Genomic DNA, 113588 nt, shown 5'->3' with positions numbered 1-113588 from the left:
CTGTAGACTTTGGCGTTGTGCTGGAGCGCCAGGCTCTGGTCATTGCAAGCCAGCCATAGTCCGGAAACGGGGAAGCCGCCATACCCGCGGGCTTCCTGAACCCCCGCTTTTTGCAACAGGGGCAGCGCGGCGCCACCGGCGCCGATAAAGACAAAGCGGGCCTTGAGAACCTGTTGTTCGCCACTCTCATGATTGGCAAGCGTCACCCGCCATCCGCGGTTGTGACGTTCAAGTCCCGTCACCCGGCGCTGAAGGCGGATATCGCAGGCCCCGGACTGGGTGAGTGAACGCCCCAGCAGGCGGGTCAGCGAGCCGAAATTGACATCACTACCATGCGGTACGCGGGTGGCTGCCGAGGGTGTGAATGTTTGCTGCGCTCCGTGGATCAGAGGCAGCCATTCTGAGAGTGTCGAATCCTGATCGGTGAATTCCATACCCTGGAAAAGTGGGTGAGCCTGCAATGCGCGGTGCCTGGCGCGCAGGAACCGGCAGTCGTCCTGGCCTTGCACCCAGCTGAGGTGAGGAACGCTGCGGATAAAGTCGTCAGGCCCCGGCAGCAGGCCTTTTTCGACGAGTGAACTCCAGAATTGAAGGGATATTTCAAACCGTTCATTGATGGCCAGAGCTCGGTCAATGGCGACGCTACCATCACCCTGTGCCGGGGTATAGTTGAGCTCGCAGTAGCCGGCGTGACCGGTTCCGGCATTGTTCCAGGCGTCGGAGCTCTCGCCGGCCAATTGCCGGCCCTGCTCGACCAGTGTCATCGAGCGCGAGCTGTCCAGCTGTGAAATAAGAGACGCCAGCGTAATGCTCATTACGCCGCCGCCAATCAGAAGTACATCTGTATCGAAGCTCGCCATAGTATGACCCTTTCGGTAGCAAACGAATAAAAGGGTACATACTTTAGTCGAACGTCTGGTTCGTAAAAATCGTGTTTCTTGGTATTAAAGGATCGAAAAAAACGACCTATTTCAGGCCGAAGCCTCTTTTATTCAGGAACTCCTTCATGTGCGGCCGGAGCTTGCTAGTAAACAGCGGCTTGAGCTGTTCGGACCAGCTGGTGTCTTTGTTGCCGCCGGTGCGCTCGCGGTAATAGCGGGCCATTGTATCGTCGAAGCTGGCCACCAGCCGCTCGTCAGTTGAGTCGTCGTAGCTGTCTTCCTTGAGAATGGCTGCCAGTGGCAGGCGCGGCTTCACTTCCGGTTGCTGGTCCGGATAGCCCAGGCACAGACCAAAGACCGGGTACACATGTTCCGGCAACTTGAGCAGGTCGCTCACTTCCTGCGGGTTGTTGCGAATACCGCCAATGTAGCAGATACCCAGTCCTTCCGATTCAGCCGCTACCACCACATTCTGCGCAATCAGGGCGGTATCAATGCTGGCCACCAGCAGTTGCTCGGTCATACCACGAATCACATCCGCTCCGGCTTTCTCTGCCGATTCGGTGGCCCGCTTCATATCGGCGCAGAACACCAGGAAATCCGAGCAGCTTTCCACATAGGTCTGCCCCCCGGCCAGTTCTGCCAGTTTCCGACGGCTTTCCGGATTGACCACATGAATAATGGTGTAGGCCTGGACGTGGTTGGAGGTAGCTGCGCATTGCCCGGCACGGATCAGGTCTTCAAACAGTTCCCGGGGAATCTGCTGATCCTTGAATTTTCGGATGGAGCGATGGGATTTCAGGAGTTCGATGGTCGGATTCATAGGGCCTCGTCTGCTGCAGGTAAAGGTAGACGATAGCTTGCTTATCAGGACGGACACAACAGGACAAAGGTGGGCTTTTGTTCGTATGGCCCGGGCGTTGAACGAAAAAGCGCGCCCGGAGGCGCGCGGTAAATGATGTCAGCAGATCAAACGATCACGGCACCATATCGGTTGGCCGTGGGGTAGTGGCTGTGCTCGGCGGCAGGATCGGATACCGGATTTCCGGCACGTTACCGGTCAGGGTCTTGAGGAAGGCAACGATGGATTGAACCTCGCTGTCGTTCAGCTCAGTGCCCAGCTGCGCAGTACCCATCACAGCGACGGCTTCATCCAGACTCCAGACAGCGCCAGAGTGGAAGTACGGAGCAGTCAGTTCAATGTTGCGCAGTGGCGAAGCCCGGAATACATACTCGTCGGTGGCTGTCTGGGTCACTTCGAAGCGGCCGCGGTCACCCTCAGGCAGAATGGCACCGCCTGGGCGTTCGACCAGACCAAATGGATAGTATTCCTGGCCGCCCAGGTTCACACCGCTATGGCAGGCAGCGCAGCCACGATCCATGAACAGGGCCAGACCTTCCTTCTCTTTGTCGTTCAGGGCGGCGGAGTTGCCGCGCAGATACTTGTCAAAGTCAGAATCCGGTGTAATCAGGGTTGCTTCGAAGGCTTCAATGGCAATGGCCATGTTGTCGAAGGTCACAGGGTCATTCTGCCCCGGGAAGGCATCGCCAAAGCGCTCAACATACTCCGGCATACTCTTCAGAGTAGAAACCACGCACTCCGGGGTGCTACTCATTTCCACGCCGGCCTGAACCGGGCCTTTAGCCTGCTCGGCAAGGTCAGCTGCGCGGCCATCCCAGAACTGCGCTGCGTTGAATACCGCGTTGAATACCGTCGGGGAGTTACGGGGACCTTTCTGCCAGCCGTGACCGATGGATACCGGCAGGTAGTCGTCGCCACCCATACCCACGTTGTGGCAAGTATTACAGCTGATCAGGTGGCTGGAAGACAGGCGCGGTTCGAAGAACAGCATTTTGCCCAGCTCCACCTTGGATTGGGTCAGCTCATTTCCGTCGATCACCGGTGGGTATTTGGGAATCGGTTCGAAGGTATTTCTGGCCCGGTCCAGCAGGTCATCTGCGGCGGCGGAACCCGCCATGAAACCAAGGCTCAGAATCAGGGCTTTGGCTAACGGACGTTTGGTCATCTTGCTTTCTCCTTATGAGACAGTCTGGTCTCTCTGAACTAAAGTTAACAAACGCACCGGGAACTGCACGGAAAACTGTTTAGAGTTGGGCGCATAATTGATGCCTGTCAATTTTCCTTTTTTGTTGGGGGTTATCGAGGCTTGCTGCGACATTTCGCCGCTGAACGAAGCGGGTTGCCGGCTGTAAAATTATTCGTTATATCGTTATGCTCGAAGCGAGAATTTCATATCCAATACAGGAGATTGCCATGAAATCGTTACTCGTGATGTTGCTGTTCAGTTTTGGCCTGATGACCACGGCTCAGGCAGAGGAAGCGCTCTCAGTCACGCCAGAGGAAACCTTCGATATGGTTCAGGAACAGGGCGACCAGGTGTTGTTCATTGACGTGCGTGACCCGGTGGAAATCATGTTCATCGGCTTCACCGACGCGGTGGACCTGAACATTCCGTTCCAGTTGGTAGACCGCACCCGGTTCAACGACGAAAAAGCCGTCTTCGCCATGGACATCAACGAAAATTTTGTCGAGGAGGTCAATGCGGCGCTGGCTGAGAAAGGGCTGGACCGGGATGCGCTGATTATCACCATGTGCCGCTCCGGCTCTGCCCGTGGCAAGCCCAGCGCGGACTATTTGCTGGAGCGCGGTTTTACCAACGTGAAGTACGTGGATCACGGCTTCCAGGGTGACTCCCTGAAAGACGGTCCCCAGAAGGGCATGCGCCTGAAGAATGGCTGGCAGAACTCCGGAATGCCCTGGTCCACCAAAGCCAACCCGGAAAAAATCTATCGTCCTTGATAGTTGGGGTGCCTGCGAGGACAGGCACCCGTTCTTTTCCAATTATTCTTCAATACAGATTTCCCGCCTGCGCACGGCAATCGCCGTTCTCAGAACAAGCCCCGAGATCAGCAGCATCAGAAGGCCCAGCAGGGCAACGCCCAGCCATTTGAAGAAAGGGCTGTCCAGGCGCTGATACATGGTCAATGTAGCGATGGTGATGGCGGCCATCGGAAACGAATAAGCCCACCAGGACAGGAAAAACTGCAACTTCAGGAAGCGCGACACCTGGGTAAACAGCATCAGGGTTAGAAACAGGGCGCTGTAGTACAGAACCCGGGCAAAGCTGTCGAGTTCCCCGGTGAGCTGAAGCCAGGAAACGAACCCCACTGCTGGCGGTGCAATCAGGATGAACAGGGTTGGTAGCAGTTTGCCCGGTAGCGGGTGATGGAAAAACATCCGGTTGAAGATGATGGTCAGCAATACCAGCCAGAACACCAGCCCGATGCTGAAGAAAAACCACGACAGCTCGGTAAAGCCATGCTGCACCCCGGCAATGGGCACCAGAATGTTGCCGACGATGGGAATGAACCAGGCCGGGTTCATGTGGTTGATCTCGAAGTGAGTATGGTGAATCCAGGCGGAAAGCACGTACAGGGTGAAGCCCAGATGCAGTGCCGTGCCCACACCCCAGATGATCAGAGAGGTACCCTGGTGGTGGGGGAACATGGCAATGCTGATCAAGATCAGCCCGATGGAAATGGTGGGGGCAAAGTTGAGTTTGATCGGGTGGTTCAGCTCTGCCTCCACCTGCCGGGGGTATCGGGTCGCCTTCAGGGCATAGAGTACGACCAGACTGATAAACACCGTTATGGTGAGAACCAGCGCGGCGAAGCTGGCGGTTGAGGGAAGGCTGAAGGCCGCTTCGGCCCGATGCAGGGCAATGGTCAGGCCGGCCAGACCCATCACCATGGCAAACCAAGAAACAGGAAAATTTTGCAGGCGGGAGGATTCAGTAGATGCCATCGATTACCTCGAACGTCTGGTGTGAAACCTGAAACGCCAGCCCGGAGGCTGGCGTTGTAGCAATAACGCGGCTAACCGATCCCCTCAGAAGGTGAAAGTGCGTATTGTGCGATCCAGCATCTGGTCAGCCATCTGCGGCGGCATGGCAACACCAACACCGTCAATCAGGTCGTCTTTTCCATGGTCGCTGTTAGGCAGGTAAAGCGCACACACGTGTGCAGAGCCACCCGCTTTCAACAGTCCACGCAGCATTTGACCGGGCGTCACGTTACGGGGTGCCAGGGCTTCGCCTTCATAGGATTTCAGAGCTAGGTCACCGGCTTCATCGCACAGCAACACATTAACCTTGGCGCCTTTCTCCGCCATGGTATTGGCCAGCACCATAGCCATGCCCTGGGTCTGTAGGGAATCGCTGGACAGAATCACCAGAACTTCGTCAACGGTGTTGCCTTTGTTTGAGTGTTTGTCGGCCAGGGCCTGCATTGGGGCAACGGCAACCAGGAATGCCAGGGTGAATATCTTGAGAATGTTCGTCATTAGTTGAGCTCCATATATGAGGTTGTCACTTTCCAATATAGAGGCTGGATGAGCTTGAGTTCAGTGACATTGTCACTGTCGGGTGAACCCATGGTGATTAACTTGATCTTGCTCAAAATATAGTCAGCCAATCCTGCGAATCCGGGATTGGCCTACTAGACTTTGGATCAGGCCATACGGGACCGGTGGTGAGAGACATGGATCCTACGAGCAAGACGTTTAGCGCACTGCCTGCATTGCTGACGGTGTTGATGTGCCTTGGCTTGGCAAACCTGCCCCAAGCCGAGGCCAACCTGCGGTCATCAACAACGGCGGATCACACCCGGTTCAAGGCGCTTCAGGGGCCCTTCGAGCGAGCAGAAGACGTCACCGCCGCCTGCCTGGAATGCCATACCGAGGCGGGCGAACAGATCCGCCAGACGACCCACTGGACCTGGTTATATCGCCATCAGGAAACCGGCCAGACTTTAGGTAAAAACAGGGTTATCAACAGTTTCTGCGGAATGGCGGTAACCAACGAGCCCCGCTGCACCTCCTGCCATGTGGGTTACGGCTGGGAGGATATGAGCCAGCCGCCGCCTACCGCGGACAACGCGGTGGATTGCCTGGTGTGCCATGACACCATCGGTGAGTACTGGAAGTTCCCGACCCTGGCCGGCCACCCCTCCTACATACCCCGTGAATGGCCCAAGGGCAGTGGCAAGATGGTTCAGCCCCCAGACCTGGAGCGCATTGCTCAGAATGTGGGGGCGAGCAGCCGGGCCAACTGCGGCAGCTGCCACTTCTACGGCGGGGGTGGTGATGGGGTGAAACACGGCGACCTGGATTCTTCCCTGGTTAATCCGCCGAAAGCGCTGGATGTTCATATGTCCCCGGAGGGACTCAACTTTGCCTGTTCCGACTGCCACAGCACCTGGGGCCATGCAGTGACCGGAAGTCGTTACCAGATGACCGCCAAGGACCAGCTCGGCATTGATGTGCCGGGGCATACCGACTTCACCCGGGCCAGCTGTGAATCCTGCCACGGGCTTGAGCCCCATAACGCCCAGAAACTGAATGACCATGTCGACACGCTGGCCTGCCAGACCTGCCACGTGCCGGCCTTTGCCCGGGGTGGCGTACCGACAAAAACCTGGTGGGACTGGTCGACGGCGGGCCGTCTTGATGAGGCCGGAAAACCGATAGAAATTCTGGACGAACACGGGCATCCGTCTTACCTGAGTGAAAAGGGCGACTTCCGCCATGGTGAGAACGTGGTGCCCGAATATGCCTGGTTTGACGGTACCGTGAAGTACACCATGGTGGACGATGCCCTGGATATTCATAACCCACCGGTGGCGGTGAACCGGGTGGAAGGCAGTCCCGATGATCCGGCTTCGCGCATCTGGCCGTTCAAGGTCATGCGGGGCAAGCAACCCTTTGATACCCAGCGCCAGACCCTGCTGGCGACCCATGTGTTTGGTGCCGACGACACCTCTCTGTGGAGTAATTACAGCTGGGAGAAAGCCCTGCAGGCGGCCAGTGAGATGTCTGGCATGCCGTACAGCGGAGAATTCGACTTTATTGAAACCACCATGCACTGGCCCATTACCCACATGGTGCCGTCGGCGGAGCAGGCTCTCGGGTGTGGTGCGTGCCACAGCGTTGATAGCCGGCTGGCCGGGCTGGGAGGCATCTACATGCCGGGCCACGACCGCAACCCGTGGCTCGACCGAATCGGCTGGTTGCTGGTGCTGGTGACCCTGGTGGGTGTGCTGGCACACGGGATTGCCAGAGTGATCGTCCGCGGGAGGAAAGGCCAATGAGCCGGGTCATGATTTTCAAGCGGTTTGAACGCTTCTGGCACTGGAGCCAGGCGTTACTGATCTTCGTGTTGCTGTTCACTGGTTTCAATATCCACGGCAGTCTCGGTGTGTTGACGTTCAGCACTGCGATGGAGGTGCACACCCTGGCTGCCTGGGCATTGATCGTGTTGTGGCTGTTCGCCATCTTCTGGCACTTCACCACGGGCGAGTGGCGGCAGTATATCCCTACCCGAACGGGCCTGTTCGCGGTGATGCATTACTACCTGGTCGGCACCTTTACCGGGGCGCCTCACCCGTATCGTAAAACCAGTCAGGCCAAACATAACCCGTTGCAGAGACTGGCGTATCTGTTCTTCAAGCTGGTGATCTCACCGGTTATCTGGGCCTCTGGCCTGCTGTACCTGTTCTATAACGATTGGCCTGCGGTTCTGGACGGCGCCCTGTCGCTGCAAGCCGTCGCCCTGGTGCATACTGGTGCGGCCTTCGCCATGCTGGTGTTCGTGATTGCCCATGTCTACATGGCTACCATGGGTAAAACCGTCACCAGTCATATCAAACCCATGATCACCGGTTACGAAGATCTTGAGGAGCGGCACTAGTCCGCTCCTGATCCCGTTGGCTACCTCTCTGTTTACCGCCCCCTCAGGATCAACGATCCGTGTCTAAGCCTTGCCGGAATACTGTCGCCGACCTCGTTTATTCTATATCGATATAACCTTAGATCTTTTTTGGTGATAGGATTTGATATACATCAAGCATCCACTAGCCAACCAAATAACGACAAGAGGTCTGAGGTATGAACCATTCAACAACTCAAGCGGGATCCGAAAAGCAGCATACCGTGGTCATCGTCGGTGGTGGTGCGGCAGGTATCTCCGTAGCGGCCAGCATTCACAAGCGGGATCGGGACACCGACATCGCAATCGTTGAGCCATCCACGACCCACCACTACCAGCCCGGCTGGACGATGGTCGGGGGCGGTGTCTTTCGACCTGAGGTCACCGCCAAGCCTATGGCCGGGGTCATACCCCGTTTTTGTTCCTGGTACCAGGATGCAGTCACCGCCATTGAGCCTGAAATAAACCGAGTCAGGCTGGCGGATGGTTCTACGATCGGCTACCGGGTCCTGATACTGGCACCGGGTCTGGAATTGAACTGGGGGGGTATTGATGGCCTGGAGGCGGCGCTGGGATCTAACGGTGTAACCTCGAACTACCGACAGGGTATGGCAAGCTACACGTGGGAAATGGTGCAGAAGTTGAAAAAAGGAACCGCCCTGTTCAGTCAGCCGCCCATGCCGATCAAATGTGCCGGCGCACCACAAAAAGCCATGTATCTGTCGTCAGATTACTGGCAAAAAAATAATTGCCTTTCCGATATTAACGTCCAGTTCCATAACGCCGGTGCTGTGTTATTCGGGGTAGCCGATTACGTACCGGCATTGCAGCGCTACGTTGAAAAGTACGGGATTGCTACTCATTTCCAGAGCACTCTGGTGGCGGTGAACGGCACGTCCAGAAAGGCAACGTTCCGGGTTACAACCAGTGAGTGGCAATCGGAGGATCGGGAGGTCGAGTTCGATATGCTGCACGCGGTTCCACCGCAGCGGGCCCCCGCGTTTATCCGGGAATCTGTACTGGCAAATGATGGCGGATGGCTGGACCTGGCCGACGATACCCTCTGCCACAAACGCTTTGACAATATTTTCGGGCTGGGGGATGTCAGTGGCACCGCGAACGCAAAAACGGCGGCTGCCGTCCGCAAACAGGCGCCGGTGGTCGCTGAAAACGTGATCTCCACGCTGCGTAAGGCGCCAATGACGGCAGCTTATCTGGGCTATGGTTCTTGCCCCCTGACGGTTGAGAATGGCCGCATCGTGCTGGCGGAATTTGGTTACAACGGAGTGCTGCAGCCCAGCTTTCCCAAATGGATTAACGATGGCACCCAAGCCACGAGAGCCGCCTGGTGGTTGAAAGCAAAACAGCTTCCCACTCTTTATTGGCATGTTATGCTGAAGGGGCATGAGTGGATGGCCGCTCCAGCGAGACGTTCTCCCCACTAGATTCAAGCCTCCGCCAATCGATTGCATTAGCCCTACCTCCTTTTCGGCCTGAAATAGCGTCATATGGCGGTTTTTCAGGTCTTTTCTATTGCATTTCTGATGTTGATTGTCAGGCGCTATCGATCCGATGAAAATTGATATTTCTATAGGGTCTATGCTTATTCATTTTGGTGTGTTCTATTGGTGGCTGAGACATCAACACCATGTTTGGGAGGATCAGACTATGTACAAGCCAATAGTCACCCACTTTTTCGACGCAGCTACCAATACCTTCAGCTACGTTCTGGAAGATCCGGACAGCAATGCCTGCGCCATCATTGATTCCGTTCTTGATTTCGATTACGCCGCGGGGCGAACGGATGTTCGGTCGGCCGATGACATCGTCCGCTACGTGCAGGCGAACGATCTGGTGGTGGAATGGATTCTGGAAACTCACGTACACGCCGATCACCTGTCCGCTGCGCCTTATCTGCAGGAACGGCTCGGTGGCAAAACCGGTATCGGCGCCCGCATCATTGAAGTGCAGGAGATTTTCGGCAAGGCCTTCAACGCCGGCACCGAGTTTGCCCGGGATGGCAGTCAATTCGGGAAGTTGTTCGAAGAAGGCGATCGTTTCCGGATTGGCAGTCTGGAAGGTTACGTGCTCCATACCCCCGGCCACACGCCTGCCTGCCTGACCTACGTGATTGGTGATGCCGCCTTCGTTGGCGACACCCTGTTCGCGCCAGACTCTGGCACGGCGCGCTGCGATTTCCCCGGTGGTGATGCCAGAGTGCTTTACCAGTCTGTCCAAAAAGTGCTGGCCCTGCCGGCGGAAACACGGATTTTCCTGTGCCACGACTACAAAGCCCCGGGCCGGGATGAGTTCCAGCATGAGACCACCGTCGCTGAGCAACGCGAGCGCAATATTCACGTACGCGAAGGCATGGTGGAGGAGGAGTTTGTGCGCCTGAGAACCGAGCGTGACGCCACGCTCGATATGCCCCGGCTGATTCTGCCTTCGGTACAGGTAAACATGCGGGCCGGTGAGATGCCCGAGGCAGATGAAGACGGACAGGTGTATTTGAAAGTTCCAGTCAACCGTTTTTGATACCGATAAAGGAGGCAGTCATGAAAGTGCATTTTCTGGAGCCTGAGTTTGCAATCTCTGATGAGGTAACTCTGGAGGATTTCCCCGCGATTCGGGAGCAGGGCTTCAACGCTGTGATTTGCAACCGGCGCGATGGCGAAGATGGCTATGAGAGTGAAAGCCTTTTCCGCCAGGCAGCCGAGCGCGCAGGCTTAGAGTGGTTCTGCGTACCGGTGGCATCCGGTGAGTATACCGAGGCCGATGTGGAGGCCTTTGGTAAGGCGCTCGATAACGCGCCGACGCCAGTGCTGGGTTTTTGCCGCACCGGGCGAAGGGCTGTTCATATGTGGGCTCAGAGCCGGGCGCAAAGCCCTCAGTGCAACATCCCGATGCTGCTTAAAGCGGCTCATGAGGCGGGGCACGACCCCCAGCCCATCAGCGAACTGTTAGGCAGAGCAGGTTAACAAGCTGAACCGTGGTAGTTTAAATAAAACTAATTGATCTATAGATATATCATTATTGATATAACGGATCAGGTCGAATAACCTGATCCCGTTGCTAATAAAACCACTGATGTGAAACCCCGACAGGAGAAATGACATGACCATTCGACTCGGCGAAACCGCCCCGGATTTCAACGTAGACACCACCAAAGGCAAGATGAGCTTCCACGAGTGGGCAGGCGATTCCTGGGTGTTCTTCTTCAGCCACCCGGCTGACTTCACCCCGGTATGCACCACTGAAATGGGCCGTACTGCCCAGCTGGCGAAAGAATTCGCCGCCCGTAACGTCAAACCTCTTGGTCTGTCTACAGACTCGGTAGAAGAGCACCTGAAGTGGATTGACGACGTCAACGACACCCAGAGCTGTGACCTGCAGTTCCCGATTGTTGCCGATGAAGACTTCAAGATCGCTCAGCTGTACGAGATGATCCACCCGGGTGAAAGCGAAACCGCCGCCGTGCGCAGCGTGTTCATCATCGACCCGAACAAGAAAGTGCGACTGACCATGACCTACCCGATGGCGGTTGGCCGTAACTTCGACGAGATCCTGCGTGCCATCGACGCACTGCAGTTTGCCGACGCCAACAGCTGTGCCATGCCGGCCGACTGGCGCATGGGTGGCGATGTCATCATCCCGCCGTCCATCGACAATGAGAAAGCCAAGGACATGTTCCCGCAGGGCTGGAACGAGCTGCGTCCTTACCTGAGAATGACCAAGATCTGATCAGATCTCCGGTTCTGAAAACGCCCCGTTGATCGGGGCGTTTTTCGTTGTGTTCATCAGCTTTCCTCAATACTGAGCAGGTCGCTCGGAGAGTGCAGGCCGCCGCTGGCGAGGCGGATCTTGACCTCAAGGTTGTGCCGGGAGTTGGCGTTGTTCAGGGCTTCTTTCTGACTGATCTTGCCCTGGTCATACAGCTCCAGAATGGCCTGGTCAAACGTCTTCATGCCGTGTTCGATGCCCCGGGTCATGATGTCTGCAATGTCATCAATCTCCCCTTTGTTGATCAGGTCACGGATGTAGGGGCTGGCCAGCATCACTTCCACCGCCACCACCCGCTTGCCATCCTTGCCTTTCAGAAGGCGCTGGGCAATCACCGCCTTCAGATGCATGCTCATATCCATGAACAGTTCTTTGTGGGCGTGCTCGGGAAAGAAATTCACAATCCGCCGCATGGTGTGGTCCACGTTGCTCGCGTGCAGGCTGGAGATGCACAGGTGGCCGGTTTCCGCATAGGTGAGGGCGTGCTTCATGGTGTCCCGATCGCGTATTTCGCCAATCATGATGACATCCGGCGCTTCCCGCATGGCGCGGCGCAGGGCTTCGTTATAGGAGCGGGTGTCTACCCCCACTTCGCGCTGGTTGACCACGCTTTTATTGTGGTTGTGGGTGTACTCGATGGGGTCTTCCACGGTCAGGATCTGTCCAGACTGGCTGCTGTTGCGGTGGTCAATCATCGAGGCCAGGGTGGTGGATTTCCCGGAGCCGGTGGAGCCAACCACCAGTATCAGACCACGGGTTCCATAATCAGCTTTTTCAGCACCGGCGGGAGCCCCAAGCTTTCGATGGAGGGAATCTCGTTACGCAGGTGGCGTATCACCATGCTGACTTCGCCGCGCTGCCAGAAGACGTTCACCCGGAAACGCCCGACTTCATTGACGCCGACCGCCATGTCGAGTTCCAGGTTTTTCTCGAACTCCGCCCGCTGTTTGTCGTTCATCACCGAGTAGGCTAACTGCCTGACAGCGCCAGGGGGCAGTGGATTTTGGGTCAGGGGAGCGGTTTTCCCTTCCACCTTCATCATGACCGCTGCACCGGTGGAAAAGTAAAGGTCAGAGGCATCTTTATCGGCCATGACTTTCAGGTAGGCGGGCAGTTCCATGGAGGCTCCTTGCGTTTGACTGGCAGCTATCACTATCGAGGGTACTGAGGAAATCGGCGATCCCCCTCGCGGTGTGGAATGATTGACTGAGGCATCTTTGTTGCGCATTTATGACACCCCCTGCGCATACGGGATAACCCCTACCCGCAAACCCTCAGCAGAATGGTGTTGACCACACACTGGTGGCACAACCACGAACTGATTGAGGGCATAGCATGTACAAAAACAACACGCTGCTTCGTCGGTTGGGGCTGGCTCTGGGGTTGGTGGCAGCGTCTACGCTGGCATCGGCCAACCAGGCTGAGAAACCCAACTTCCTGTTGATTATCGCCGATGACCTGGGCTATTCAGACATTGGCGCCTACGGGGGTGAGATTGAAACCCCGAGCCTGGATGCCCTGGCCAACGAAGGCATCCGGATGACTAACTTCCACACTGCTCCCACCTGTTCCCCGACCCGGTCCATGCTGTTTTCCGGCACCGATAACCACCGCGCCGGTATCGGCAACATGGCCGAGCTGCTGACTCCGGAACAGAAGGGGCAGCCAGGCTATGAGGGCCACCTGAATGGCCTGGTGGTGACTCTGCCTGAGGTGCTGCGGGATAACGGGTACCACACTTCCACCACCGGCAAATGGCATCTCGGCCGCACCGGTGAGCTGAGCCCCAATGCGCGTGGATTCGACGAGTCCTGGGTGCTGGTTCAGGGCGGCGCCAGCCACTTTGATGATGGCCGGGCGATTATCGGTGTTGATCCGAAAGCCATCTACCTGGAGAACGGCAAGCAGGTAGAGGTGCCCAAAGGCTTCTTCTCTTCGGATTTCTACGCCGACAAAGCCATTGAGTACGTAAACGCAGCCGGCGACAAACCCTTCTTCCATGTGCTGTCCTTCACGGCACCCCATTGGCCCCTGCAGGCTCCGGATTCCTACATCAAGAAATACGAGGGCCGTTATAACGAAGGCTATGAAGCCATTCGTCAGCAGCGCCTTGGCAAGATGCAGGAAATGGGACTGGTAGGGCACAAGCTGGCCGCCAACGTGCCCTTTGACCAGCTGCCGACGTGGGATGAGCTGACCGATGAGCAGCGCAAGATCGAAGCCCGCAAGATGGAAATCTACGCCGCCATGGTGGACAACATGGATGAGAACATTGGCCGGGTAATGGCTCATCTGGAGAAAGCCGGCAAGCTCGACAACACCGTGGTCATGTTCATGTCGGATAACGGCGCAGATGGCAACAGCCCGGAAGTGCTGCCCCGCAACAAGGAGTGGATTGCCGCTGAGTACGACAACAGCTTCGACAATATGGGCCGTCCGGATTCCTACATCTGGTATGGCGCCCAATGGGGCCAGGTGAGCGCCACTCCGTGGCCGATGTGGAAAGGCTATCCCACCCAGGGCGGCCTGCTGGTGCCGGCCATTCTGAATCTGCCCGGTGACCAGGCCAAAGACAAGATCAACCACGAGTTCTTCCATGTGATGGACATCATGCCGACGTTCCTCGAACTGGCTGGCGTCGAGTTGCCCAAGAGCCCATACAACGGCCGTGAAATTTTCGAGATTCAGGGTGTGTCCATGATCCCTGGTTTGAACGGCAATGCCCCGAAGAGCCGGGTTGTTGGCTGGGAGTTGTATGGCCGCTCTGCGGTGCGCATGGGTGACTGGAAGATTCGCCTGCTCGAGGCACCTTTGAATCCATGGTGTGGTCGGGCATCCTGCCGGACCCTGAGCGCTGGGGCGACGTTCAGAGAGAATACGAGCACTATGTTGATATGCAGTCAGACCTGCCCGCGGGCAGTGTGCTGAAAGCCCGATACCTGATGGCCGGGGATTATGTCTACAAGGCCGAGCAGCAACTCGGCCGTGCTCTGGCCAAAGACCCGGGCTACGTGCCCGCCACCATACTGCTCACTGATATTCTCCGCTCCGGCGACCGCAACCTTGAGGCGGTCCGGGCCATTGACCAGGCATTGGTGCACAGCCCTGAGGAATCACAGCTGATTCACCTGCGCGGTCTGATCCGTATCCGTCTGCAAGACTACCCGGCGGCGCTGGCGGACCTGGAACGCGCCCATCAGCTGGCTCCCGATCAGTGGCTGTTTGGCTACCGATACGCGGTTGCCCTGTTTCAGCTGGATCAGAAAGACAAGGCCCGGCAAGTGACCCGGGCCATGTTGCAACGCTACCCTGACAATGCCCGGCTGAGGGCCTTGATGAACCATCTGTAGGGGGCACGCGGAGCTGAGGCGTTTGCCGGTGGTGTCAGATCCACCCCAGCCATTTCCACCACAGGTAATCCAGCGGAAACAGAACCACGATGGTGAGTGCGGCCAGGATCAGACACAACCGGGCGGCATGGCGCATGGGAATGCCGGCCAGCGGCATGGCCATCATCAGCGGTACCGACTGGTAGGTGAAGATGATGGTGGAGAAACCCAGAACCTGCGTCATCAACACCGCTTCCAGGCTGAAACCGGTCATCTCGCTCATGGGGCCGGCCAGGGGCGTGAGAGTGGCGGGAATGCCGGCGAGGGTAGTGACCATCCCGGTCGCGGTTGCCGCCAGTGACAGGGTGAGAAAGTTGGCGAAATCCTGCCCCGGCTCTAATGGCAGCCAGGACAACACATGGCCGCCGAGAATGCCGCTGATGTTCTGATGGTTGATCAGCCCGGCAATGCCCAGCAGGCCGGCTACCACCAGAATCGAACTGATGTTCACCTTCTGGTTGAAACTCTGGGTGGAGATCATGCCAATGCCGGGCATCAGCAGTAAGGTCGCGGCCGCCAGGCCGATCCATGCGGCCGAGATCTGGTGCCAGGTGTCGGTCAGCCAGAAGCCCAGGGTCACCAGCACAATCAGCATCAGCCGCGATTCCATCGCATCGAAAGGCTGTCGGGGGCCGGACTTTGGAACGGGTTTCGGGCTGTCCGGATACAATCGCACCAGCACAACGACCAGTAGGATGGTCTTCAGAATGCCAAGCACCGGGAAATGCAGCAGCAGGTATTCCCCGAACATCGGGCTCCAGCCATGAATCTTTTCAGCAGAGCCGATCATAATCATGTTTGGCACATTGGCAGGCAGAATGGCAAAGGTGGGCAGATGGCTGCCAAAGGCTGCCGCCAGACCCACGGCTTTCTGGCCATTGCTGCCATGCTCAAAGCCACAGCTGTGGGCGATGGTCAGCGCGATGGGAATAATCAGCACAATGCGCCCTACCGAGGAGGGCATCACAAAGCCCAGCAGGATGCCGATCACCACGATGCCAGCGATTAGCCGGGTATAGCTGGTATCCAGGTGGCGGGTAAACAGGTCGGACACCCGTTGGGCCAGGCCGGTTTCTGAGATGGCAATGCCAATCACCAGCCCGGAAACAATCAGCCAGCAGGCGGTCGAGGTGAGGCCGGAAAACACCACCTCGGCTGGTGCCAGCGACAACAGCATGGCCAGGGTCAGCACCAGCAGGGCGGTGACAAATTCCGGCACGGCGCCTGTGGCGAACAGTACTAGACCGGCCATCACCAGCAAGGCCGATAGGCGTTGCGGGCCTTCAAACCAGCCCGCTACCGGGCTGAACAGCAAGGCTGCAGACAACAAAGGAATCAGGGCCAGCGCAAGCCACTGGGACCGGTTAATGGGCAGATTGGTCATTGCGGGATAAGGCCCCTCTCGCCGTTAACGGACATCCTGGTTTTTCTTCGGAAACAGCCAGAAGGCAAACCACCGGGTCATCCGTGGCATCAGTACGTAGCTCATCAGCAGCATGACCACGATGGTGACCGCCATGGTGCGCAGCAGCAGGGGGATCTGCGCCAGCAGATCGCCAAAGAGCAGGAACACCAGAGTCACGGCGGGGTAGAGGGCCAGCCAGCTCACGATGGTCATCTTCCACTTGGGTGGTGGTTTGACCGGGTTCTGCCCGGGCAGGGTGAACCAGGTCACGATGCCAGAGGTCACTTCCCGTTCACTGGGCTTTATCAGTAATGCTTCAATCTGTTCAAGCAACTCGGCTCTTTCGGGCGACTCTTCCCAGGCCGTGAGGGTGTCCCGGTCCCGGAACTTGAAGACAATCCGGTACTCCGGATCGTCCGGAGACGAGGGCCGGAACATGGCGGCGCCCAGATAGCCGGGAGACCTGGCGGCCCTCTCGGTCATCTGGCTGCTGAGTTGCTCGAAGGCCGACTCCTCGCCCTTTTTTACCCGGCGGGAAACCACCACCGTAAGGGGGGCATGGGCGTCCTGGTTTGTCTGCTCAGTCATGATACCTTCTCCTTGAGCTGTACTTGCCGGGCATTGTGAGCACCGGTGGGCATCAGGTGTTTGATCAGGAATTTCTGCCGGAATACGTGGTGACCCACGGATTCACCAGCGTTGACCGTGTCTGCCAGCTGGTGGCAGGTCTGGCTGGCAAGCTGGTGGATGGTGTGGATCTCCTGACTTAACTGGCTGACCGTCTGGCTCTGTTGTTCAGTGGCCGCCGCAATCTGCTGGTTCAGGCCATCGCTTTCGTGAATGCCGGCGACAATGGCCTGAAGCGCTTCGGCGCTGGCGGAGACTTGCTCAACACTGGCCGCCGACTGGCGCTTGCCTTGTTCCATCGACTCCACCACCCGGGCAGAACCCTCTTGCAGGGCGGTGATCATCTCGCGGACTTCGTCGGTGGATTGCTGGGTTCGTTTGGCCAGGGATCGCACTTCGTCGGCCACCACGGCAAACCCTCGTCCGTTTTCACCCGCCCGCGCCGCTTCAATCGCTGCATTCAGCGCCAATAGGTTGGTTTGCTCCGCGATGGCATTGATCACATCCAGTATACGCCCGATGGCCTGGCTGTTCTGGTCCAGCTCCTGGACAATGTCTCCGGCCTGCTCCAGCTCCCGGGCCAGGGTGCGGATACTGTCCTGGGCCGCCGCCGCGGAACGGGCACTGTCGTTGCCGGATTCCCGGTTGCGGGCGCTCAGCTGAGCCGCCTGCTGGGTGCTTTCAGACACTTCCCGGATAGTGGCGCTGAACTCTTCCACCGAGGCCGCCACGGTGCTCAACCCGGACAGCTGCTGTTCGGATGCCTGAGTGCTGGCTTGCAGCAGGGTATTGGCCTCACCCACATAGCCTTCGATCTGCCCGCCGCTGTCCCTTACCCGGGAGATCATTACGTTCAGGCGGGTTTCTACCAGTCGCATAGCCAGTTTAATCTGCCCGACGGTGCCTGCGTGGCCGGTATAAACCAGTTGTTTGATCGGGTGGTCAACAATGCCCTGGCAGTGCCGGGCCAATGCCTGAAGAGGGCGGTTCAGCAGGAAAAATGCAATACCACCCAGCGCGCTGCTGATGGTAAACAGCGTGGCGAAAAGCACGGGTTGTGTCAGCAGCCCGGCAATCAAAAGGGGACTGAAGCACAGCGTTGCCAGCAGCCATTGCTGGGTGGCCGGCGCCAGCCTGGGAAGTCTCAGTGCCAGCGGTTGCTTGCCCTTGGCGCGGGCCTGGTAAACCTCCTGGGTACGTTGGACCGTCGCGTTGTCCGGTATCTGGTAAATAGCCTGGTACTCGATTACCTGGCCATGCTCGTCAGAAATCGGAGTCACAAAGGTATCGAGCCAGAGATCGTTGCCGCGGGCGGTGCGGTTCCGGATCATGCCCATCCAGGAGTCGTTTCGACCCAGGGTTTCCCAAAGGTCGTTCAGGGGGCCTTTGGGCATGTTCGGGTGTCTGAGTTGGCTGAAGCCATCCGCTTTGAGCGTGTCTTCATCGTAGCCGCACAGCCGGCAAAAAGAGGTACTCGCGTAGGTGATCCTGCCTTCATGATCCGTCAGAACCAGCAGTTGATCCTGCTCCCGCGGGTTTCCCGGTAATGGCTCATATCGGGACATTGTTTCCCATCCTCCGAAATAAAAAAGGGGCCCGCACAGCGGGCCCAAAGGAGAGCAACTCTGATTTGCCGATCAGCTGCCTGTTGCGCGCATGTGCTGTACGTTAAACATCTGTGGCTTGGACAGCTCAGGGTCAACCTGGCCTTTGAACTGGCCGGTGGTGCAATGGCTGGCCTGAACATCAATCATGCTGAAGCTGTCATCGATGGAAACGCCGCTACCCTTGTTCTTGGGCAGATGGTGGTCCGGATGCGCCTGGCCGATGGTGAAGGTTTTCCACATACTGCCCTTGCGGTCATAAGACACGGTGCGCGGGATGGTAAACGTCTGGGCGTCTATGTAGTGAACCCGACGAGACAACGGATGGCTTTCATCCACCGGTACCGATTCCACTTCGTAAACCTTGCGCAGCTGCCAGGTAATGTTGGGGAAGCAGCCACCCTGGCCACTGAAGGCCACTACCTGGTAGCCATCGCTGTCCTGGTGGGTCTCGCTATCCAGTTCCAGATCGTTGTGGTTGTAGAACGGCATCAGCATGTTACGGGTGCCTTTGTAGGTCCAGTTCATGTCTGAAATCCGGCCGTTGTAACCTTCAAAGTCCTCGATCATCAGGTCTGAACCCAGGAACGCATCGGTCACCTGGCCGGTAGCAAGGCGGCGCACCCGGCGCTGGAAGCCCAGATACAGCCACGAATTATCGCGCTTGAGGTCGTCTGAGGCGCGGTGGATCAACAACTGGGTGTTGCGCACATCGGCCGGGTCCAGAACCTGCACGTAGATGGCTCGGAACAAATCCGACGGGTTGGGTGTGATTTCCGGGGTTGGCTCCTGGTTCACCCGGCCCTTGAAATTCAGGAAGTGGAAGTTGAACTTGATGGTGCGTTCAACTTTGCCGGAATTCATATCCCGGTACTTCCAGTAGAACGGGTAAATGGCGGCACTGTCGCCCCAGTTGTAACCGTACTTGTAGTTCCAGGCCAGCTTCTCGCCAGCACGCGGGTCGTTGGCGTCTGGCTCTTCCGGGAATGGTCGGCCGGCCTGCCAGCCATTGATTTCACCCACCTGGTCACCCAGAGACACCTGGCCAAGGGCGGTGCGGGTAGCCTCAATGTAACCTTCGTTCAACCCGAAGGACGTGGTATCGCCCACGGTGATGGAGGTCCAGCCGTTCTCGATAAAGGTGTAGAACGCAGGGTCAATCACATCTTTGAATTGGGCGACATTGGACTGGTCGATCACCATACCGGTGTTCAGACCCTCTTTGGTGGGCACTGACTCGTTATACGGGAAGAAGGAGTTCTCGATAACGTCGTCGCTGGCGTGAGCCATTGAGGCCAGCATTCCGGTCGCCAGGCCTGCGGCCAGACACCGTGAAAGCAGCGTTGGTTTGGTCATGGTTTTCATGGTTCTTTCCTCTTGTTATCAGAAGCTGTAACGGGCGGTCAGCTGAAGCTCGTCTTCTTTCTGGGCCATACCGATGGGGCCAGACTGGAAGCGACCGAGGGGTTCATAGCTGGAAAGACCTGCAGATTCACCCGGCTGATGGCCGACAACACCCGGGGTTTGTGTGAACGGATCCCAGGGGTTACAGGAGCGGCAGTCGTCGAATTTGCGGGCACCGGTGCCCACCTTGAAGTTGCCGCCGGCAGTCAGCTTGAAGCGATCGGTCACCAGCCATTCAATAGACGGGGCAAGGGCGGTGGCCTGAGCGCGGAAATCGTGGGCAGTGATGAGCTGGGGGCTGAGCCGTCCATTCATGTAAAAACCCTTGATCAGGAGCGTCGCGGTCCAGTTGTGTTCCCAGTCGGGAATACCGGCTTCGCCGTAGGTGCGCTGTTCGCGTTCGTGGTCAAGAATGTGCTGACCGAAGATCTGGCCGGAGAACAGGAACGCCTGGCTTTCGTTCAGGGCCGGGATGAAGATGTTCTTGTCTGCACCAATCACGTAACGCAGCACATCGGATTCCGAGTAGAGCCGTTCACGCAGGGTGTTGGCGAACTCTTCACCGGAGGTGTACGCGGTTTCGACCCGGAATACGGTGTCGATGCCTTGCGAGTAGTAATCAAGGGAGCCGCCCACCAGATTGACCCGCGGGAAGTGGATATCGAAGGCAATCAGGCTTGGCCAAACGGCGGTTTCACCTGTGAACGCATTCTGGGCGGGAATGCCACCACGGAGCGAAGGCAGTTGTGAGCGGTAAGTCAGAGCGTTCAGCGAGAAGCCGAGGTCGCCATAGACCCCTTCCAGTTTCAGACCGAGCTGGGTATTGGACAGGCTCCAGCTGGGCATGTGCGCCTTGCGGATACCGATCTGGCCGGGACCGAAGTCCGTTGCGAGACCTCCGTCAGGCGTCGCACCTGCGAAGTTGGCTACGGTGCCGCCATTCTCCCAGAGGTTGTTCATACCCCGGAAAAAGCAGCCGGCATCCAGAATAACGTTGGGCTGACCACACTGGCCAATGTCATGGGGGCGGAACTTGTCAAAGTTCCACACCACCTGGAAGTTCAGGTCATCAAACGCCAGGCCATCGAACACTTCGGTGGGGCCCATGCGGTAGTCGGCACGCAACATCCACATCGGAATCCGGATGTCTTCCAGCTCGTCGTAGATGTTATTGCGGGAGAAATCGACCGGGTTGATCACGTCAAGAACCCGGAAAAGGTCCGTCCGGCCCCAGATCACCTGCTGTTTGCCCAGACGGGTACTGAGGATGCTGCCGTTGGAAAAGTTGATGTCAAAATCGGCGTAGAGTTCACGAATGAAGTCCGCGCGATCATTGAATTCCTGGAACCGGAGCTCGTTAGAGTCTTTGTCCAGATAGCCCTGGATACAACCCCGGTCGTCCTTGTCGCAGGGCCGCACCGGCACCCCGAAGGCAACGCCGTTGTCCTGTCCGTGCAGGCGCTCGCCCAGCACCTCCATGCCGTCATTGGGATTTTGGGTGGTGTCAAAGCCGAAGGTGTTCCCGGGGGGCAAGGGGATCGCGCTGGCAGGACTGCCAACACCGCTGCCATGGGGTACGGAGCCCTGGGCAAGATCTTGTAATTGAATCGGCCCGCCGGCATTGCGACCATACTCATCATCATTTAGATCATAGACACCATCGTAACTACCCCTGAGGATGGCGTTAAAGCGCACATTGCTGAAAATGCCCATATCACCGGCACGCTTCTGCGCTTCCAGCTGGAGGGTATTGCGGAACTTGGAAAGGCCAACGCCTTCCCGTCCGTAGGTTGCGTTCTCAACGTAGCCATTGAAGCGGGTGTCTTCCGCGGCCACGGTGGTGGTCATTGGTAACAGCGCCAGACTGGCACCACCGGCAAGGGTGTAGCACCAGAATCTCAGGCCTTTTGTTTTTATTTGCATGGCTTGTCCTCGTTACAGGTTTTTGGGAGTTGGTACCGGGCTCAGGCCCGGTACGGCTCTCCTGGCACAAATCCATCTTCCTGCTTCGTGGCCGAAGCGGCAGAGGGAGTTGATTTCGGGGTTCTGTGGTCGGAATGCAGGATGCCGTCTTCATCGGCATAGACATCGGTGATAAACCGTGGCCGGAAGCTGAGCACCCAGGAAGGCACCAGCAGCATGGCCGCCAGACCGTTGATCACGATCATCACGCACAGCAGCAGCGCCGCGTCGGACTGGAAACGCAGGTCCGAGAAGATCACCCACATCACGATGCCCGCCATCAGAGTCACCGCGGTGAAGCTGATGGCCATGCCGGTGGTGGAAATGGCCCGGCGCACGGCCTCTCGCAGATCCTGGCACTTGGCCATTTCTTCCCGGATGCGATCCATCATGTAAATGGAGTAGTCGATGCCGACGCCAATGCCGACCGCAATCACCGGCACCGTGTTGATATCGATGCTCAGGCCCTTGATGCCCATGTAGGCGTAGGTGAGGGTGGTGGCGAACAGCATCGACAGCAGCATCATCAAACCGGCATGCCAGGAGGTGTAAAAGAGCATCACGAAAATGAAGATCAGCAAGAACACCAGGGGCAACACGATCACGTTGGTCTCGAAGGCGGACTCGTTCATAGCCGCAGCCACGCCCAGGGTGCCGCCGGCCAGGCGAATAGTCAGGCCCTCCACGCTGTCACCGTTCTCGGCAATCCACTCCTTGGCCATGTGAATAGCGCGGCGAATGGTTTCGCCCTGGCGGTCCTTGTAATAAAACACCAGGTTAGCGACGCGGTCGTCGGTATCGTTGAACTCATCCAAAGCGCCGGGAACCGGGCTGGAAGCCATGTATGTGAACATCAGGCCGCCCACGTAGCCGGCATCGTGGGGAATCTGGTACCAGCGGGGATCGTCGTTGTGCATCAGGCGGTTAACCTGCTTGATCAGGTCTGGCAGGCCCTTGGTGCCACCTACCTCGGGGTCCACCAACATGTGGGCCTGCAGGTCTGCCAGTGCGTTGAGCACTTCGGGCCGTTTCAGGCCGCCGTTCTCACTGGTTTCGGCGACGATGTACAGCTCTTCCGAACCGGGGAAGCGATCGTTCACTATCCGGGAGGACAGGTTGTAGTCGTGTTCCGGGTAAAGAATGGGGGAGCCCGGTTCGGAGTCGCCAATCTGCACGTTGGAGGCGGCCAGCAAGCCGCCGAGCATGGCCACCGCTGCAAACGCGAGAATCACCCGGGCAGAGCCTGGCTTGGTAACCGTGCGGGAGCAGGTAGAACCGATGTGGCGCAGGGCGGTTTCCCGGATTTCCGGATTCTTTGGTGTCGGCAGAATGGAGAGCAGTAACGGCACACCGATCAGCACCGTGAACACCACGGTGATTGCCCACAATGAGGCGTAGATACCCAGGTGGGTGTTCAGCGGAATCGAGCCGATGGCAATCAGTGACAGGCCGATCGCGTCGGACACCACGCCCAGGGAGCCGGGGCGGAACAGGCTGTCGAAGGTGGCTTTGGCGGCTTTGGGGCCACTGCCCAGAACCAGGGTTTCCGCGTAATAACGCTCGACCAGTTGAACACCATGGCTCATGGCCCGTGCGGCGATCAAAAAGGGGATTACCAGCCCGAGGGGGTCAAGGTTGTAGCCCAGCAGGCTGATAATCCCAAGCCCCCAAATGGTTGAGACCAGAACGCCTCCAAGGGGGATGAGCACACCGTACGCTTTACGGAAATGAAAGATCAGCAGGGCCAGCATGGTCAGAACGGTGAAGATGAAAATCTGCAGGATCTGATCCATGTAGGTGTAAGCCCAGCCCACCAGTACCGGTTGGCCGGTGGCGTAGATGTTGACGCCTTCGGCGGCCTCATCGGCTCGCAATTGTTGAAGTTGGGCGAAGGTTGTTTCGTAATCCAGCTGGCCTTCAATCAGCTGGGCTTTCACCAGGGCCATCTTCAGGTCGGGTGACACCAGGGGGCCATAAACCCGCGGGTTGGCGGCCACATCGGCTCGCATGGCTTCAAGGGCTTCCGGCGAATACTGGCCCCGGGTGGAGTCGTAGTAGGGTTCGGAGTTGATGCTGCCGACTTCCGTCAGCCAGACCTTGCGGGAATTGCGGTGGGTAACGCTGGACACCAGGTTGTGGTTCACCCCCGGCAGGCTGTCCACCGCCTGGGTGATGCGATCAATCCGCGCCAGGTTCTCGTTGGTGAAAATGTCCCCGTCTTCGAACTCAACGCCAACCACCAGTACGTTGGCGCCGCCAAAGCTGTCTTTGATGCTGTTGTGCAGCTCTATGTAGGGGTGCTGTTGCGGCAACAGGTCCGCGAAATCGGTGAAAATCTTTAGCCCCGGAATTCGCAGGGCAAACACCAGGGTGAGGATGGCAATTAACGACAACACCTTGCGTGGATTATTGAAGATCCACACTTCCAACAGGTGCAGCAAATGCGTGAAACGATGCAGTTGGGACATGGTGGGAATCCTCAGTCTTTACTGGCGGCAAGGGCCGTGGGGAGTTCAAGGTCAAAGAGCAGGCCCCGGCCACCGGCCACCAGCAAGCGGTGGTCTGGTAGGGACAGTCCGGCTTTCAGATACAGTGGCTGGCTGGATTCGGAGATTTTTTTCCAGCCTGCATCGCCAAGTTTCAGCACCGTGGCGTTATCGGCCAGCGCGAAGACGGCGCCGGCTCCGGGAATGAATCCGAACACCGGAGCGGTGGTCTCGGCGGGCACCTGTTCCCAGCTCTCACCGCCGTCGATGGTGTGGTAGATGAAACCGTTCAGTCCCCCTACCCAGCCTTCAGACTCAGACGCGAAATAGCTGGCGTGAATGTAGAATTCGTCCGGAGCACGGCCGGCGATGTCCCAGTTCATGCCACTGTCGTCGCTGCGCAGAATCAGGCCGTACTCGCCGGTGGCGATGACCTGCTCGTCGCCGACAAACTGGAGGTTGTTGATGATGGCGTCTTCGTAAAGGGAGGTTTCCTCCCAGCTCTCACCCTGGTCGGTACTGAACTGAACGGTGGTAAAACTGCCTGCGGCGAGCCAGCTGCCATCGGGCCCGCAGGCCGCAGTCATCATCTGCTCCTGGCTGGGCATGGCATGGGCGGTCCACTCGGCAGCGTCGGCGGTGCCGTGCCAGAGCTGGTTGTCAAAGGAGAGGGCGATAAAGGAATTGTCGGGGCACACATCCATCGCCAGAAAGCTGCTGGCGGCGTTTACCGGTATCCGTTTCCAGGTGCCGCCCTGGTCTTCACTGGTCAATAAAACCCCATCATTGCCGGATACCACAATCACCTCGTGATTGCTGGCCATGGCCTGATAGAAGTCCGTGCGTTTGGAGGATTGCTCTGAAACCGCCCTGACGGATTCCAGATTCAGCGGTGCTTCGCACCCGGTCAGGATAAGCGACGATGCGCCGACTACTGCGACAGCCACCGCCGTTTTGCGCGTTGAGCGCAGGAAAGCGTTTTGCATTGTTTTGTCACCGTCTTTGTTTTTGTGAAAAGCGACTGACAATGCCATCAGCAACGGCTGTGCCATTTGGGCTATTGATCAATTAAGTTCTTGAATAATTGATATAAATGGAAAACGTCGAGTGGTTTGATCGAACAGCGGAGGGGGATTTTCAGGGTTTGATTTTAATCAAATGATCAAGTGATCTGGCGGGTTGTCCATTTCGTAAGGCGGCGGTCAGGCGCTGCAACATCCCTGTTGCTGCAAGAGTCAGGTTGCTGATCAGCTTTCAGCAAGAATGCCGGATTTCTTCAGGCGGTAAGCCAGCGCAGGGCGGGTGAGGCCCAGCAGTCGGGCGGCTTTGGATACGTTCTGATTGGCTTGCTCCATGGCTTGGCGCATCAGGGTTTCTTCCACCTCATCCAGGCTTATTCCGGAACCCAGAATCGTATCGGACCAGCTGCCCGTGCCGCCCTCCGGTGGGCCGGAGCGCATATTGCCTTCTTCATCAATGCGCTCACCTGGCTGTTTGTCCGTCGCGGGCGGAGTCACAAACAGGGCATCCTGACTGATGGTTTCGTTGTTGTCGGTCAGGATCACGCCCCGCTCAATCACGTTCTCCAGTTCCCGGATATTGCCCGGCCAGTGGTAGCTCATGCACAGCGACAATGCCTTGTCGGAGAGGCCAAGCGTGCGCTTCTCATACTGGGCGTGGAACTTCTCAAGAAAGTGCCCTGCCAGCAGAGGCAGGTCTTCCAGGCGATCCCGCAGGGCCGGAATCTGTACCGGGAACACGTTGAGGCGATAGAACAGGTCGGCCCGGAACCGGCCTTCCTCGACCGCTTGCTCAAGGCTTTCGTTAGTGGCGGCAATTACCCGGACATTCACCTTTCGAGTGCGGTTGTCGCCCACCCGCTCCAGCTCGCCCTCCTGCAGAACCCGTAAAAGGGTGGCCTGGGCCCGAGGGGTCAGCTCAACCACTTCGTCCAGAAAAATCGTGCCACCGTGGGCTCGCTCGAAGCGGCCCTCCCGGGCCTGGTTGGCGCCGGTGTAGGCGCCTTTCTCAACGCCAAACAGCTCGGCCTCAATCAGATCGGGCGGGATTGCGGCGCAGTTGACGGCAATGAACGGGGCATCGGCCCGCTCGCTGCGCAGGTGAACACTCTTGGCGATGACCTCCTTGCCGACACCTGTCTCCCCGAGCAGCAGCACAGACACTTTGCCCTGGGCGGCCTTATCGATCATCTTGCACACTTTGTTATAGGACGCCGACTGACCAATACCGTAATACTGGCCCTGCTGTCGCTGAAGGGTGCTGCGCAGGGAGTTCAGTTGTTCCTGCAGGTCGTAAAGCTCTTCAATGATCGGGTCCGCTTTGAAGTGTCGGGAGAACTCTTTGGCATCCGGCCATTCCTCCGCCGGCTTGCCTTCAATAATGCACTTCTCGTCGCCACAGCCGCGGCAACTCACTTCCCGGAAGATAATTTCCCGCCCCATAAACGAGGATGTATAGGCACAGGCGTACCCCAGCAAAACCCAGCAGGCTGGCTCGCTCATTTGCCCGAGCTCGGTTTTGCAGATTTCCACTTCCCAGGAGTCAATCCACTCAAAGCGGCCGTAGAACTCGCCGGTTTCCTGGTCCAGGTCGATTTCCAGCGGGATCACCTTGACCATACCCTTGAGCGAGTGCAGCTGGGGGCCGGCCAGGAAGATGTCCAGCTCACTGCAATGGGGGCGCAGTTTCCGGGCCAGCTCGGCATCCTTCAGGCCAGACAGATAACCTAGTCGCAGGAAGAAGCCCTTGGCCCTCTCGGCGCCCATACTGTTGACGATCTCACGGCGAAACGCACCCAGTGAGGTCAGGTTCATAAGCAGCATCCGCTGCTCGCCAAACCAGATCTTGCCTTCCGAGCTCTGGAAATGAATCTGCTCCGTCAGATCCTTGAAATCGGTGTAATTCAGTTGTGGCTTGTAACTGACAGCCATGGTCGGAGACCCCTTTTATAGTTGTAGGCGGGGAACGGCTCACTGGGAGCTCACTAATTGATCATCTAACACCTGATCAAAGTCAAAAATCAACCAAATAGTAAAAAAACGGAGGTAATCGTTGAATTGGGCCTTGGTCTGAGCATTTGATTAGATCACCCTTGATTTTGATCATTTGGTAAAAATAGGCCCTTCTCGCGCCGGAACCTGTCGCCCATTTTGCCTGCTTCGGGCTTTCGTGTGGGCCTGAAAAACCTATCCAAAACAGTGCCCTAATCTTCGTCTCCTGACCGGCCTGGCCAAAGTGGCACAGCCGTTGCTCAGTACTCTGCAAGCCGACCACAAACATAAACGGGGCTCAGTATGACGAACCAACCAGAAGCCAAGACTTTTAACGAAATGACCCGCTACATCCGGGTCCGCAGCGAGCCGGGTGACAAATTCGTGGAATTCGATTTTGCCATTGGTTATCCGGAGCTGTTCGTCGAGCTTGTGCTGCCACGGGAAGCTTTCGAGATCTTCTGCAAGCACAACAACGTGGTCCATATGGATTCGGACATGATCCGCGAGATTGATGAAGACATGATCAAGTGGCGCTTCGGCGAACGCGGACATCGTTACTGAACAACAGCAACACCCACAATCTGATCCACAAAAACAAAACGGAAAGGTTGATATGAGTATCGAAATCAAAACCACTTCGGTGGAACCTATTCGCCAGACTTACAGCCACATTGCCCGTCGCTTCGGCGAGAAGCCGGCTACCCGTTACCAGGAAGCCAGCTACGACCTGGAAGCCAAAACCAACTTCCATTACCGCCCACAGTGGGATGCGAATTATGAGCTCAATGACGAGCGCCGCACCGCAATCCGGATGGAAGACTGGTATGCCGTGTCTGATCCCCGCCAGTTCTACTACGGCGCCTATGTGGGCAACCGCGCCAAGATGCAGGAACAGGCTGAAACCAGCTACGGCTTCTGTGACAAGCGCAACCTGCTGACCCGCCTGCCGGAAGAAACCCAGAAGCTGTTGCTGCGCCTGATGGTGCCGCTGCGCCATGTTGAACTGGGCGCCAACATGAACAACAGCAAGATTGCCGGTGAGGCCACTGCAACAACTGTGTCCCAGATGCACATCTATCAGGCCATGGACCGCCTTGGGATTGGCCAGTATCTGTCCCGCATAGCCTTGATGATTGATGGCAGCACCGGCACCGCCCTGGACGAATCCAAGGGCTACTGGATGGACGACGAGCTGTGGCAGCCCCTGCGCAAGCTGGTGGAAGACTCACTGGTGGTGCAGGACTGGTTCGAGCTGACCCTGCTGCAGAACATCCTGATGGACGGCCTGATGTTCCCGCTGGTCTATCACAAAATGGATGAGTGGCTGGAAAGCCAGGGTGCCGAGGACGTCTCCATGCTCACCGAGTTCATGCGTGACTGGTACAAGGACACCCTGCGCTGGACCAACGCCATGATGAAAGCCGTGGCCGGTGAAAGCGACGCCAACATTGCACAGCTCCAGCAGTGGGTCGACCACTGGGAGCCCCAGGTTTACAGCGCGCTTAAACCACTGGCAGAGGCCTCGGTTGGCGTTGAAGCACTGGACGAAGCCCGGGCGGAACTGTCTACCCGCCTGAAGAAAGTCGGTCTGCAGAGCCAGGGAGTATCCGCATGAGCCAGCTCGTATTCATTGTATTTCAGGACAACGACAACGCCCGTTATCTGGCGGAAGCCGTGATGGAAGATAACCCGGAGGCAGAGCTGCAGCACCAGCCGGCCATGATCCGGATCCAGGCCGAGAAGCGCCTGGTGATCAACCGGGAAACTATGGAAGAGAAACTCGGGCGTGACTGGGACGTTCAGGAAATGCTTATCGATGTCATCAGTATTGGCGGCAACGTCGACGAAGACGATGACCACTTCATCCTTGAGTGGAAATAATCGGGAGAATCACAATGGCTGTTAAAAATAAAAAGCTGAACCTTAAAGACAAATACCAGTACCTGACCCGGGATATGGCCTGGGAGCCGACTTACCAGAAGATGGAAGACATCTATCCGGACGAGCGGTTTGAAGGCATCAAGATTGTCGATTGGTCCCAGTGGGAAGATCCGTTCCGTCTGACCATGGACGCCTACTGGAAGTACCAGGCCGAGAAAGAGAAGAAGCTGTATGCCATCTTCGACGCCTTTGCCCAGAACAACGGCCATCAGAACATTTCCGATGCCCGTTACGTGAACGCCCTGAAACTGTTCCTCAGCGGTGTTTCTCCGCTCGAGCACGCTGCGTTCCAGGGGTATGCGAAGGTTGGCCGCCAGTTCAGTGGTGCCGGTGCCCGGGTGGCCTGCCAGATGCAGGCGATCGACGAGCTGCGTCATTCCCAGACCCAGCAGCACGCCATGAGCCACTACAACAAGCACTTCAACGGCCTGCACGATGCCCCGCACATGCACGACCGGGTGTGGTTCCTGTCCGTACCCAAGTCGTTCTTTGACGATGCCCGCACCGCCGGCCCGTTCGAGTTCCTGACCGCCATCTCGTTCTCGTTCGAGTACGTGCTGACCAACCTGCTGTTTGTACCGTTCATGTCGGGTGCTGCCTATAACGGCGACATGGCTACCGTGACTTTCGGCTTCTCTGCACAGTCTGACGAAGCCCGTCACATGACCCTGGGCCTGGAGGTAATCAAGTTCATCCTGGAACAGCACGAAGACAACGTGCCCATTGTTCAGCGCTGGATCGACAAGTGGTTCTGGCGTGGTTTCCGCCTGCTCAGCCTGGTCAGCATGATGATGGACTACATGCTGCCGAACAAGGTGATGAGCTGGGCCGAAGCCTGGGAAGTGTATTACGAGCAGAACGGTGGCGCCCTGTTCAAGGATCTTGAGCGTTACGGCATTCGCCCGCCCAAGTACCAGGACGTGGCCAACGATGCCAAGCATCACCTTAGTCACCAGCTGTGGACCACCTTCTACCAGTACAGCCAGGCCACCAACTTCCACACCTGGATTCCGGAGAAGGAAGAGATGGACTGGATGTCCGAGAAGTACCCGGAGTCTTTCGACAAGTACTACCGCCCGCGCTACGAGTACCTGGCGAAAGAGGCTGCTGCTGGCCGTCGCTTCTACAACAACACCCTGCCGCAGCTGTGCCAGGTGTGCCAGGTGCCCACCCTGTTCACCGAAATGGGGGCGCCCACGAAGCTTAGCCATCGCCAGCTGGTGCATGAGGGCGAGCGCTATCATTTCTGCTCCGAAGCCTGCTGCGACATCTTCAAGCACGAGCCTGAGAAGTACGTGCAGGCCTGGTTGCCAGTGCACCAGATCTACCAGGGCAACTGTGAAGGTGGTGATGTCGAGACCGTGGTGCAGAAGTACTACCACATCAACATCGGCGAGGACAATTTCGACTATGTCGGCTCTCCGGACCAGAAGCACTGGATGACCATCAAGGGCGAGAAGCCTGCGGACGAAAACCAGGACGCCGCCTGACATTGATTCGGGAGTCATCCGGCGGCCAGGGGCGCCGGATGACACACCCACAAAAACAACAAGGTGACCATCATGAGTGTAAATGCACTTTACGACTACAAGTTTGAACCGAAAGACAAGGTGGAAAACTTCCACGGCATGCAACTGTTGTATGTCTACTGGCCCGACCACCTGCTGTTCTGCGCGCCGTTTGCGTTGCTGGTTCAGCCGGACATGACCTTCCGCGCCCTGGTGGACGAGATGATCAAACCCGCCACCGCCGCGCATCCGGAATCAGCCAAGGCCGATTTCCTCAACGCCGAGTGGCTGCTGAACGACGAGCCGTTCACACCCAAGGCGGATACCAGCCTGAAAGATCAGGGCATTGATCACAAAAGCATGCTGACGGTTACCACGCCGGGCCTGAAAGGCATGGCTAACGCCGGATACTGAGGGCAGAGCTATGAGTCATACCGTTACTATCGAGCCGATTGGCGAGCAGATTGAAGTCGAGGATGGCCAGACCATCCTCCAGGCCGCGCTTCGTCAGGGCGTTTGGCTGCCCTTTGCGTGCGGCCATGGCACCTGCGCTACCTGCAAGGTTCAGGTACTGGAAGGCGACGTTGACGTTGGCGACGCCTCACCCTTTGCCCTGATGGATGTTGAACGGGACGAAGGCAAGGTGCTGGCCTGCTGCGCCACGGTTGAAAGCGATGTCACCATCGAAGCCGACATTGATGTAGACCCGGACTTCGAGGGCTACCCGGTGGAGGACTATGTTGCGACAGTAACGGACATTGTTGACCTGTCGCCCACCATCAAGGGCCTGCACCTGAAACTGGACCGCCCGATGACCTTCCAGGCCGGCCAGTACATCAACATCGAAGTGCCCGGAGTTGAGGGTGCCCGTGCATTCTCCCTGGCAAACCCGCCGGGCAAACCCGATGAAGTGGAGCTGCACATTCGCCTGGTTGAGGGTGGTGCTGCAACCACCTACATCCACGAGCAACTGAAAACGGGCGATGAGCTGAATCTGTCCGGCCCCTATGGCCAGTTCTTTGTTCGTAGTTCCCAGCCCGGCGATCTGGTGTTCATCGCGGGTGGGTCTGGGCTTTCCAGCCCGCAATCGATGATTCTGGATCTGTTGGAGCAGAACGACGAACGCAAGATCGTGCTGTTCCAGGGTGCCCGCAACCAGGCCGAACTCTACAACCGTGAGTTGTTCGAGGCGCTGGATCGGGATCACGCCAACTTCACCTACGTACCGGCTTTGAGCGACGCAGCTGACGACGCCGATTGGCAAGGGTTCCGGGGCTACGTTCATGAGGCGGCCAAGGAACACTTTGACGGACGGTTTGCCGGCAACAAGGCCTACCTGTGTGGCCCGCCACCGATGATCGATGCCGCTATTACCGCGTTGATGCAAGGTCGGTTGTTCGAGCGGGACATCTTCATGGAGAAATTCCTGACAGCAGCTGACGGGGCGGAAGATACCCAGCGTTCAGCTCTGTTCAAGAAGATCTGACCGGGAGGAGCCATGGTGGCATTCCAGGTGTTCAACCGTACAACGGGAGACCAGTTTACCTGCCAGGACGGCCAGAGTGTGCTCAAGGCAATGGAGCAACTGGGCGTGAAGTGTGTGCCCGTGGGCTGCCGGGGTGGTGGTTGCGGCTTTTGCAAGATCCGGGTTCTGGAAGGGGAATTTGAGTGCGGCAAGATGAGTAAGGTGCATGCCCCGCCCGAAGCCGTTGAAAAGGGGGAAGTTCTGGCCTGCCGGATCTACCCGCTGACTGACTTGACCATCGAGTGCGTGCCTCTGCCTGAGGTGGCGCTCGCCAAGCAAACAACAACAAAACCGTTGAGGTGACTGTCATGAAAAAAGGTGTAATGCGTCCCGGCCACGTACAGATCCGGGTTCTCGATATGGGTGAAGCCGTTAAACACTACACCGAGCTGCTGGGCATGATCGAAACCGATCGTGACGACCAGGGCCGGGTGTATCTCAAAGCCTGGACCGAGGTGGACAAGTTTTCCGTGGTGCTGCGTGAAGCAGACGAGCCGGGCTGCGACTTTATGGGCTTCAAGGTGGTGGATGAAGACGCCTTGGTTCAGCTGGAAAAAGACCTGGTGGCCTACGGTGTAGAGGTAGAGCAGGTACCGGCGGAAGAACTGAAAGACTGCGGTCGCCGCGTTCGCTTCACCGTGCCCTCCGGGCATGCCTTTGAGCTTTATGCCGACAAGAAGTACACCGGCAAGTGGGGCGTATCCAGCGTTAACCCGGAAGCCTGGCCCCGTGGGCTGCAGGGCATGAAAGCCGTGCGCTTTGACCACTGCCTGTTCTACGGTCCCGAACTGGCGGCCGTATACGACATCTTCGTGAATGTTCTGGGCTTCCATCTGGCCGAACAGGTACTGGACCCCGAAGGTACTCGCGTAGCCCAGTTCCTGACTGTGTCCATGAAGGAGCACGACATTGCCTTTATTCACCACGAGGAAAAAGGCAAGTTCCACCATGCATCCTTCTACCTGGAAACCTGGGAAGACGTGTTGCGGGCAGCCGACCTGATTTCCATGACCGACACCTCGATTGATATCGGACCGACCCGTCACGGCCTGACTCACGGCAAGACCATTTACTTCTTCGACCCGTCTGGCAACCGCAACGAAGTGTTCTGTGGTGGTGATTACTTCTACCCGGACCACAAACCCGTGACCTGGCAGGCCGAACAGCTCGGCAAGGCCATTTTCTATCACGACCGGGTACTGAACGAGCGTTTCTTGACGGTGTTGACCTGATCTGAGAACGACCAAACAGGATTCAACTTTACAGGACTAGGCAGCAATGAAAGAGATCAAGCACTACATCAACGGCCAATACGTGGGCTCCGCCAACGGAAAGCTGTTTGACAACGTCAACCCGGTGAACGGCAAGGTCATTGCCAAGGTTCACGAGGCTGGCCGCGATGAAGTGGATGCGGCCGTCAAAGCGGCAAGAGCCGCATTGAACGGCCCCTGGGGCAAGATGACCCTGGACGAGCGCACCCGGATTCTTCACAAAGTGGCCGACGGTATTAACGAGCGCTTTGACGAGTTTCTGGAGGCGGAGTGCCTGGACACCGGCAAGCCAAAGTCCATGGCCAGCCACATCGACATCCCCCGGGGTGCCGCCAACTTCAAAGTCTTCGCCGACATGGTCAAGAACGTGGCGGCGGAAACCTTTGAAATGGCCACGCCTGACGGTAGCGACGCGCTGAACTACGCGGTACGCCGCCCCAAGGGTGTGATCGGTGTGATCAGTCCCTGGAATCTGCCATTGCTGCTGATGACCTGGAAAGTGGGTCCTGCACTGGCCTGTGGTAACACTGTGGTGGTCAAACCCTCTGAAGAAACCCCGACCAACACAGCCCTGTTGGGCGAAGTCATGAAGGAAGCCGGCGTACCGGACGGCGTGTACAACGTGGTGCACGGCTTCGGTGGCGACTCCGCCGGCGCCTTCCTGACGGCCCACCCGGATGTGGACGGCTTCACCTTCACCGGTGAAACCGGCACCGGCGAGGTGATCATGAAAGCGGCCGCCAAAGGCATTCGGGACATTTCCCTGGAGCTGGGAGGCAAGAATGCCGGCCTGGTGTTCGCCGACTGCGATATGGACAAGGCTATCGAAGGCACCATGCGTTCCGCCTTTGTGAATTGTGGCCAGGTGTGCCTTGGCACCGAGCGGGTGTACGTGGAACGTTCCATCTTTGACGAATTCGTTTCCCGCCTTAAAGAAGAGGCTGAGAAGCTGCGCATCGGACCGCCCGATGACGACAAGGCCAATTTCGGCCCACTGGTCAGCCTGAAGCACCGTGAAAAAGTGTTGTCCTACTACCAGAAAGCGGTCGACGACGGTGCCACGGTGGTGACTGGTGGTGGAGTGCCCGATATGCCGGAGGAGTACGCCGGTGGCGCCTGGGTGCAGCCCACCATCTGGACCGGTCTGCCGGATGACTCTGCGGTGGTGACCGATGAAATTTTCGGCCCCTGCTGCCACATTCGCCCGTTCGATACCGAGGAAGAAGCCATTGAGCTGGCAAACAGCCTGCCATACGGCCTGGCGTCTGCGATCTGGACCGAAAACGTCAGCCGTGCGCACCGGGTAGCCGGGCAGATTGAAGCCGGCATTATCTGGGTGAACAGCTGGTTCCTGCGGGACCTGCGCACGCCGTTTGGTGGCAGCAAGCAGTCCGGTATCGGCCGTGAGGGCGGTGTGCACTCCCTGGAGTTCTACACCGAAATGAAAAACGTCTGTATCAAACTCTGAGGTAGCCATGAACGCACCTGTAGACAGCCCTGAAATCGGGCGCGAGATCACCGCTGCCGGCTACCGGACCAACCTGCACGATCATGGCGAGGGCGGATTTCCGCTGATGATGATCCACGGCTCCGGCCCCGGTGTGACCGCCTGGGCCAACTGGCGCCTGGTGATTCCCGAGCTGGCCAAACACCGTCGCGTGATTGCGCCGGACATGCTGGGCTTCGGCTACAGCGAACGCCCGGAAGACCAGATCTACAACCGCGAGCGCTGGGTGAAGCACGCCATTGGCGTGCTGGATGAGCTGGGCCTGGAACAGGTCGACCTGGTGGGTAATTCCTTCGGCGGTGGCCTGGCCCTGGCCCTGGCTATCGAGCATCCGCAACGGGTTCGCCGGCTGGTATTGATGGGCTCGGTAGGTGTCAGCTTCCCGATCACCCAAGGTCTGGACGAAGTCTGGGGTTATCAGCCCTCGCTGGAAACCATGCGCCGGTTGATGGATGTATTCGCCTTCAACAAGGGGCTGTTGACCGACGAACTGGCAGAAATGCGTTACCAGGCCAGCATTCGCCCCGGTTTCCAGGAGTCCTTTGCCGCCATGTTCCCGGCGCCGCGCCAGCGCTGGGTGGCCAACCTGGCCAGCAACGAAGACGACATCCGGGCCCTCAATCACGAGACCCTGATCATCCACGGTCGCGAAGACGAAGTGATTCCCCTGGAGGCCTCCTACAAGCTGGCTGAACTGATTGACCGTGCCCAGTTGCATGTGTTCGGCCGCTGCGGCCATTGGACCCAGATTGAACACGCTGATCGGTTTGCCCGGTTGGTTAACGATTTCCTGAACGAAGCGGATCAGACCGCTGCCGGAGACAAGTAATGGATAAGCAGAAGATCCAGCAGTTTGGCGACGAACTGTATGAAGCCATGGTCAAGCGGGAAGCCGTATCGCCGCTGACCAGCCGTGGCGAAGACATCAGCATTGACGATGCCTACCACATCTCCCTGCGCATGCTTGAGCGCCGGCAGGCCGCTGGTGCCAGAGTCATCGGCAAGAAGATTGGCGTCACCAGCAAGGCGGTGATGAACATGCTGAACGTACACCAGCCGGATTTCGGTTACCTGACCGACGACATGGTGTTCAACAGTGGTGAAGTGGTGCCTATCAGTGACCGCCTGATTGCCCCCCGGGCCGAAGGCGAAATCGCCTTCATTCTGAAGAAAGATCTGACCGGCCCGGGCGTGACCAACGCCGATGTGCTGGCGGCCACCGAATGCGTCATGCCCTGTTTCGAAATCGTCGATTCCCGAATTCAGGACTGGAAGATCGCCATTCAGGACACCATCGCCGACAACGCCTCCTGTGGTTTGTTTGTGCTGGGTGACAACGCCGTTTCCCCGCGGCACGTTGACCTGGTGACCTGCGGCATGGCGGTGGAGAAGAACGGCTCCATCATCAGCACCGGTGCCGGCGCTGCTGCCTTGAGCTCCCCGGTGAACTGCGTGGCCTGGCTGGCCAACACCCTGGGTGAGTTCGGCATTTCCCTGAAGGCAGGTGAAGTCATCCTGTCAGGCTCCCTGGTACCGCTGGAGCCGGTGAAAGCCGGTGACACCATGCGTGTGGACATTGGCGGGATTGGCAGCGCCTCTGTGCGCTTTGTCTGATCCGGACCGAAAGAGGACAACATTATGAGCAAGAAACTGAAAGCCGCCATCATCGGTTCGGGCAACATCGGCACCGACCTGATGATCAAGATTTTGCGTAACGGCAAGCACATCGAAATGGGCGCCATGGTCGGCATCGACCCGGAATCCGACGGCCTGGCCCGTGCCAACCGCATGGGCGTCGCCATCACCCACGAAGGCGTGGACGGCCTGGTGAAGATGCCGGAATTTGCCGACATCGACATCGTGTTTGATGCCACCTCCGCCGGTGCCCACATGCACAACGAAGTGTTTCTGCGGGGCCACAAGGAAAGCCTCAAGATCATCGACCTGACGCCGGCGGCCATCGGCCCCTACTGTGTGCCGGTGGTGAACCTGGAGCAGAACCTGCAGGAAGGTAACGTCAACATGGTCACCTGCGGTGGCCAGGCCACCATTCCGATGGTGGCCGCTGTCTCCCGTGTAGCTAAAGTGCACTACGCCGAAATCGTCGCGTCGATTTCCAGTAAGTCCGCTGGCCCCGGCACCCGCGCCAACATCGACGAGTTCACCGAAACCACCTCCAAGGCCATCGAAGTGGTCGGCGGCGCCCAGAAGGGCAAAGCCATCATCATCCTGAACCCGGCCGAGCCCCCGCTGCTGATGCGCGACACCGTGTATGTGCTGTCCGAGGCCGCCGACCAGGCGGAAGTGGAAGCCTCGGTCGAAGAAATGGTGCAAGCCGTGTCGTCCTACGTGCCTGGCTACCGCCTCAAGCAGAAAGTGCAGTTTGACGTGATCCCGGAAGACCAGCCCATGAACGTCCCGGGCCTGGGTCGTTTCAGTGGCCTGAAAACCTCCATCTTCCTGGAAGTCGAAGGCGCCGCCCATTACCTCCCGGCCTACGCCGGCAACCTCGACATCATGACCTCCGCGGCCCTCGGCACCGCCGAGCGCATCGCCGAGTCACTGATCCACTGAGGAGATTGAACCATGACTGTTAACCCTGGCAAGAAACTCTACATCTCCGACGTGACCCTGCGCGACGGCAGCCACGCCATCCGTCACCAGTACAGCATCAAGAACGTGCAGGACATCGCCCGTGCCCTGGACAAGGCGAAAGTCGATTCTATCGAAGTCGCCCACGGCGACGGCCTGCAAGGCTCCAGCTTCAACTACGGCTTCGGCGCCCACACCGACCTGGAGTGGATCGAAGCGGTGGCCGAAGTGGTTGAACACTCACAAATCGCCACCCTGCTGCTGCCCGGTATCGGCACCGTCCACGACCTGGACAACGCCTACAAGGCCGGCGCCAGAATCGTGCGTGTCGCCACCCACTGCACCGAGGCCGATGTCTCCAGGCAGCACATCGAACACGCCCGTAAACTGGGCATGGACACCGTCGGCTTCCTGATGATGAGCCACATGCAAACCCCGCAGGGCCTCGCCGAACAGGCAAAACTGATGGAAGACTACGGTGCCACCTGCCTGTACGTGGTGGATTCCGGCGGTGCCATGAACATGAACGACATTCGTGACCGCTTCCGCGCCCTGAAAGACGTGCTCAAACCGGAAACCCAGACCGGCATTCACGCCCACCACAACCTGGCCCTGGGCGTGGCCAACTCCATCGTGGCGGTGGAAGAAGGCTGTGACCGCATTGACGCCAGCCTCTCCGGCATGGGCGCCGGTGCCGGTAACGCGCCGCTGGAAGTGTGCATTGCCGCCTTCGACAAGCTGGGCTGGAACCACGGCACCGACGTGTACGCCCTGATGGATGCGGCGGACGACATCGTACGCCCGCTGCAGGACCGCCCGGTGCGGGTCGACCGCGAAACCCTGGCCCTTGGCTACGCCGGTGTGTACTCCAGCTTCCTGCGTCATTCGGAAGTGGCGGCGCAGAAGTATGGCCTGAAGACCGTGGATATTCTCGTTGAACTGGGCAAACGCCGGATGGTGGGAGGCCAGGAAGATATGATTGTGGACGTGGCGCTGGACCTGTTGAAGGCGCAAGAGGAGCAAAAGGCATGAGCAAGACCCTGACGAATGAACAGATGCTGGCCCTGGCCGAGCACGTGGAAAACGCCGAGCTGAAAGCCCACGACATCACCAAGGTCACCAACGATTACCCGGATATGACCTTCGAAGACGCCTACGACGTGCAGTGGGAAATCCGCCGTCGTAAGGAAGCTCGTGGTAACAAGGTCGTTGGCATGAAGATGGGCCTGACCTCTTGGGCCAAGATGGCTCAGATGGGTGTGGAAACCCCCATCTACGGCTTCCTGGCGGATTACTTCAGCGTACCGGATGGCGGTGTGGTCAACACCAAAGAGCTGATCCACCCGAAAATCGAAGCCGAGATCGCCTTTGTGACCAAGGCACCGTTGCACGGCCCGGGCTGTCATATCGGTGACGTCCTGGCGGCGACCGACTTCGTGATCCCGGCGGTGGAAGTGATCGACTCCCGCTACGAGAACTTCAAGTTCGACCTGGTGAGCGTGGTGGCTGACAACGCTTCCTCCAGCCGCTTCATCACCGGTGGCACCATGGCCAATGTGGCCGACCTGGACCTGAAAACCCTCGGTGTGGTGGTCGAAAAGAACGGTGAAGTGGTGGACGTGGGCGCCGGTGCTGCGGTGCTGGGCCACCCGGCCTCCAGCGTGGCCATGCTGGCGAACCTGCTGGCCGAGCGGGGCGAACACATCCCGGCCGGTACCTTCATCATGACCGGCGGCATTACCGCAGCCATCGCGGTGGAGCCGGGCGATAACATCAGCGTTCGCTACCAGGGCCTGGGTACTGTCACGGCCCGGTTCGAATAAGGAGGCTTTATGCCCGTTGCCCAAATCAACATTCTGGAAGGTCGTACCGACGAGCAAAAGGAGATGCTGATCCACGAGGTAACAGACGCCATTGTCCGTTCCCTCGGAGCGCCGGTTGAAAGCGTTCGTGTCATTCTCAACGAGATGCCCAAGCAACATTTCGGCATCGGCGGGCAGTCGGCGGAAAAGCTGGGGCGATAAGCCCCGGCTATGGTTGCGGATTTTCTTTGGAGAAGGCACATGAGCAAACTTCCGGTGTTATTTGTCTCCTGCGATGCGGACAACATCCAGTCCCGGGAACAGGCCGGCTCAGGGCCTGCACGGATGATCTGGGGCAAGCAGTACAAAAGCGTGGTGGTGATCAGTACGAGCGCGGATCAAACAGCCCCGGAAATACTGCGACTGAAGGGGAACGGTGAAACCGCCGGTCGGGTGCGGGCGCTGTTGTCTTCGCAGGGACTGGCGCCGGAAGTGTCTACCCGGGAGGTGTCGAGTCGGCATGACCTGTTCCGGATCCTTCTGGCTGAGGAACCCGGCGAGCTGACGGAGCTTGTACTCAATACCGGTATGAGCGAGCTGGAGTACCGGCGTGTGGGGCTATGCCTGGAGGTGTTGCGGGAGCAGGATGTGCTTGTGATTTGTCTCGATGACAAAGCCTGCCATCGAGAAACTGATGGCATCTCCCTGCACGACAGGCATTTACGGGAGCTGCTCAGCGCCTGGGCTCAGGATCAGCAGTGGGGCGCGGTGATGTCGTTCAAAGGTGACGCCGCCGGCCCGGCCCAATCCAGACGCCTGGACGACCCAACGGTGTGCCTGCTGAATGCCGCGTTTACCCTGGGGGGCTCGCAGTTTCCGCAACGGATGTTCAGCAGTGGAATGAACAACGCGGCACAGATGCTGTCCGGGTTTGGCTGGATGAGATAGCAACCATGGATAACCACCAGGAACTCACACTCGTACAACCCTCGTTTTCGTTGACTGAACAAGCGTCGCTAAGTTTGCTTCAGGCCGCCATTAACAAGGCGGCAGAGCTGGGCATCAAAGCGACGGTGTCGGTTGTCGATGCCTCAGGGCGTCAGTTGGCCTTCCTTAAAATGGCGGGCTCCTTTCTTGTGTCTTCTGAACTGGCGCGGAAAAAGGCCATTACCGCCGCAGGTATGGGCCTCAACACGGTAGATCTTGAAAACGTGCTGGCGTCAGCCCCGCCCAGGGTTCTGGAAGGCCTCAACCAGGCCGGTGATTTCACCGTGATTGGCGGCGGTGTTCCGCTATACCGGAATGGCATTCTGGTCGGTGGCGTCGGGGTGTCGGGTGGCAGCGAAGATGAAGACATCGAATGCGCCCGTTTTGCAGCGCAGGTCCTGGCAAGTTGACGGCGCTGAGGGCCTGATATACTTGGGCAGTTGTCCCTGAAGTATATCTGACCAACGTCATGACGTATCGAGGTTACCTTGCCTGCTTTAAAGATTCTGATGATCGGTGCCGGCGGCATCGGAGGCTACTACGCAGCAAGGCTGGCTGAAGCTGGTCACCCGGTTGTGCTGACGGCGCGTGGTAGTCACCTTGAGGCACTGAAAGCAGATGGCCTGACCGTTGATTATGAAGGGCAGGTGCTCCGCATGTTCTTCCTGCCTGTAATCATCAAGAGCTCATTCGGGATTACCATCCGAATGATTTTGATCTGGTTGCCATTGCCCTCAAATCCACGGCGACCGGTGCCGTCATGACCGAACTTTGCGACTGGCTGCGTGCCGGTTCCGTACCGGTGCTGTCATTGCAGAATGGCGTTGATAACGAACCCCTGATTGCCGAAATGGTGGGTGAAGCGCGTGTGCTTGGTGGCCTCGCCGTGCGCATTGGTGGCCATATTTCCGAACCGGGTAAGGTGTTTGCCGAAGGCGTGGCCCAGATCGTGATGGGCGCCTGGCCCGCACAACAACCGAAAGACGACCCGCGTGCGGATCTTCTCAAGGTTCTGGAAGTGGCTTTCAACGAAGCCGGTATTCCCACCACCGTGACCAGGAACATTCGGTATGAACTCTGGCGCAAGCTGGTTATCAACAACGGGGTGAACCCGTTGTCAGCGCTCACTCATCTGGATACCCGCAGCCTGACTCATCACCCGGAATTCGGCAAGGTGGTGTACGGCATGATGGCGGAAACCGTTAAAGCCTCGGAAGCGGATGGTGTCAACCTGACCCGGCAAGACCTGGATGACATGTTCGAGCTGATCAGCAACTTCAACGCCATCAAAACCTCCATGCTGGTGGATAAGGAAAAAGGCCGCCCGCTGGAGCTGGACAGCATTGCCGGGGCGGTGCTGCGCCGGTGTGAACAACTGGGTGTCGATGCGCAGTATACGTTTACCGTGAATGCCTTGCTGCGCCAGCAGCAATAGGGCACCGATATGTTTGTCAAAACCAACACCACTGGCTTTGCAGATGCATTAACCCGCGAAGCAGAGGGGCTGGAAAGCCTTCGCGACGCGTTGGTGCAGGTTGGTGTTGAGCACCTGAGAATTCCGCAAGTGGCTGAGGTCGATCAGCATCAGCTGGTGATGACCCGGATCGTACCGGTTGCCCCGGACGACCGACGCCTGACCCTGCTCGGTGAAGGCTTGGCCCGGTTACACCAACAACAGCGGGAACACTACGGCTGGGGCCGGGATAATTACATCGGTTTGTCACCGCAACCCAATGAGTATATGGACTCCTGGGGGCAGTTCTTCGTGGTCCATCGGCTCGGCTACCAGATCAGCCGGATTGCAGACCCTGTTATCAGGGACAGATTTCAGCGCGTTCTTGACCAAGGCGGCGCTGCGCTTACCCGCTGGCTGGACAGCCACTGCGAGCACCCCAGCCTTCTGCACGGTGATTTGTGGAATGGCAACGTGTTGTTCGATCAAGACGGCCCTTGGTTAATTGACCCTGCGGTGTACCAGGGTGACCGGGAAGCGGACATTGCCATGGCGGAGATGTTTGGTGGCTTCGGTGCCGCCTTCTATCGTGCTTATGACAGCGTTTATCCCCGCTCGAAGGTTTATGCCACCAAGCGGGAGATCTACAACCTCTATCACTACCTGAATCACTACAATCTGTTTGGTTCAGGTTACCTTGGTGGGTGCGAGCGAGGTATGGCGGTGGTTGCCGAGTTTGAGAACTGATTACTCAAACGAAACCCGAGCGCCCGCCAACATCAGATTAGACCGACTACCCGCCCGCTCCATCACTGCCAGTTTGTACGACGCGTCCTCTTTGAATGTGTTGGCGTATTCACCGGGGATGTCTGCGGCGGTGGGAATGTCAGCCTTGAGAGGATTCACTGGCCGGCCATTCACATGCAGTTCAAAGTGCAGGTGAGGGCCGGTACTGCGTCCGGTGTTGCCAGACAATGCGATTCGGTCGCCCCGCTGAATGGATTGCCCTTTCTTAACCAGAATTCTATGAAGGTGCAGGTAGCGCGTTTTATAGGCGTTGCCGTGGTCGATGTCGATGTACTTTCCGGCAAAGGGGTGGTTACCCACTCTCTGAACGATGCCGTCACCGGTGCTGAAAATGGGCGTGCCGGTCGGTGTGGCCAGGTCAACGCCGTTATGGGGTGCGATGCGCTTGGTAACCGGGTGTTTCCGGTTGGGGTTGAAGTGAGAGCTGACCCGGTAAGGGGTTTTGGTGGGCCAGCGGCGGAAGGCAGGCAGCACGCTTTTGCCATCCTGGTCATAATAGTTGCCGTCTTCAAACCGGAAGGCGGTATGGGTGCGGGAGCCCCGTTTCAGGGAGACCGCCTCAACCCGGCTTTTGCCGGTGGTCTGGTCGTCCGTCATTTCATGGCTGACGATCACGGCAAACTGGTCGCCGGCCCTTAAATCACGCCGAAAATTTAGGCGGTACTCCAGTAACTGGCTGACCGAGGCAATCTGGTGTGCTGTCAGCCCGGCCTTCACTGCGGAAACGTAAAAACTGCCCTCAATGGAGCCCCTGAGCACTTCCGACACCCAATGGGTGTCCGCCTCCATTCTGCGGTACTCAAACTGGTCGTCGTCGGTTCGTGTGAAGAACACCGTGCGGGCAGCATCAATCTCCAGAGCCAGTTCGATGAACCGGTCCTGATCATCAAAAGTCAGCCGCAGCTGGGTACCCGGCTGCAGTGTCTCCAGAGCCAGGTATTCCACATCGGCTTCAAGAATCTTGTTCAGATCCGAGCCCGGCGCACCTGCCGAGCTGAAAATGCTGCTCAGGGTGTCGCCCGGCTGTACTTCATGGCGTTGGGTGCGGGTGTCTGGCCGCGATTCGGCAACCCCATCGGGCAGCGTTTCGGTGGTGGCAGCGGAATCCGCCGGAGTCACCAGAGGCTCAATCGGTAGGGCGGGTATCTTCGCTGAGGAACTTTGAGTAGACCAGAAACTGGCAACCAGCACCATGATAACGGTGATGCCAAGAAGTGTTTTGTGGGTTGGCGTGAATGCCTGGTGTTCTGCCATTGTTCAATAGTCCCTGCTTGCCCTGTCATCAATCGACTGAGTGGTCGGCAAGTCGTCAATCGGATTGCATACTGCACGCGCAAGCGTACTCAATGGGCAGTTTAACAGGTGATAGCAATAGGGTGGTAACCCCCGCGTTCTGACAGCGGTATCGGGGCGCAGGGGGGAAGTGCTTGATCGCCTCCAGGCTATTGTCTGGCGGAAAGTTTTACCGTCATTGCGCTGTAGCCGCGGACAAAGTTGGATTGTACGTACTCGGGCTCCGCCAACACGTCAATGCCGTCGAAGCGTTTCAGAATCTCCTCCCAGAGTATCCGCAGCTGCATTTCTGCCAGGCGATTGCCCATGCAGCGGTGCACGCCGAACCCGAAAGACAGATGTTTTCGAACGTTCTTGCGGTCGATGATGAACCGGTCCGGGTCTTGCTCAAAGGCTCGTTCGTCCCGGTTGCCAGAGGCATACCACATCACCACCTTGTCGCCCTGTTTGATGGTCTGGCCATTCAGGGTTACATCTTCTTTGGCAACACGGCGCATATAGGCCAACGGCGTTTGCCATCGGATGATCTCCGAGACCATGTTGGGAATCAGTTCCGGTTTCTGTTTGAGCTTGGTGAATTCCTCCGGGAACTGATTGAGTGCCAGCACGCCGCCGGTCATGGAATTGCGGGTGGTGTCGTTGCCGCCAATGATCAGCAGCACCATGTTGCCCATGAACTCCATGGGGCGGTTGATCATATCCCGGGTGTCGTCGTTGGCCAGCAGCAAGCTGATCAGATCGAACCCGGTTTCTTCGCCAGCGGCTTTCCGTGCTTCTTTCTCCCGCCACAGTGAGGACATCTGCTGCGCCATGTCTGCCGCGGCTTTGAAGAACTCGTCGTTGTTGGCATTCCCCCCGGTGGATTCCGGCGCGCCGGAGGCCACATCGGACCAATAAGCGAGTTTGTGGCGGTGCTCAAAGGGGAAATCGAACAGGGTAGCCAGCATACGGGACGTGAGTTCAACCGATACGCGCTGGACCCAGTCAAAAGGCTCATCCACCGGCAGGTGGTCCAACACGTCGGCGGTGCGGCTGCGTATCAGCGCTTCCATTTGTGCCAGGTTCTTCGGCGCCACCACGCCCTGCACGGCCTGGCGCTGGGCGTCGTGTTTGGGCGGGTCCATGGCAATAAAGGTTTCAATCTCAAGCCCCTCGGGCTGAGGCCCGATGGAAATGATGGGTTCCGCGGAGAACAGGTCATGGCGGGTGTCCACAAACAGGATGTCTTCATAGCGGGTGATCGACCAGAACGGGCCGAACGGACTGTGCTTCTGGAAATGCACCGGGCACTCATCCCGCAACCGCTTGAAATAGGATCGCCACAGGCCTTGCCGATACAGGAAGGGGTTGCTGACATCGATGTCTTGCACTGCCAGGGTCGACACATCCGGCAGCGGAACCTCCTGGAATACCGGCACGGCCCGGCTCCTGCCGGTCCGCTGTTTGACGTTCTGAACGGCGTGAGCGCCGCGGACTTGCCAGTGAACAGGAATAATCGCCGCAGCCTTATCCATAGCCGGCTTCAGTGCGGGCTCAATCAGTGAACTCAGAAGACTCATACAATACCTCGTTTAACTCCGTTGTTTGGTCATCGCCGGATTTGCGGCGCCGGCATCTACAACCCTGTTGGCCGCTTACATCTGAAACTCGGGCAGGCGCACGATCAGGCCATCCAGGGCTTCCGAGACGGTGACCTGGCAAGACAAACGGGAGGTGTCGGTTTTCTCCGGTGTGAGGCCGAGCATGCCCTGTTCATCGGCATTGATGTTGCCGGTGGCTTGAATCCAGTCCTGATCAACAATCACATGGCAGGTGCCGCAGGCACAGGCGCCGCCGCAATCGGCGTCGATTCCTGGGATGCCGTTATCAACGGCGGCCTGCATCAGTGTCTGGCCCTCGGCAATCTCGACCACATGGGTGGTGCCGTTGTGCTCGATAAATGTGATCTGACCCATAGGTGCTTTACCTCTGTTGTTTTTGGGGTTAGCTCAGTTAAGGCCAGATTACGTTCAGTGAGCGGTGGGTGGCAGGTCATTAATTGACAGGGTGGGGTCATTTGAAGACACTCAAAGTTGCGTCGTTCAGCACGGACAACCCGTTTTCAGGCGTTAACTTATGGATACAAGAACAATGATGCGCGACATTGACCTGAGTCAGCCGTGTATTCCCTCGAACTACAGCCGTTTGATTGCCCGGGAGCTGGGCTTGCAGGCCCGAGGCGTGTCAGACCTGCTGGCGATGACTCAGTTGTCGGTTGATCAGCTCCTGCAGGAAGACACCTTGCTGACCCCGCAGCAGCAACTGCAGATACTGCAAAACAGTTTGCAGCTGGCGAACGACGACACCTTCGGGTTACGCCTGGGCCGGCGCCTGACGTCGCCCACCCACGGTGCCATGGGGTTTCTGGTCAACAGCAGCCCGGACCTGCTGACGGCCATTCGGGCTTTTCAAGTCTTCCTGCCAACCCGGATGAACCTCGCCCGGCTGGAGATGGCCACCAGGGATGGCTGGCTGGAGCTGACCTGTCATTTTTATATGGCGCTGCCCGAGCGGCTGCTGCGAGTGCTGAGTGAGAGCTTTGCGGTGATCTTTTTTGATTGTGCCGAGTTTATCGTGGGCCGGCCGGTGACCGAGGTGGCGTGTGGTTTCCTGCATGAGGCGCCGGCTTACCGTGATTGCTACGCTGACTACATTCCCGGTGCGATTACGTTTGGTGCAACCTCCCTGGCGCTGAACATCCCGCTCGACGTGTGCAAGGAGCCCAATGCGTCCGCCAATCATGAGAACTACATGATGGCGCTAAAGCAGTGCGAAGGCATGCTGGCGCAACTGCGGTCAGATCGTGAGAGCTGCAAATACCAGGTACAGAAAATGATGCTTTCCCATCCGCCGGGCGTTTTGACCGAGGAAGAGGCAGCCGCCGCGCTGTTTATCTGCAAGCGCACACTGGCTAGAAGACTGAAAGCGGAAGGCACCAGCTTTCGACAGCTCAGGGACGGCATCCTGTCGCAGCAGGCGATCGGATATCTCCGCGACAGCTCGGTATCTGTTGAAGCCATTGCGGAGCTACTTAATTACCACGATGGCGCCAATTTCCGGAGGGCATTCAAACGGTGGTTTGGCGTTGCACCGGATCAGTATCGTCGTAGTGGAATGAGGCTGCAGTGATCGTCCCGGTCTGCCCTTGGTCACGCCAGGTGACGCTCAGCCCAAGCCAGATCTTCAGGTGTATTGATGTTGAAAAAATCGGCTTCATCAAACACCACCAGAACTTCATCCTGTGCTTCGGCCCATTGCCGGATTTTGCGTACGCCCTTATTCAGAGCATATCTCAAGTCATGCCGTTGCCCGACATGCCAACGACCAAAGGTTGGCTGGCGCATCAAGCCGAGCTTCGGATCCGGAGTCGCCGCCAACACCACCGGGTTATCATATGCGGATAATCGCTCGACCATGTCCATGGGAAAAAACGGAGTGTCCGCTGCCACGGTGATCAGCCATTCATGGCCATGTTCTGAAGCCCAGTCCATACCAGCAAGAATGCCGGCCAAAGGACCAGCATGGTCGGGGATAGAATCGGCGACGACGGGCAGTCCCAGGTCATCGAACCGGATCAAGTCCCCATTGGCGTTCAACACAACGGCGGCCACCTGTGGTGTGATTCTCTCGATAACACGATCAATTAACGATCGGCCTCCCAACATCAGCCGGCCTTTATCGCCCCCTCCCATGCGACTGGCCTGGCCTCCAGCAAGAATGACGGCACAGCTATTCATGCCTCGCGTCTTTCCGGAGCGTTGAGAGGTTGAGGGTGTCCTGAGTTTGCGGATACGAATTCAATTGTCATTTCAACCCTGGATATTTGAATCTGTCGAAGAGGCTTCGATCACGAAGGTGTATCTAAAGTCATTGAGTCAGTGCAAACATACCACGGATACAATTTGGACACAGGCAAACGAAAAAGGCCTGCGTTTTCACGCAGGCCTTTTAAAATATGGCGCGCCCGAGAGGATTCGAACCTCTGACCTCTGCCTCCGGAGGGCAGCGCTCTATCCAGCTGAGCTACGGGCGCATTCGAAACTGTTGGTTGCTCGTCAATTTCGAGTGCGCAATCTTACGTGCGCAGGGGGCGTCTGTCCAGCCCCTCGCGGTAACTCTGTTTTCACACCTTCGGCAGTTTCTGTTTCGGTGTGATACTGACCAGATCAGTGTCATTGCTGAGGGTGACTTCGCCGTCCTGTATCGACACCTGTAGCGTCATTGAGCGCTCCACCAGGCGAGCCAGTGCAGCGGTGTTCTCCGCGGGAAGATCGACGATGGTCAGGTTGCCAAATCTTTCCAGCTTGTTATGGTGTTTCTCCCACCACACCGGCACGGCACGGCCGCCGTAGGTATACAGAATCACCTGCTGCGACCGGTTGCAGGCTTTGCGAACCCGGTCTTCGTCTGGCAGGCCCAGCTCTACCCAGAGTTCGATGTCATCGGTCAGGGATTTCTGCCACAGCTCCGGTTCGTCATCGGTGCTCAGGCCTTTGGTAAATTCCAGCGTATCTGTGGCGTTCAGGGCAAAGGCCAGCAGTCGGATCATCATTCGCTCGTCGGTTTCTGACGGGTGGCGGGCGATGGTCAGATGGTGGTCGGCGTAGTAATGCCGGTCCATATCCGCGATATGGAGTGTGGCTTTGAAGATAGTGGCTTTCAGTGCCATTGAGCGTCCTGTGTTTGGGTGGCAGGGCAATAGTGTAGAGCAATTTTGACTTGGCAGGGCATGGCGGCATGTTGGTGTTGCGGGGTTTTCTGGTTCTGGTGGTGTTTTTTCTGCTGGGTGAGGCGGTGCGGGTACTGGTGGGGCTGCCCATCAGCGGCGGTGTTCTGGGTATGGTGATGGCAACGTTTACCCTGATGCTTCGCGGTCGGGTAACTGACGAGCTGGCGGCAGCCAGCCAGGGGCTGATATCGGTTCTGGTGTTACTGATCACGCCCGGTGTTGTTGGTGTGTTCTTTATTGCTGATCAGTTTGCCGGGCACTGGACAGCCGTGGTTGTGGCGTTGGTCGTAGGCACGTTGTTGAGTGTATTCACCACGTTGCTGTTGATGAAGAAACTGACGACAGAGCAAGCCCGAGGTGATCAACATGACTGATCAACCGGGCGGATTCAACGCTTTGCTGGCGGCCTGGACGGCTGGCCCCATGTTGTCTATTGGTCTTACCCTGGGCGCCTTTATCGTGGCCCAGTGGCTGTTTGCCAGGCTGCGGCGCCCGTTGTGGTTGCCGCCGGTGATGATTGCGGCGCTGTTGCTGGCGGCGGTGGTTGCCGCCAGTGGCCTGGGCTTTGAACGTTACGAGGCGGGTGCGCGCTGGCTAACGGTGCTGCTTGGGCCGGCAACGGTTGCACTTGGTATTCCCCTGTATCAGCAGATGCATCACATCCGGGCGCTGTGGCGGCCGATTATGGTGACTTTGCCCCTGGCCGCAAGCCTGGCGGCGATCTATGCCCTGGCTATTGCCTGGTTGATGGGGGCGGCGCCAATGGTGTTGGCATCACTGGCGCCGAAATCCGTTACGGCGCCCATTGCGATGGGAATCACTGAGGAGTTGGGCGGGTCGGTGTCGCTCACACTGGGCGGACTGCTGATCACCGGTGTGCTGGCCTCGTTGTTCGTGGACTGGTGCGCCCGCTGGCTCCGGATTACCGACCACCGAATCATCGGTTTTGCCCTTGGCCTCAATGGTCACGCCATTGGCACGGCCCGTGCGTTTGAGATCAGTCATACTGCTGGCGCCTTTGCGTCTCTGGGGATGGGGCTGACGGGTGTGTTCACGGCGTTGTTCCTGCCGCTGGCCTTCTGGATGATCTGATACATTTATTAGCAAAAAGTTAAGTACAAATGGTTGCAATTCTCGTTTGTAATGACAATAATTATTACTAACTTTTATGGCGTTAGTGAGAGACAGCTATGTACGTCTGCCTTTGCCACGGGGTAACAGATCGAGAAATCCGGGAAGCCGCTGAAGAAGGGGTATCCTCTATGCGTCAACTTGGCAAACAGCTGGGTGTGGGTACCCAGTGTGGCCGTTGCGCCTGTGCGGCCCGGGAAATACTCCGTGAGAGCCGGTCGCCGGATTACCTCTCGCTGGCGAACATGCTTGCCCAACCGGCCTGACTGTCTCGTTATTCCCCCGTATTTTCAATTGCGACCTTTTTACAGTCGCGGTTTTTTATCGGCACTTAACGGTCTATTCTTGTGTGGTAAGGCATTCAACACACAAGGAACCCGGTTATGAAAGGCGATAAGAAAGTCATCCAATACCTCAACAAGGCTCTTGCCAATGAGCTGACTGCCATCAACCAGTATTTCCTGCACTCCAGAATGTACAAGGACTGGGGCATCACGAAGCTTGCAGAAAAGGAATACGAAGAGTCCATCGACGAGATGAAGCACGCCGACGAGCTGATCGAGCGTATTCTCTTTCTTGAGGGGCTGCCTAACCTGCAGGACCTGAACAAGCTGCTTATCGGTGAGAACGTGGAAGAGATGCTCCAGTGCGACTTGAAACTGGAGTTGGCTGGCCATGCAGACTACGTCGAAGCCGTTGCCTACTGTGATCAGGTCAAGGATTACACCTCCCGGGAAATCTTCCGCCGTATTCTGGAGAGCGAAGAAGAGCACATCGACTGGCTGGAAACCCAGCTGGACATGATTTCCCAGATGGGCATCCAGAATTATATTCAGCTGCAGTCCGGTGCATCTGAGTAACATCCGACCGGCACTCGCCATAACGGGCGCGTGCCGGGTTTCATTTGCCCGGTTTTTTCGGTCTGAGTCCCCGAAATCGCCTGATAACGGTTAGAATGTTCCGGTTGGCGTTCTGAATCATCCGGATCCTGCCGGATACCACTGACCGGGAGACTGCAATGGACCTGTCCTGTTTCAAGGCCTACGACCTTCGTGGCCGAGTACCTGATCAACTCAACCCCACCCTGGCAGAGAAAATCGGCCGCGCCTATGTGGAGATCACCGGCGCAAAGAAAGTGATCGTCGGCTACGACATCCGCCTGTCCAGCCCAGATATCACCGAGGCTCTCAGCTCCGGCTTGATGGCCGCGGGTGCCGATGTTTATGACATCGGCCTGTGTGGCACCGAGCAGGTGTATTTTGCCACCAGCCACTACGGCATGGACGGTGGCATCATGGTCACTGCCAGCCACAACCCGAAAGATCACAACGGCATGAAAATGGTTGGCCCCGAGTCACGGCCGATCAGCTCCGACAACGGCCTGAACGACATTCGGGACCGGGTTCTCGAGCCCTTCGCCAACGCCCCGGAACAAGGCCGTTACGAAACGCTGGAAGTGATGAGTGCCTACGTAGACCACCTTCTGGGCTACATCGATGCGGCCAGCCTCAAGCCCATGACCATCGTCTGCAACGCGGGTAACGGTGGTGCGGGACTGGTGATTGACGAACTGGAACAGCACCTGCCGTTCGAGTTCGTGAAAGTGCACCATCAGCCGGATGGCCAGTTCCCCAACGGCGTACCCAACCCGATCCTGCCGGAGAACCGCACCACCACCGCCGACGCCGTGATCGAACATGGCGCCGCCATGGGCATCGCCTGGGACGGCGACTACGACCGCTGCTTCTTCTTCGACGAAAACGGCCGGTTCATTGAAGGCTACTACGTCGTGGGCCTGCTGGCTGACCAGTTCCTGCGCAAGACCGGCGGTGGCAAAGTCATCCACGACCCCCGCCTCACCTGGAACACCCTGGACCTGGTCAAAGCCGCTGGCGGCCAAGCCATCGAAAGCAAAACCGGCCACGCTTTCATCAAGCAGAGAATGCGCGACGAAGACGCCGTCTACGGCGGCGAAATGAGCGCCCATCACTACTTCCGCGACTTCGCCTACTGCGACAGCGGCATGATCCCCTGGCTACTGATCGCCGAACGCCTGTGCCATTCCGGCAAACCCCTGTCGTCCCTGATCGACGCCAGAATAGAAGCCTATCCGGCCAGCGGCGAAATCAACCGCACCATCCACGATCCCGCCAAAGTCATCGCCGCCATCGAAGCCAAATACAGCCCCGGCGCCAAAAACGTCAGCTTCGTCGATGGCCTGAGCATCGAATTCGACAACTGGCGCTTCAACCTCCGGATGTCAAACACCGAACCGGTGGTCCGCCTGAACGTGGAATCAAGGGCAGACAAAGCGTTGATGGAAGAAAAAACGGAAGAACTGTTGCAGGAAATGGACAGGTTGAACACCAACTAAAGCGCAAGCAGGAAACCAGGGAAAGTCTCTGGGGCAAGATAGAGGGGGAGCCTTCCAAAACAATCAGGAAAGCCACGGTTTCCGTTTTGGAAGGCTCCCCCTCTATCTTGCCTGACTCCTAACCCTAAGGTTTCCGTTTTGGAAGCCTTACTCCATACCCCCTGTCTTGCACTAAACCTACAGCCAGTTGTTCAACATAATCCCCACCCCAAACCGCTCAATACGCTCATTATAATCAATCAAACTCTCCCCATACCCGTTGTAGTACTGGAAAAAGCCCTTCAACGTATCCCCCATAGGGAAACTGTAGCCAAACTCCACCGACGTCCGATTGGTAGAGCGCATATTGTTCAAAAGCTTCAGCGAGAACGTGCGATCCTCCGTCAGCTTATAAACCGCATGGTAACTGGCATGCCCCAGATACTTCTCAATATCTGAGTTGTCGTCATCGCTGCTGCTTTCTGGCAGCCGGTACCATGGGTTTACCATGAACAGCCAGCGGTCGTAGCTGTAGGCCGCCGCACCGGTGATCCGGTTCCAGCTGCGGGAGCGAGGCTCTGACTGGCCATTGGACTGATGATTGAAACCAAGGGAAACCGCGCTCAGCGTTCCCGGGCCGATATCCCAATTGAGGCGGTGACGGAAGAAAATCTCCGGCTCGTAATTGGTTTCCCGGAACGGAGCCGAATCTTTGGTGTTGTATACCTGCCAGTAGGATTGCTGGGTATAACCGAACCAGAAGGTTGTGCGGTCGTCGAAGATACCGGTCAGAAGGGGAATCTTGAAGCTGATCTGGTATTTCGCTTCTTCCTGCTCCAGACCATAGTCATACCCGCCTGTGCCCAGTCGCGGGCTGACCGGCCTCGGGTTGGGGTCGTCTACATAGGTGATCGGCAGAATATAGTTTGGCCGGTGAGTAACAAAACTGCCTGTGAAGGAAAAAATCGCCTTCTCGGCGGTCAGGTAATTATCCACCAGCGCGGCCATCACGCCGGCATCTGGGTCATCGCCGAGGGCTTCGCTGACCGTCTCCTCCCGGCTGACATCATCGGCGACCAGGGCCGCTGCTTCCTCATCTGCCTGCTGTAACGCCTGGTCGTCAGCAGACTCTCTGGCCGCCTCCGGATCATTCTGGGCGTCGTAGCAGGCCAAGCGCTGGATGCCATCACGGATAAGGGCGCAGTTGACCCGTTCACTATCATCCCCGGAGTTTGCCTGGGCGGAGACTGACGAGCTGGCCGCCAGAAGAACCATGGTCAGTACAGCGCCTGACAATCCATGTCCATATCTTTTCATCAGAGCGCCTCAGTTTGTGGTGGTCAGGCTGAGCCAGGTATTGGCAATACTGTAAACCCAGACGCCGAGGAGGCTCAGGGCGAGGAGAACAAAAATCAGCTTGTGCCGGGTGTTGCCTTCGTTGCTGGCCGATGCCACCCAGCGCAGGTACATCAGGCCGATAAAGCTCAAAAACACGCCGAGGCTGGCCACCGCCGGAACAAGCAGCCAGACAGCGCTGACCGGCGTCTCAGCGGTGGACTGGTTGCCAAACCAGGCCATCGAAACCAACAGGATCGCCAGGCTCGAAAACTCAACGATCAACAGCGGTTTGCGCAGGCGGTGGGGGTTGTTGTAAGACATGCGACTCCCTGTTCTGGCCGAAATAATGTTAAACCACACGGTTAGTAGGTATGGTAACCGCAAATAGAGATAGTTCCGTTATAGCCTACGAAACTGTCACTAAAATGGTTGAAATCAAATTCTGTTTCTGGCCTTTGGTTTTTTTGCGGGGGCTCAACCGCTATAATGCTGCCACCGAAAGATTATAACGCTCAAATGCGAGGTGCATTGTGAAGATGAAGAGAGTCCTGGCTGTTGTTGTTCTGGGTTTTGGCCTGGCCGCTGGTGCTGCACTGGCAAGTGTTGAAGATGAGATCCGTAACCGCATCAAACCGGTAGGCCAGGTGTGCCTGCAGGGTGAGGAATGTGGTGAAGCAGCAGCTGCTCCGGCCGCCGCCAGCTCCGGCCCGCGCTCCGGTAGCGAAGTTTACGATGCAGCCTGTATGGCTTGCCACACCACCGGTGCCGCCGGTGCTCCGGTTATCGGCAACGCCGATCAGTGGGCGCCTCGCATTGACAAGGGCATGGACACCCTGATTGATCATGCCATTAACGGCTTCAACGCCATGCCGGCCAAAGGCGGCTGTGCCAGCTGCTCCGATGAGGAAATCGTTGCTGCTATTGAGCACATCATCGATCAGAGCCAGTAATCTGGCTTGAGAATCTCTGGTTGAATAAAACAGCCCCTTACAAAGGGGCTGTTTTATTTTATGCAGGTCAGTGGTGGTCGTCCTTGGGTAGTGGGTTTCTGGTTAGCCGCCCCTTGATCTCAGACTGAGCGCCCGAATCAGTCATAACGGGAATTCGCCAGAGTCGCTCCCCGTCTTCAACGCCCAGGCGTGGATCCAGCCAGCCAAAGCTGGGCGTTGCAGACACCTTTACCCAGGAGCTGTCCTTGTTGCGGCTGCTGACCATGCCCGGTCTTGCCTCGCTCAGGCCGGGCCAGTCCGCGCTCGAACGGTTCGCCATCACGCCTTCCGGGCTGAACCTCAGCAAACCTTGGCCTTGTGTGTCCTCTACGGTAAGAACATTGCTCCCACGGTAAGACACCAGGATGCCCGGTTGTGGCGCATCCAGGATAACCGCAGACAGCCCGGGAATCGCTGCAGACTGCCTGATGCTCGCCTGAATGATGTGTTCGGGCGCGTTGTCTACCTCAACGGCTCCGTGCGCCAGCAAGGTTGAGGGTAAAGCTGAGCCTAGCAGTGCAAACATTGCGGCCTTAGCCAATGTCAGCGCCTTTTTCGTCATCTGCATGATCGCCTCCTTAGCTGGATGCGCCAGGCAACAGCTCAAGCATGTCCCGGCCCAGCTGCGCCATGGTGGTATCGCCCTGGCACTGGAGCGCGTCGTTCATCACGGAAATCGGTGCGGAAACCGAGGGTACCCGACCCTCCGGCGTAGACTTGCTGACAAACAGCATGTATTGCCCGGCAGGCACCACGCTCTGTTTGCTTGGCATTTCCAATTGCAGGTTACGTCCGTTGCGAGCCTTAACCGGCAACTCAATGGCCCGCTGATCGCCATCGATCAGGTGAGTCATCACGGTTCTCCGGATCAGCAACACCTTGTCGATGTTCTGGGCCTGGTCCACTTGAATGGTAAAGCTATCGCCAACACTGAGTTGCTCCGGTGCAGACAAAATGGTCGGCCGATCGTTACGCATGGCGTAGGGCGGTGTGTAGATCTCGAAGCTTGGGTCCCGGCCATCGTTTGGGGACAGTCCGAAGTCTTCCAGGCTGATGTGAGACAAATACGCCGTGTTGATCGGAGCGTGGCCGCCAATCATCACCCGGCCATCGGCCATCAACACCGCGGTGTTGTGATAGGTTCTTGGGCGATGGCCGCTGGCCATTTCGGTCCAGGTTTCGGTGTCCGGATCAAATCGCTCCGCGGTCATGATGGCGCCTTCAAGCCCCGGTAATACGACGCCGTCTCGGGTGCCACCACTGAATACCATTACGCTGCCATCGGGCATTACCACATTGGTGCCATACCAGCGTGGCTGGTTCAGGGCGCCGGTCAGCCGTGATTCGTAGTCAATCTGGTCACCATTGGTTTCAATCCGGTCAATCCGGCTTTGATCCGTGGGCAGGTAACCGCCGGGGCTGGTCAGCAGTGCGTAACTGGGCACACCGCCGGCTGTGAGTAATTCAACGTCGTTGTACTCGCCGTTTTCGTCTGGTTTCAATGGCAGCATGGTTGAGGAGGTGGACCCTCGCATGCCGCCGCCGATGGCTTTAACCAGCGTGTCGGGTGTCAGGACGGAATCGTCCGGGCTGGTCAGCAGATCTGTGACAGAGCTGATCAGTCCATCCGTACTGGATAACAGGTCTTCGGTAAACGACTGGAGTTGCTCTGCCGTCAGGTTGGTCAGGTTGAGCGTGCTGGCAAGCTGCCCTAACCCGATTTCATCCAGCCGCAACGGCAGGCCGGCGTAGCCAATGTCGTTCCAGCGCTGGCTGGCAGGGTCAAAGGTGGCAACGATGTTCCAGAGCGCCTGGTCATAGCCCTGGCCAAAGGGATTGAAAGCCTGCCCGCCGGCGTTGTAGAGCACGTGGCCGTTAGGCAGCAGGTGCAAGCGGGGGTATAGCGGCAGTGAGCGGTCTGCGGTGCTGGGGTTCTGGTTCCATACGCCGGTGCAGGGGTTGAAGGTTTCCGTTTGCACCACGTTGCGACCGGAGTTGAGGGGCTCCTCGGGATAGACCGGCTTCAGCAGTTTGGTGACGCCACTGGCAACAAAGATCTTGCTGTCTGGCAACGTGACCATCGAGGGATACCAGCGGCCGAAGTTCATGTCTCCCGTTTGCCGCCAGGTATTGGTGGTCGGATCGAAGATACGGGAATTCTTGATGCCTTCCAGCTCAGCTACCCCCAGGGGTAAGCCATCAATGCCCGGTTCGGAATAATAGTCGGTGCCGCCGACGGCCATGACACTGCCATCGGCTAACCCGATCACATCAGAGCAGAACAAGGCCCCATCGTTCCGGTCAGTGTTGTCGGCGGTATCCAGCAAACCGTCCAATGGTGTTCCGCCTAGCAATGTCTCGCTGTCGTTTCCGTCCGGGTTGGCGCCACCTCGCAGCGGGGAGGGTTTCAGCCAGTCAGGGCGATCGTCGTTACCCAGTGATAGCACGCGTGTCTGGTCGTTTACCGATACCTCGCCGAACTCCGCGACAATGGACAGCTCAACGTTCTCGGTTCCCTCCAGTGCATTCAGGTAGAGAATACGGTCGTCAGGAAGCAGCGCCATGGTGCCGGCCGCCGGCTTGCATTCCTGCAGGCCGTCTTCGGTGGTGATGCACTTTTCGTCGGTTTCGACCACTTCCCCATCCACCACGATGGTGGGTTCGGCGAACGGTGCGCTGAACACGCCGATAGGTGAGTAATTCTCCGGGATGGCGGGCAGCGGCCTGGGCGACGGTTGGGCCGCGTCTGCGACTGCTGGCGCCTCGGTGCTTGGGTTGGCGGTATCGCCCGATTCAGCACCGTCACCGCCGCAGGCTGAAAGATAGGCGGCGCCCAACAAAATGGGGATGCCCCGGTATAAACCGATTCTTGTTCTACTCATCGTATGCTCCCTTGTCTTGTATTTGTTTGGCATGCGGTGGTCTATACGACCACAATCTATGTATACGAAGGGGAGCGGGTAAAGTTTCAAAAGACGTAATATTGTCTGACAGTATTACTCGCGGAGGTCGCCCAGCAGGGCGCTCAGGGTTGCCTTGCCTTTCTTCTGGTTGACCTCTTCGTCCTGGTCCCCGAGACCTTCCCAGCGAACATCGTCTTCCGGCAGCTCGTCCAGAAACCGGCTGGGAATGGTTTCCAGTTTCTCGCCGTACTGTTTGCGTGAGGCGGCATAGGTCAGTGCCAGGGTTTCCCGGGCCCGGGTGATACCCACATACATCAGGCGACGCTCTTCTTCGATGTTGCCCTCCTCAATGCTGGTACGGTGCGGCAGGATTTCCTCTTCCAGGCCCATGATGAAAACATGGGGGAACTCCAGGCCCTTGGAGGCGTGCAGGGTAAGCAATTGCACCTTGTCGCTGTCGTCTTCCTCCTCCCGCTGCTCCATCATGTCGCGCAGAATGAGTTTGGCGATGGCATCTTCTATGCCCAGTTCATCGGCGGTCCCCTTGCCGTCGTCCAGCATACGCTGGATCGATTCCACCAGGTACCAGATGTTCTCCATCCGCCGTTCGGCCTGCTTCGGGCTGCCGGAATGCTGGTGTAGCCATTCCTCGTATTCAATGTCGGTGAACAGCTGCTTGATCACCGGTATCGGATTTTCGGAAAACAGCCGTTCGCAGGTTTTGTCCGCCCAGTGGGCAAAGCGGCGCAGCCTGTCCAGGCCTTTCTCGGTGACATGGGTTTCCGCGCCCATATCGCCCAGTGCCTTGAACAGGCTGACGTTGCGAGCGCGGGCATAATGGCTCAGCTGTTCCAGGGTGCGCGGGCCAATCTCCCGACGAGGCACGTTCACCACCCGCAGGAAGGCGGCGTCGTCATCCGGATTGATCATCAGGCGCAGGTACGACATCGCATCCTTGATCTCGTTCTTGGAGAAGAACGATTGTCCTCCGGAAATCCGGTAGGGAATCTGATACGCCTGCAGCTTCATTTCCAGCAACCGGGCCTGGTGGTTGCCCCGGTAGAGTACGGCAAAGTCTTTGAAATCGAGCCCGTTCTTCAGTTTCTGGTCCAGGATCTCCGTGGCCACCCGCTCGGTTTCTGCGTCTTCGTTACGGCAACGGATGATGCGGATTTCCTCACCAATCGTGTGGTCACTCCACAGGGCCTTCTCGAACACGTGGGGGTTGTTGGCAATCACCGTGTTGGCGCTACGCAGAATCCGGCCGGTGGAGCGGTAATTCTGTTCCAGCTTGACGATCCTCAGGCTCGGAAAGTCTTCCTTGAGCTGCGCCAGGTTCTCCGGCCGGGCGCCGCGCCAGGCGTAGATGGACTGGTCATCATCGCCCACCACAGTGAACGCCGCCCGCTCTGCGACCAGTTGCTTGACCAGTTCGTACTGGCACACGTTGGTGTCCTGATATTCATCTACCAGCATGTAACGAATTTTCCGGCGCCACTTGGCCAGTACTTCCGGGGTGTCACGGAACAACTGCACGGGCAGCAGGATCAGGTCGTCAAAGTCTACTGCGTTATAGGCTTTCAGATACTCGTTGTAGTGTTTGTAGATAATGGCTATCCGCTGTTCCCGCTCGTCTGCGGCTTTGCTGTAGGCCTCTGTCGGGCTACGCATGGCGTTCTTCCAGGACGAGATGGTCATCTGAACATCGTTCAGCTCGTCGCCGGCCTCGGCGCTGGCTTCCCGCATCATCAGGTCTTGCAGCAGCGCCTTGGCATCTTCGGCATCGAAGATCGAAAAACCGGGGTGGTAGCCCAAATGAGTATGTTCCTCCCGGATAATGTTCAGGCCAAGGTTATGGAAGGTGGACACGATCAGCCCCCGGGCCATACCACGATCAACAATCCGGCTGACCCGTTCCTTCATTTCCCGGGCCGCCTTGTTGGTGAAGGTCACTGCCGCAATGTGTCGCCCGGGAATGCCCAGCTCTTCAATCAGATAGGCGATCTTGCGGGTGATCACACTGGTCTTGCCACTACCGGCTCCGGCCAGCACCAGCAGAGGGCCTTCGGCGTAGCGAACCGCTTCGCGTTGTCTCGGGTTGAGCTTGTTCACAATGTAGAGACCAAATAGGGAACCCTGGAGAGGTTTTTAGCGTGGAGCTATTCTACACCAGCCAGACTTTCTGTACCTTGGCGATCTATCAGCTATGCTTCCTAGAATGGACTTTGCTGTTGGCCGACACATGGATTTTGCTCGATGACACTGTCTCTGGACACCAGACCTGATCGTCTACGCCTGCTGGTGCTGACCCCGGAATACTCGGATTTTCTGTGGTTATCTGCGCTGCTGGACGACGATCCGGAAATCAGTCCGGACGCCATATGGTGCCCGGACCTGGTGGATTGTGATGATCTTATCCGCAACGCCAGTTTCGATGTCATTGTCTGGGACTGCATTTTTCACGGTGGTGACGAACAGGCCTTTCTGCAGTACCTGTCCGTATCCAGTGAAGACAAACCGGTGCTAGCGCTGAGCGCGGAACCCTGTAACGAGCGTGCAGGAGAGCTGCTGCGTGACGGTGCATCCGATTATCTGTGCCGGCAGACTCTGGATCGCTGGAACTTCCGTCGGGCAGTGAAGTATCTCTGGTATCGGGTGCAGCTGTCCGAGTCGGCCCACGGCCAGTTGGGCCGTGAGGTGGCAACCGGGTTTATCAATAGGGACCTGTTCTTTGATCGCCTGCAGCAGGCCCTGTTGCGGGCGGAGAGAGCTGGCCACCGGCTGGCACTACTGCACCTCAATGTCGATGATTTTCGCAGTATCAACGAATCCTTCGGTTATCAGAAAAGCGACCAGTTAATGTTCCGGCTGGCGGAGCGGCTGCGCCAGAAGATGCGCCGGGTGGATTCGCTGATGCGCATCGGCGGCGACGAGTTGGCGATTATTATCGAGAAGGTGGAAGACTCGCTCGATATTACCCAGATTATCCGTAAGGTGGTGGTTGCACTGGATGAGCCGCTGACGGTTGACGGTCAGATGATTGTGGTCAGCGCCAGCCTGGGCGTGGCCACCTATCCCGAGGCGGGCGACAGCCCCGAAGAACTGCTGAGACGGGCCAACCGGGCGATGTTCGAGGCCAAACGGGACCCGGGTACCAGTTATCGGTTCTATGACCGGCAGTTACATATTTCTGCTGGCTACCAGCTCCGGCTGGAAGCGGATTTGCGCAACGCTTTACGCGGTAAAGAGCTGGAGCTCTACTATCAACCAAGAATCGATCTGGCGACCGAAGAGGTTCGTGGCGTCGAGTGTCTGCTGCGCTGGAATCATCCCAAACGAGGACTGGTGGGGCCCGACGAGTTCATACCGGTGGCGGAGCGCAGTGGCCTGATTGTACCCATTGGTTACTGGGTTATAGAGCAGGCCTGCAAGCGCCTGCAGGAAAGCGCCGAAATGGGCTTTCCCGGCCTGGTGTTTGCGGTCAATCTGTCGTTCCGTCAGTTCCACGACCGCAAAATGACCGAAACCATCTTCCGAATCATCTTCAACGCCAATGTCGACACCAGCCTGCTGGAGCTGGAACTGACCGAAAGCGCCATGATGCATGATCCGGATTACGCCCAGCGATGCCTGCGGGAACTCAATCAGCTAGGCATCAGCTTTGCCCTGGATGACTTCGGTACCGGTTTTTCATCCCTGAGCAATCTGCAACACCTGCCCATTTCCCTGGTGAAAATAGACAAATCCTTCGTCCAGGAACTGGGGCAGTCGGCGGATGCCGAGCACATCATCCGGGCCATCATCAGCCTGGCCCACAGCCTGCAGATCAGCGTGGTGGCGGAGGGTGTTGAAACCGAAAGCCAGCTGGAATTCCTGCGCCAGCAGCACTGTGATGAGATCCAGGGCTATTACTTTGCCCGCCCCATGCCCTGGAATGACCTTGTACAATTCCTGAACCACCGTAACCAGTCCGCTTGCCTGCAGCAGTAAGCCGCTGTACCTTTGCGCATTAATTCCGAACGCGATAATACACAGAGGTTGCATGAACAGTATCTCCCGGCGCATTGCCGACGAACTCGGCGTACGCGAGCAACAGGTTAATGCCACCGTTGCCTTGCTGGATGAAGGGGCCACCGTTCCGTTTATTGCCCGTTACCGGAAAGAGGTAACCGGCTCGCTGGATGACAACCAGCTGCGAACCCTGGAAGAGCGTCTTCGTTACCTGCGCGAGCTGGAAGACCGCCGCGGCACCATCCTCAACAGCATTGATGAGCAGGGCAAGCTTACCGATGAGCTGCGCGCAGCCATCCAGGAGGCAGACACCAAGAACCGCCTGGAAGATCTGTATCTGCCCTACAAGCCCAAGCGCCGCACCAAGGCCCAGATTGCCCGTGAAGCCGGGCTGGAGCCCTTGGCTGACGCCCTGTTTGGCGACCCCACGCTGGCCCCGGAAGCCACCGCCGCCGGTTACCTGAACCCGGAAGCTGGCGTGGCAGACACCAAAGCCGCGCTGGAAGGCGCCCGCCACATCCTTATGGAGCGGTTTGCCGAAGACGCCGAGTTGCTGGGTTCGCTGCGTGACTTCATCTGGCAGGAAGGTCAGTTGAAAGTCACCGTAGTGGACGGCAAGGAGAACGAAGGCGCCAAGTTCCGGGATTACTTCGATCACGTGGAACCCCTGAAAAAGGTACCGTCACACCGGGCCCTGGCCATTCTGCGCGGACGTAACGAAGGCATACTGACTTACTCGCTGGTGGTGGGGGATGTCGAAGATGATCGCCGCCAGCCCCATCCTGCCGAGCAGAGGATAGCCGCGCGCTGGGGTATTCGGGATAACGGCCGGGCCGCCGACCAATGGCTGTCGGAAGTGGTGCGCTGGACCTGGCGGGTGAAGCTCTCTACCCAGATTGAAACCGACCTGATGTCTCAGGTAAGAGAAGCTGCTGAGGCCGAAGCCATCAACGTGTTTGCCGCCAACCTCAAAGACCTGTTGTTGCTGGCCCCGGCCGGCCCCCGGCCAACCCTGGGCCTGGACCCCGGTTTGCGTACCGGCGTGAAAGTCGCGGTGATCGACGGCACCGGCCAGGTGGTGGACCACGGGGCCATCTTCCCCCATGCGCCCCAGAACAAATGGGAGCCCTCCATCGCCCAGCTGGCGGCCTGGTGCCAGAAATACCAGATTGAGCTGGTCGCCATCGGCAACGGCACCGCGTCCCGGGAAACCGAGAAGCTGGTGGGCGACCTGTGCAAACGCTATCCGGAACTGAAGCTGGCCCGTATTGTGGTGAACGAATCTGGTGCGTCCATCTACTCCGCCTCGGAATTTGCCTCAAAGGAGCTGCCGGACCTGGACGTTACCATCCGTGGTGCGGTGTCCATCGCCCGCCGCCTGCAGGACCCGCTGGCGGAACTGGTAAAGATCGAACCCAAGTCCATTGGGGTTGGCCAGTACCAGCATGACGTTTCCCAGGTGCAGCTGTCCCGTAGCCTGGATGCAGTGGTTGAAGACTGTGTAAACGGCGTTGGGGTCGACCTGAATACGGCTTCCGTGCCTCTGCTTACCCGGGTATCCGGCCTGAACCCGAGCATTGCCCAGAATATCGTCGATTTCCGCAACCAGAACGGCAAGTTTGTCAGTCGCAAGCAGCTGTTGAAGGTCTCCCGCCTGGGTGAGCGCACCTTTGAGCAGGCGGCTGGCTTCCTGCGTATTGCTGGCGGCGACAACCCGCTGGACCGTTCCTCGGTGCACCCGGAAGCCTACGGTGTGGTTGAGGCCATCGCGAAGGGTAATGGTCGCAAGGTGGAAGGCATCATTGGCGACTCGGCGTTTCTGCGCAGCCTGAACCCTCAGGACTATGTTACTGAACAGTTTGGCCTGCCAACCATCAAAGACATCATCTCCGAACTGGAAAAGCCGGGCCGCGACCCGCGCCCCGAGTTCCGCTTTGCCAACTTCGAGGAAGGGGTGGAAACCCTGAATGACCTGAAACCAGGCATGGTGCTGGAAGGTTCGGTAACCAACGTCACCAATTTCGGCGCTTTTGTTGACATCGGCGTGCATCAGGACGGCCTGGTGCACATCTCCGCCCTGTCTCATACTTTCGTAAAAGACCCGCGCGAAGTGGTCAAGGCCGGTGATATTGTTAAGGTCAAAGTGATGGAAGTGGACATTCCCCGTAAACGCATCGGGCTGTCCATGCGTATGGATGACCAGCCCGGTGCCGAGACCCAGGCCAAGCCAGCCCGGGGCGCCGACCGCAACGCAGGTCGCTCCGGTGGTCGCAAACCCCAGGGTGGTCAGGGCCAGGCGCAGGGCGCCATGGCGGGTGCGTTGGCGCAGGCGCTGGCCTCTGCCCGCAAGAACGGTCGTTAAATCACCTTATCGATTCAACGCGATTGCTCCTCACGAGGGGGCAATCGCGCCAACAGGAGCTCACCATGGCTGAATCCCGCCACTCCCTGTTTCACCAGTTTGCGGCCAGCGATTGGGACGGTTTTCTCAAAGGGGTCGAAAAAGAAGGCCTTCGCGTGGATGCCAATGGTTTCATTGCCCAGACACCGCACCCGGAGGCGCTGGGCTCGGCCCTGACCCATCCACGGATCACCACCGATTATTCCGAAGCCTTGCTGGAGCTTATCACCCCGGTATTCAGCTCCACTGAGGCCATGCTGGCATCGCTGCGAGACACCCACCGGTTTGTTCAGCAGAATCTCGGTGACGAAGTGTTCTGGGCGGCCAGCATGCCCTGTGAGATTGATGGCGATCAGAGCATTCCCATCGCTGAATATGGCCGCTCCAACATTGGTCAGCTCAAGCATGTCTATCGGCAGGGGTTGGCTGTGCGTTACGGTCGCATCATGCAGAGTATTGCCGGGGCCCACTACAACCTGTCGTTACCCGACAGTTTCTGGAATAAATGGCAGCAACTGACCGGTAATCAGGATGCCCTGAAGGATTTCAAATCCGACCAGTATTTCTGGTTGATCCGCAATTTCCGCCGCCGAAGCTGGCTGTTAATGCTGTTGTTCGGTGCATCCCCAGCCCTGGACGCCAGTTTCGTTGCCGGCGTGAAGCATGACCTAAGCCGGTTTGACGAGAGAACCTGGTATGGCAAACACGCCACGTCGCTGAGGATGGGTGATCTGGGTTACCACAACAATGCCCAGGCCTCTCTCAACATCTGTTTCAACGAGCTGGACACTTACACACGTACCCTGGATCAGGCTATCCATACCAATTGGCCGGCCTATGAAGCCATTGGCACCCGTCGTAACGACGAGTTTATTCAGATCAACACCAGCGTGTTGCAGATTGAGAACGAGTATTACAGCGCCGTTCGTCCCAAACGCACCACCGAGCGTGCTGAGAAGCCTATCCAGGCGCTGGATGCTCGTGGGGTGGAATACATCGAGGTACGTTGCCTGGATCTGGACCCATTCTCGCCGGTAGGGGTCAACCGGGCGCAGATCGATTTTCTGGATCTGTTCCTGCTTGACTGCCTGCTGACCGATTCTCCCCGCATCGGAGATGACGAATGTCAGCGGCTGGATGACAACTACAAAGATGTGGTGGCATCAGGCCGCTGGCAGGAGCTGGGGGTGTGCCAGGGTGGCCAGCGGGTGCCGGTGGGTAATGCTGCCCGTGAGTTGCTGGATCGCTTGCAGCCGCTGGCGGAGTTGCTGGACAGCTGGGGTCAGCACGAGACCTACCGTTCAGCCCTGGCAGCCCAGCGTGAAAAGTTGCAGGGGCAGGAATGGTCTGTGCCATCGGCCCGCGTACTGGCGTCGATGGAAGCCTCCGGGCTGGGTCACCGGGACTGGGTGCTGGCGTTGTCCCGGCAGCACCAGGAAACCCTCAGAAACGAACCACTGGCTCCGGACGTGCTGGCGGATTACCAGCGCATGTCACGGGAATCCCTGGCCGAACAGGAAGCCCAGGAACAGTCGGATAACCTTCCGTTTGCCACCTTCCTGGAACAGTATCTGCGCTCGTGAGCCTTGGTTGAGTCACAACCCGAAAGGGACGTGACGCACAGAAACCACAGAAGGGTTTGCCGGCTTCGTTACCTGCTGTTACTTTTGTTTACAACAGGTAAGGAGACGGCGCCATGGCAAGAGATATCAAGCTCGGATGGAATGTGGAAGCCCTCAACAAGGCGTATCGCCAGGGGTACATGGCGGGCTCCATGGGCATGGACAAAAACCGCTGCCCGTATCGGGGTGAGGTGATCATCGCCGCCTGGGAAGCGGGTTGGGATGATGCCGGCCAGGTGGCTGCGGAGCAGCCCTCCAGCGACGACCTGTTCTCCCGTATCGCCTGACCTACCGTTGCACCACGAATTCCGTAAACAGCACGCCGGTGATGCGCTCACCGGTTTTCTGTTCTTCCAGGGCGGTATTGATCCGCTGTGCGGCTTCCCCTCTTAACGCTTGCTGGCCCTGCTGAGTAGTGAGCTGGTCAACGTCCGTCTGCTCACCGAACAGCATCACTAGTTCGTGCCGCAATCGCGGCATATGGGCCTGTACGGCGGCTCTCGTTGTCTCCTGCGAGGCACGAAGGGTTACCGATGCCTTCAGGTAAATGACCTTGTTGCCGGGTTCGCCCACATGGGTCACAAATGCCGGCTCCATGGCGATGTAGTCGGTTACCCCCCGTTCCTCTGTCTCCTCCTCGGCCATGGCCGGCCAGGCGATCAGGGAAGCGATAGCGAGTAACAGCGTTAGGACGTATTTTCGGTGAAAGGTCATAGGCGCAATGTTCTTCATGGGTTAGGATTGGCAGCATCAGCTTACATGATGATTCCGGGGTGTTGATTTGACAAGCAGATGGGTGTTCGGCGTCGTTTTTCTTCTGTGCGCAGCTCTGTTGGCCGTGGCCTTTTACATGGAGCACGTCATGGGCCTGGAGCCTTGCCCGTTGTGCTGGTTGCAGCGTTTTGGCTTTATGGGCGCAGGGCTGGTAGCCCTGATTGCGTTTCTCCATGGTCCCGCCGGTTTTGGTAACCGGGTGTATGGCTTTTTTCTGGTGTTGACCGCCGGCACCGGGCTGGGCATTGCTGGTCGGCAGCTGTGGCTGCAAAGCCTGCCGGAAGATCAGGTACCCGCCTGTGGGCCGTCGGTGGACTACATGCTTGAGGTGTTGCCCTGGTTTGAGGTGCTGCAGACGGCCCTGAAAGGCACCGGTGATTGCGCCGAAGTGGTCTGGCGCTTTCTCGGATTGAGCATTCCTGGCTGGACAGCCGTGTTCTTCAGCTTGTTGGTGCTGGTTGGCCTGGTGATGATGTTCCGCCGGTATCGGCCGAAAAACTGGTTGCAGGGCTGAAACGGTTGCGGGCCACCATGGCCTTGGGGTAACTTGATCCAGTCATGACGACAATCAAGTGAACGGCCATTTATCAGGCAGACTGACTGAGGGGAGACAGACGTCATGTTGGAGAACTGCAGAAACGCTAGGGAGCGTTGGGGCGGAGTCAGCGAGCTGATCGACCGTTGGCTGAAAGAGCGCCAGGAGCTGTTGGTGCGCTACTGCGATCTGTCGACCGAGACCGATTTCTCCCAGACCGAGATGCTGCGAGACAAGTTTGTCCGCCTCTGTGAGGTGCTGGTCGACTATGTGTCTGCCGGGCACTTCGAAGTCTACGAACAATTGATCCAGGAAGCCCGTGAGTTTAACGATGGCGGCCTGGAGTTGGCGGCAAAGGTCTATCCCCGGATTGAGCAGACGACCGGTGTGGCTCTCAATTTCAACGATCGCGTTGATGGTCGACTGCTGACCGAAGACGACGTCAGGGAGCTGTTCTCAGAGTTGTCAGAGCTGGGTGAAGTGCTGGAAAGCCGGTTCGAGATGGAAGATTTCCTGATCGAGCATTTGCATAATGCCCATGCCGGAAAAATGGCCTCTGCCTGAAGCCGGCCAGACAAAAGCGCTTTTCAAAAAAACGGCCTGAACTCTCAGGCCGTTTTTTATTACCCGGAGTTATTCGTTTTCCGGGTTGACTGCCAGCAGTTCCACATCAAAAATCAGGGTTTCGTTGGGCCCGATCGCCTGATTGCCACCGGGGCCATAGGCCAGATCGGCAGGAATGTAAAGCTTGTAGCGGGCACCCTCGCTCATCAGTTGCAGGCCTTCGGTCCAGCCTGGAATCACCTGGTTTAGACCAAAGGTAACCGGTTGGCCACGATCACGGGAGCTGTCGAACACATCGCCGTTGATCAGCTCACCGGTGTAGTGTACCTGTACACGGTCTGAAGCTGTCGGGTTGTTGCCGTCGCCTTCCTCGATGACCTCATATTGCAGGCCGGACTCGGTGGTTTCCACGCCTTCCCGTTCAGCGTTCTGGGCCAGGAAGGCTTCCCCGGCTTCCAGGTTCTGGCTGGCCAGTTCGTTGTATTGCTGTTCCTGTTGGCTTTGAAGCTCCTCCTGGTAGGCCATCAGTGCTTCCTGAATTTGCTCCCGGGTCAGGCGCTTGGTCTCCTCGTCACCGGCGTGGCCGTGCTGGATGCCCTGCAGGAACTGATCCATTTGCAGGTCAGGCAGGTCGTTGCTCATGCGCTCACCAAGCACCAGGCCCATGCCGTAGCTGACTTTCTCCGGCGTCGTGTCCAGAGCGGGGTCCTTTGCGGAATCCTGGGCGGTAGAGCAGCCGGCAACCAGGCCGGTCATGGCGATAGCTAACAGGGTTTTCTTCATACTGGTATCCTTTGCGCGTGTAACAGGGCCTGACGGCCCACTTGGATTTGGCAAACAGGAAAGGTAACGGGTTCAGCGGCAGGATGCCACTGAAACTGTGGTAACAGTGTGATGCTGTTGGCGTCAGGTCTCGTTATCCCCGGGGGATGGGGCAAGGGAGAAGGGTGCCCGATAAGGCGAACGCCAGTCGTTGTCATTGTCGGCCCGGCGCTCGTTGCGCAGGTTCTTGCCTGGCCGCTCGATGGCCAGCGTATTCCAGGGGCCCTGGGCCGGTGGCTGGTCGGCATAATGCCAGTTACCTTCGGTATCCTGCCATTTGAAGACAATTTCCGGGCCCTCGGTGGGGATAGGGGCCGGCAGCAAACCTTCAAACGAGGGGATGGCTTCGGGCTTTTCCTCAGCCGCAGGCTCGGAGACCTTGCCCGGGTCCCCCAGGCCAAAGAAAATCAATAACAACAGCAGACCAAGGGCCGGAAACGATAGCCGAATAAGCCATTTCATCATCATGGCTGTGGTTCTCCTGCCGCAGCAGCCAGGAGGCCTGCCAGCGTGTCCAGTAATATGGGTGCCCGGGTGTCTGCTTCCCGACGCGGTGCTGCAGCCAATAGGTTTTGCTGGATGGCGGCTTTGCGATTGTGCATGTTGCCAGTCTCCGGGTACCTGGGTGTCAGTGTGTGCCAGGCCAGGGCAAGTTCGGTTTGCTCGGCCTCTAGTTCGGCCCGGGCCAGCGCTTCCCGGAGATCACGACAACCAATATGATGCCGGGGAATGGATTTTCTGGCCGAACGAATGCTGCCGGTTACACGGGCTCGCCACTCTGTTACCTTAGCGTCCTCAACGCCAGTGAACAGGTGCCCGTTCACCCCTAGCCAGCCGGCACAGAGAATTCGGGTGACGCTCCAGTCACAGGCCTGCAACGTCAGGCAGGCCTCGGCCAGCTCCGGGTTTTGCCAGCAGGCCAGTGCATAACGCCACAGGGGATTATCCGGTTCCATTGTTACGGGCAGATTCAATGATTCTGTCTGCGGAACGGTCATGGCAGGGCACTTCCCTGGCTGAAATCCATGGATAAAGACAGTCTATGTTAACGATAACCGATCTCAGTTTACAACGAGGCGGCGTCTGGTTGCTAGAAAACGTCAGCCTGACGGTGCAGCCCGGCCAAAGGGTGGCGATTGTTGGCGCCAATGGTGCCGGAAAATCGAGCCTGTTCCAGCTCTTACTGGGCCAGTTGGCACCTGAGCAGGGCAGTGTGTCGCTGCCGGGGGGCTGTCGCATCGCCCACATGGCGCAGGAAGTTGAGGCCAGTCAGCGATCTGCCAGAGACTTTGTGCTGGACGGCGACTTTGAATTGCGCCGCATGGAACGTGAGCTGGCGGATGCCGAAGCCCGGGATGACCATCACGCCATCGCTCGGTTACACGGGGAACTGGACGTGCACGAAGCCTGGTCGGCGCCCAGAAGAGCCGAGGCGTTGTTGCGGGGTTTGGGGTTTGTCGACAGCGATGTGGACCGGCCGGTGTCGGCGTTTTCCGGGGGCTGGCGTATTCGCCTGAATCTGGCTCAGGCCCTGATGCGGCCATCGGACCTGCTGTTGCTGGATGAGCCCACCAACCACCTGGACCTGGACGCCTGTCTGTGGCTTGAGAACTGGCTTCGTCGATACCCGGGCACCCTGCTGTTTATCTCCCATGACCGGGATTTCATGGATCGGGTGGCCACACACCTGGTGCACTTTGATAACAAAAAGCTGGAACTCTACACCGGCAACTACTCGGCGTTTGAAGTGCAGCGCAGCGAGCGCCTGGCCCAGCAACAATCCAATTACGAGCGCCAGCAGGCCCGTATTGCCGAGATTCAGCGATTCATTGACCGCTTCAAGGCCAAGGCTACCAAGGCCCGCCAGGCCCAGAGCCGGGTCAAGGCTCTGGAACGCATGGAACGAATCGCGCCAGCCCATGTGGATTCGCCCTTCAGCTTTGAATTTCCGATGGCAGACAAGGTGTCCAACCCGTTGTTGTCCATTCGCAACGGTGTGGCCGGCCATGGCCAGATGGCTATCCTGAATAATATCAACGTCACTTTGCTGCCCGGTTCGCGCATTGGTTTGCTCGGCCCCAACGGTGCGGGCAAATCAACCTTTATGGATGCCCTGCGGGGCACCGGTACCCTGCTGTCGGGTGAGCGTACCTGTGGCGAGCACCTGGCCATCGGCTACTTTGCCCAGCACCAGCTGGAAGCCCTGGACCTGGATGCCAGCCCGTTCCTGCATCTACAGCGATTGTCGCCACGTGCGTCCGAGCAATCGGTACGGAACTTTCTGGGCGGCTTTGATTTTCATGGCGACGAGGCCCTGAGCCCAATTCGCTCGTTCTCCGGGGGTGAAAAAGCCCGGGTCGCCCTGGCGGTGATCGCCTGGCAGAAACCGAACCTTTTGTTGCTGGATGAGCCCACCAACCACCTGGACCTGGAGATGCGCCAGGCCTTGACCATGGCACTGCAGAATTTTGATGGTGCTATTGTGGTGGTGTCCCATGATCGGCACCTGTTACGCAATACCGTAGACGAGTTCTGGCTGGTGTCGGATGGCACAGTCCAGGAATACGACGGCGACCTGGAAGACTATGAACGCTGGCTGGCAGACCGCAGGAAGGATGAGGACGAGCCCCCCAAACGCCAGGTAGCTGAGGATTCCGATGCTGAAAAGAAAGCCGGCAGTGCCCAGGCATTGACGGCCGACGAGCGCAAGGCCAGAAAGCGCCAGGAGGCGGAACTTCGCCAGAAGCTAAGCCCATGGCGGAAAAAACAGGTATCTCTGGAAGCCCGGATGGATCAGCTGCAGCAGCAATTGGCAGGCGTGGAAGCTTCTCTGGGCGACCCTGCGGTGTACGAAGACAGCGGAAAAGTGCGCCTGAAGACGCTGCTGGCGGAGCAGACCGAACTCAAGCGGGCCCTGGAGGAGACCGAGGCCGAATGGCTGGAGGTCAGCGAAACGGTGGAAAATCTGGAGGCCGAACTGGCCGGCTAGTGCCCCATCGGGTTTACCGGGTGCCGATTTCCAGCGCGAAATCCTGTTTGGACAGGTAATCCCGCTCGTTCTCGAGGTCTGCCAGGGTCAGTGGCCGGTTATCCAGCCAGCCTTCCGGAAACTCCACCACCAGCTTGTTTTCATGGCCATGGAGGACGAATTCGGGTGGCTGCTCCAGATTCCTGGGGTGTTGGATCAGTACGGCTAGCCTAAGCAAAACGCACAGGTAGCGCAGGCGCGGCTTATCTTCCGGCTCTATGCCCTCGAACACGGTGGAGGAGAATTTCCGTCGATGGCCACGCACCAGAGTGGCCAGGTCTTTTTGAAACTGCTGGGTAAAGCCGGGCAGGTCGGAATAACGCAGCAGATAAGCACCATGTTTGTGGTACTGGCTGTGGGAGATGGTCAGGCCAATCTCGTGTAGCCGGCAGGCCCAGCGCAGTACATCTTCGTCCGCTGACGTATGCAGGCCCCATTGATCGGCCACTTGCTGCCAGGCGGCAATGGCCGTCTGCTCAACGGCGGCACCGTGAGCCTGGTCGACGTGGTAGCGCTCCTGCAGCGCGGCAATGGTGCGCTCCCGCACATCCTCGTGCTGGATACGGCCAACGATATCGTACAGCAGCCCCTCCCGGAGAGCCCCATCTGCGAAGGTCATCGCCTGAATATCCAGTGATCGGAATGCCGCCAGCAGGATGGCAAATCCGGCCGGGAAAATGCTTTGCCGATCCTGACGAACGCCCAGGTCTGCCAGTTTTTCAACCTTGCCCATGTCGACGAGCCGTTTACGCAGCTCTTCCATTGCGTCACGGGTGAGGGTGCCATCGGTGATCTTCAGATTGGCCAGCACACTGCAGATCGCCTTGATGGATCCTGAGGAACCGACGGCACTTTGCCAGCCAACCGAGCGGTAGTGCTGGCGGATGTTCAGGAGCTCCAGTTCGGCGTGAGTGATCGCTTTGTCCATCTGCCGCCGGGTAATTTTTCCGTCCGGGAAATAGCGATTGCGAAACGACACACAGCCCATATGCAGGCTTTCCAGCTCCTGGGGCTCAAATCGCTGGCCGATGATGAACTCGGTGCTGCCGCCGCCAATATCGATGACCAGTCGCCTGCCTTCGTCATCGGCCAGAGTGTGGGAAACGCCAAGGTAGATCAGACGGGCTTCTTCCCGTCCCGCGATGATCTCAACCGGGTAACCGAGGACCTCTTCTGCCCGGGCAATGAACTCGGGGGCGTTGCGGGCCACCCTCAGAGCGTTGGTGCCGACAATCTGAACCCCCTCGGCGGGCATGCCCTGTAGGCGCTGGGCAAACCGGCTGAGACATTCCAGGGCCCTTTGCTGGGCTTCTTCCGTCAGCCGGTTATAGGGGTCAAGCCCCGCGCCCAGCTGGACCTTTTCGCCCATCTTTTCGACGGTACGAATTTCACCATGGACCAGGCGGGCCACGACCATATGAAAACTGTTGGAGCCCATATCAATGGCTGCCAGCATATCCGGGGAGGGTGCGGTGTTCTCGGCGGGGGATGCGGCCGTCACGTGGGTTGGCGTCCTGTATGGTGTGAACTTGTCGATACAATGGCCGTACTATAAAAGAAAGCGCGGTGCGCTGTCAGTAACGGTCTGCGGTGAATACGGATGCGGATCGTCGCCGACGGAAACAGATCTCGCTTCACATTGAGGTCGGCAATCGCGTAAAGTATTCGTCTAACGAAATCCGGGCAGGCGACATTCCGATGACGGTTTGTACAGCCTGCTACAGTCAACAGCGACTCCGACGCGGCTGCGTTACAGGCCCCGGAGCGCCTGAATCAGGAAAAGGTAATGAGCGGAAATATCGTTAATGTCACCGACGCTTCTTTCGAACAGGACGTACTGAAGTCCGACGTCCCGGTACTGGTCGACTACTGGGCTGAGTGGTGCGGCCCGTGCAAGATGATTGCCCCGGTTCTGGAAGAAATCGCCGACGAATACGACGGCAAGCTCAAGGTCTGCAAGCTCAACATCGACGAAAACGAACAGACCCCGCCCAAGTTCAACATCCGTGGTATCCCGACCCTCATGCTGTTCAAGAACGGCAACGTGGACGCCACCAAAGTTGGCGCTTTGTCCAAGTCACAGCTCGCCGCCTTCCTCGACAGCAACCTCTGATCCGCTGTTGAAGAAAAACCGCCCCTGAACATGGTTCACGGGCGGTTTTTTTGTGCCTCAATCACCCTCGCTGGCCGCCAGTCGAAAAGTAAGCTTTATTCCCAGGCCTTGGAACGGTCCAGGTCCGAGTCTTTTTGCTCTACCCAGTGTTCGGTGTCTCCGGTGATTTCCTTTTTCCAGAACGGGGCTGACGTTTTCAGGGCGTCCATGATGAATTCGCAGGCTGCAAATGCATCCCTCCGGTGAGCACTGCAAACGCCGACAAACACGATCTGATCCGACAGCGCCAGCCGCCCGACCCGATGAATCACCCTCGCCTTGCGGACATCCCAGCGCTGGGAGGCGGAGTCAATCAATCCCTGAATCACCTGTTCCGTCATGCCGGGATAATGCTCCAGGAATAACCCGGTCACCCCGGACAGGTCCCCGGAGTCCCGCACCAGCCCGGAAAAGGTCGCCACCGCACCAGTGCCGGAACCGGAGGCGCGCAGCGCCTCGTATTCTGCGCCGACATCGAAATCTTCCGTCTGGATAGAAATCATTTCAACCTCCGGTCACCGGTGGAAAGAAGGCCACTTCATCGCCCGGCGTGACCGGAGTTGACGGCTTGGCCATGGCCTGGTTGACCGCCACCATGAGCGGCTGGTCACCCTGCAGTTGAGCCCAGGGGCCGCCCCGGGCGGCCAGTTGTGACAACAAACCCTCAACGGTTTGGCCCGGAGTTGCCGGCAACTCAAGGCTCTCGGTATCAAGCTCCTCCCGAAGCCGTGCGAAAAAGCGAACAGTCAGGTTCTGGTCAGTCATGATCAGCTCATCAGTTCAGGGTAAGAGTAATACATCACCGGGTCACCGATATTGATGGTGCTGTTTTCCGGCACCACCGCCAGGCCGGAGCTCCAGCAAGCGGCACTCAGCACGCCGGAGCTCTGGTTCGGGGCAGCAGACACGGAAGCGGTGGCCCCGTTGCCTGTCTTGCGGGCGCGCACAAACTCCCGTCGGATGGACGGTGAATGGGTGGTGAAGTCTGCGGGCAGGCATTCCCCGATCGGCAGCGCGTCGGGTCGCCCCTGGCGTTTGCGAACGTAGGGCATCACGATGACCATAAAGGAAATCAGCACAGAGGCCGGGTTGCCGGGCAGCCCAAGCACCGGCGTGTCGTCAATGCTGCCGAACGCCAATGGTTTGCCAGGCTTGATGGCCATCCGCCACAAAGACAGCCGGCCGGACTCCTCGAGCACCGCGCGCACGTGGTCTTCTTCACCCACCGACACGCCGCCACTGGTGATGATCAGGTCGGCTTTTCTCGCCGCCTCTTGCAGTGCCTGGCGGGTGCCGTCGCGAGTGTCCCGAACGGTCTCGCAGAGAATAGCCTCACATCCTGCCTGCGCCAGCATCCCGAGCAGGGTATAGCGATTGCTGTTGTAAATCTGGCCGGGGGCAAGTGGCTCGCCGGGTTGCACCAGTTCGTCACCGGTGCTCAGGATGGCCACCCGCAACCGGTCCAGTACTGGCACCTGTGCGATGCCCATCGAGGCCAGTAAGCCCATTTCCTGGGGGCGAATAAGGGTGCCCCGGGGCAATGCCAGCTCCCCTTGGGTCAGATCCTGGCCGCGACGACGGATGTTCTGCCCGGCGTTGACTTCGGACACGATGAGGATGTTGTCATCGGTACGTTCCACCCGCTCCTGCATCACCACCGCATTCGCGCCCTCCGGAATCTCCGAACCGGTGAAGATTCGCACAGCGGTACCTGGCGCCAGTGGTTTGGGAGCCGTGCCCGCTGGCACCCGGTCAGAGACCGCCAGTGCCCGCCCGGGGGCGACGTCTGAGTGGTGCACCGCATAGCCATCCACGGCGCTGTTGTCAGCTGGGGGAACGTCCGCTGGCACATACTGGTTCTCGGCCAGGACCCGCCCCAAACACTCGCTGAGTGGCACTGCCTGGGATTGTGTCACAGCGGTGGCGCGACTCAATATGTAGTTGAGAGCGTCGTCAACAGAGATCAGGTCAGAACCTGCCATGGTACCTCCCGGTTATTTTTCTGCGCGGTTGCCAATGACTTCCTGAAGCCGGCTGAAAGCACGCTCTGGCTTGCGCATGACCAATCCGGAATAGTTGCAGGGGCCGTGCCGGCTGTCCAGCTGGTCTTTCAGAATGCCTTCCCAGCCAGTCCTGCAGGCACCGGTTGAACCCGGCAGGCAGAAAATGACGGTATTGTTGGCCATGCCACCGAATGACCGGGACTGAATCGTGGAAGAATGGATTTCCAGCGCCGATAACCGGCGAAATTCCTCGCCAAAACCCTCAATGACCTTATCCAGCAGGGGCTTGACCGCTTCCGGCGTGCTGTCTCGTTCGTGAAAGCCGGTGCCGCCGGTGATGATGATCGCCTGAACGTCCTGGTCCGCAACCCATTGTGAAATAATAGCGCGTATCAGGTATATGTCGTCCGGAAGAATCCGGCGAGACACCAGTCGGTGGCCGGCCTCAATCACGTTGTCTTCGAGGAATTGCCCGGAAGTGTCCTGCTCGAAACCCCGTGTGTCAGATACCGTCAAAATAGCAATATTCAGAGGTTTGAGTTCATTGGTAAGCTCAGTGCTCATGGCTTGGCTCCGCTCTACTGCATTCGAGATGCGTTCATCAGTCATAGTAGTATCAGTATCCGTATACGGGCCGCAGATGGGAAGGGAGTAACCCATCAGAGGGAGGTGTGCCGGTGGCGGAAGATCATGAAACTGACTTAATTTTGGGCAGAGGTCTTGACAGACGCCTTCAAGGTGGTCGATTATGCGGCTTGCCCGGCGAACGGTTGTTCCCACTCTCTGGCTTCAGCAAACAAATCCGGCTTCCATCTGCACCGGTTGCTCCATCTAGCCAGCACCATGTTTCAGCTTTTTTGATCAATGCGTTCAGGGGCGCCCCTGTCATTCCAACAGTCGTTTACTTCCATTCCTGACAATCCTACAAATTATGAATCTTACTGAACTCAAGCAGAAATCTGTGCCCGAATTGCTCGATATCGCGCAAGAAATGGGCCTGGACAACCTGGCTCGCTCGCGCAAACAGGATGTTATCTTCACCATCCTGAAGAAACACGCCAAGAGCGGCGAAGACATCTACGGCGACGGCGTACTGGAAATTCTGCAGGACGGTTTCGGCTTCCTTCGCTCCGGCGACGCCTCCTACCTGGCAGGCCCGGACGATATCTATGTTTCACCCAGCCAGATTCGCCGTTTCAACCTGCGTACCGGCGATACCGTCTCTGGTAAAATCCGTCCTCCCAAGGATGGTGAGCGTTACTTCGCCCTGCTGAAAGTTAACGAGATTAACTTCGACAAGCCGGACAACGCCCGCAACAAGATTCTGTTTGAAAACCTGACCCCGTTGTTCCCCCAGGAGCGATTGACCCTGGAAGTGGGCAACGGCAGTACCGAAGACCTCTCGTCTCGGGTACTCGACCTGGTAGCCCCGATCGGAAAAGGCCAGCGTGGCCTGATCGTGTCCCCGCCCAAGGCCGGTAAAACGCTGCTGATGCAGGGCATCGCCCAGTCCATCGCCCGCAACAACCCGGAATGTCACCTGATGGTGCTGCTGATTGACGAGCGCCCGGAAGAAGTGACTGAAATGCAGCGCACCGTGCGCGGCGAGGTTGTAGCCTCCACCTTCGATGAGCCGCCGGCCCGTCACGTGCAGGTAGCGGAAATGGTGATCGAAAAGGCCAAGCGCCTGGTCGAGCACAAGAAGGATGTCATCATCCTGCTGGACTCCATCACCCGCCTGGCCCGTGCCTACAACACGGTGATTCCGTCTTCCGGCAAGGTGCTCACCGGTGGTGTTGACGCCCATGCCCTGGAAAAGCCCAAACGCTTCTTCGGTGCGGCCCGGAATGTGGAAGAGGGCGGCAGCCTGACCATCCTGGCGACCGCGCTGGTGGATACCGGTTCCAAGATGGACGAGGTTATCTACGAGGAGTTCAAGGGCACCGGTAACATGGAAGTGCACCTGGACCGCAAGATTGCCGAGAAGCGTGTCTACCCGGCCATCAACATCCGTCGTTCTGGCACCCGCCGTGAAGACCTGCTGATGAGCGAAGCAGACATCCAGCGGGTGTGGATTCTGCGCAAGCTGCTGCACTCCATGGACGACGATACCGGTGCACTGGAGTTCCTGCTGGACAAGCTGCGTGACACCAAGACCAACGACGAGTTCTTCCAGTCCATGAAGCGTCGTTGATGCCGGTTCCCCTGCTCGTTTGAACATGGGGGAGCGTTACACTCCCGAAGTTCGAAGAACGAGGCCGGGAGGAGTTGCCAAAACAATCAGGGAAACCACGTTTTCCGTTTTGGCACCTCCTCCCGGCCTCGTTCCAACTCCAGAACTACGCGTGCTCAAGGACATACCACCAAAGAGCAGTCCGGATCGGCCCCAACTCCGTAGTACCGTAGATCAGAAACGGAGCACACCATGAAATACAACGACCTCAGAGACTTCATCAGCCAGCTGGAAAAGCTGGGTGAGCTGAAACGCATCAGCGTAGAAGTCGACCCCCACCTGGAAATGACCGAGATCTGCGACCGCACACTGCGGGCCGGTGGGCCGGCGTTGTTGTTTGAAAACCCGAAAGGCTACGACATGCCCGTACTGGCCAACCTGTTTGGTACCCCCAAGCGGGTGGCGCTGGGTATGGGGCAGGAAGACGTGGCGGCGTTGCGGGAGGTCGGCAAACTGTTGGCGTTCCTGAAAGAACCGGATCCCCCCAAGGGCTTCAAGGATGCCATCGAAAAACTGCCGATCTTCAAGCAAGTGATGCGCATGAGCCCGAAAGTGCTCCGCTCGGCACCCTGCCAGGATGTGGTGATCGAAAAGGATCAGGTCGACCTGTACCAGATTCCGGTGCAGCACTGCTGGCCCGGTGACGCCGGCCCGCTGGTAACCTGGCCGCTGGTGATCACCCGTGGGCCCAATAAAGAGCGCCAGAATCTGGGTATCTATCGGCAACAGGTGATTGGCCGCAACCGGTTAATCATGCGCTGGCTCAGTCATCGGGGCGGGGCGTTGGACTACCAGGAATTCCGCCGGGCCAACCCGGACAAACCCTATCCGGTGGCGGTGGCCCTGGGCGCGGATCCGGCGACCATTCTCGGCGCTGTCACCCCGGTGCCGGATTCGTTGTCCGAGTACGCCTTCGCCGGGCTGTTACGGGGTGCCCGTACCGAGCTGGTAAAGGCTGGCTTGAGTGACCTGCAGGTGCCAGCCAGTGCCGAGATCGTACTGGAAGGGTTTATCTACCCGGATGACATGGCTCCCGAGGGGCCCTTCGGAGACCATACCGGGTACTACAACGAAGTAGACCATTTTCCGGTGTTTACCGTGGAGCGAATCACCCACCGCCGAGACCCGATTTACCACAGCACCTACACCGGCCGGCCGCCCGATGAGCCGGCGGTGCTCGGGGTCGCGTTGAACGAAGTGTTTATTCCGATCCTGCAGAAGCAGTTCCCGGAGATCGTGGATTTCTATCTGCCGCCGGAAGGCTGCTCGTATCGGCTGGCCATCGTTACCATGAAAAAACAGTACCCGGGCCATGCCAAACGGGTGATGATGGGCGTATGGTCTTTCCTGCGACAGTTCATGTACACCAAGTTCGTGATTGTCACCGATGACGACGTGAACGCCCGCAGCTGGGAAGATGTGATCTGGGCCATGACCACCCGGATGGACCCGGTCCGGGACACCACGATGGTGGAAAATACACCGATAGACTATCTCGATTTCGCCTCGCCGGTGTCAGGCCTCGGTTCAAAAATGGGCCTCGATGCCACCAACAAATGGCCCGGTGAGACCGATCGGGAGTGGGGCACCGCGATCACCATGACCGATGAGGTAAAGCAGCGGGTGGATGAGCTGTGGGACAGTCTCGGCATTGAAATTCCCGCTGCCCGCCCCGATTGACAGGAGCACCGGGTGCCTTGGATTCAGCTTCAGCCATCCGGCCTGAGTTTTCATGTAGCTGACGAGACAGACTTGCTGCTGGCCGCTGCTGAATCCGGTATTCAGGTGCCGGCGGCCTGCAGAAATGGCGTTTGTGAAATCTGTGAGGCCCGGCTGGTGTCCGGCCAGGCCCTGAATACCCGTAATCAGAAACTAATCACGGTTGGTGAGCGTTTAATGATGTGTCGAACCTTGGCGCTGACTGACCTGAAACTGGAGATACCCGCCGTTATGGCATCAGGAAATCATCAACCCCGGCAATACCTGGCGAAAGTGGTGGACGTGCGCTCCATCAGTCACGATGTGTATCGGGTTGAATTGCAGTTGCCGAAGCGCCGCGAGGTGGCTTTTCACGCCGGCCAGTACCTGTCGGTGAATCTTCCAGGTGCCGAGCCCTGCTATTTTTCGATTGCCAGCAGTCCGTCAGCCGCCAATATCGAATTGCACATCCAGGCCTCGCCAGACTGGGTGTCTGCCCAGAAGGTGATTGATGCCCTGACCTCCGGGCGGGATGTCACCGTGGAGTTGCCCCATGGCAAGGCGTGCCTGGCCGCCGCTCCGGACAAGCCGGTGCTGATGGTGGCGGCAGGCACCGGTTTTGCACAGATGAAAAGCCTGTGTGAATTCCTGCAGGAAACCCGTTTCCAGCACCCGGTCAAATTGTATTGGGGGGTGCGCAAGCACGAGGATATGTACCTGCGGTCGCTGGCCCGGCAATGGCATGACGTCTGGCCACCGTTCAGTTTCTTCCCGGTGGTCGGTGATGACGAGGACAACGACTGGGGTGGCCATCACGACCAGCTCGTGGGCGCGGTGCTGGCGTCCGGGGCAGACTGGCAAAACGTTGAAGTACATGCCAGCGGCTCGCCGGCGATGGTGTACACCCTGATGGATGCCCTGATGGCTGAGGGGTTGCCGAAGCAGGCGTTCTTTTCGGATGTGCTGGAGTACGCACCGAGGGACTGAGCGCCACCACGCGTAACACGCTTAAAAAAGAGGCCGGATGGTTACCCATTCGGCCTCTTTTTTTGTCGGGTGTCAGGCCCTTGGCATGGGCAGGTCTGGTAGGCTGTTATCGCTTTCCAGGCCCTGCATCAGCAGCTTGATGCTGGCTTCTTCCTCACCCATGTGGGCATTCAGGCGGCTCAACTCGGCCAAGGTCTCCCGGCTGCGGCGCAGGTGCAGGCTGGTCTGGAAGTACTCTTTTGCCTTGCCCCAGAGCTCGTTGCGCAGGCTGAGGCGGCCCAGGGCCAGCAGCAGTTCTGCGTTATTGGGCCGGTCTTTCAGCCACTGCTCGGCAATCAGCAGTTGCTCTTCGGGCTGGTGGCCCCTGATACGACCGTACAGGTTGATCAGCTCATCGCTCCAGTGGTTTCTCAGTACTTTGCGCAACAGCGTTTCGGCCTGGGCTTCGTCGCCCAGCCTGGCCAACAGGCTGGCGTAATCCCGGATGGTGTATTCGTCCCGGCGAACGAAGCCGGGCAGTTCGTCCCATAACCGGGTCAGCGGCTCCAGAGACGCTTCCGGGTTGTCTTTGCGCAGTTTCAGGGTATCTTCTGCCGCTCTTTCCAGCAGGTTATGCCACACCTGCAGCTCAAGCTCGTCCAGCTCTTTGCCGGGCAATACATCGCGCTTGCGAAGCTCCGGTATCAGCCGGGACAGCTCGCGCCAGTCTTCCAGACGCAGGTAGGTGTTCTTAAGCAGCTTCAGCACAAACGGATGATGGGGCGACTCCTTGCGAAGGCGCAGCAGGGTGGCCAGGGCCTGCTCCAACCGATTGCCCGCCAGTTGCAGCTGGGCTTGGGTCAGCCCTACCGCCATGCTGGAGCCAGGGGTGCTGTCATAGGCTTTGCGCAGCAGCTCATCCACCGCTTTGTGGTCGCCGGTTTCAAAGGCCGCCTGGGCGGCAGCAAGGTAGTTGATCAGCGGTGTGTCGGCTTTGTCTGCCGAGGTGGCCAGCAGCTTGCGGGCCCGCGGCCAGTTGCCCTCGGCCAGTGCCAATAGACCCTGGGTGGTGCGGCGCCGGGCCCGGCGTTCGTTACCCCGGGATACCCAGCCGGCCACCATCCCGGTGCCCTGGCGCAGGTGCCTGAAGGTATTGATCAGAGAAACCGCCAGGACCACCAGCAGAATGAACAGCCCGAGGCCCACCCAGAAATTGGTTTCAATCAGGTAATGGCCCAGGCTGATGCGAATATAGCCTAGATCATAGGTCAGCCCCAGGGATAATGCGGTGCCAACCAGCAGCGCGACCAGCAGGAGCAGCAGAAGCCGGATCATGAGTCATTGCCCCCGCGTTCGGTTTCGGGAGCGTCATCATTACCGGTCGCCAGCCGACCGGCCAGCCGCTCTTTCAGCAAGCCGAGAGACTGGCTGATATCCGGCAGGGTTGGGTCCACATCGCGGTCCGCCAGTTCCGTCAGCGTATCGGCCAGTCCTTGGATGGCTGGGTTGGTAGCATCGTACCAGTCATTGACGGTGGTGATGGCCTTGTTCAGGGCCCGTTCATACAAAGGCTGGTTGCCCCGAAGGACGGCCATTTCCGCCTCTTCCAGCATCAACTGAAGGTTAAGGCGAGCCCAGGCGCTCTGGTCCGGCGACAACAGGGGTTTGACCGGTTCGTCCAGGCGACGGACCACGACCACCTGTTTGAGGGTATCAAGGAAATGATTCCAGCCCCGCACAAACATGTTGCGGCCATCGGCCGGGGCATTCGGGTCTTCGGTCATCTGGAAGCCGGGGGCCTGATCGTGAATCAGGGCCTGGTCGGTCAGGTCGTGAATGCTGGCAATGGCCGCTTCCAGTTTCAGGTACAGCCCGGTGCGGTCGACGCCCTGGATGCCACGCAGTGACAGAATTTCCCGGGCCAGTTGCTGGCGAACCGGGTAAACCCCGATGTCATCGGATTCCCGCAGAACCTCATCCGCAGATTCCAGGGCAGACAGGGCGCCCCGGATATCTTTCTCAATCAACAGGCGCTGGTTGGCGATGCGTAGCAGGTATTCTGCCTCGGCCAGCAGCCAGTCGGTCCGGGTACGATTCCCGGCCTCAAGCAGTTCCCGGGCGTTGTGGTCAATCTGTCGCTGCTGGGTGGCGATCAGCTCGCGCTGGGCCGAAAGCTTATTCTCCAGTGACTGAAGGCGCTGGCTTTGCTCGCTGCCACGGCTGCCATAACGGTCTTCCAGTTGTGCCGTATCCTGGCGCAATTCCTGGATGACCAGCATGGTGGTTTGGTGGGTTTGCCATTGTTGCCAGTTCCAGAACGCCAGAGCCAGGGCAATAATTAGCGCCACAATGGCAATCAGCCATACGGGCCACAGGCGCACGGGGGCGGGATTGGCCGGATTAACCGGAGCGGGCAGTTGCTTTGTTGTTTCAGTCACGGGCATCCTTACTTGGTTTACCGTTGTCACCGGCTTCCTGCATTAACCAGGAAGCCACACTGGTCACCAGATCCTGATCAGCCAGGCCGTCCGGAACCAGTACGTTCCTGAAGCCGACCTTGCGGGCCTGCTCCGAGACTCGTTCCGCTGGAACCACCAACAGCACATTGTTCAGAGTCGCCAGGAACGCGCTGCTGGCCTCTACCAGATTGTTCAGGGTTTCACCGGAAAGCGCAATAATCACCTCCGGCCGGAACCCAGCGAAATTGTCTTCTAAGTCGTTGGCAGCATAGTACGGCCGGAAGCGTCGGTACAGCGGCAGAACCGTTACACGGGCACCTCGTTGCTCCAGGGTCTCCCGGATCAGCTCGCGGCCGTCTTCTCCCCGTGCCAGTAGCACCTTTTCATGGTTTAGATTCTGCAAACCCGGCAGGGCCAGCAGGGCTTCACTGGTCCAGCCATTGTCTGGTTTGTTCGGGCTCAGACCGTGGTGGGCGAAAACCGCGGCGGTGCCGGCCCCCACGCCATACCACTGGATGCCCATGGGCACCTGAGGCCACCAGTGATCGATCTCACCAAGCAGCAAGCTGGCGGCGTAGGGGCTGACGGCAATGATGTGAGCGAAGTGGTCCAGATCCTGAAGAGTCGACCGGCGCTCTGGTGTTTCAGGCAGCGGCTCCCGGGCCATCAAGGGCATCCGGCGAACCTCGGCGCCGGCGGCATGAAAAGCCTGTGCCAGGCGGCTTGCCTCGGGTTCTGGCCGGCAAATCAGTATGCGCCGGCCCTGCAAGGGCAGGGCCTGGCTATTCCGATCAGCTTGGGGTGTGGCCATAGATCTCAGCCAGTACCTTGTCAGCACCCATAGCCAGCAGTTGCTCAGCCAGTTCACGGCCCAGGCGTTCGCCTTCGGCGCGGGGCGCGCGGCCTTCTACCCGAAAAATCTCGGTGCCGTCGACTGCACCGACCAGTCCACGCAGCCACAATGTTTTGTCGTCTTCCAGCAGGGCATAGGCGGCAATGGGAACCTGGCAACCCCCTTCTAGGCGCCGGTTCAGGGCCCTTTCTGCTTTCACCCGGTCAGAAGTATCGTCGTGATTCAGTGGTGCCAGCAATGCCCGCAGCTCGCTGTCATCGAGGCGGCATTCAATACCCAGCGCGCCCTGGCCAACGGCCGGAAGCGAGACCGTATCCGGCATGCAGTAGCGTATCCGGTCGTGGAAGCCCAGGCGCTTGAGGCCGGAGCTGGCCAGGACAATGGCGTCGTACTCGCCGGCATCCAGCTTGGCCAGTCGGGTGTTGACGTTGCCTCGCAGCATCTTGATTTCCAGGTCAGGGCGGTTGGCCCTGAGCTGCGTTTCGCGGCGCAGACTTGAGGTGCCAACCACGGCACCCTGGGGCAGTTGGTCCAGATTTCCGTACTGATTGCTGATAAACGCATCGGTCGGGTCTTCGCGCTCACAGATAGCCACCAGGCCAAGGCCCTCCGGGAATTCCATGGGCACGTCTTTCATGGAATGCACCGCAAGGTCGGCCCGGCCGTCCAGCATGGCTTCTTCCAGCTCCTTCACAAACAGGCCCTTGCCACCAATCTTGGCCAGAGGCACGTCCAGAATCTTGTCGCCCTGGGTTTTGATCTTCACCAGCTCCACGGTGATGTGATCGTGCAGCCTTTCCAGTTCGGATTTGATGAATTCCGCCTGCCACAACGCCAGGGCGCTGCTGCGGGTTGCAATGCGAAGGGTTCGTGTTGACATGGCACTCACAGTCGTAGGAAAAAATGTGCCCCAAGGTTACCTTGTGGCAGTGAAAAAGTCCCGCCGTAGACGACCGTGTACCCCGTCAGGGGGAGGGTTGGTGCTCCTGCAACCATTGCTTGACATGGCTGGCATGGCGGCGGCTGACCGGTAGCAGGGTGTCTGAGTCGTTCAGTGCCAGCATGCTCTGACCATCGCTGTTGCGCCGCAGGGCCTGGATGAAACGCACGCCGACCAGGGTATGCCGATGAATGCGTAACAGTTTTTCCGGATACGCCTGCTCCAGTTCTTTCAGGGTGTAATCACAGACGGTTTCACCCCGGCTGTGGTGCAGGGTGACGTATTTCTGGTCCGCTTCGCAGTAGCGGATGTCTGTAAGATCAATCAGTTCTGTTCCCCGGTGGGTGCGCACGGCAACCTGTTCGGTGGTCAGGTCGCTGTTGTGGGTCAGGGCCTGGAGCTGAACCCTGTTTACTTTTCCTGCCCTTGCCAGGGCGTCTGCCAGAGCCTCCCGTCGCACCGGTTTGAGCAGGTAGGCAATGGCGCGAACCTCGAACGCCTGGATGGCATAGTGGTCGTAGGCTGTACAGAAAATAACCGCCGGCGGGTTGCTGAGCTGGCTCAGCTGGTGTGCCGCTTCCATGCCGTCCATGCCCGGCATGCGAATGTCCATCAGCAGGATATCCGGTTCCAGCTCGGCCACCTTGCGCAGGGCGTCATTGCCATCGCTCGCTTCACCGCACACCCGGTATTCCGGCAGTTCTTCCACCAGGCGCTGAATGCGCTGCCGGGCCAGGGGTTCGTCGTCTGCGATCAGAATGCGCTGCGGTTGTTGGATCATGGTACTCCTGCGGTCGCCTGGTCTGTTTTGTCAGCTTGCTGTCCTTGCGGGCAGCCTGAGGGTAACAGTGTAGATGTTGTGTTGATGGCTGTGTTTGAGAACCGCTGGCTCGCCGAACAAAGCCTGGAGCCTGGCCTGAATGTTAACAAGGGCCACTTGGTTGCCCTGGTGCTGGCGGTTGCTGGACTCCGGTTTCGGGTTCTGGACCATCAAGTATACAAAATGGCCTTTGCCGTACACCTCGATCCGCACTGTGCCGCCCTCGGGCCTGGGCTGAATGCCGTGGTAGATGGCGTTCTCTACCAGCGGTTGCAAGGTCAGCGGAGGAATGGCCTGATGCTCCAGGCCCGGCTGTATGTCCCAGTCCAGCGTTAACCGGTCTCCCAGGCGCAGGGCTTCAATGGCCAGATAGCGTTGGCACAGCTCCAGCTCACGGCTGAGTGGCACCAGTTGATCATCGGTGCGCAGGCTGGCCCGGAACAGTTCGGACAGATCCAGCACCGCCTCTTCTGCCTGGTCCGGATTGCTGGCAATCAGGCTGGCAATGGTGTTCATGCTGTTAAACAGGAAATGGGGCTGGATCCTGGCCTGCAGCGACGTCAGCCGGGCCTGCATTTCCGCTTCCCGCTGTTGTTGCCACTGGTGCTGCAGGTAAAAGTAGCGCAACACCATCAGCACGATCAGCAGCGCCACCAACAGTTTCTTGGCAATACCCGGCCACAGCGCAACCCCCGGCTGCGAGTGCAACACGTTGTCGGCAAACAGGCTGAAGGCCAGCACATCCAGCAGCACAATGACCACAATGGCGAGGGTGGCGCGGGCCACGCTCATCTGCGCCAGCCATGGCCGCAGCAGGCAGATCAGTGCGGCACTGGTGAGGGTGGTCCACTGCACGAACAGGGACAGCAAGCCGAAGTAGTTCCAGTCTATCCAGCCGCGCTCGGCCTGCACGATGGACAACACCAGGACAAAAAGTTCACTGGTGACCAGCAGCAGGAACACCGCCCGCACCCGGCAAAGATCGGGCACGTAGAAGTCGGTGGAGTACTTCTTGTTGATGCCTTTGTCGGTTGCCAGGGGAGTCTCCTTAACCGTGGTCAGAATGCTATACTGCGGCAAATTTTCACTTATCCATTGCCGGCGTGATGATGCCGGGCTGTCAGCAGGAAAGATAGACCATGACGGATCAGAAAAAGTCTGACCAGACCACATCCTCCGAAAAACCCTGGGGTGGCCGCTTCAGCGAGCCTACCGACGCCTTTGTTGAACGCTTTACGGCGTCGGTCGGTTTTGACCAGCGCCTGTATCACCATGATATTACCGGCTCCATCGCCCATGCCACCATGCTGGCGAAAGTGGGTGTGCTCACCGACGCTGAGCGAGACCAGATTATTGATGGCCTGAAAGGCGTTAAAGATGACATCGAGGCAGGCCGCTTCGAATGGTCTGTGAGCCTTGAAGACGTGCACATGAACATCGAAGCCCGGCTGACCGACCGCATCGGCATTACCGGTAAAAAGCTGCACACCGGCCGCAGCCGTAACGACCAGGTAGCCACTGACATCCGCCTGTACCTGCGGGATGAAATCGACGTGATTGCCGAGGAACTGGCCCGCCTGCAGGCTGGCCTGTTGGACCTCGCCGAGCGCGAAGCGGACACCATCATGCCCGGCTTCACCCACCTGCAGACCGCCCAGCCGGTCACCTTCGGCCACCACCTGCTGGCCTGGTACGAGATGCTGGTGCGCGATGCCGATCGCCTGCAGGATTGTCGCAAGCGGGTGAATGTGATGCCTCTGGGCGCTGCCGCCCTGGCCGGTACCACCTATCCGATCGACCGTAACCTTACCGCGGAACTGCTGGGCTTTGACCGGCCCACTGAAAACAGCCTGGATTCGGTGTCTGACCGGGACTTCGCCATCGAATTCTGCAGCTTTGCCGCCCTGCTGATGACCCACCTGTCCCGGTTCAGTGAAGAGCTGGTGCTGTGGACTTCGGCCCAGTTTGATTTCATCGACCTGCCGGACCGTTTCTGCACCGGTTCCTCCATCATGCCCCAGAAGAAAAACCCGGACGTGCCGGAGCTGGTGCGCGGCAAGACCGGTCGGGTCAATGGCCACCTGATCAGCCTGCTGACCCTGATGAAGAGCCAGCCGCTGGCCTACAACAAGGACAATCAGGAAGATAAAGAGCCGCTGTTCGACACCGTCGATACCATCAAGGGCTGCCTGAAGGCCTACGCCGATATGATTCCGGCGATCGAAGCCAAGGCCGATGACATGCGGGTAGCGGCCAAGCGGGGCTTCTCTACCGCCACCGATCTGGCCGATTACCTGGTTAAGAAAGGCGTGCCATTCCGGGATGCCCACGAGATCGTCGGCAAATCCGTGGCTTTTGGTGTGGCCGAAGGCCGTGACCTGTCCGATATGACCTTGGAAGAGCTGCAGCAGTTCTCCGACGTGATTGGTGAGGATGTGTTTGACGTGCTGACCCTGGAAGGCTCCGTGCAGGCCCGTGATCACCTGGGCGGCACTGCACCGAACCAGGTGCGTGCGGCGGTGGCCCGCGCTCGGAAGGGGCTAAGGCTGGTGTAGTCCATGGGTGTGTCATAGACTGATCAGCGTAGAAAATTTATGACAAAACCGTGAAGTGCGGTTTTGTCATAAATACGAAATATCGGCTAGGATTTCCGATACATTTTTACCCGTCTTCTACCGTCAACAAGGAATGCTGACGATGAGCTTCATGAAACTGGTCAGGCCCTCGGAGCTGAGAGCCTGTGATCTCCCCCTCGTTGAAACCCCCTTTTTCGCCGCCGATAAGGCCAGGCGCCTGGTTGAAGAGAACGACCATGTTCGTTCAAACATGCACTCGTTATTCAGGTACGACTACCGTGACCGAGGCAATATAGCCGAGACTGTCCAACGGACTGTGAAAAACGGTGAGCTGATGTTGGTCTGTGAAGGCTGGGATGGACCCTTCTCCCCCTTGGTGACCTGGCAGCCAGACGACAGCCTGCCTGCCGGCGGCCGGTGGCGGGTAAATGACAACTGGATATACACGCCTTCGGCGATTGAGAGCGCCGTGGCGCAACTGAACGAATGCGGCGTGACCCCCGATCAGTTGCACCAATCCGACCCCTGGGGGGTTGGGGCGCTGGAAGTGAACATGTTCTCGATGCACTACCGGCAGTGCCAGCGTCACGAGCAGGCGGCTCAGGGCAGCGAAGATGACCACCGGCTGAGCCTGCCCTTAGGGGCATCCGCGTTGGTGGCTCCCGTTCTGATGTCCGCATCCGCCGCCGAAGGCGCCAAGGAGGACTCGTCTCAGGAACCCTCCCCCAAGATCCACCTGGAAGTTGGCCTGTTTACCGACGGCACCATGAACAATGCCGCCAATACCCAGGCTTTCAAAGAGCAGCTGGAGCGGGAGTGCCTGATTCCCTACGAGAACAACACCATCAGCCGGGAAGAGTGTGAGTGGCGGATGGGCCTGATGATGGGGGACAGTTATGCCAACGCGGCCAGCAATGTGGCGAAGTTGTGGGATTTGTACGATGAGGGTCGAATTGAGTCGGGCAACACCATTACCCATCGCTTCAGTATCTATGCCCCTGGGGCGGGCACCAAGACCAGTGAGGATGATGCGTTGTACAGCGCAGCGACCGGTATGGGAGAGGCTGGTATAGTCCCACAGGTGACATTAGCTTTCTCACGACTCTCCGAGCGGGCCAAAGTCTCATCGCAAGGCAAACCTATTAATCGGTTGACCCTGGATCTGTTCGGCTTCAGTCGGGGGGCTGCTGCGGCCCGCCACGCTGCGCATGAGATTAATCAGGGGGAAAGCGGCCTGCTCGCCGAGATACTGGCTCAGAACCATATTCCTTGGCCGGAGACGGTAGAAATTCGCTTCGTGGGACTATTCGATTCCGTGGCCGCCATCGTTAACCCGGCCGCTGGTGATTTATCGGCTCATAACAACCGCAACTACCCGGTAAAGCTGTACCTGAGTTCGGACAAGGTGCGCCATGCAGTGCACCTGACCGCCGCCCATGAGCACCGCAGGAACTTTGCTCTGAACAGTCTGCGAAGCCGCGACGGCAGCTTGCCGGCCAACATCCGGGAAATCTCCCTGCCTGGAGTTCATTCCGATATTGGCGGTGGTTACGGCGACAGCCAGCGCGAGGACGTGCTGTTAAGCCCCAGGTTGCCGATACCTCGCGACCGGCTGCGCTGGCCGGACAAAACCCTGCAGTGGGACAACCTGGAGGCCAGAAGGAGACAGATAGAGGCAGAAGGCTGGATAGGCCCCTACAGTCTGCCGGTACGGCAATCCGAACAATTGCAGGCCTGGCCGAAAGACCTGGGCCCTGAAGGGCCAGCCCGGCTGGAAATTGTTACCCGACGCCAGGAGCACCCGGCGCCGGATGGCCGAGTGGAACTGGTGTTGCGAATGTTGCGCCAGGTGCGGGGGGAGTATTCGCAGGTGGCCTTGAGGTTGATGCATCGGCTGGCCACCGATAGTGGTGCGCCGCTACAAGATATCGATACCAGGAAAACTGACAATACCTTGCCAAATGAACTGAACCCCATCCTGCAACAAATCCTGGAACAGGTTGAACAAGGGAGCGACGCCCCTTCATTGACCACGGAACATGAACACCTGTTGCTCCAGCGCTATATCCATTACTCCGCCCACTACAACGGCATCGAAACCCTGGTGGCGGGAACACCTGCGAAGTTAGAGGGATTGCATCCCCACGCACCGGTGCTCTCCGGGGAGCGCCTGGTTTATCCACAGACAGAGGGCGAACGATGATTAAGAGAATTCTGGCCATGGGCATAGTGGCCATGGCCCTGTTGGGCAGCGGGTGTTCGGCGTTGCCGAAAGACACCGTAAACTGGTACATCGACGTTGCAGCCCCCGAACACTATGGAGTGTGGGTGACCGATATGTTTCTGGAGAAGTCGGGTGAGCGGAGTTGGCGCCAGCCGATCGGCATCGTGTCGTGCTGCTGGCAGGGGCCATACGGCCCCGTAGGCAAAGGGGCCCGGGTTGACCCCTTTCCGGAACTGATTCTCGTCAATTGGTTCTCTTTTGCAGAGCAGAAGTACTACACCAAAATAATTAAGGTGCCGCCAGACCTGCTGGACCGAATGCGGGAGTCGGCAACCTACAAGACGCCGATGGGTGTGTATTCCGGCCCCCGGAACTTTATGACCATTGGCCTGGCCCCCGGCGGTACCGTGGTGGTCTGGATTTCGAACCAGATTGGCAACGAAATCGAGGTAATGCGCATGCAGGCCACGGAGGTGCCGGGTGATCCGGATGATTTTGAGGTAGGAACCAGGAATTATCTCGAGAAGCACGGCGACTACCTCAGGGAACATGGCATCCCGATGGAGGGCTGGTAGGCGGCTCCCGGCAACCGCTTACCCGCCAATCCGGCCGGTGCTGAGTTCTACCTCTGCTGGCTTGAGCTCGTCCAGTGGCCGCGGCCGTGACAACCGGTAACCCTGGCCGAAGTGAATGCCCAGGGTTCGGACTTTCCTGAGGGTTTCATCGTTCTCGATGAAGGTGGCGACGGTTTCCTTGCCGGCGGTTTCGGCAATACGGTGCAGGGCGTCCACCATGATCTGCTGCACCGGATCACGTTCCAGGTCGTTCATGATGCGTCGGTCCAGTTTGATGATATCCACCGGCAGGTTGGCGGCCAGGCTGTAACTTTCCACGGATGCCCCTGCCCCTTCCAGGGCAACCCGGCACCCCGCCCGGTGCAGGGCGTCACATAATACGGCTACCTCATCCGGATACTGGGTGGCGTGGGATTCCCTGATCTCCAGGCAGAAACAATGGGCCTGGAACGGGGTCTGGCGCACCTGTTGTTCCATGAAATCAGCAAAGGTGTCATCCAGAATGGTGGCCAGCGACAGGTTGAAGCCGCAGTACTTCAGCCTTGGCTCCAACAGTCGATGCTGGCTCAGCCACTGGAGAGTTTGCCGGATAACCTGGCGGTCCAGGCGCTTGGCCAGGTCAAACCGCTCTGCCACCGGCAGGAATTGTTCTGGCAGCAGGGGCGAGTCGTCGCCTGTACCCGGAATGCGACACAGGATTTCAATGTGGTCACCCCAGGTGACGCTGGCCACCGGCTTGAGGGATTGAAACTCCAGAATCAGCTGGCCGTTATCCAGGGCTTGATGCAGCTGTTCAAGCTGGCGGTCGGTGCCCCGATTGGCCAACTCGCCGGGCAGGGCCTGGGTAGTGTGGATACGGTTGCGCCCGGAGGTCTTGGCGGTATGGCACAGGTCGGCGGCCTGGGTCAGTAGCTGTTCAGGCTGGAGCGGAGCGTCGGTTCCGAGAATCAGCAGGCCGCCGCTGGCGGTGGTCTGTAACTGTCTGCCCTGCCATTCAAACTGGAACTGGGCAATCTGCTCCCGGATCTCCTCGGCAATCTTGCGGGCTCTGGGTTCGGGGCAGTTCTCTATGAACAGGGCAAAGGTGTCACCGGACAGCCGGGCCAGGGCGTCCCGCTGGCGCACCCGCAGCCCGAGCATGCCGGCCAGTTCACGCAGGTACCGATCGCAGGTGCCACTGCCGGCCTGTTCGTTGAACTGTTCAAAACCGTCCAGGTCGAGCAGCAGTAAGCCGTCCATCGACTGGCGTTTGCGCTTATGCTTCATGGCCCGTTCCAGATGCTCGACAAAGGAGCGCCGGTTCATCAATCCGGTCACCGGGTCATGGCGCATCCGGTAGTCGCCGCTGCCGCTGTGCTGGACACGATTGCTGATATCTTTGGCAACATGGACGGCACCGACCACCTCGCCTTGCAGGCCCTGAATATTCTGGAAATGAAATTCGTAGACCGGCAGGCCCTCGCCCTGGCGGTTCAGGGGCATCTCCGCCACGAAGTGCTCCCGGTCAAAGGCCCGTTGCCACAGGCGCTCAATCATGCGCCGTTCGTTGGTAAAGTCGGCTAGCAGGTTTTTAAGGTTGTCGCCGGGCCTTGGTTCGGCGCCAAAGGCGTTTCGGAACTGTTCTGCCCAAGGAGCGTTGAAATGCAACAGGTTCAGGCTGGTGTCGACAGCGACCACGAGGTCTGGCGTGGCGTTGGCAGTTGCTTCCAGAATCCTCTGGGCCTGCTGCCGGGCGTGGTCGTGTAGCATGGCTTCACTGTGGTTGACCATCACGCCACCGAGCTTCTGAATCCGGCCGCCGCTTTTCAGGGCGCGGCCCGACAGGATGACTCGTTGCAGACGTTGCCGGCTGGTTAATACCGACAGCTCCATACTGAACGGGCGGCCCGTGCGCATGCAGCGGCGGAACAGGGCACGCACGCGGTTCTGGCCGACCTGGCAGTAGAACAAGGCCTGTTCGGGTGACAACTCCGTCCCGGGGCGCAACTCCAGCAAGCGGTACATGCCCTCGGACCAGCTAATCTCATTGGAGGTCATATCCAGCTCCCAGAGCCCGAAACCCGCGCCTTGTTCTGCCAGTCGTAACAGGCGGCCGTCCATGTCGCCGCTGTCTTTCAGGGAAATGGTGGCGTTGGCGGCCTGGTCTGAATCACGCATTTCCATGCGCAAGCCCAGAATGGCGGTAAAAAAGAAGCCATCCTTGTGGCGGAAGGTCACCAGCACCGTCTGGCCGTTGTCCAGATGGTGTCGGTGGGCCGGGGCAAAGGGATCGTCCTGCCGGGAGGCGAGAATGCGCTGCACCGGCTGTCTGATCAACGCCCCGGCGTCGTAGCCGAACATGGCCTCGGCATGGCGGTCGACGTGGGCGATTCGGCCATCGTCGTCTACCCGCAGCAGGGTTGGCTGAATGACAGGTCCGGACAGATCCGGCCGATAACGTTGAATAATGAATTCTTTCACAGCGCAGGTGCCTCTTCAGGAGGTGCCGGTTCCGATGTTTACCGAAAACGGGTCATCCTTTTATTTTTTTACCGGTTTTGCCACGATTCATTCATCATACTGACTGTCTGACCGAAAATAACCACTTGCCGGAGCCCTCTTGACTGTTCTCGCACCGCCCATCGTTCTCGACTTTGAGGACGGCATTGACCGAAAAACCCTGCGGCGGCTGCGGGACCGGTTTCTGTTGGTCAATCGTCAGCGCTGGGAACGGGCATGTTCCGCCCTGACTTACCGGCAGCAGGTGGTACTTGAACTGTTACCGCTGGCGTTTCACCTGAATCATCCCGCTTTACCTGGCTATCTTGATGGCAGCTGCCCCCAGGGCCTGGCCGGCTATACGCCGGGTAACGATGTGCTGGATTCCGCGCGCCGTTTTGCCCGAAGTTTCAGTGTTCGCGACCAAGGGCTTCGCAAGGCCGATCTCGATAGTCTGTTCCTGATGGGCAGTCCCGGCACCCTTGGGCACTCGGTTGCCAGTGATCTGGATGCCTGGCTTTGTCATCGGGATGATCTGCCTGAACAGGGCATCCGCAGCCTGGAGCGCAAGGCCGAAAAACTCTCGCAATGGGCGGCAACGCTGGGCGTTGAGCTTCACGTATTTGTCTTCTCGGCCGCTGACTGGCGGGCCGGCCGGCAGCGGGCCGAGGTCACCGGAGAGAACTGTGGCAGTGCCCAGCACTTTCTGTTGCTGGATGAATTCTACCGGACCAGCATCCATCTGGCTGGGCGGTATCCGCTCTGGTGGCTGATTCCGTCGGAGGCCGAGGCGGACTATGGGGAGTGCCGCCGGCGTTTGCTGGAGTGCCGGTTCATCAAGGCCAGCGAGTACATTGATTTTGGCGCCGTGCCGTCGATTCCGGATGAGGAGTTCCCCGGTGCCGGTATCTGGCAGCTCTACAAAGGCATTGATGCTCCCTGGAAGGCCATTCTCAAGTTGTTTCTGATTGAGTGTTACGCCACCGATACCGCCCAGCCGTTATTGTCTGCCAGCTTCAAACAGGCGGTGTATCAGGGGCAAACCAGTGCCGATGTACTGGACCCCTACGTCATGCTGTATCAGCGCCTGGAGCAATGGTTGTTGACCAGTGGTGCTCCGGAACGCCTGGACCTGGTGCGCCGGAGCTTGTACCTGAAGGCGGGATTGCCCCTCACGCGGGCTGGCATGGCGGGTGACCAATGGCGAATCGATCTGCTACGACAGCTGGTGCAGCAGTGGGAATGGGGCGAAGGCCGCCTCAGTGCCCTGGATGATCGCCAGCGCTGGCGGGCTGAAGAGGTGACCGGTCTCAGGCGGAACATCGTGGCGGAGCTTACCCACAGTTACCGCCTGTTGTCTCGCATGGCCCGGGAGCAGCAGACCCGGGCGGCCATCAGCGCCAATGACATCAACCTGCTGGGTCGCAAACTCTACGCCGCCTTTCAGCGCAAGGCAGGCAAGATCGAACTGGTGAACCCGGGCCTGGTGCCGTCGCTGGCCGAGGAAAACCTGTCGTTTCATCACCAGTCCGAGCAGGGCGGGGAAGGCGACGGTTGGTTGCTGTACCGGGATCTTGAAGATCCCTCCGATGCCTTCTGGCAACCGGTGATACGCCGTGCAGGCAATCTGGCGGAGCTGCTGGTGTGGTGTTATTGCAACGGCCTGCTGCGCCGCTCTACCCGTCTCAACGTGCGTGCGGGCAAGAGTGTTGCCTCAGTGGCCGAGCTGAAAGACATTGTGGAGGTGTTGTCTGGCTTTCTGCCCATGCCCATGGCTCCGGCACCCCGGGAAGCGCTGTCCCGAGGCGTGCGCCCGCTGAAAAACCTGCTGCTGATTAACGTGGCTGTGGACCCGCAAGCCCACCTGACCGAACGTGGGCTGCACAAGCTCAGTGCCCGTTCCGATTCACTGGGGTTCAGCGGCGGTCGCGATAACCTGGTGCTGACCATTGATCAGATTACCCTGAACAGCTGGCATGAGATCAGTCTGCAGCACTACGCCGCCGGCGATACCCTGATCCAGTGCCTGAAAAACGTGTTGGCTCAGGTGGCGATCAACCCGGCCGATCTGCCTGAAATTCGCGTGGCGGCCCCCAGCAGAGGGCACGGCAGCGCCATCGCACGCCGGGTACGGGAGTTGTTCGCAGATGTATTGCGCCAGTTCTTTGCCGGCGGCACCGGGCCGCACCCCTTGCGTTACATCATCGAGATGGATCATCGCTATTTCCTGCTGCAGTTCAGCGGCCGGGAACCGGGGTTTGTCGCCCTGGACAGTCGTGAAGCTCTGCTGGCAGCGCTGTTGCAGCCGCAGGATCGGTATCTGCCAATAGTGCCGGACCGCCATGCCCTGCGGGAAGAGCCGGTGTTAAAGGCGGTCTGCGCGGCGGCCGAAGCAGGGAACATTCAGGTGTTCTGGTTGCTTCAGGGTGACCGTGGCCAGCTCTGGGTTGTCGATGAGCATGGCAGTTTGTGGACCCGTTCGGTCCGGGCAGGGCACCGCAACCACCTGCTTGGTCCGTTAATGCGTTTCCTGGAGAACCTGGTGGAACGGCGCCTGTTGCGCCAGGCAGATAACCTGGACCCGGCGGGCGGTATCCGTTGTTATGAAATGGTGCGCCGCGACGGCCGCTGGATGGCTGAACTCCGACCCTATCAGGGCGCCATGGTGCCACTTTCGGGCCTGGAGGTTCAGGCCGTCGGTGTTCAGCAGGGCGACAGCACACTGCGGTTCGATATCTACTGCAACGATCAGGAATTCAGTGTGCAGGAATACGGGGACCGGCTGATTCCCGCCGTCGCCCACTACATCCGTTCACTGCGCCAAAGTGGTGAGTCTTATCCGGTGTATCTCACCGACCTGCATCTGCCCCATGATCTGGACCCGCAATTGTATCAACGGGATATCCAGACCGGTCAGTCACTGTATTACCGTACCAGGCTCGAGGACGCCCTCAACAGTTATCTGCCGTAAGCCATCGGGTCCCTCGCGATCAGGGGCGGGTGTCGGGTATACTTCGGCCATTATTCACTCAGGGGTATGGGTATGCAGGTTGGACCATCTCGCCGGCCGTGGGCGCTCTCGATGCTATTGTTGCTGCTGCTTTCCGGTTGCGGCCAGAAGGGGCCACTGTACCGGGATGTGCCGCAGGCAGATCCGGCCCGGTCCGGTCAGGTCGATGAGCGCGCCGACACCGATGAGTCGCCGGAAGGCTGAGCGGCCAACCCTGGCAGTAACCCATCCAGATAGTCAGGATCAACATGGATCATTTCAATTACCGCAATGGCGAACTGTACGCCGAAGAGGTTCCGGTGGCGTCAATCGCTGAGCGTTTTGGCACTCCGGCTTACGTATATTCCCGGGCCACCCTCGAGCGCCACTACCGGGCTTATGACAGCGCCCTGCATGGCCGCCCGCACCTGGTGTGCTATGCCGTGAAGGCCAACAGCAACCTGGCGGTGCTCAATGTGCTGGCGCGACTTGGCGCCGGTTTTGATATTGTCTCTGCCGGTGAGCTGGAGCGGGTGCTGCGCGCCGGTGGCGATGCCGCCAGGGTGGTGTTCTCCGGCGTTGGCAAGCAGGAATGGGAAATGAAGCGGGCGCTGGAAGTGGGCGTGCGCTGTTTCAACGTTGAATCTGACACCGAGCTGGACCGCCTGAACAAAGTGGCCGGAGAGTTGGGCGTGAGGGCACCGGTATCGCTTCGGGTGAACCCGGATGTCGATGCCGGCACCCACCCCTACATTTCCACCGGACTGAAGGAAAACAAGTTTGGTATCGATATCGCCGAGGCCCCTCAGGTTTACGCCCGTGCCGCAGCGTTACCGAATCTGGATGTCCATGGGGTGGACTGTCACATTGGTTCCCAGCTGACGTCAGTCTCGCCGTTTCTGGATGCCCTGGACCGGGTGTTGGTGCTGATCGATACCCTGGCGGACCAGGGCATTCACATTCGCCATCTGGACATGGGCGGTGGCCTCGGCGTGACCTACGATCAGGAGCAGCCCCCGCAGCCAGCGGATTACGTCAAGGCACTGGCCGAGCGGCTGGGTGATCGGGAACTGGAACTGATCATGGAGCCGGGCCGCTCCATTGCCGCCAACGCCGGCATATTGCTGACCCGCGTGGAGTTTCTGAAGTGCACCGAGCATAGTAACTTCGCCATTATCGATGCCGCCATGAACGACCTGATCCGCCCGGCACTGTATAGCGCCTGGCAGGCCATCATCCCGGTACAGCCTCATCAGGATGGCGAGGAAAAAGCCTGGGATCTGGTCGGGCCGGTGTGCGAAACCGGCGATTTTCTGGGAAAGGATCGTAAACTCCGGCTGAAGGCGGGCGATTTGCTTGCGGTTCGGTCAGCCGGTGCCTACGGTTTCGTTATGGCGTCCAATTACAACACCCGTAACCGCCCGCCCGAGTTGATGGTTGACGGCGATCAGGTGCATGTGGTGCGCCGCCGGGAGACTCTGGACGATCAGCTTGGCCCTGAAAGTTGCCTGCCGGAATGAACGGGGAGCAAGAAATGAATCCGCAAAGACGGGGCCAGGGGCCGTTGCTCCGGTTTACCAAGATGCACGGGCTGGGGAACGACTTTATGGTGGTGGATGCCATCAGCCAGCCTTTCCGCCTGCGCCCGGAGTTGATCCGGGAGCTGGCGGACCGGAACTTTGGTATTGGCTTCGACCAATTGCTGGTGGTTGAACCGCCGGGTCTGCCTGATGTGGATTTTCGCTATCGTATTTTTAATGCCGATGGTTCGGAAGTAGAGCAGTGCGGTAACGGCGCCCGCTGCTTTGCCCGGTTTGTGCGTGACCAGCGCCTGACCAACAAGCGGGTGATCCGGGTACAGACTGCCAAGGGCGTGATCGAGCTGAAAATCGGCAAGGATGGCCTGGTAATGGTCAATATGGGCGTGCCGGAACTCAATCCGCCCGCCATTCCCTTCGCCGCGGACTGTCTGAAGACCGTGTACACCGTCGATGTCGATGGCCAGAGCGTGGAATTGTCGGCGGTTTCCATGGGCAATCCCCACGGTGTACTGGTGGTGGACGACGTTGACACGGCGCCGGTGGCCACCCTTGGGCCCATGCTGGAGAAGCATCCCCGGTTCCCCGCGCGGGCCAATATCGGATTCCTGCAGATCGTCGACCGGAGCCATGCCCGCTTGCGTGTATTTGAGCGTGGTTCGGGAGAAACCCTGGCCTGTGGCAGTGGAGCCTGTGCTGCGGTGGTGGCCGGTCAGCTGCGAGGCCTGCTGGATACCCGGGTGGAGGTGGAGCTGCGGGGTGGCCGGCTGGTGATCGAATGGCAGGGGAATGGGTCCCCTGTTATGATGGAAGGTCCCGCTAAAACGGTATTTGAAGGGCAGCTTCGTCTGCCGGGCGATCCCCAGCCCCGGCGTCGCAGAAGTTCCCGAACCACTAAAACAAGGTCCTGACGGCTCAGGAGAACACGATGACAGAACAAACGGCCCGCCAGAAGGCCGGCGAACTCACCCGGGAGCAGGTGGCCGATTATCTTCGCGCCAATCCTGATTTTTTTCTTGATCAGGATGAACTGCTGCGCAGCCTGACTCTGCCCCACGACAGTGGCCGGGCCATCTCGCTGGTGGAGCGCCAGGTTCATCTGTTCCGTGAGCAGCGGGATACCCTTCGCCGTGAACTGGTGGAGCTGGTATCGATCGCCCGTCATAACGACCGGCTGTTCGAGAAAAGCAAACGGTTGCTGATGCAGGTGATTGAAGCCAGGTCACTCAACGATATAGCCGCCGCCGTTGATGACAGCATCCGCGGCGATTTTGGCCTGGATGCTGCCTCGGTGCTGCTGTTCAGTGATTCGGCGCAGCCGGAGAAAGGCGAGGGCGCCCTGCACATCGTCAACGCCGTCCAGGCCCGGGAGCGTCTGGGCTCGTTGCTGGAGGGTGACCGTGCGGTGTGCGGCCAGTTCCGGGAAAGCGAGCGGGAGTTCCTGTTCCCGGACCGGGATGAACCGATTGCCTCGGTGGCCCTGGTACCGCTGCGTCATGAGGGGCTGGTTGGCGTATTTGCTGTCGGCAGTTGCGAGCAGGGTTATTTTGATCAGAGCATGGGGTCGCTGTTTCTCAGCTACATCAGCGATACTCTGAGCCGGCTGTTGCCGCCCATGCTTGACCGTTACCGGACTGATGCCCCGGTGTCTGACCTGGCCGTGGAGAGCGGCCAGGGGTGACCGGACCGGCGACGGACACCCGGCCACCGGAGGTGATTGCCGCCCCGGTGGTTGCGTTTGTTCGTCATCTGGCAACGGAAAAGCGCCATTCCCCCCGCACCTGTGATCACTATCAAAGAGACCTTGATCGCCTGATTACCTGGCTGATGGAGGTCGATATCCCGACCTGGTCAGACTTGACCATCCACGATGTCCGCCGTTACGTAGCCCGGCTAAGCATAGACGGGCTGGGTGGCCGGAGCATTGCGAGGCACCTGTCTGCCATCCGCCGTTTCTATCAGTTCCTGCTTCGGGAAGGTCTCGCCCGGGACAATCCCGCCCTGGATGTCCGAGCCCCCAAAAGCGGCCGCCGGCTGCCGAAAGTGGCCGACGTTGACCAGATCAGTCAACTACTGGACGTCAATCCGGACGATCCTCTGGAAGTTCGCGACCTCGCCATGTTTGAACTGATGTATTCCTCGGGACTGCGGTTGGCAGAACTGGCCAGCCTGAGCCTGTCCGCCCTGGACTTGAAAGGCCGGGAGGTGCGTGTTCTGGGTAAAGGTAACAAGGAGCGTATTCTGCCAGTCGGAGGAAAGGCCGTCGCGGCCCTGAATCAATGGCTGGCCCACCGTACAGCCATGGCCAACGAGGGTGAAGCCGCGGTTTTCGTCGGCCATCGGGGTGGTCGGCTGAGCCAGCGGAGTATCCAGGCCCGCCTGGCCCGCTGGGGTATAGTCCAGCGGGCCGACCAGCGCCTGCACCCGCACCTGCTTCGGCACTCCTTCGCCAGTCACATGCTGGAGTCCAGCGGTGACTTGCGTGCGGTTCAGGAACTGCTTGGCCATGCGGACATCGCCACCACCCAGGTCTATACTCATCTGGACTTTCAGCATCTCGCCCGGGTTTATGATCAGAGCCACCCTCGGGCGCGTCGCCGTTCCAGCAACAATACCAACCGCAACGACAATGATCTTACCGGTTCTTGAGGGAGTGATTCATGGCATCTGAGGAGTCCTGGAAGGATAAGTATCTTCGGGAACTGGACGAAGCCGAGCAGCGCGAGAAACAGTGGTTGGCTGAGCGCAATGTGCTCGAACGCATGCTGGTGCGAACCAGCCTGGCCTCGGAAGGCCAGACTCCGGAACTTGATAACCTGCTTAATCGCCTGAGATCCGATCTGCGCAAGCAGAGGTTTGATATCGATGCCTGGAAAACCCTGCAGGATCAGATTGATAAAGCCATCACTCGGCTTGATGAAGCTGGACCGAACAACGCTGCCGCCCCTGCCCAGCCAGCTGCTCCGGCGGAGCGGGTTGGTGGTGATAATGATATTGCCGAAGACGGTCATCGGCTGAGAATCGCCCGCCGCGTCGGCCAGTTGCTGGGACAGCTGTTGAATCAGGTCAGCTTGGAGCCAGAGGCTGAATCCCAGGCCAGAACGCTTCAGCAAACCCTGTTATCCAGTAATGACTGGGAGATCCTTCGGGAAGGTCTGAATCAGGTGGCTGAGCTGGTGATTGAGGCGGTTACCCGGAGCCAGAGGGAGTTTGAGGTGTTTCTAAAACGCCTGGACGAGCGCCTGGAAAACCTGCGCCAGCATTTTTCGGAGCAGTCCGATGCCCAGGCTTCAAGGCAGGATGACACCGTAACCCTGGATCGGGAAATTCGGGAAGAACTGGGTAGAGTATCCGAGGATATTCAGAGCAGTCAGGATCTGCAGAGCCTCAAGCAGTCTGTGAGCGAGCGCCTGGAATTCATTGGCGGCGCCCTGGAGCGATTCCGCACCCGCGATTCTGAGCGGGAAGAAATGCTGGCGCAGCAACTCAATGTCATGCAGGAGAAAGTCGCTGCCATGGAGGCGCACTCGGAGCAGATGCAGGCGCAGGTCCGTCGGGAGCGGGAACGAGCAATGACCGATCTGCTGACCCAGTTGCCCAACCGGGAAGCTTGGCAGGAGCGGCTGTCGTTCGAATACAACCGTTGGCAGCGCTATCGGCACCCGTTAAGTGTGTCGGTAATCGACATTGATTTGTTCAAAAGGATCAACGACTCGTTTGGCCATAAAGCCGGTGACCGGGTGTTGCAGCTGGTGGCTCGGGAGATAAAAAACCGCCTGCGCAGCACCGACTTCATTGCCCGGTTCGGTGGTGAGGAATTCGTTTTGCTGTTACCGGAGACCGGGTTGGAGGCTGCCCGGGAAGTGGTCGAACAGTTCCGCGAACATGTCGGTAAACTGCCGTTCCATTTTGGCGGCAAGCCGGTCTCTATCACCTTTTCTGCCGGGGTATCGGAGTTCCGGGATGGTGATGCCGAAGATGCCGTGTTCGACCGTGCCGACCGCGCCCTCTATCAGGCCAAAGATGCTGGCCGCAATCAGGTGGCGGTGGATTGACGGCACCGATCAGTGTCGCAGCAGGGCGTCCAGTTCATCAATAATTTCGGCCCAGTCGCTGTCTTCCTCTAGCCCCTCCTCAAGAAATTGCGATTGGCTTTCGGACCAGAAGGGTGCGTCTTGAATGGCAATTTCCGAAGGCAGTGGGGAGTGCCGGGCAATAAAACTCTCAATGCTGTTCTGTTCCGATGGCAAGCCAAGTTGCTCAAACAGGACGCTGAGTGTGTGTTTGCTGGTATCCATAAGACAGGTTTCTCCTTTGTACGGTGAGGCAGTATGAAATCTTCCACATTTGCAGGTATTGTTCCCTGAAATGTAGTGGAACCACCGAGGATATCCAGTGAAGTCTCTTCCACAATTATTGTGTGGCCTCTTGTTTGTCCTGATTCAAGGGGTCGTTTGGGCGGAACCGCCCCAGGCGTCGCCGGCGCCGGTTCTGGGCGCTGCAGATCTGGAGTGGTTGGGCCAGCAGGAAGGCTTCCGGGTGGCTGTCAGGCAGAGCCAGGTGCCGCTGGTGTTCGATACCGGTGAGGGTGCGCTGGCGGGTATCTGGATTGATTATCTCGCTCGCGTGTCAGATAAGCTTGGCGTGCCGGTTGAGCCTTTCATGGCGGTCGACCAGGGCGACGATGCCGATCTGGTTCTGACCACCCGCATTCCGGGATCGCCGGTGATCCCGGGCCTTCGGCACACCTCACCGATGATGTCGCTGACCTATGGGATCTTTGTGAATGCCGGTGATGCCGCCTACCGGACGCTGTCGGATCTGGAATCTGCCAACGTCGCGATTATTGGTGGCGATCCCAACCAGTTCCCACTGCTGGACCCGATTGATAACTTTTCTCCGGTGCCCGTCGCCAGTCTGGGGGAGGCCATCAGCCTGGTCTTGTCCGGCAAAGCCGACGCCTTCCTTGGACCGGTACCGGTGGTCTCGGATTACCTGGAGTCGGCGATGATCAATGGCATTGGCCTGGCGGTCCTGCTGGATAATCGCCCGGTGGACGTGGTTTTGCAAGTGCCGACCAGCCGAGACCGTTTATTCCGGGTGTTCGACCAGGCCATTCTGGCCTTGAGCCACAACGAACACCGGGATATTCGCCAATCCTGGTTGCAGGCGAATATGCCAGCCCTTGAGGGACGTGGCGTGGCCCTGACCGCTTCGGAGCTTGAGTGGTTGAAGCGTCATCCCGGGCTGAAAGTGGGTATGCGTGGCGATTGGCCACCGTTTGAATTCGAGCAGGACGGCCGCCCGGCGGGCCTTGCCTCTGACCTGGTCAAACGCCTGGAGGAGAACCTGGATGTTCGCTTCAACCGGGTGATTGCGAGCTCCCGACAGTCGGCCGAGGACATGTTGAAGGCGGGTGAAGTGGATATTCTGCCGGGCATGTCGCGCACCCCCCGAACCGAACAGGAATTCCTGTTCACCCGGGCCTATGTGTCGGTACCGATTGCCCTGGCCATCCGGGATAATGGCCGGTTCATTGGTGATCTGAGGGAGCTGCGGGATGAGCGGGTCGGTGTGGTCAATCGCCAGGCCAGCCATGACTATCTGTTAATCAATCATCCAAACCTGGACCTTTACCCGCAAAGAACCGTGGAAGACGGGCTTCTGGCGCTGTCCAACGGCGACCTGGATGTGATGGTCACGCATATTCCGGCGGTGAGTTACACGGTTGCACGACTGGGCCTGTCGAACCTGCGGATTACCAGCATCACGCCCTATCAATATGACCTGCGGCTGGCGGTCAGCAAGGACAACCCGGTTTTACACCGCATCCTCAACAAGGCCCTGAGCAGCCTGCCAGCATCGGAAACCGAGGCGGTGTATAACCGCTGGATACACCTGGATATCGAACAGGAAACCGACTACACGGTGGTCAGGCGCATCATTTTGATTGCCATTGTGGTGGTACTGATTTTCCTCTACTGGAACCGCAAGCTGTCGCTGGAAGTGGATGAACGGATTCGGTCCGAGAATGCCTTGCGTCGCAGTGAAGATGAACTGCGAGCGGCCAAGCTTGAGGCCGAACGCCTGGCCCGGGAGGCGGAAACGGCGAGCAGGGCCAAGAGTGAGTTCCTGGCCAATATGTCCCATGAGATCCGAACCCCGATGAATGCGGTCATTGGTTACAGCGATCTGCTCTACAACTCGGTGACTGATCCCCAGCAGCGCAACTATTTGAACGCCATCCGCGCTGGCAGCCGCAGCCTGTTAATGCTGATCAACGACATTCTTGACCTGTCACGGATAGAGGCTGGCAAGATGCGCCTGGACTTCGGCCCGGTTTCGGTTCGCCGGCTGCTCAGCGATGTCCGGCATATCTTTGATCTGCGAGCGACCGAGCAGGGCATTACCCTGGAGGTGAGCGTAGGCTCTGGCATGCCCTCGGCAATGATGTTGGATGAAACCCGGTTGCGCCAGGTGTTGTTCAATCTGGTGGGCAATGCCATCAAGTTCACCCATGAGGGTGGAGTGACAGTGCGGGCCGTGGCCAAAGAACTGGAGGAATCGACCGGTAAGGACGCGGATATCCGCTACTACCGGTTGAAAGTGACCGTGGCCGACACCGGCATTGGCATTGCGCCGGATCAGCAGGACCGTATTTTCGATGCCTTTGAGCAGCAGGAAGGTCAGAGCTCCCGGCGATACGGGGGCACCGGCCTGGGTCTGGCCATCAGCCGGAAGCTGGTGGAAATGATGGGCGGTGAGCTGACGGTAAAGAGTGAACCGGATGTTGGGTCCACCTTTACTCTCGTGTTGCCCCGGGTTGAGGCTACCGTAGAGCAGGCGGAAGATGACGGGACTCCGGAGGAAGCCGAGCGGCTGCTGGCCCAGACCATGAGTATGCAGGAGCGAGGCTGGCTGCGGGAGAAGCTGGCGGAGGACTTTGGTGACCAGTGGCAGGATGTTCGTGAAAGCGGCGACCCGGAACAGATGAAGGACTTTGCGCTACGAATTGTTGAATGGGGGCAGCGTCATCGTTCGCCGTCGGTGACTAGCTACGGCGAAAAACTGCTGGCGGATGTAGAGGCGTTCAATCTGGATGCGGTTAATACGGCCCTTGAAGCCTTCCCCAAATTGCTGGGCCAGCGTTGAGCTGACCAGCGGCTTAGAGGCAGTCGAACTGGGATTTGCGGTCAAACGCCACTGACACCATGTCGTACCCTGAGTCTGACAGGGAGCGAACCAGCGCCCTGTCTTTCAGCAGGGTCATGCAGACTTTGTGGACGCTGGCCTGAAGCTGCTCACTTTCCGGATTCTGCTCAGCGAGTCGGAAGTCGACGATCAGATATTTACGGTCGACGGCGGCTTGTTCCGGGATGTCTTCCCGTTCCACGCTTTCAAAACCGATGTAGGTGGCTTCCTGGTTCGAAAAAACCTGGCTCATCAAAACGTCAAGATTTTCGGCGTGTGCCTGGCTGGGTGGGATCGATAACGCAACCGCGGATGCGAAGGCGTATAGTCTGGTGCGCATAACGAGCACTCCCGAAAACGGATGAGATGACTTCTATGTTACCAAGTGTAAAGTTTGGTTACGGTTGATTATTGCAGAGAGTGTTGAAAATTTCGTCATTGATTCCCGGTATTTTTCAATTGTTTGCATTTTGGACATAATTCCGCGCTGCGGGGTGTTTGCCTGCCTGTCGCAGAGCTGGTTTTCCGCTATTATGGAGCCAGAACCATTGGGAAAGTGAGAGGGATAGCCATGTTCCAGCTTGTATTCAAGGGTGAGTGCGCGCCAGGCACTGATGTTGAGACTGCCCGTAACAACGCCCGGGCCCTGTTCAAGGCCAGCGTGGAGCAACTGGACCGCATGTTCAGTGGCCAGCCCGTTGTTATTCGTAACAAGCTGGAACAGGTTCAGGCAGAGAAGTACCAGGCGGTACTGCGCAAGCATGGCATGATTGCCCATGTACAACCGATGGCCGGGGCTGCTCAGGCTGCGGACCCGGCACCGAAACCTGCGCCGGTTTCCCAGGCTGATCAGCAAGCCGAGACTGAAGCACCATCGGCCCCGCCGAAATCGGCCTCTGAGGGCAACGTGCCGGCGACCGAGCCCGGAGATCGCCTACCGGTGGCCGGTGACAAAGTGGATGATATCCTCGCGGGCTCGGGCCTGACCCTGGACCCGGTGGGTGTCACCCTTGTGGAACATGAAGACCCGGAAGCGCCGATGTTCGAGCACCTGGATGACTGGAGCCTGGCGCCTCCTGGCTCCGATCTGGGTGTAAAACGAGATCTGCCACCGCCGATGGTTCCGGACGTTTCCCACCTTTCCCTGGCCGACGATGACAAACACCGCGACAAGAGCTGACCGGGATTTGCCTGACCGGCGGTATTATCTGTGTCTGCTGTTCATTCTGGTGCCCCTGTTGTGGGCGCCAGTACTGGCGTCGGAGCCCTCAGAACGCCCGAAAGTTGGGCTGGTGCTCAGCGGTGGCGGTGCCAAAGGCATGGCCCATGTGGGTGTTCTGAGGGTGCTGGAAGAAATGCGGGTGCCTGTGGACGTGGTGGTGGGCACCAGTGCCGGCTCCGCCGTGGCCGCACTCTACGCTTCGGGCATGTCGGTATCCGAGATTGAGCAGCGGTTTCTGGAACTGGACTGGTTGTCCAGCTTCCGCGACGATCCCGGCCGGGCGTTCAAGCCGGTCCGGCGCAAACAGGACGACTGGCGTTTGCCACTGGTGCCGGGCCTGGGGGTCAGCACGCAGGGTGTGCACCTGGGTGGCGGCCTGGTGACCGGGCAGAATCTTGGTTTCATCCTCAATGAACTCACCCGCAATGCCGCCCTGGTTGAAAATTTCGACCAGTTACCCATTCCCTACCGAGCTGTGGCCACCGACCTTGAAACCGGGGAAGAGGTGGTCATCGGAGACGGTAGTCTTGCCGAAGCGATTCGGGCCAGTATGAGCATTCCGGGCGTTTACGCGCCAGTTGAGCGCAATGGTCGGCTGTTGGTGGACGGAGGGGTTGCCAACAATCTTCCAGTCAGCGTGGCTCGGGAGATGGGCGCGGATGTGGTCATTGCCGTGGATATCACCGATCCGATGATGAGCGCCGATCAATTGCGAGAGGCTTTCTCGGTGGTGGGGCAACTGACTACCCTGATAACCCGCAGGAATACCGATGCCCAACTGGCGCTGCTGACCGAGCAGGACGTGCTGGTGCACCCGGACCTCGAAGGCTTTGGCTCCGCCGATTTTTACGATGCGCCGGTGCTGTTTGAACTGGGTGCCACCGCCGCCCGTGAGCATGCGGTTGCCCTGAACCGGCTGTCGGTGTCTGAGGAGCAGTGGGTGGCGTACCAGTCGCGCCGTGCCGCAGGCAGTTGGGTGCCCGGGCCTGTGGTTCGGGTGGAGATCGCCCAGGGCGAGCGTCTGGCGACGGACTTCCTGAGGGAGCGGATTCGCCAGCAACCGGGGCAAGAGCTGGACGTACCGGAGCTTGAGGCAGACCTGAAGCGTATCTATGGCCTTGGCTATTACGAATCCGTCGGCTGGTCACTGGCGCCCACGGAAGCGGGGCCGGTCCTTGTGATACAGGCGCGGGAGAAAAGCTGGGGACCGAATTACCTGTCGTTCGGGCTCAACTATGAAGATAACTTCGAGGGAAATACCCGCTTTAACCTGGCAGCCGGCCTGCGCATGACCGAGCTGAACCGGTTGGGTGCCGAATGGCTGACCGGCGTTCAGTTGGGTACCCAGCCCTGGGTCCGAAGCCAGTGGTACCAGCCGCTGACCTACGGTTATGACCGGTTTGCCGTTGTCGGTGTGGAGTATCGCCGGGACGATTACAGCATTTACGATCAGGGGCGGCGCATCTCGGAAGTGGATGTCACCTTCCGGCAAGTGGACCTGGCCCTGGGCATGGAGCTGGGAGGCAACGGAGAAGTTCGTCTGGCCTATGTGCGCGGGTATGCCTCGGTTGACGACGAAGTGGGTGTTCCGGTCGCCCCCACCGACAATGTGCATCAGGGGCATGTCAGCTTGCAGCTGGTGCACGATTCCCTGAGCGATGCCTTCTTCCCGAAATCCGGTGCTTTTGCCGGGATCCGCGGGCGGATTGAGCGGGAAGATCTCGGTTCAGACCGGCACTTTGATGGCGTGACGGCGATGCTGCTGGGCACTGGCACCTGGGAGCGATTTAACCTGACCGGGCTGTTGTATACCCGCCAGATTTTCAGCGGCGAGGCCGGTATTGAAAATGCCGCCCGTTTGGGTGGCTTTCGCCAGCTTTCAGCCTACGCCCCGGGGGAAATTACCGGCAACGACGCCGTGTTGGCTTCCGTTTACGGTCGGCGGGAGTTTGGTGGTCCGGTCATGCCCTGGTTTGCCGGCGCCGGTTTTGAAACCGGCAATGCGTGGGACAGTATGCGTGATGCCAGCTGGAGCGACACCGTGCGGTCCTGGAGTGCCTTTGCTGGCGTGGATACCCTGCTCGGGCCGGTGCAACTGGCCGCTGCCTACAACAACGAGGATAACTGGACCGCCTACCTGAACATTGGCTTCTCTTTTACCCAGCTGTTCTACTGACCCATCAGCCAGCGCCAGTCTCAACCCACGTTGATGGCGGCCAGAACCTGTTCGCATTGCTGGATGGCGTATCGGTGCAGGATGCTTGCCAGGGCCGCTTCGTCCCGGTTGCCAATGGCGCGTATGGATTCTTCCATGTGTGCCAGATTGTCCTCCAGTACTTGTGCCCCGCCTTGGCGAAAGGCGACAAATGCACAGCGTTTGGCCGAGGGCCAGAGGTCATCAATGGCGGAGACGATAAAGTAGTTGTCCGCGTACACCAGTGACGCCTTGGTGTATTCAATGCCCAGTTCCAGAAACGCCATCAGGTCGTTTTTCTGGTAGCAGTCCTTCATTTGCCGATACAGATTTTCAAGCCGGGCCATGTCCTCGGGTTGCCATTGTCGCACCAGTTTTTGGCCGGTGTGGGTCAGGTACAGTTCGAGAATTTCATAGAGACTTCGTACAAAGTGCTCGTCCAGCGGGGTAACGAACGCCCCCTTGCGTGGCACGTTGCGGACCAGGTGCCGTTTTTCCAGCAGTAACAGCGCCTCGCGGATGGAACCATGACTGACGTCCATCTCTTTGGCCATGGAGCTTTCGTAGATGCGCTCACCGGATCTAAGCTGTTCAAAGGCAATCAGGTTTTCAATATGGCGGGCGACTTGTTCGGTCAGGGTTTCTCTGGGCTTGAATGCGTTCATGGGTTATTTGTTTACAGCAGGTGAACCGTCGGAAAGGCCATGGTCGCACAATGTTTTTGCCGGAGCCAGAATAACCGCTATAGCAACGGCGCCAGCAGTCGCACCGCGCGACAGCTGAGTCGGAAGAGGATGGATCGGTCCTGGTAGTCTCGCTCAGTCATTCTCTGGCAGTACTCAAGGTCTTCCCGGAGCATGGAGTCGACCGAGCGGACGAAGTCCTCGTTGGTGTTCACCGCCGTGATCTCGAAGTTCAGGCGCATGGAGCGATTGTCCAGGTTCGCCGTGCCCACGGCAGCATAACGGTCATCCACCAGCACCACTTTCTGGTGCATGAAACCGGGCTGGTAGCGATAGATCCCGATGCCGGCCTGGCTGGCTTGCACCAGGTAGGAATAGGCCGCCAGGCGAATAAGCCGGCTGTCGGATTTTTCAGGAATCAGGATGCGAACGTCCACCCCCCGCAGCGCCGCCAGCTGCAGGGCGTTCATGATCTGGAAATCCGGTACAAAATAGGGCGATGCAATCCAGATTCGGGTGCGGGCATTGTTGATGCTGTTCAGGAAGAATAGCGTGCAGGTTTCCCAGGTGTCTGCAGGCCCGGTAGGCAGCACCAGAACCTGTTGATCACCGCCGGTGTCAAAGCCCGGGTGCCAGTCCAGTTCCGGGCGGATATTGCTGGCCCAGTGCCAGTCTTCCAGCCACGCCAGCTGCAAACCGGTCACCGCCGGGCCCTCAATCCGACAGTGGGTATCGCGCCAGGGTTCCTGGTCCATCGCCGTGCCCAGGTATTCGTCGCCCAGGTTAATGCCGCCAACAAAGCCCACCTTGCCATCACAGACCAGTAACTTCCGGTGGTTCCGGAAATTGATCTGGAAACGCCGGCGGCGCACGTTACCGTTGCCGAACGAAGCGATGCGCGCGCCGGCGGCTGACAGTTCGTTAAGCCAGCGCCGTGACAGCAACACACTGCCGATGTCGTCGTAAAGAAACCACACCTCGACACCCTGCGCCAGCTTGCGTTCCAGAATCGCCTTGATGCGCTGCCCCACCTTGTCTGAGCGCACGATGTAGAACTCCAGCAGAATGTATTGCCTGGCATCCTCCATGGCTTCGAACAGGGCCTCAAATGTTGCGGTTCCGTCTTTCAGCAGTGTGCACTGGTTGCCGCTGGTAAACGGTTGCCGGCTCAACTTGCACAGTACCTGAAGCTCATCGCTGAAATGTTCGTGGCCTGGGTTGGAGATCGACGTGGTCTGCTTCTCGAACTGGTCCAGCAGCGTGGTCAGAGACTGATCCCCCATCCGGCGGGCTTTGACATAACCGCCAAAGCGGCTTCGGCCGAACAGAACAAACAGTGGCACCGCGATATAGGGCAGGCCTACCAGTGCGATGATCCAGGCAATGGCCCCTTGGGCGGTGCGATAGCTGAGCAGGATCCGATAAATGCAGGCCAGGGCTGCCAGGTACAGTGCGGCAAGGGGGATGGCCAGCAATGACAGGTTATCCGGAGTCATTCGTTACCTTCCTGATGGTTTGCCCGAAACTGGGCCGGTGCCATGCCGGTCCAGCGTTTGAAGGCACGGCTGAAGGCGCTGAGTTCAGAAAAACCCAGCAGGAAGGCAATTTCCCCCAGGGCATACTGGTCGTCAGCTACATACCGAAGGGCCTTGTCCTGGCGCACCTGTTCCACCAGATCATGAAAACTCAAGCCCTCTTTTTTCAGCTTGCGGTACAGGGTTTGGCGGCTCATGTGGCACTGCCGGGCCAGTGTGTCGGCATCAATGCGATCAGTGGCCATTTGCCGTGAAATCAGGCGGCGAACCTTGCGGCTGAAAGACTTCCGCGTTTGCAGGCGGGCCAGCACCGCATTGACCTGCTTCAGCACGGCGGAATAGACATACGGGTTGCGATGGGGAATCGGGTGCCCAAGGTGCTGGCTGGAGAACGCCATTCTGGTGATGCCGGTACCAAAAATAACCGGCCCGCCAAACAGTTTCCGGTACTCGCTGGCATAGCCGGGTTCCGGATGGGCCACTTCCAACCAGTCGGCTTCAATGCCCCGGTGAATAAAGTGACGGGTTCGACACAGCGCCGCCGCCAGGGTGCGATCCATATCCTGACGACAGTAGTGATCGGGGTGGTCTGGCTGCCAGGTCAGGATGGCCTGATCCGGCGTTTGCTCAAAGCTCAGGGTTACCGATTCGTTGATCAGCCGGTGCAGGCGCACATACTGCACGACGGCCTCGCCCAGAGTGTCGCAATTGAAGAAAACATGCCCAACCAGGCCCATTCGTTCAGGGTCAACCACCTGCCCGGCGTGCAGTCCAACACCGGGGTCTCCGGTCAGCTGTTCGGCCAGATCCCAAAGTTGGTAGTGGGTGCTGGCGGGAATGCGCAAATCCGGATCTTCCAGGGCTTCCAGGCTAAGGCCGATGAGGGGTTCAATCCGGGAGCGATTTAACAGCCCGAGCGTATCCAGGTAATGCACGAGCGCCAGTGTGCTGGAGGCCGCAACCTGCGGGGTATCCGCTTGGTCCGTTTGCGCGTGCATGCCGATGGTTGGCTCCGGGTGGTTGTGTGTCAGAGTGATACAAAATGTCAAACGATTGGCACAGCCAGTCAACGGCTTGCCATAGTTTCAACGATAGCATGGTACTCATCAGGTTGAAGTAGCCAACAGGCAAAATGGAGGTGTTGTATGGAACGGGAAATCTTTGTACCCCATAACGAGGCCGAGCGTAAAAACGTTTTGGCACTGGCGGAGTATCTGGACAGCATCTTCTACTGCTGAGCTGTCCGTCGTAATGTCTGTGACCTTCTGGCCGGGTTCATCCCGGCTTTTTTGTGCCTGCGGTTTGCCTGCCTAATTTCTCCTTGCCCCCGAGTCTGGCGATGGTAGTGTATCCGGTTCATCCCCATCACTGGAGGCTGTCAGCGTATGACCGTTGAACTGAATCATCGTATTACCGGCCAGGGCGAGCCCCTGATCCTGCTGCATGGGCTGTTCGGCTCCCTTGAGAACCTTGGAGGTATCGCCCGCCGCCTGGAAGATGGTTGGCAGATTCACGCCCTCGATCAGCGCAATCATGGCAGCTCACCCCACACTGACGACATGGACTACCCGGCCATGGCGGCCGATGTGGTGGCCTACATGGACGCCCACAATCTGGACAAGGCCTGGGTGCTGGGTCATTCCATGGGCGGCAAGGTGGCGATGCAGGTCGCCTTGGGTTATCCGGAGCGGGTCAAGGGGATCATAGTCGCGGACATCGCACCGGTCACCTACAAAGCCCGGCATGATGCGGTTCTGGACGGCATGAAAAACCTGGAGCTGGTTGGCGTAACAACCCGCCAGGAAGCGGACAAGCGCCTGGCTGAATTTGTTGAAATCCCTGGCGTGCGGCAGTTCCTGCTGAAAAACCTGGAGCGGAAACCGGCAGAGCAGGCCGGTAATGGGGATCAGCTGTTCCGCTGGCGTCTGAATCTACCTGTGATTGACACCTGTTATCAGAAGCTGGCCGCCGCGCCGGAGGGTGAGGGCCCGTACAATGGTCCGGTGTTGTTTATCAAAGGCGCTGATTCCGCCTATATCCAAAGCAAACATCAAGACACCATCCGGCAACTGTTCCCAGCCGCCGAACTGAAGATAATCGAGGGTACCGGGCACTGGCTGCATGCTGAAAAGCCCGATACCTTTGCGGCTTTGTGTCGTCGTTTTCTCGGATCCTGACGGCCTGTCCTGCGTTGCCAGAAACCCGGTAATGTCTGCTAAGGTTAGGGTGCTTTGATATTGCCTTCCGTCTAACAATCACCAATGGATCGGGCGCTCATGATGAAATGGTTGTTGATAGGCCTGCTGGTCATCTTTCTGCTGCTGGGCAGTTTCCTGCTCACGCCGTCGCCGGTTGACAGCAAGGCCTGGGAGGCACCATCGCCTCCGGCCATGACCGGTGTGCTGGCGCCCAATGAACGCCTGCGCCTGGCAGACTTGCTAGCCCGGGGCCAGGTCTATGGTCCGGAAGATACAACCATTGATGCAAACGGCGGGCTTTACGCCGGCACCCAGGACGGCAAAATCGTGCGGGTGTTTCCGGATGGCACCGTAGAGAACTGGCTGGAAACCGGCGGACGGCCACTGGGTATGGTATTCGATGCCCAGGGCAACCTGATTGTCGCTGATGCCTGGAAAGGCCTGTTGTCCATCACCCCAGACGGCACCCTGTCGGTACTGACCCGCGAGGCCGAAGGCACGCCGTTCCGCTTTACTGACGACGTGGACATAGCACCGGACGGCCGTATCTATTTCACTGACGCCAGCTCCCGCTTTCGCCAGCCGGATTACATTCTGGACTTGCTGGAGATGCGCCCCTACGGCCGCCTGCTTCGCTATAACCCCCGTACCCGCCGTACCGAAGTCCTGCTGGCCAATCTGCACTTTGCCAACGGTGTGGCGGTGTCGCCGGCGGGTGACTATGTGCTGGTTAACGAAACCTGGAAGTACCGCATCCTGAAATACTGGATCACCGGGCCCAGGGCCGGCCAGGCAGAAG

At 58.6% G+C, this 113588-nt stretch carries 108 protein-coding genes and 1 tRNA gene (2 of these 109 running past the window's edge); 62 read left to right on the top strand and 47 right to left on the bottom strand.

From position 1 onward, the window contains the following. From mqo to ACTZWX_RS05125, 3 genes are all read right to left on the bottom strand, one after another. Nucleotides 1-860, bottom strand: partial view of a malate dehydrogenase (quinone) gene (mqo, locus tag ACTZWX_RS05135; protein WP_444713016.1) — the 5' portion only. It extends 658 nt beyond the left edge of the window; 860 of the gene's 1518 nt are visible here — the first part of the coding sequence; it begins with the start codon at nt 858-860; the stop codon falls past the left edge of the window. Between the two features lie 106 nt (nt 861-966). Further along, nucleotides 967-1704, bottom strand: coding sequence for an oxygen-insensitive NADPH nitroreductase (nfsA, locus tag ACTZWX_RS05130; RefSeq protein WP_152437123.1), 738 nt, complete (start codon nt 1702-1704; stop codon nt 967-969). 154 nt (nt 1705-1858) lie between these two features. Further along, the gene (locus tag ACTZWX_RS05125; RefSeq protein WP_444713015.1) at nt 1859-2908 is read right to left on the bottom strand and encodes a cytochrome-c peroxidase; all 1050 of its coding nucleotides are present in this window, start codon (nt 2906-2908) and stop codon (nt 1859-1861) included. A gap of 248 nt (nt 2909-3156) precedes the next feature. Here ACTZWX_RS05125 and ACTZWX_RS05120 point away from each other — a divergent pair, with 248 nt between their 5' ends. Next, on the top strand, nt 3157-3702 hold the full coding sequence (locus ACTZWX_RS05120) for a rhodanese-like domain-containing protein (RefSeq protein ID WP_444713014.1): 546 nt from the start codon (nt 3157-3159) through the stop codon (nt 3700-3702). A 42-nt stretch (nt 3703-3744) separates the two neighbouring features. Here the strand turns inward: ACTZWX_RS05120 and ACTZWX_RS05115 are convergent, their stop codons facing one another. Both ACTZWX_RS05115 and ACTZWX_RS05110 read right to left on the bottom strand, forming a co-directional pair. Beyond that, nucleotides 3745-4707, bottom strand: coding sequence for an SLAC1 anion channel family protein (locus tag ACTZWX_RS05115; protein WP_444713013.1), 963 nt, complete (start codon nt 4705-4707; stop codon nt 3745-3747). Between the two features lie 84 nt (nt 4708-4791). After that, complete coding sequence (locus ACTZWX_RS05110) at nt 4792-5244, bottom strand: hypothetical protein (RefSeq protein WP_444713012.1); 453 nt, start codon at nt 5242-5244, stop codon at nt 4792-4794. A gap of 197 nt (nt 5245-5441) precedes the next feature. On the opposite strand from ACTZWX_RS05110, the gene ACTZWX_RS05105 reads away from it, so the two are divergent. From ACTZWX_RS05105 to ACTZWX_RS05080, 6 genes are all read left to right on the top strand, one after another. After that, nucleotides 5442-7049 (top strand): tetrathionate reductase family octaheme c-type cytochrome, encoded by a 1608-nt coding sequence (locus ACTZWX_RS05105; RefSeq protein WP_444713011.1) that lies wholly within the window; start codon nt 5442-5444, stop codon nt 7047-7049. Further along, on the top strand, nt 7046-7648 hold the full coding sequence (locus ACTZWX_RS05100) for a cytochrome b/b6 domain-containing protein (protein ID WP_444713010.1): 603 nt from the start codon (nt 7046-7048) through the stop codon (nt 7646-7648). The genes ACTZWX_RS05105 and ACTZWX_RS05100 overlap by 4 nt, the downstream gene beginning before the upstream one ends. A 197-nt stretch (nt 7649-7845) precedes the next feature. After that, a complete protein-coding gene (locus tag ACTZWX_RS05095; protein WP_444713009.1) occupies nt 7846-9111 on the top strand; it encodes an FAD-dependent oxidoreductase in 1266 nt (421 codons plus the stop codon). 223 nt (nt 9112-9334) lie between these two features. After that, nucleotides 9335-10201 carry an MBL fold metallo-hydrolase gene (locus tag ACTZWX_RS05090; RefSeq protein ID WP_444713008.1) on the top strand — a complete coding sequence of 289 codons (867 nt, stop codon included), beginning with the start codon at nt 9335-9337 and terminating at the stop codon, nt 10199-10201. Nucleotides 10202-10221: 20 nt separating this feature from the next. Further along, nucleotides 10222-10644: a TIGR01244 family sulfur transferase gene (locus ACTZWX_RS05085; RefSeq protein ID WP_444713007.1), complete on the top strand. Its 423-nt coding sequence runs from the start codon at nt 10222-10224 to the stop codon at nt 10642-10644. A gap of 136 nt (nt 10645-10780) precedes the next feature. Further along, nucleotides 10781-11407: a peroxiredoxin gene (locus tag ACTZWX_RS05080; protein ID WP_444713006.1), complete on the top strand. Its 627-nt coding sequence runs from the start codon at nt 10781-10783 to the stop codon at nt 11405-11407. 56 nt (nt 11408-11463) lie between these two features. On the opposite strand, the gene ACTZWX_RS05075 is transcribed toward ACTZWX_RS05080, so the two are convergent. Then, nucleotides 11464-12186, bottom strand: coding sequence for an ATPase, T2SS/T4P/T4SS family (locus tag ACTZWX_RS05075; RefSeq protein WP_444713005.1), 723 nt, complete (start codon nt 12184-12186; stop codon nt 11464-11466). Nucleotides 12187-12191: 5 nt separating this feature from the next. Further along, nucleotides 12192-12566, bottom strand: coding sequence for a hypothetical protein (locus tag ACTZWX_RS05070; protein ID WP_444713004.1), 375 nt, complete (start codon nt 12564-12566; stop codon nt 12192-12194). A gap of 215 nt (nt 12567-12781) precedes the next feature. Between ACTZWX_RS05070 and ACTZWX_RS05065 the strand changes: the two genes are divergently transcribed. After that, entirely contained in the window at nt 12782-14374 is a 1593-nt protein-coding gene (locus ACTZWX_RS05065) for an arylsulfatase (protein ID WP_444713003.1), read from the top strand. Then, on the top strand, nt 14341-14796 hold the full coding sequence (locus ACTZWX_RS05060; RefSeq protein ID WP_444713002.1) for a tetratricopeptide repeat protein: 456 nt from the start codon (nt 14341-14343) through the stop codon (nt 14794-14796). The genes ACTZWX_RS05065 and ACTZWX_RS05060 overlap by 34 nt, the downstream gene beginning before the upstream one ends. A 34-nt stretch (nt 14797-14830) precedes the next feature. On the opposite strand, the gene ACTZWX_RS05055 is transcribed toward ACTZWX_RS05060, so the two are convergent. From ACTZWX_RS05055 to ACTZWX_RS05020, 8 genes are all read right to left on the bottom strand, one after another. Then, nucleotides 14831-16219, bottom strand: a complete 1389-nt coding sequence (locus ACTZWX_RS05055) for an SLC13 family permease (RefSeq protein WP_444713001.1) — start codon at nt 16217-16219, stop codon at nt 14831-14833. Nucleotides 16220-16243: 24 nt separating this feature from the next. Further along, nucleotides 16244-16828 carry an antibiotic biosynthesis monooxygenase gene (locus ACTZWX_RS05050; RefSeq protein ID WP_444713000.1) on the bottom strand — a complete coding sequence of 195 codons (585 nt, stop codon included), beginning with the start codon at nt 16826-16828 and terminating at the stop codon, nt 16244-16246. After that, the gene (locus tag ACTZWX_RS05045; RefSeq protein WP_444712999.1) at nt 16825-18432 is read right to left on the bottom strand and encodes a methyl-accepting chemotaxis protein; all 1608 of its coding nucleotides are present in this window, start codon (nt 18430-18432) and stop codon (nt 16825-16827) included. The genes ACTZWX_RS05050 and ACTZWX_RS05045 overlap by 4 nt, the downstream gene beginning before the upstream one ends. A gap of 72 nt (nt 18433-18504) precedes the next feature. Beyond that, a complete protein-coding gene (locus tag ACTZWX_RS05040; RefSeq protein ID WP_444712998.1) occupies nt 18505-19836 on the bottom strand; it encodes a DUF1329 domain-containing protein in 1332 nt (443 codons plus the stop codon). An 18-nt stretch (nt 19837-19854) separates the two neighbouring features. After that, the gene (locus ACTZWX_RS05035) at nt 19855-21798 is read right to left on the bottom strand and encodes a DUF1302 family protein (RefSeq protein ID WP_444712997.1); all 1944 of its coding nucleotides are present in this window, start codon (nt 21796-21798) and stop codon (nt 19855-19857) included. 41 nt (nt 21799-21839) lie between these two features. Further along, nucleotides 21840-24305, bottom strand: coding sequence for an efflux RND transporter permease subunit (locus ACTZWX_RS05030; protein ID WP_444712996.1), 2466 nt, complete (start codon nt 24303-24305; stop codon nt 21840-21842). 11 nt (nt 24306-24316) lie between these two features. Beyond that, complete coding sequence (locus tag ACTZWX_RS05025; RefSeq protein ID WP_444712995.1) at nt 24317-25309, bottom strand: WD40/YVTN/BNR-like repeat-containing protein; 993 nt, start codon at nt 25307-25309, stop codon at nt 24317-24319. Between the two features lie 261 nt (nt 25310-25570). Continuing rightward, the gene (locus ACTZWX_RS05020; RefSeq protein ID WP_444712994.1) at nt 25571-27274 is read right to left on the bottom strand and encodes a sigma 54-interacting transcriptional regulator; all 1704 of its coding nucleotides are present in this window, start codon (nt 27272-27274) and stop codon (nt 25571-25573) included. 363 nt (nt 27275-27637) lie between these two features. On the opposite strand from ACTZWX_RS05020, the gene ACTZWX_RS05015 reads away from it, so the two are divergent. The 20 genes from ACTZWX_RS05015 (at nt 27638) to ACTZWX_RS04920 (ending at nt 42670) form a co-directional block, all read left to right on the top strand. Beyond that, nucleotides 27638-27898, top strand: coding sequence for a phenol hydroxylase subunit (locus ACTZWX_RS05015; RefSeq protein ID WP_444712993.1), 261 nt, complete (start codon nt 27638-27640; stop codon nt 27896-27898). 52 nt (nt 27899-27950) lie between these two features. After that, nucleotides 27951-28952 carry an aromatic/alkene monooxygenase hydroxylase subunit beta gene (locus tag ACTZWX_RS05010; RefSeq protein WP_058092975.1) on the top strand — a complete coding sequence of 334 codons (1002 nt, stop codon included), beginning with the start codon at nt 27951-27953 and terminating at the stop codon, nt 28950-28952. After that, a complete protein-coding gene (locus ACTZWX_RS05005) occupies nt 28949-29218 on the top strand; it encodes an MmoB/DmpM family protein (protein ID WP_046617734.1) in 270 nt (89 codons plus the stop codon). The genes ACTZWX_RS05010 and ACTZWX_RS05005 overlap by 4 nt, the downstream gene beginning before the upstream one ends. Nucleotides 29219-29232: 14 nt before the next feature. After that, nucleotides 29233-30768: an aromatic/alkene/methane monooxygenase hydroxylase/oxygenase subunit alpha gene (locus tag ACTZWX_RS05000; protein WP_444712992.1), complete on the top strand. Its 1536-nt coding sequence runs from the start codon at nt 29233-29235 to the stop codon at nt 30766-30768. A 72-nt stretch (nt 30769-30840) separates the two neighbouring features. Further along, entirely contained in the window at nt 30841-31200 is a 360-nt protein-coding gene (locus ACTZWX_RS04995; protein WP_444712991.1) for a phenol hydroxylase subunit P4, read from the top strand. Nucleotides 31201-31210: 10 nt separating this feature from the next. Next, complete coding sequence (locus ACTZWX_RS04990; protein WP_444712990.1) at nt 31211-32272, top strand: NADH:ubiquinone reductase (Na(+)-transporting) subunit F; 1062 nt, start codon at nt 31211-31213, stop codon at nt 32270-32272. A 12-nt stretch (nt 32273-32284) separates the two neighbouring features. After that, nucleotides 32285-32614, top strand: coding sequence for a 2Fe-2S iron-sulfur cluster-binding protein (locus ACTZWX_RS04985; protein ID WP_444712989.1), 330 nt, complete (start codon nt 32285-32287; stop codon nt 32612-32614). 5 nt (nt 32615-32619) lie between these two features. Further along, nucleotides 32620-33543, top strand: coding sequence for a catechol 2,3-dioxygenase (locus tag ACTZWX_RS04980; RefSeq protein ID WP_444712988.1), 924 nt, complete (start codon nt 32620-32622; stop codon nt 33541-33543). A 46-nt stretch (nt 33544-33589) separates the two neighbouring features. Further along, nucleotides 33590-35050 carry a 2-hydroxymuconic semialdehyde dehydrogenase gene (locus ACTZWX_RS04975; protein ID WP_444712987.1) on the top strand — a complete coding sequence of 487 codons (1461 nt, stop codon included), beginning with the start codon at nt 33590-33592 and terminating at the stop codon, nt 35048-35050. A 7-nt stretch (nt 35051-35057) separates the two neighbouring features. Continuing rightward, entirely contained in the window at nt 35058-35918 is an 861-nt protein-coding gene (locus ACTZWX_RS04970; RefSeq protein WP_444712986.1) for an alpha/beta fold hydrolase, read from the top strand. Further along, nucleotides 35918-36703 (top strand): 2-oxopent-4-enoate hydratase, encoded by a 786-nt coding sequence (gene dmpE / locus ACTZWX_RS04965; RefSeq protein ID WP_444712985.1) that lies wholly within the window; start codon nt 35918-35920, stop codon nt 36701-36703. The genes ACTZWX_RS04970 and dmpE overlap by 1 nt, the downstream gene beginning before the upstream one ends. 24 nt (nt 36704-36727) lie before the next feature. Continuing rightward, nucleotides 36728-37663, top strand: a complete 936-nt coding sequence (locus ACTZWX_RS04960) for an acetaldehyde dehydrogenase (acetylating) (RefSeq protein ID WP_444712984.1) — start codon at nt 36728-36730, stop codon at nt 37661-37663. 12 nt (nt 37664-37675) lie between these two features. Further along, nucleotides 37676-38713: a 4-hydroxy-2-oxovalerate aldolase gene (gene dmpG / locus ACTZWX_RS04955; protein ID WP_444712983.1), complete on the top strand. Its 1038-nt coding sequence runs from the start codon at nt 37676-37678 to the stop codon at nt 38711-38713. Continuing rightward, complete coding sequence (dmpH, locus tag ACTZWX_RS04950) at nt 38710-39504, top strand: 2-oxo-3-hexenedioate decarboxylase (protein ID WP_444712982.1); 795 nt, start codon at nt 38710-38712, stop codon at nt 39502-39504. Before dmpG ends, dmpH begins: the two co-directional genes overlap by 4 nt. A gap of 9 nt (nt 39505-39513) precedes the next feature. Next, a complete protein-coding gene (locus ACTZWX_RS04945) occupies nt 39514-39705 on the top strand; it encodes a 2-hydroxymuconate tautomerase (RefSeq protein WP_444712981.1) in 192 nt (63 codons plus the stop codon). 39 nt (nt 39706-39744) lie between these two features. After that, nucleotides 39745-40431, top strand: coding sequence for a hypothetical protein (locus ACTZWX_RS04940; protein WP_444712980.1), 687 nt, complete (start codon nt 39745-39747; stop codon nt 40429-40431). A 5-nt stretch (nt 40432-40436) separates the two neighbouring features. After that, nucleotides 40437-40880, top strand: coding sequence for a GlcG/HbpS family heme-binding protein (locus ACTZWX_RS04935; protein WP_444712979.1), 444 nt, complete (start codon nt 40437-40439; stop codon nt 40878-40880). A 78-nt stretch (nt 40881-40958) separates the two neighbouring features. Continuing rightward, on the top strand, nt 40959-41234 hold the full coding sequence (locus tag ACTZWX_RS04930) for a 2-dehydropantoate 2-reductase N-terminal domain-containing protein (protein WP_444712978.1): 276 nt from the start codon (nt 40959-40961) through the stop codon (nt 41232-41234). Then, a complete protein-coding gene (locus ACTZWX_RS04925) occupies nt 41231-41905 on the top strand; it encodes a ketopantoate reductase family protein (RefSeq protein ID WP_444712977.1) in 675 nt (224 codons plus the stop codon). Before ACTZWX_RS04930 ends, ACTZWX_RS04925 begins: the two co-directional genes overlap by 4 nt. 9 nt (nt 41906-41914) lie before the next feature. Next, complete coding sequence (locus ACTZWX_RS04920) at nt 41915-42670, top strand: fructosamine kinase family protein (protein ID WP_444712976.1); 756 nt, start codon at nt 41915-41917, stop codon at nt 42668-42670. On the opposite strand, the gene ACTZWX_RS04915 is transcribed toward ACTZWX_RS04920, so the two are convergent. The 3 genes from ACTZWX_RS04915 to ACTZWX_RS04905 form a co-directional block, all read right to left on the bottom strand. Next, nucleotides 42671-43984, bottom strand: a complete 1314-nt coding sequence (locus ACTZWX_RS04915; protein ID WP_444712975.1) for a peptidoglycan DD-metalloendopeptidase family protein — start codon at nt 43982-43984, stop codon at nt 42671-42673. It lies immediately after the preceding gene. A 188-nt stretch (nt 43985-44172) separates the two neighbouring features. Next, entirely contained in the window at nt 44173-45582 is a 1410-nt protein-coding gene (locus ACTZWX_RS04910) for a cytochrome P450 (protein ID WP_444712974.1), read from the bottom strand. A gap of 75 nt (nt 45583-45657) precedes the next feature. Next, nucleotides 45658-45978, bottom strand: coding sequence for a 2Fe-2S iron-sulfur cluster-binding protein (locus ACTZWX_RS04905; RefSeq protein WP_444712973.1), 321 nt, complete (start codon nt 45976-45978; stop codon nt 45658-45660). A 160-nt stretch (nt 45979-46138) separates the two neighbouring features. Between ACTZWX_RS04905 and ACTZWX_RS04900 the strand changes: the two genes are divergently transcribed. Continuing rightward, nucleotides 46139-47191, top strand: a complete 1053-nt coding sequence (locus ACTZWX_RS04900) for an AraC family transcriptional regulator ligand-binding domain-containing protein (protein WP_444712972.1) — start codon at nt 46139-46141, stop codon at nt 47189-47191. Between the two features lie 20 nt (nt 47192-47211). On the opposite strand, the gene mobA is transcribed toward ACTZWX_RS04900, so the two are convergent. The 3 genes from mobA to ACTZWX_RS04885 all read right to left on the bottom strand — a co-directional run bounded on the left by mobA (nt 47212) and on the right by ACTZWX_RS04885 (nt 48731). Beyond that, entirely contained in the window at nt 47212-47799 is a 588-nt protein-coding gene (gene mobA / locus ACTZWX_RS04895; RefSeq protein ID WP_444712971.1) for a molybdenum cofactor guanylyltransferase MobA, read from the bottom strand. Nucleotides 47800-48018: 219 nt separating this feature from the next. Next, nucleotides 48019-48095 (bottom strand) — tRNA-Arg (locus tag ACTZWX_RS04890). Between the two features lie 90 nt (nt 48096-48185). Beyond that, on the bottom strand, nt 48186-48731 hold the full coding sequence (locus ACTZWX_RS04885) for a YaeQ family protein (protein WP_444712970.1): 546 nt from the start codon (nt 48729-48731) through the stop codon (nt 48186-48188). Between the two features lie 68 nt (nt 48732-48799). Between ACTZWX_RS04885 and ACTZWX_RS04880 the strand changes: the two genes are divergently transcribed. From ACTZWX_RS04880 to ACTZWX_RS04860, 5 genes are all read left to right on the top strand, one after another. Beyond that, nucleotides 48800-49165: a CidA/LrgA family protein gene (locus ACTZWX_RS04880; protein ID WP_444712969.1), complete on the top strand. Its 366-nt coding sequence runs from the start codon at nt 48800-48802 to the stop codon at nt 49163-49165. Further along, entirely contained in the window at nt 49158-49883 is a 726-nt protein-coding gene (locus ACTZWX_RS04875; protein WP_072678684.1) for an LrgB family protein, read from the top strand. Before ACTZWX_RS04880 ends, ACTZWX_RS04875 begins: the two co-directional genes overlap by 8 nt. A 98-nt stretch (nt 49884-49981) precedes the next feature. Then, nucleotides 49982-50188, top strand: coding sequence for a bacterioferritin-associated ferredoxin (locus tag ACTZWX_RS04870; RefSeq protein ID WP_444712968.1), 207 nt, complete (start codon nt 49982-49984; stop codon nt 50186-50188). A gap of 117 nt (nt 50189-50305) precedes the next feature. Next, nucleotides 50306-50782, top strand: coding sequence for a bacterioferritin (gene bfr, locus ACTZWX_RS04865; RefSeq protein WP_444712967.1), 477 nt, complete (start codon nt 50306-50308; stop codon nt 50780-50782). A 158-nt stretch (nt 50783-50940) separates the two neighbouring features. After that, complete coding sequence (locus ACTZWX_RS04860; RefSeq protein ID WP_444712966.1) at nt 50941-52296, top strand: phosphomannomutase; 1356 nt, start codon at nt 50941-50943, stop codon at nt 52294-52296. Nucleotides 52297-52473: 177 nt separating this feature from the next. On the opposite strand, the gene ACTZWX_RS04855 is transcribed toward ACTZWX_RS04860, so the two are convergent. After that, the gene (locus tag ACTZWX_RS04855; protein WP_444712965.1) at nt 52474-53592 is read right to left on the bottom strand and encodes a phospholipase A; all 1119 of its coding nucleotides are present in this window, start codon (nt 53590-53592) and stop codon (nt 52474-52476) included. Nucleotides 53593-53601: 9 nt separating this feature from the next. Then, on the bottom strand, nt 53602-53934 hold the full coding sequence (locus ACTZWX_RS04850) for a hypothetical protein (RefSeq protein WP_444712964.1): 333 nt from the start codon (nt 53932-53934) through the stop codon (nt 53602-53604). Between the two features lie 215 nt (nt 53935-54149). Between ACTZWX_RS04850 and ACTZWX_RS04845 the strand changes: the two genes are divergently transcribed. Further along, complete coding sequence (locus tag ACTZWX_RS04845; RefSeq protein WP_444712963.1) at nt 54150-54563, top strand: c-type cytochrome; 414 nt, start codon at nt 54150-54152, stop codon at nt 54561-54563. A 67-nt stretch (nt 54564-54630) separates the two neighbouring features. Here the strand turns inward: ACTZWX_RS04845 and ACTZWX_RS04840 are convergent, their stop codons facing one another. The 3 genes from ACTZWX_RS04840 to rep form a co-directional block, all read right to left on the bottom strand. After that, a complete protein-coding gene (locus ACTZWX_RS04840; protein WP_444712962.1) occupies nt 54631-55170 on the bottom strand; it encodes a hypothetical protein in 540 nt (179 codons plus the stop codon). A gap of 10 nt (nt 55171-55180) precedes the next feature. After that, entirely contained in the window at nt 55181-57484 is a 2304-nt protein-coding gene (locus tag ACTZWX_RS04835; protein WP_444712961.1) for a galactose oxidase-like domain-containing protein, read from the bottom strand. Nucleotides 57485-57598: 114 nt separating this feature from the next. Next, nucleotides 57599-59617 carry a DNA helicase Rep gene (rep, locus tag ACTZWX_RS04830; RefSeq protein ID WP_444712960.1) on the bottom strand — a complete coding sequence of 673 codons (2019 nt, stop codon included), beginning with the start codon at nt 59615-59617 and terminating at the stop codon, nt 57599-57601. Between the two features lie 144 nt (nt 59618-59761). Between rep and ACTZWX_RS04825 the strand changes: the two genes are divergently transcribed. The 4 genes from ACTZWX_RS04825 (at nt 59762) to rmf (ending at nt 65826) form a co-directional block, all read left to right on the top strand. Further along, nucleotides 59762-61495: an EAL domain-containing protein gene (locus tag ACTZWX_RS04825; RefSeq protein WP_444712959.1), complete on the top strand. Its 1734-nt coding sequence runs from the start codon at nt 59762-59764 to the stop codon at nt 61493-61495. A 52-nt stretch (nt 61496-61547) separates the two neighbouring features. Continuing rightward, the gene (locus ACTZWX_RS04820; RefSeq protein WP_444712958.1) at nt 61548-63878 is read left to right on the top strand and encodes a Tex family protein; all 2331 of its coding nucleotides are present in this window, start codon (nt 61548-61550) and stop codon (nt 63876-63878) included. Nucleotides 63879-63943: 65 nt separating this feature from the next. Continuing rightward, complete coding sequence (gene gshA / locus ACTZWX_RS04815) at nt 63944-65500, top strand: glutamate--cysteine ligase (RefSeq protein WP_444712957.1); 1557 nt, start codon at nt 63944-63946, stop codon at nt 65498-65500. A gap of 113 nt (nt 65501-65613) precedes the next feature. Continuing rightward, a complete protein-coding gene (rmf, locus tag ACTZWX_RS04810; RefSeq protein WP_444712956.1) occupies nt 65614-65826 on the top strand; it encodes a ribosome modulation factor in 213 nt (70 codons plus the stop codon). A gap of 1 nt (nt 65827) precedes the next feature. Here rmf and ACTZWX_RS04805 read toward each other — a convergent pair whose 3' ends face one another. Next, on the bottom strand, nt 65828-66253 hold the full coding sequence (locus tag ACTZWX_RS04805) for a flagellar basal body-associated FliL family protein (RefSeq protein ID WP_152437166.1): 426 nt from the start codon (nt 66251-66253) through the stop codon (nt 65828-65830). Nucleotides 66254-66320: 67 nt separating this feature from the next. On the opposite strand from ACTZWX_RS04805, the gene ACTZWX_RS04800 reads away from it, so the two are divergent. Both ACTZWX_RS04800 and rsd read left to right on the top strand, forming a co-directional pair. Next, on the top strand, nt 66321-66827 hold the full coding sequence (locus tag ACTZWX_RS04800; RefSeq protein ID WP_072678674.1) for a disulfide bond formation protein B: 507 nt from the start codon (nt 66321-66323) through the stop codon (nt 66825-66827). Nucleotides 66828-66932: 105 nt separating this feature from the next. Next, nucleotides 66933-67412 (top strand): sigma D regulator, encoded by a 480-nt coding sequence (gene rsd / locus ACTZWX_RS04795; protein ID WP_444712955.1) that lies wholly within the window; start codon nt 66933-66935, stop codon nt 67410-67412. Between the two features lie 69 nt (nt 67413-67481). Here the strand turns inward: rsd and ACTZWX_RS04790 are convergent, their stop codons facing one another. The 3 genes from ACTZWX_RS04790 to ACTZWX_RS04780 all read right to left on the bottom strand — a co-directional run bounded on the left by ACTZWX_RS04790 (nt 67482) and on the right by ACTZWX_RS04780 (nt 69232). Beyond that, nucleotides 67482-68195 (bottom strand): FKBP-type peptidyl-prolyl cis-trans isomerase, encoded by a 714-nt coding sequence (locus ACTZWX_RS04790; protein WP_152437168.1) that lies wholly within the window; start codon nt 68193-68195, stop codon nt 67482-67484. Nucleotides 68196-68318: 123 nt separating this feature from the next. Beyond that, on the bottom strand, nt 68319-68702 hold the full coding sequence (locus ACTZWX_RS04785; protein ID WP_444712954.1) for a DUF4124 domain-containing protein: 384 nt from the start codon (nt 68700-68702) through the stop codon (nt 68319-68321). Further along, nucleotides 68699-69232 carry a DUF2390 domain-containing protein gene (locus ACTZWX_RS04780; protein ID WP_444712953.1) on the bottom strand — a complete coding sequence of 178 codons (534 nt, stop codon included), beginning with the start codon at nt 69230-69232 and terminating at the stop codon, nt 68699-68701. Before ACTZWX_RS04780 ends, ACTZWX_RS04785 begins: the two co-directional genes overlap by 4 nt. Before the next feature lie 44 nt (nt 69233-69276). Here ACTZWX_RS04780 and abc-f point away from each other — a divergent pair, with 44 nt between their 5' ends. Then, on the top strand, nt 69277-71223 hold the full coding sequence (abc-f, locus tag ACTZWX_RS04775; protein WP_354447306.1) for a ribosomal protection-like ABC-F family protein: 1947 nt from the start codon (nt 69277-69279) through the stop codon (nt 71221-71223). A 13-nt stretch (nt 71224-71236) separates the two neighbouring features. Here abc-f and ppx read toward each other — a convergent pair whose 3' ends face one another. Continuing rightward, on the bottom strand, nt 71237-72763 hold the full coding sequence (gene ppx / locus ACTZWX_RS04770; protein ID WP_444712952.1) for an exopolyphosphatase: 1527 nt from the start codon (nt 72761-72763) through the stop codon (nt 71237-71239). A gap of 285 nt (nt 72764-73048) precedes the next feature. Here ppx and trxA point away from each other — a divergent pair, with 285 nt between their 5' ends. After that, nucleotides 73049-73375, top strand: a complete 327-nt coding sequence (gene trxA, locus ACTZWX_RS04765; protein WP_011784020.1) for a thioredoxin TrxA — start codon at nt 73049-73051, stop codon at nt 73373-73375. 95 nt (nt 73376-73470) lie between these two features. Here the strand turns inward: trxA and ACTZWX_RS04760 are convergent, their stop codons facing one another. From ACTZWX_RS04760 to moaB, 4 genes are read right to left on the bottom strand one after another with little or no spacing between them, the layout of a single operon-like run. Then, on the bottom strand, nt 73471-73917 hold the full coding sequence (locus tag ACTZWX_RS04760; RefSeq protein ID WP_444712951.1) for a molybdenum cofactor biosynthesis protein MoaE: 447 nt from the start codon (nt 73915-73917) through the stop codon (nt 73471-73473). A 1-nt stretch (nt 73918) separates the two neighbouring features. Beyond that, the gene (gene moaD, locus ACTZWX_RS04755; protein WP_444712950.1) at nt 73919-74179 is read right to left on the bottom strand and encodes a molybdopterin converting factor subunit 1; all 261 of its coding nucleotides are present in this window, start codon (nt 74177-74179) and stop codon (nt 73919-73921) included. 2 nt (nt 74180-74181) lie between these two features. Next, nucleotides 74182-75396, bottom strand: a complete 1215-nt coding sequence (locus ACTZWX_RS04750) for a molybdopterin molybdotransferase MoeA (protein ID WP_152437173.1) — start codon at nt 75394-75396, stop codon at nt 74182-74184. Between the two features lie 12 nt (nt 75397-75408). Beyond that, nucleotides 75409-75981, bottom strand: a complete 573-nt coding sequence (gene moaB, locus ACTZWX_RS04745; RefSeq protein ID WP_444712949.1) for a molybdenum cofactor biosynthesis protein B — start codon at nt 75979-75981, stop codon at nt 75409-75411. 367 nt (nt 75982-76348) lie between these two features. Here moaB and rho point away from each other — a divergent pair, with 367 nt between their 5' ends. From rho to ACTZWX_RS04730, 3 genes are all read left to right on the top strand, one after another. Then, nucleotides 76349-77611 carry a transcription termination factor Rho gene (rho, locus tag ACTZWX_RS04740; RefSeq protein ID WP_058091947.1) on the top strand — a complete coding sequence of 421 codons (1263 nt, stop codon included), beginning with the start codon at nt 76349-76351 and terminating at the stop codon, nt 77609-77611. Nucleotides 77612-77842: 231 nt separating this feature from the next. Next, entirely contained in the window at nt 77843-79330 is a 1488-nt protein-coding gene (gene ubiD / locus ACTZWX_RS04735; protein WP_444712948.1) for a 4-hydroxy-3-polyprenylbenzoate decarboxylase, read from the top strand. 21 nt (nt 79331-79351) lie between these two features. Continuing rightward, entirely contained in the window at nt 79352-80335 is a 984-nt protein-coding gene (locus tag ACTZWX_RS04730; protein ID WP_444713415.1) for a 2Fe-2S iron-sulfur cluster-binding protein, read from the top strand. Between the two features lie 72 nt (nt 80336-80407). Here the strand turns inward: ACTZWX_RS04730 and ACTZWX_RS04725 are convergent, their stop codons facing one another. The 6 genes from ACTZWX_RS04725 to ACTZWX_RS04700 form a co-directional block, all read right to left on the bottom strand. After that, nucleotides 80408-81649: a heme biosynthesis HemY N-terminal domain-containing protein gene (locus ACTZWX_RS04725; protein WP_444712947.1), complete on the bottom strand. Its 1242-nt coding sequence runs from the start codon at nt 81647-81649 to the stop codon at nt 80408-80410. Continuing rightward, nucleotides 81646-82758 carry a uroporphyrinogen-III C-methyltransferase gene (locus tag ACTZWX_RS04720; RefSeq protein ID WP_444712946.1) on the bottom strand — a complete coding sequence of 371 codons (1113 nt, stop codon included), beginning with the start codon at nt 82756-82758 and terminating at the stop codon, nt 81646-81648. Before ACTZWX_RS04720 ends, ACTZWX_RS04725 begins: the two co-directional genes overlap by 4 nt. After that, nucleotides 82745-83584: a uroporphyrinogen-III synthase gene (locus tag ACTZWX_RS04715; RefSeq protein ID WP_444712945.1), complete on the bottom strand. Its 840-nt coding sequence runs from the start codon at nt 83582-83584 to the stop codon at nt 82745-82747. The genes ACTZWX_RS04720 and ACTZWX_RS04715 overlap by 14 nt, the downstream gene beginning before the upstream one ends. Beyond that, nucleotides 83565-84506 carry a hydroxymethylbilane synthase gene (hemC, locus tag ACTZWX_RS04710; protein WP_444712944.1) on the bottom strand — a complete coding sequence of 314 codons (942 nt, stop codon included), beginning with the start codon at nt 84504-84506 and terminating at the stop codon, nt 83565-83567. Before hemC ends, ACTZWX_RS04715 begins: the two co-directional genes overlap by 20 nt. 85 nt (nt 84507-84591) lie before the next feature. Further along, entirely contained in the window at nt 84592-85347 is a 756-nt protein-coding gene (locus ACTZWX_RS04705; RefSeq protein ID WP_444712943.1) for a LytR/AlgR family response regulator transcription factor, read from the bottom strand. 30 nt (nt 85348-85377) lie between these two features. Then, nucleotides 85378-86424, bottom strand: coding sequence for a sensor histidine kinase (locus ACTZWX_RS04700; RefSeq protein WP_444713414.1), 1047 nt, complete (start codon nt 86422-86424; stop codon nt 85378-85380). A 101-nt stretch (nt 86425-86525) separates the two neighbouring features. Here ACTZWX_RS04700 and argH point away from each other — a divergent pair, with 101 nt between their 5' ends. The 3 genes from argH (at nt 86526) to ACTZWX_RS04685 (ending at nt 90761) form a co-directional block, all read left to right on the top strand. Next, nucleotides 86526-87941, top strand: coding sequence for an argininosuccinate lyase (gene argH, locus ACTZWX_RS04695; protein ID WP_444712942.1), 1416 nt, complete (start codon nt 86526-86528; stop codon nt 87939-87941). Between the two features lie 142 nt (nt 87942-88083). Next, nucleotides 88084-90165, top strand: a complete 2082-nt coding sequence (locus ACTZWX_RS04690; protein ID WP_444712941.1) for a T6SS phospholipase effector Tle1-like catalytic domain-containing protein — start codon at nt 88084-88086, stop codon at nt 90163-90165. Next, nucleotides 90162-90761 (top strand): DUF2931 family protein, encoded by a 600-nt coding sequence (locus ACTZWX_RS04685; RefSeq protein WP_444712940.1) that lies wholly within the window; start codon nt 90162-90164, stop codon nt 90759-90761. Before ACTZWX_RS04690 ends, ACTZWX_RS04685 begins: the two co-directional genes overlap by 4 nt. A gap of 18 nt (nt 90762-90779) precedes the next feature. Here ACTZWX_RS04685 and ACTZWX_RS04680 read toward each other — a convergent pair whose 3' ends face one another. Further along, nucleotides 90780-93221: an EAL domain-containing protein gene (locus ACTZWX_RS04680; protein WP_444712939.1), complete on the bottom strand. Its 2442-nt coding sequence runs from the start codon at nt 93219-93221 to the stop codon at nt 90780-90782. A gap of 139 nt (nt 93222-93360) precedes the next feature. On the opposite strand from ACTZWX_RS04680, the gene ACTZWX_RS04675 reads away from it, so the two are divergent. The 7 genes from ACTZWX_RS04675 (at nt 93361) to ACTZWX_RS04645 (ending at nt 101821) form a co-directional block, all read left to right on the top strand. Further along, a complete protein-coding gene (locus ACTZWX_RS04675) occupies nt 93361-96210 on the top strand; it encodes a class I adenylate cyclase (RefSeq protein WP_444712938.1) in 2850 nt (949 codons plus the stop codon). Nucleotides 96211-96282: 72 nt separating this feature from the next. Then, a complete protein-coding gene (lptM, locus tag ACTZWX_RS04670) occupies nt 96283-96453 on the top strand; it encodes an LPS translocon maturation chaperone LptM (RefSeq protein WP_444712937.1) in 171 nt (56 codons plus the stop codon). Nucleotides 96454-96497: 44 nt separating this feature from the next. Further along, a complete protein-coding gene (gene lysA / locus ACTZWX_RS04665) occupies nt 96498-97748 on the top strand; it encodes a diaminopimelate decarboxylase (RefSeq protein WP_444712936.1) in 1251 nt (416 codons plus the stop codon). Nucleotides 97749-97762: 14 nt separating this feature from the next. Continuing rightward, entirely contained in the window at nt 97763-98677 is a 915-nt protein-coding gene (gene dapF, locus ACTZWX_RS04660) for a diaminopimelate epimerase (RefSeq protein WP_230713379.1), read from the top strand. Between the two features lie 17 nt (nt 98678-98694). After that, nucleotides 98695-99447, top strand: a complete 753-nt coding sequence (locus ACTZWX_RS04655; RefSeq protein ID WP_444712935.1) for a DUF484 family protein — start codon at nt 98695-98697, stop codon at nt 99445-99447. Then, nucleotides 99444-100415, top strand: coding sequence for a tyrosine recombinase XerC (gene xerC / locus ACTZWX_RS04650; protein ID WP_444712934.1), 972 nt, complete (start codon nt 99444-99446; stop codon nt 100413-100415). The genes ACTZWX_RS04655 and xerC overlap by 4 nt, the downstream gene beginning before the upstream one ends. A gap of 11 nt (nt 100416-100426) precedes the next feature. Continuing rightward, nucleotides 100427-101821 (top strand): diguanylate cyclase, encoded by a 1395-nt coding sequence (locus tag ACTZWX_RS04645; protein ID WP_444712933.1) that lies wholly within the window; start codon nt 100427-100429, stop codon nt 101819-101821. Nucleotides 101822-101830: 9 nt separating this feature from the next. Here ACTZWX_RS04645 and ACTZWX_RS04640 read toward each other — a convergent pair whose 3' ends face one another. Continuing rightward, nucleotides 101831-102064, bottom strand: coding sequence for a DUF2789 domain-containing protein (locus ACTZWX_RS04640; protein ID WP_444712932.1), 234 nt, complete (start codon nt 102062-102064; stop codon nt 101831-101833). Nucleotides 102065-102161: 97 nt separating this feature from the next. On the opposite strand from ACTZWX_RS04640, the gene ACTZWX_RS04635 reads away from it, so the two are divergent. Beyond that, on the top strand, nt 102162-104918 hold the full coding sequence (locus tag ACTZWX_RS04635; protein WP_444712931.1) for an ATP-binding protein: 2757 nt from the start codon (nt 102162-102164) through the stop codon (nt 104916-104918). Between the two features lie 13 nt (nt 104919-104931). On the opposite strand, the gene ACTZWX_RS04630 is transcribed toward ACTZWX_RS04635, so the two are convergent. Then, complete coding sequence (locus ACTZWX_RS04630; protein ID WP_444712930.1) at nt 104932-105297, bottom strand: hypothetical protein; 366 nt, start codon at nt 105295-105297, stop codon at nt 104932-104934. A 231-nt stretch (nt 105298-105528) separates the two neighbouring features. Here ACTZWX_RS04630 and ACTZWX_RS04625 point away from each other — a divergent pair, with 231 nt between their 5' ends. Continuing rightward, entirely contained in the window at nt 105529-106137 is a 609-nt protein-coding gene (locus tag ACTZWX_RS04625; RefSeq protein ID WP_444712929.1) for a hypothetical protein, read from the top strand. Nucleotides 106138-106276: 139 nt separating this feature from the next. Continuing rightward, complete coding sequence (locus ACTZWX_RS04620) at nt 106277-108355, top strand: patatin-like phospholipase family protein (RefSeq protein ID WP_444713413.1); 2079 nt, start codon at nt 106277-106279, stop codon at nt 108353-108355. Between the two features lie 20 nt (nt 108356-108375). On the opposite strand, the gene ACTZWX_RS04615 is transcribed toward ACTZWX_RS04620, so the two are convergent. The 3 genes from ACTZWX_RS04615 to ACTZWX_RS04605 all read right to left on the bottom strand — a co-directional run bounded on the left by ACTZWX_RS04615 (nt 108376) and on the right by ACTZWX_RS04605 (nt 111589). Beyond that, nucleotides 108376-109038 carry a GntR family transcriptional regulator gene (locus tag ACTZWX_RS04615; protein WP_072678631.1) on the bottom strand — a complete coding sequence of 221 codons (663 nt, stop codon included), beginning with the start codon at nt 109036-109038 and terminating at the stop codon, nt 108376-108378. Nucleotides 109039-109115: 77 nt separating this feature from the next. Beyond that, nucleotides 109116-110552: a cardiolipin synthase gene (cls, locus tag ACTZWX_RS04610; protein ID WP_072678630.1), complete on the bottom strand. Its 1437-nt coding sequence runs from the start codon at nt 110550-110552 to the stop codon at nt 109116-109118. Continuing rightward, complete coding sequence (locus ACTZWX_RS04605; RefSeq protein ID WP_444712928.1) at nt 110549-111589, bottom strand: AraC family transcriptional regulator; 1041 nt, start codon at nt 111587-111589, stop codon at nt 110549-110551. The genes cls and ACTZWX_RS04605 overlap by 4 nt, the downstream gene beginning before the upstream one ends. A 387-nt stretch (nt 111590-111976) precedes the next feature. Here ACTZWX_RS04605 and ACTZWX_RS04600 point away from each other — a divergent pair, with 387 nt between their 5' ends. Together ACTZWX_RS04600 and ACTZWX_RS04595 are read left to right on the top strand one after the other, a co-directional pair. Next, complete coding sequence (locus ACTZWX_RS04600) at nt 111977-112768, top strand: alpha/beta fold hydrolase (protein ID WP_444712927.1); 792 nt, start codon at nt 111977-111979, stop codon at nt 112766-112768. A gap of 102 nt (nt 112769-112870) precedes the next feature. Beyond that, nucleotides 112871-113588, top strand: partial view of an SMP-30/gluconolactonase/LRE family protein gene (locus ACTZWX_RS04595; protein ID WP_444713412.1) — the 5' portion only. Its footprint extends 368 nt past the window's final position; the window shows 718 of its 1086 coding nt (coding positions 1-718); the start codon lies at nt 112871-112873; its stop codon lies off the right edge, out of view.

This window comes from Marinobacter sp. NSM, from assembly GCF_052380025.1.
In the GTDB taxonomy this organism is placed as follows: domain Bacteria; phylum Pseudomonadota; class Gammaproteobacteria; order Pseudomonadales; family Oleiphilaceae; genus Marinobacter.
Note: the sequence above shows the minus strand (reverse complement) of the source record. Positions and strands in the feature narration are given on the sequence as shown.

What these genes read in the sequence shown, in the direction of transcription:
- nfsA (WP_152437123.1), bottom strand. Translation starts at nt 1,704, where the DNA reads ATGAATCCGACCATCGAACTCCTGAAATCCCATCGCTCCATCCGAAAA.
- ACTZWX_RS05125 (WP_444713015.1), bottom strand. Translation starts at nt 2,908, where the DNA reads ATGACCAAACGTCCGTTAGCCAAAGCCCTGATTCTGAGCCTTGGTTTC.
- ACTZWX_RS05120 (WP_444713014.1), top strand. Translation starts at nt 3,157, where the DNA reads ATGAAATCGTTACTCGTGATGTTGCTGTTCAGTTTTGGCCTGATGACC.
- ACTZWX_RS05115 (WP_444713013.1), bottom strand. Translation starts at nt 4,707, where the DNA reads ATGGCATCTACTGAATCCTCCCGCCTGCAAAATTTTCCTGTTTCTTGG.
- ACTZWX_RS05110 (WP_444713012.1), bottom strand. Translation starts at nt 5,244, where the DNA reads ATGACGAACATTCTCAAGATATTCACCCTGGCATTCCTGGTTGCCGTT.
- ACTZWX_RS05105 (WP_444713011.1), top strand. Translation starts at nt 5,442, where the DNA reads ATGGATCCTACGAGCAAGACGTTTAGCGCACTGCCTGCATTGCTGACG.
- ACTZWX_RS05100 (WP_444713010.1), top strand. Translation starts at nt 7,046, where the DNA reads ATGAGCCGGGTCATGATTTTCAAGCGGTTTGAACGCTTCTGGCACTGG.
- ACTZWX_RS05095 (WP_444713009.1), top strand. Translation starts at nt 7,846, where the DNA reads ATGAACCATTCAACAACTCAAGCGGGATCCGAAAAGCAGCATACCGTG.
- ACTZWX_RS05090 (WP_444713008.1), top strand. Translation starts at nt 9,335, where the DNA reads ATGTACAAGCCAATAGTCACCCACTTTTTCGACGCAGCTACCAATACC.
- ACTZWX_RS05085 (WP_444713007.1), top strand. Translation starts at nt 10,222, where the DNA reads ATGAAAGTGCATTTTCTGGAGCCTGAGTTTGCAATCTCTGATGAGGTA.
- ACTZWX_RS05080 (WP_444713006.1), top strand. Translation starts at nt 10,781, where the DNA reads ATGACCATTCGACTCGGCGAAACCGCCCCGGATTTCAACGTAGACACC.
- ACTZWX_RS05070 (WP_444713004.1), bottom strand. Translation starts at nt 12,566, where the DNA reads ATGGAACTGCCCGCCTACCTGAAAGTCATGGCCGATAAAGATGCCTCT.
- ACTZWX_RS05065 (WP_444713003.1), top strand. Translation starts at nt 12,782, where the DNA reads ATGTACAAAAACAACACGCTGCTTCGTCGGTTGGGGCTGGCTCTGGGG.
- ACTZWX_RS05060 (WP_444713002.1), top strand. Translation starts at nt 14,341, where the DNA reads ATGCAGTCAGACCTGCCCGCGGGCAGTGTGCTGAAAGCCCGATACCTG.
- ACTZWX_RS05055 (WP_444713001.1), bottom strand. Translation starts at nt 16,219, where the DNA reads ATGACCAATCTGCCCATTAACCGGTCCCAGTGGCTTGCGCTGGCCCTG.
- ACTZWX_RS05050 (WP_444713000.1), bottom strand. Translation starts at nt 16,828, where the DNA reads ATGACTGAGCAGACAAACCAGGACGCCCATGCCCCCCTTACGGTGGTG.
- ACTZWX_RS05045 (WP_444712999.1), bottom strand. Translation starts at nt 18,432, where the DNA reads ATGTCCCGATATGAGCCATTACCGGGAAACCCGCGGGAGCAGGATCAA.
- ACTZWX_RS05040 (WP_444712998.1), bottom strand. Translation starts at nt 19,836, where the DNA reads ATGAAAACCATGACCAAACCAACGCTGCTTTCACGGTGTCTGGCCGCA.
- ACTZWX_RS05035 (WP_444712997.1), bottom strand. Translation starts at nt 21,798, where the DNA reads ATGCAAATAAAAACAAAAGGCCTGAGATTCTGGTGCTACACCCTTGCC.
- ACTZWX_RS05030 (WP_444712996.1), bottom strand. Translation starts at nt 24,305, where the DNA reads ATGTCCCAACTGCATCGTTTCACGCATTTGCTGCACCTGTTGGAAGTG.
- ACTZWX_RS05025 (WP_444712995.1), bottom strand. Translation starts at nt 25,309, where the DNA reads ATGCAAAACGCTTTCCTGCGCTCAACGCGCAAAACGGCGGTGGCTGTC.
- ACTZWX_RS05020 (WP_444712994.1), bottom strand. Translation starts at nt 27,274, where the DNA reads ATGGCTGTCAGTTACAAGCCACAACTGAATTACACCGATTTCAAGGAT.
- ACTZWX_RS05015 (WP_444712993.1), top strand. Translation starts at nt 27,638, where the DNA reads ATGACGAACCAACCAGAAGCCAAGACTTTTAACGAAATGACCCGCTAC.
- ACTZWX_RS05010 (WP_058092975.1), top strand. Translation starts at nt 27,951, where the DNA reads ATGAGTATCGAAATCAAAACCACTTCGGTGGAACCTATTCGCCAGACT.
- ACTZWX_RS05005 (WP_046617734.1), top strand. Translation starts at nt 28,949, where the DNA reads ATGAGCCAGCTCGTATTCATTGTATTTCAGGACAACGACAACGCCCGT.
- ACTZWX_RS05000 (WP_444712992.1), top strand. Translation starts at nt 29,233, where the DNA reads ATGGCTGTTAAAAATAAAAAGCTGAACCTTAAAGACAAATACCAGTAC.
- ACTZWX_RS04995 (WP_444712991.1), top strand. Translation starts at nt 30,841, where the DNA reads ATGAGTGTAAATGCACTTTACGACTACAAGTTTGAACCGAAAGACAAG.
- ACTZWX_RS04990 (WP_444712990.1), top strand. Translation starts at nt 31,211, where the DNA reads ATGAGTCATACCGTTACTATCGAGCCGATTGGCGAGCAGATTGAAGTC.
- ACTZWX_RS04985 (WP_444712989.1), top strand. Translation starts at nt 32,285, where the DNA reads ATGGTGGCATTCCAGGTGTTCAACCGTACAACGGGAGACCAGTTTACC.
- ACTZWX_RS04980 (WP_444712988.1), top strand. Translation starts at nt 32,620, where the DNA reads ATGAAAAAAGGTGTAATGCGTCCCGGCCACGTACAGATCCGGGTTCTC.
- ACTZWX_RS04975 (WP_444712987.1), top strand. Translation starts at nt 33,590, where the DNA reads ATGAAAGAGATCAAGCACTACATCAACGGCCAATACGTGGGCTCCGCC.
- ACTZWX_RS04970 (WP_444712986.1), top strand. Translation starts at nt 35,058, where the DNA reads ATGAACGCACCTGTAGACAGCCCTGAAATCGGGCGCGAGATCACCGCT.
- dmpE (WP_444712985.1), top strand. Translation starts at nt 35,918, where the DNA reads ATGGATAAGCAGAAGATCCAGCAGTTTGGCGACGAACTGTATGAAGCC.
- ACTZWX_RS04960 (WP_444712984.1), top strand. Translation starts at nt 36,728, where the DNA reads ATGAGCAAGAAACTGAAAGCCGCCATCATCGGTTCGGGCAACATCGGC.
- dmpG (WP_444712983.1), top strand. Translation starts at nt 37,676, where the DNA reads ATGACTGTTAACCCTGGCAAGAAACTCTACATCTCCGACGTGACCCTG.
- dmpH (WP_444712982.1), top strand. Translation starts at nt 38,710, where the DNA reads ATGAGCAAGACCCTGACGAATGAACAGATGCTGGCCCTGGCCGAGCAC.
- ACTZWX_RS04945 (WP_444712981.1), top strand. Translation starts at nt 39,514, where the DNA reads ATGCCCGTTGCCCAAATCAACATTCTGGAAGGTCGTACCGACGAGCAA.
- ACTZWX_RS04940 (WP_444712980.1), top strand. Translation starts at nt 39,745, where the DNA reads ATGAGCAAACTTCCGGTGTTATTTGTCTCCTGCGATGCGGACAACATC.
- ACTZWX_RS04935 (WP_444712979.1), top strand. Translation starts at nt 40,437, where the DNA reads ATGGATAACCACCAGGAACTCACACTCGTACAACCCTCGTTTTCGTTG.
- ACTZWX_RS04925 (WP_444712977.1), top strand. Translation starts at nt 41,231, where the DNA reads ATGACCGAACTTTGCGACTGGCTGCGTGCCGGTTCCGTACCGGTGCTG.
- ACTZWX_RS04920 (WP_444712976.1), top strand. Translation starts at nt 41,915, where the DNA reads ATGTTTGTCAAAACCAACACCACTGGCTTTGCAGATGCATTAACCCGC.
- ACTZWX_RS04915 (WP_444712975.1), bottom strand. Translation starts at nt 43,984, where the DNA reads ATGGCAGAACACCAGGCATTCACGCCAACCCACAAAACACTTCTTGGC.
- ACTZWX_RS04910 (WP_444712974.1), bottom strand. Translation starts at nt 45,582, where the DNA reads ATGAGTCTTCTGAGTTCACTGATTGAGCCCGCACTGAAGCCGGCTATG.
- ACTZWX_RS04905 (WP_444712973.1), bottom strand. Translation starts at nt 45,978, where the DNA reads ATGGGTCAGATCACATTTATCGAGCACAACGGCACCACCCATGTGGTC.
- ACTZWX_RS04900 (WP_444712972.1), top strand. Translation starts at nt 46,139, where the DNA reads ATGGATACAAGAACAATGATGCGCGACATTGACCTGAGTCAGCCGTGT.
- mobA (WP_444712971.1), bottom strand. Translation starts at nt 47,799, where the DNA reads ATGAATAGCTGTGCCGTCATTCTTGCTGGAGGCCAGGCCAGTCGCATG.
- ACTZWX_RS04885 (WP_444712970.1), bottom strand. Translation starts at nt 48,731, where the DNA reads ATGGCACTGAAAGCCACTATCTTCAAAGCCACACTCCATATCGCGGAT.
- ACTZWX_RS04880 (WP_444712969.1), top strand. Translation starts at nt 48,800, where the DNA reads ATGTTGGTGTTGCGGGGTTTTCTGGTTCTGGTGGTGTTTTTTCTGCTG.
- ACTZWX_RS04875 (WP_072678684.1), top strand. Translation starts at nt 49,158, where the DNA reads ATGACTGATCAACCGGGCGGATTCAACGCTTTGCTGGCGGCCTGGACG.
- ACTZWX_RS04870 (WP_444712968.1), top strand. Translation starts at nt 49,982, where the DNA reads ATGTACGTCTGCCTTTGCCACGGGGTAACAGATCGAGAAATCCGGGAA.
- bfr (WP_444712967.1), top strand. Translation starts at nt 50,306, where the DNA reads ATGAAAGGCGATAAGAAAGTCATCCAATACCTCAACAAGGCTCTTGCC.
- ACTZWX_RS04860 (WP_444712966.1), top strand. Translation starts at nt 50,941, where the DNA reads ATGGACCTGTCCTGTTTCAAGGCCTACGACCTTCGTGGCCGAGTACCT.
- ACTZWX_RS04855 (WP_444712965.1), bottom strand. Translation starts at nt 53,592, where the DNA reads ATGAAAAGATATGGACATGGATTGTCAGGCGCTGTACTGACCATGGTT.
- ACTZWX_RS04850 (WP_444712964.1), bottom strand. Translation starts at nt 53,934, where the DNA reads ATGTCTTACAACAACCCCCACCGCCTGCGCAAACCGCTGTTGATCGTT.
- ACTZWX_RS04845 (WP_444712963.1), top strand. Translation starts at nt 54,150, where the DNA reads ATGAAGAGAGTCCTGGCTGTTGTTGTTCTGGGTTTTGGCCTGGCCGCT.
- ACTZWX_RS04840 (WP_444712962.1), bottom strand. Translation starts at nt 55,170, where the DNA reads ATGCAGATGACGAAAAAGGCGCTGACATTGGCTAAGGCCGCAATGTTT.
- ACTZWX_RS04835 (WP_444712961.1), bottom strand. Translation starts at nt 57,484, where the DNA reads ATGAGTAGAACAAGAATCGGTTTATACCGGGGCATCCCCATTTTGTTG.
- ACTZWX_RS04825 (WP_444712959.1), top strand. Translation starts at nt 59,762, where the DNA reads ATGACACTGTCTCTGGACACCAGACCTGATCGTCTACGCCTGCTGGTG.
- ACTZWX_RS04820 (WP_444712958.1), top strand. Translation starts at nt 61,548, where the DNA reads ATGAACAGTATCTCCCGGCGCATTGCCGACGAACTCGGCGTACGCGAG.
- gshA (WP_444712957.1), top strand. Translation starts at nt 63,944, where the DNA reads ATGGCTGAATCCCGCCACTCCCTGTTTCACCAGTTTGCGGCCAGCGAT.
- rmf (WP_444712956.1), top strand. Translation starts at nt 65,614, where the DNA reads ATGGCAAGAGATATCAAGCTCGGATGGAATGTGGAAGCCCTCAACAAG.
- ACTZWX_RS04805 (WP_152437166.1), bottom strand. Translation starts at nt 66,253, where the DNA reads ATGACCTTTCACCGAAAATACGTCCTAACGCTGTTACTCGCTATCGCT.
- rsd (WP_444712955.1), top strand. Translation starts at nt 66,933, where the DNA reads ATGTTGGAGAACTGCAGAAACGCTAGGGAGCGTTGGGGCGGAGTCAGC.
- ACTZWX_RS04790 (WP_152437168.1), bottom strand. Translation starts at nt 68,195, where the DNA reads ATGAAGAAAACCCTGTTAGCTATCGCCATGACCGGCCTGGTTGCCGGC.
- ACTZWX_RS04785 (WP_444712954.1), bottom strand. Translation starts at nt 68,702, where the DNA reads ATGATGATGAAATGGCTTATTCGGCTATCGTTTCCGGCCCTTGGTCTG.
- ACTZWX_RS04780 (WP_444712953.1), bottom strand. Translation starts at nt 69,232, where the DNA reads ATGACCGTTCCGCAGACAGAATCATTGAATCTGCCCGTAACAATGGAA.
- abc-f (WP_354447306.1), top strand. Translation starts at nt 69,277, where the DNA reads ATGTTAACGATAACCGATCTCAGTTTACAACGAGGCGGCGTCTGGTTG.
- trxA (WP_011784020.1), top strand. Translation starts at nt 73,049, where the DNA reads ATGAGCGGAAATATCGTTAATGTCACCGACGCTTCTTTCGAACAGGAC.
- ACTZWX_RS04760 (WP_444712951.1), bottom strand. Translation starts at nt 73,917, where the DNA reads ATGATTTCTATCCAGACGGAAGATTTCGATGTCGGCGCAGAATACGAG.
- moaD (WP_444712950.1), bottom strand. Translation starts at nt 74,179, where the DNA reads ATGACTGACCAGAACCTGACTGTTCGCTTTTTCGCACGGCTTCGGGAG.
- ACTZWX_RS04750 (WP_152437173.1), bottom strand. Translation starts at nt 75,396, where the DNA reads ATGGCAGGTTCTGACCTGATCTCTGTTGACGACGCTCTCAACTACATA.
- moaB (WP_444712949.1), bottom strand. Translation starts at nt 75,981, where the DNA reads ATGAGCACTGAGCTTACCAATGAACTCAAACCTCTGAATATTGCTATT.
- rho (WP_058091947.1), top strand. Translation starts at nt 76,349, where the DNA reads ATGAATCTTACTGAACTCAAGCAGAAATCTGTGCCCGAATTGCTCGAT.
- ubiD (WP_444712948.1), top strand. Translation starts at nt 77,843, where the DNA reads ATGAAATACAACGACCTCAGAGACTTCATCAGCCAGCTGGAAAAGCTG.
- ACTZWX_RS04725 (WP_444712947.1), bottom strand. Translation starts at nt 81,649, where the DNA reads ATGATCCGGCTTCTGCTGCTCCTGCTGGTCGCGCTGCTGGTTGGCACC.
- ACTZWX_RS04720 (WP_444712946.1), bottom strand. Translation starts at nt 82,758, where the DNA reads ATGCCCGTGACTGAAACAACAAAGCAACTGCCCGCTCCGGTTAATCCG.
- ACTZWX_RS04715 (WP_444712945.1), bottom strand. Translation starts at nt 83,584, where the DNA reads ATGGCCACACCCCAAGCTGATCGGAATAGCCAGGCCCTGCCCTTGCAG.
- hemC (WP_444712944.1), bottom strand. Translation starts at nt 84,506, where the DNA reads ATGTCAACACGAACCCTTCGCATTGCAACCCGCAGCAGCGCCCTGGCG.
- ACTZWX_RS04705 (WP_444712943.1), bottom strand. Translation starts at nt 85,347, where the DNA reads ATGATCCAACAACCGCAGCGCATTCTGATCGCAGACGACGAACCCCTG.
- argH (WP_444712942.1), top strand. Translation starts at nt 86,526, where the DNA reads ATGACGGATCAGAAAAAGTCTGACCAGACCACATCCTCCGAAAAACCC.
- ACTZWX_RS04690 (WP_444712941.1), top strand. Translation starts at nt 88,084, where the DNA reads ATGAGCTTCATGAAACTGGTCAGGCCCTCGGAGCTGAGAGCCTGTGAT.
- ACTZWX_RS04685 (WP_444712940.1), top strand. Translation starts at nt 90,162, where the DNA reads ATGATTAAGAGAATTCTGGCCATGGGCATAGTGGCCATGGCCCTGTTG.
- lptM (WP_444712937.1), top strand. Translation starts at nt 96,283, where the DNA reads ATGCAGGTTGGACCATCTCGCCGGCCGTGGGCGCTCTCGATGCTATTG.
- lysA (WP_444712936.1), top strand. Translation starts at nt 96,498, where the DNA reads ATGGATCATTTCAATTACCGCAATGGCGAACTGTACGCCGAAGAGGTT.
- dapF (WP_230713379.1), top strand. Translation starts at nt 97,763, where the DNA reads ATGAATCCGCAAAGACGGGGCCAGGGGCCGTTGCTCCGGTTTACCAAG.
- ACTZWX_RS04655 (WP_444712935.1), top strand. Translation starts at nt 98,695, where the DNA reads ATGACAGAACAAACGGCCCGCCAGAAGGCCGGCGAACTCACCCGGGAG.
- ACTZWX_RS04645 (WP_444712933.1), top strand. Translation starts at nt 100,427, where the DNA reads ATGGCATCTGAGGAGTCCTGGAAGGATAAGTATCTTCGGGAACTGGAC.
- ACTZWX_RS04640 (WP_444712932.1), bottom strand. Translation starts at nt 102,064, where the DNA reads ATGGATACCAGCAAACACACACTCAGCGTCCTGTTTGAGCAACTTGGC.
- ACTZWX_RS04630 (WP_444712930.1), bottom strand. Translation starts at nt 105,297, where the DNA reads ATGCGCACCAGACTATACGCCTTCGCATCCGCGGTTGCGTTATCGATC.
- ACTZWX_RS04625 (WP_444712929.1), top strand. Translation starts at nt 105,529, where the DNA reads ATGTTCCAGCTTGTATTCAAGGGTGAGTGCGCGCCAGGCACTGATGTT.
- ACTZWX_RS04620 (WP_444713413.1), top strand. Translation starts at nt 106,277, where the DNA reads ATGGCCCATGTGGGTGTTCTGAGGGTGCTGGAAGAAATGCGGGTGCCT.
- ACTZWX_RS04615 (WP_072678631.1), bottom strand. Translation starts at nt 109,038, where the DNA reads ATGAACGCATTCAAGCCCAGAGAAACCCTGACCGAACAAGTCGCCCGC.
- cls (WP_072678630.1), bottom strand. Translation starts at nt 110,552, where the DNA reads ATGACTCCGGATAACCTGTCATTGCTGGCCATCCCCCTTGCCGCACTG.
- ACTZWX_RS04605 (WP_444712928.1), bottom strand. Translation starts at nt 111,589, where the DNA reads ATGCACGCGCAAACGGACCAAGCGGATACCCCGCAGGTTGCGGCCTCC.
- ACTZWX_RS04600 (WP_444712927.1), top strand. Translation starts at nt 111,977, where the DNA reads ATGACCGTTGAACTGAATCATCGTATTACCGGCCAGGGCGAGCCCCTG.